Below are 115,343 nucleotides of genomic sequence, written 5' to 3' on the forward strand. Positions count from 1 at the left end.
CTGTATTTTTATACAAAAATTTGTCGAGTTGAGTCAGACGGCTTCTTCTATGTATTATAAGGATATAGAGAGCAGAGGAGGAAGTCGAATGGCGCTTGAGAAAATCAACATAATTGGGGTCCCTATGGACTTGGGTCAAACAAGACGGGGCGTAGACATGGGGCCAAGTGCAATCCGCTATGCAGGTGTTGCTGAACGGCTGGAGAATCTTCGCTATACCATTGAGGACAGCGGAGATATTAAAATCGGCAAGCGGGAGAAAGAATTAGAAGAGCCTCTTTATAATTTAAAAAATTTGAAAGCGGTAACAGAAGCGAGCGAACTTCTTGCTTCAAAAGTAGATGAAGTTGTGAAGTCCGGAGCTTTTCCTTTAGTGCTGGGCGGGGATCACAGCATCGCCATAGGAACACTGGCGGGATTAGCCAAAAATTATCAAAACCTCGGTGTAATCTGGTATGATGCACACGGAGATTTAAATACAGCAGACACGTCTCCTTCAGGAAACATTCACGGCATGCCGCTTGCAGCGAGCCTTGGAATCGGCGATGAAGGATTAACGGGCATAGCCGGTTTTTCTCCTAAGATTAAGCCTGAACATGTGGTGATTATCGGAGCACGATCTCTGGATGAAGGGGAAAGAAAACTCATAAAAGAAAAAGGAATCCGGGTTTACACGATGCATGAAGTAGATCGTCTCGGGATGACCCGTGTGATGGAAGAAACGATTGACTATTTAAAAGAACGCACAGATGGAGTTCACTTGTCTCTGGACCTTGATGGTCTAGATCCGCATGATGCGCCGGGTGTCGGGACGCCGGTTATTGGAGGGATTAGCTACCGCGAAAGTCATTTGGCGATGGAAATGCTTGCTGAATCTGAATTGATCACATCGGCGGAATTTGTAGAGGTCAATCCGATTTTAGATGAAAGAAACAAGACAGCATCGGTTGCAGTAGCATTAATGGGTTCCCTGTTTGGAGAAAAGCTTTTATAACCATTACGCCCGCTTGAGGTAATCAAGCGGGTGTTTTGTTCCCTTCCCTCTATAGCCCATCCCAGACTCTTCTAATAGCCGGAGTAGAGCCTTCGAACTCCAGTAGGTACACATCCGGATTGGAGAGGGTTTTCCACTGCTCAAACCCGAACGTTTCATCAAAATGGTTCAGAATCAATGAAATCAGATTGCCATGCGAAACGATTGCAGCGGTTTGAAAAGGCCCGTCAAGAAAATCGCGGATAACTGCGAGTCCTCTCGAAGCGGCATAATGACTGGATTCTCCGCCTCCAAAACAAAGGGTTTTGTCCACAAACGTCTGAGAGAGTTTATCCATCCAATCATGAAGGTTTTCCTTGCTGAGAATTCTTTCCTCCAGTCTTCGATCGATCGTAATGTTCAGCCTGTTTTGTCCGGCAAACGGGGATATTGAATCAACCGCCCGCTTATAGGGGCTTGAATAGATCACCTTAATGTTTTTGTCTGTTAAAAATGCAGATAAGGAAACTGCCTGGACTTCTCCTTCCGCTGTTAATGTAGCTTCGGCTTCCTGTCCATTCGCTTTACAATGACGAATCAAATAGATTTTCTTTTTCATCCATTTCCCTCCTTGTATCCCCTATTATTAGGGGAAAACCCTATAGTTTTCAATCACTGGATCTGAATATGTGCAACTTACCATCTACATATTGGGAATTATTTGTTAAACTATTTTTATGTACAAAACTGAAACCTTTTGGTCTTTAGAACGTATACCTACAGACCCGCGAAAGAGAAGAGGGTAATATAGATGGAGACATTGGTAAAGAACAGGATAAAAGAGGTTATTAAAGGGGATCAAAACGCTTTTGCAGAAATCGTTGATTTATATAAAGACAAGATTTTTCAGCTCTGCTACAGGATGCTTGGAAATGCCCATGAGGCAGAAGATATTGCCCAGGAAGCGTTTATAAGGGCGTATGTGAATATCCACCGGTATGATTTGGATAAAAAGTTCTCTACATGGCTTTATCGGATTGCCACCAACCTGTCGATTGACCGAATACGGAAAAAGAAACCGGATTATTATTTGGATGCTGAAATTGCAGGGACAGAAGGCCTGACGATGTATTCACAGGTTGCTGCCGATATCGCTCTACCGGAAGACGAAGTCGAGACAATGGAACTGCAGGAAATGATCCAAAGGGAGATATTAAAACTGCCGGACAAGTACCGGAGCGTAATCGTCTTAAAATATATAGACGAATTGTCCATAATTGAAATCAGTGAGATATTGGAGATTCCAATCGGGACAGTGAAGACGAGGATCCACCGGGGAAGAGAAGCATTAAGAAAACAATTGAGGCATTTATAAGGTGAGGTGTGGGATAATGGCATGTTCTGAGGAAACTTTGTCATTGATGCATAGATATCTTGATCACGAGACGGATCAGCAGGAGGAAAAAGAATTAAAGCAGCATTTGAAAGAATGCAAAGATTGCCTGGCCCATTTTCAGGAGTTAAAAAAAGCAATCGCGCTTGTCCAGAGCACTTCGCATATTGAAACTCCAAATGATTTTACCGCACGGGTAATGGCCAGTCTGCCAAAGGAAAAAAGACGGATTGGAGCAGGCAGATGGCTTAAAGCCCATCCATTACTTATCGCCGCGTCCCTTTTTATCATCCTAATGGCCAGCAGTCTTGTTTCTGCCTGGTCCGGCGACCATCAATTCAGTGTAACCAAGAATTCAAAACTTATTGTGCAAAACAGTACCGTAACCGTTCCAAAGGGTGAGACCATTGAAGGGGACATTACGGTAAGGAACGGTACGCTTAAAGTAGACGGGAAGGTTGACGGCAATGTAACGGTCATTAACGGAGAAGAATATACCGCTGCTGCCGGTGAAGTAACAGGGGATATTAAAGAGATCAACGAGCTGTTTGATTGGCTTTGGTATAAAATGAAATCATTCGGTAATGAAGTAGTGGGTGTCTTTCAGTAAATTTGTCTATCCTCCAATAGAAACGGACCCAATCAGATATACTAATCCTAAGGTCATCTTTTAAGGTGGCCTTTTGGTTTCTTTATTTACTGAAAATATTTTATGCTATAATGGGGTAGTTAGCGGCAGTCCGGTATGCATTTCCAGTGCTTCCAGAGACTTTTGCAGCGTCAATAAGTGATTTGCCGCAGGCTGTTACGCTTTATGAATGGTACATTTTAATTGAACTTGATGGAGGAAACCAGTATGGCATTTGAAGGTATATCTGTACTTAGGTACTTAGGCACTGCCATTGATATTCTCCTAGTTTGGTTCGTTATATATAAACTGATTATGGTAATTAGAGGAACAAAAGCCGTTCAGCTGCTGAAAGGGATCATCGTCATTCTTTTGGTCAAAACAATAAGCGGATTTTTGGGACTCAATACAATTTTTTGGCTAATGGACCAAGCTATTTCATGGGGATTTATCGCAATCATTGTCATTTTTCAGCCCGAACTGAGAAGGGCTCTTGAACAGCTCGGAAGGGGGCGTCTGTTTTCAAAGAGTGCGTTTCCTGAAGAGGATGAGCGGGTGAAGCTGACTGATGACATCGTCAAGGCAACTTCTTATATGGCGAAACGCCGCATCGGTGCTTTGATGACCATGGAGAGGGAGACGGGTATGGGGGATTACATCGAAACCGGAATTCCGATGAATGCCAATGTTTCATCCGAGCTGTTAATCAACGTATTTATACCGAATACTCCGCTCCATGATGGGGCTGTTATTTTAAGAGGCAGCCAAATTGCTGCCGCAGCCTGCTATCTGCCTTTATCAGAGAGCCCGCTGATTTCAAAGGAGCTGGGAACGAGGCACCGCGCAGCTGTAGGAATCAGTGAAGTCACCGATAGCATAACGATTATCGTATCCGAAGAAACAGGCAGCATTTCAGTGGCTAGAAATGGAGAGCTGCACCGGAATCTCGATGAGGATTCACTGAAAAGCCTCTTATCATCAAATTCGAACAGGCAAGGCCGGACACGTTCCGCTTCCTCAGGCCGCTGGCAATGGAGGGGGAAGAAAAATGGATAAGTTAATGAATAACAACTGGTTTATGAGAATCATCGCTCTTTTGCTTGCACTTATGATTTATCTGTCTGTGAATACAGATACGACCAGGAACAGCAACAATGCGGTGAAAAATGATGAACCGCAGAAAAATGAGCTTTTCCATAAGCCTCCTGGAACAGACAGTAAAAATGATCCCTCTCCAAATGAAACGTCTGCAACGATCGAAAATGTAGACCTGAAAGCTGAGACAGGGAATGCAAATTATGTCGTTTCCGGACTTCCTGAAACCGTCTCTGTCAATATAACCGGGCCGAACAGCCAGGTAACGATTGCAAAACAGAGGCGCAACGTGGAAGTGTTTGCCGATTTGACCGGGCTTGAACCAGGAGAGCACAAAGTGGATCTGAAATACAGAAATCTCGACAGCTCTTTAAAAGTAACGCTTGATCCGGGTACAGTTAAAGTCAAGATCGATGAAAAAACGACAAAAGAGTTTCCTATAGAAGCTTCTTTTATAAATGAAGAACAAATTGCAGAAGGCTACAAGCCGGGTGACCCGGTTCTGAATCCGAAAACGGTCAGGGTGACGGGGTCCAAAGCGATTATTAATCAGATTTCTTATGTCAGGGCAAGGGTAAACCTGCAGGATGCTGATGCCGATGTAAAACAGCAGGCACAGGTCATTGTGTATGATAAGAATGGAAATATTCTGCCGGTTGAAACGTCCCCGAGAAATGTGGAGGTCACCGTCCCGATTAAAAGCCCGAGCAGAACTCTTTCTGTAAAACTGAACCAGACCGGTCAGCCGCCCGATGGAGTAACAATCCGGTCAATCAGTATTTCTCCAAGCGAAGTGACGGCATACGGACCGCAGGATATTCTGGATGGCTTAAAGGAAATCAGCGGACCCGATCTGGATTTGAGCAAAATTACAGAAGACAGTGTGGTTGAATTGGGCCTTCCTCTGCCGGAAGGGGTCAGAGAGCTTTCGCAGCAGAAGGTCCAAGTGAAAATAGATATAGATAAAGACGGGGAAAAAGTGCTGAAAGGCATCCCGATTGAAACGGCTGGACTGGATGAAGGAAAGTCAATTGAATATCTTGACCCCTCTGTTCAGGCGTTTGATATTACGGTAACAGGCTCTGAAGATCGCCTGAAGAAAGTATCTTCCAATGATTTTCAGCTGCTTGTCAATGCAGCCGGCCTAGAAGACGGGGAGCAAAAGATAAAGGTTGAGGTAAAGGGACCGAATGATGTGAAATGGTCACTGCCCCAAGAAGAAGCAACAATTCGTATTTCGGCACTTCAATCTTGAGGAACAGAAAAAGGAGCGAATCTATCATGGGTAAGTATTTTGGAACAGATGGAGTAAGAGGAGTGGCAAACAGCGAGCTGACGCCTGAATTGGCATTTAAAATCGGCCGTTTTGGCGGATATGTCCTGACAAAGGACAAAGATCGTCCGAAGGTATTAATCGGACGTGATACACGCGTATCCGGACATATGCTGGAAGGAGCCCTTGTTGCCGGTCTTCTTTCCATCGGAGCGGAAGTGATGCGTTTAGGCGTGATTTCTACTCCTGGTGTTTCTTATTTAACCAAAGCATTAGGAGCTCAAGCAGGCGTGATGATTTCCGCCTCTCACAATCCTGTTCAGGATAACGGAATCAAATTCTTTGGGCCGGACGGCTTCAAGCTTGTTGATGAACAGGAGCTTGAAATTGAAGGACTGATGGATCAGGAAGAGGATCATCTTCCAAGACCAGTAGGAGCAGATCTTGGTCAGGTGAATGACTATTTCGAAGGCGGACAGAAATACCTTCAATTCCTGAAGCAGACGGTAGATGAAGAATTTGCCGGAATCCATGTAGCCCTTGACTGCGCACATGGAGCAACATCTTCTTTGGCTACACATCTGTTTGCTGATCTGGAAGCAGATGTTTCCACGATGGGAACTTCTCCTAATGGTCTGAACATTAATGATGGTGTTGGTTCAACTCATCCGGAAGCGATGGCTGCATTTGTCCTTGAAAAAGGCGCGGATATCGGGCTTGCGTTTGATGGAGACGGCGACCGTTTAATTGCAGTAGATGAAAAAGGAAATATTGTAGATGGCGATCAGATTATGTTTATCTGTGCAAAATATTTAAAGGACCAAGGCCAGCTGAATCAGGATACGGTCGTTTCAACCGTAATGAGCAACCTTGGATTCTATAAAGGTCTTGACGCTTCTGGCATTCAAAGTGTTCAGACAGCTGTAGGCGACCGTTATGTGGTGGAGGAAATGAAAAAGAACCATTACAATCTTGGCGGAGAACAGTCCGGCCACATCATTTTTCTTGACTACAACACAACAGGAGATGGCCTCTTAACAGCCATTCAGCTTGTGAACATTCTAAAGGTAACAGGAAAAACCCTTTCTGAACTGGCTGAAGAAATGACGAAATTCCCTCAGCTATTAGTGAACGTAAAAGTATCTGATAAACATCATGTTACGGATAATGCCAAAGTGAGTGCGATCATTGAAGAAGTTGAAAAAGAAATGGCTGGAAACGGAAGAATTCTTGTCCGTCCTTCCGGAACAGAGCCGCTTGTGCGGGTCATGGCAGAAGCTCCGACAGAAGAGCTTTGCCGTCAGTATGTAGACCGTATCGTTTCGGTTGTAAAAGAAGAGATGGGCATCGAATAATATACATACGATTCCAGGAAAAACGGGGCCTAAGCGCCCCGTTTTTTTTATCCGAATGCCTGTATGAAGGCATGGTGCTGAATTTTTTTTTGGTGTGGAAGGAGAGGTTAGACCGTGCAGCCGCCCCCCATAAAAATATTTCATGCGATGATGGAATCATAAAATTTTCCTTTTGTACTGTGCTGATTCTCCCTTGCAAAGAGAAAAAGAAGTATAAAAAATCCATCTTTTTATGCAAAAAAGGTTAGAAGACCTCTCAAAAAGGGTAAAAGTCATCTTGCATCTGTCCTTAACGAGACATCCATTAGCAACATATACTAACGGTGTCGGAGGGTAAAGAGCAAACCGTAGGGAGATATTAGGATTGACGGTTTTCTCCGATGTATTGTAATATAAACCTTGTGTTTCGCTTTATGATCCCGGGTAATGATTAAAGTGAAATGCAGAGCAAGACAAAGCGCCTGAACTAAGCACGGACGGCCCATCGCTTAGTTGACGAGGAGGAGGTTTATCGATGAATCGGCGGATACCTCCCGGCTGTACGATAGCAGCCGCAAGTCTTTCTTTAAAACAGGGGGGCAACTTCCTGGACAAAGAGAGGGACACTAATCGAATCCTATAAAAACAACTAACATGTGTGAGGGGACAGAGAAGGTCCCCGAATTTTAAAGGCTTTCCTGTCCCCCTTACCGAGCGGGAGGAAAACGATTATGTGTGGTATTGTAGGTTACATTGGACAAAGTGATTCAAAGGAAATTTTGCTTAAAGGTTTGGAAAAGCTTGAGTACCGCGGATACGATTCTGCAGGGATTGCTCTTTCAGGCACGGACGGCGTGACGGTATTTAAAGAAAAAGGACGCATCGCAGATCTTCGCTCCATCGTAGATTCAAGTGTGATTGCCCCTGTTGGAATCGGTCACACACGCTGGGCGACTCATGGTGAACCAAGCCGCGTAAACGCACATCCTCATCAAAGTGCTTCTTCACGCCTGACTTTGGTTCATAATGGTGTAATCGAGAACTACGTGCAGCTGAAAAAAGACTACCTGCAGGATGTGGAGCTTCAAAGTGAAACAGACACGGAAGTAGTCGTTCAGGTTATCGAAAAAATGATGGAAAAAGGAGCGGGCGTAGAAGAAGCATTCGCGCAAACTCTTTCCATTCTTAAGGGATCTTACGCAATCGGATTGCTCGATAATCAAGATCCAAATACAATTTACGTAGCAAAAAACAAAAGCCCGCTTTTGGTTGGACTTGGAGAAGGATTTAATGTGATTGCCTCTGATGCAATGGCAATGCTTCAAGTAACAAACCAGTATGTTGAGCTTATGGATAAAGAAATGGTTATTGTCACTCGTGAGCAGGCTGTCATTAAGACTCTGACTGGAGAAGTGGTTGAACGTGCTCCTTACACAGCAGAAATTGACGCAAGCGATATCGAAAAAGGAACATACCCTCACTACATGTTGAAAGAAACTGACGAGCAGCCGCTTGTATTGCGGAAAATCGTTCAAAAATATCAAAATGAAGACGGCAAGCTGACGATTGATCAAAACATCGTAGATGCGATTGATGAAGCAGACCGTATTTATATCGTAGCATGCGGAACAAGCTACCACGCGGGTCTTGTAGGAAAGCAGTTCATTGAAAGATGGGCAAAAACACCGGTAGAAGTACACGTGGCAAGCGAATTCTCATACAACATGCCATTGCTTTCCGAAAAGCCGCTATTCGTTTTCATTTCTCAAAGCGGAGAAACAGCGGACAGCCGTGCCGTTCTTGTTCAGATCAAAGAACTTGGCTACAAAGCATTGACGCTGACAAACGTACAAGGCTCCACGCTTTCCCGTGAAGCGGATTTCACCCTTCTTCTTCATGCAGGCCCTGAAATCGCAGTCGCTTCTACAAAAGCGTACACAGCGCAGCTTGCAGTTCTAGCCATCACAGCTGCTGTTACAGCAGAAATGAAAGGCCACGAACTTGAGCTTGATCTTGTGAAAGAGCTTGGGATCGCTGCTAACGCAATGGAAGCCCTTTGCGACCAAAAAGAAGAGATGGAGTACATCGCACGCGAGTACCTGTCCACAACTCGCAACGCCTTCTTCATCGGCCGTGCGGTTGACTACTATGTAGGCCTTGAAGGCGCATTGAAACTGAAAGAAATCTCCTACATCCAGGCAGAAGGCTTTGCCGGAGGAGAGCTCAAGCACGGAACAATCGCATTGATCGAACAAGGAACTCCGGTTATCGCTCTTGCTACACAGGAGCACGTAAACTTGAGCATCCGCGGAAACGTGAAGGAAGTTGCTGCCCGTGGAGCAAATCCTTGCATCATTTCTGCAAAAGGATTAGATCAGGAAGACGACCGTTTCGTCCTTCCGGAAGTACACGAAGCCCTGTCACCGCTTGCTTCCGTTATTCCCCTTCAGCTGATCGCTTACTATGCTGCCCTGCATAGAGGCTGTGACGTGGATAAGCCGCGTAACCTTGCAAAGAGTGTGACGGTTGAGTAATAGCTGGAAAAGATAATCCATGAAAAACAACCCCCATACATTTTGATTAATTCTTATCAAAATGTATGGGGGTTTTCTATTTATAATCAAACTTTATTTTAAATGATCAGAATCAAAGCAAAGGCTCACCCTTTTAGATTATAGTTATCTAAAGGGGTGTTTTTATCTGCGTCCCTTAAAAGAGTCAGATGTATGGAAAATACGAAGAGCCAGGAAATGATTGGCCGGCACTAAACAAAAAATACTTTTTTATGGCCACGCTTAAAACGAGTGCAAAAACGGGAATATGGATGAAAAGAGTTAGTGATTGCCAGTCATCGCAAAGCTGATAGGATAACCAGTACATAAATAAACAAAGAAAGTGAGTATACCATGACTTTTGTTTCTTTAGATCAAGTAATGAAAGAAGAAGCTCACCGGATTATTTTAAAGAATGTAGATTTAGTTATTGGTGAGTCCTCGCATATCGGGATAAAGATGTCCAATGAAGAAAGTGTCATGCTGTTTGATTTGATAACAGGGAGAATTCCTCCTTCCAGCGGCCATATCCATAGAGAGACAGAATCGATTTTTTCGCAAATGAAAGATGAGGGCTTATATGATTCGCTAACCGTTCAAAGCTACCTGAAATTTTTTAAGCAGCTTGCAGATTATCCGGACCCTTTGGAGGAATCCGTTGCTGCCTTTTCTCTGCTGGATGTGTGGGGTGCGAAAATCAAAAAATTGACAGATGATCAGAAAAGAAGGGTCAGCTTATTTCGAATGTCTTTGTTTTCTCCTGATGTGCTGCTAATTGAAAATCCGTTAGAAAACTTATCGGGTGAAGGAATTGAGCTTTATTTAAAAGCGGTTGAACATGTCCGCTGCGGTATCACGGCAACGGTCATCACCTCTAATTCAATCGAAGATTTATTGCTGTTAACCAGCGAGATCTACCGCTATAATCAAGCAGCGGGTCTGGAAAAAACTGATCTTCTCGCCGAAGACACGGATGACATACTCATGCAAAAGAAAGAGAGTGAAGCATTTAAGCCGAACCGTGTTTTCAAAGTAACATGTAAATTAGCGGATAAGACCATTTTTTTCAATCCTGATGAGATTGATTATATTGAAAGCATCAACAGTGTCAGCCATTTGCGCATTAATGAGGAATACTTCCCTACAGACTTGACTATGAATGACCTCGAAGAGAAATTACATACATTCGGTTTTTTCAGATGCCACCGGTCGTATTTAGTTAACCTGCAGCGGGTTTCAGAATTGATTAGCTATTCAAAGAACAGCTACACGCTGATTTTAAAAGGTCATCCAAATGTAAAGGTTCCTCTTTCCAGAACCCGTTTAGAAGAAATGAAGCAATTACTTGATTTTTAGCGTACAGGTGAGGCAGAAATGAGTACATTTCAGCCTTTTTTTGCTGCATTTGAGCTTCTTACAGTACTGTTCAGCGGACTTTTACGACTTTCCCCTTGATCAGTACTAAACTGTAAAACAGATGGGAAGCTTCATCAAACGCCCAACTTTTTATTTAAGGGAGTGGAGTATATGGAAAGACATACAGTGATTGATGCTGAACAGTTATCCAAGCAGTTCAAAAACGAACCGGCATTAAAAAAACTTAGTTTCTCAGTCCGATCTGGTGAAATTTTTGGATTTCTGGGCCCCTCTGGATCAGGGAAAACAACCACGATTAAAATACTAACCGGACAATTGGCGCAAACTTCAGGAAAAGCAACGGTATTAGGAAAACCCATCGAACAAATAAACGAAAGCATTTACGAACAAGTCGGCATTGTTACAGATAACAGTGGATTATATGAAAGAATGACCGTTTACAGCAACTTGAAGCTGTTCGCCAGGATTTTAGGAGTAGAGATGGAACGGATTGATGTTCTTCTGAAAAGAGTGGGGCTGTTCGGGCATAAAAATAAAATTGCCGGTAAGCTTTCGAAGGGGATGACACAGCGGCTGGTTCTGGCCAGAGCCATCTTGCATGAGCCAAAGGTGCTCTTCTTGGATGAACCGACGAGCGGTTTAGACCCGAGTACAGCTACATCTGTACACGAATTGCTGCTGGAGCTGAAAGAATCGGGGACGGCCATTTTCCTTACGACCCACAACATGGACGAGGCGGCTAAACTATGTGATCAAATTGCTCTTCTTCATGATGGGGTAATTGTAGAGCATGGAGCCCCTAAAGCGCTGTGCCTCAAGTACAATCGGAATAAACAGTATCAGATTCGATTAGAGGACGAGCGGGAATTTATGCTGCCTCACTCTGAGGAAACAGGGGAAAAGATCCAGCAGTGGATAGCCGCTGGCGAGCTTGTTACAATTCATTCCAATGAACCGACATTAGAAAAAGTGTTCCTGGAACTGACGGGGAGGGAATTGCTTTGAGAATTTCAGTAAAAAAAGTCAGAGCCATCACGGCTATGAAATTTCAGACGCTGCTGAATAATACGGGAGTCATGTTAGGGCCGATTCTCGCTTTGGGATTTGTGTTTGTCATTAAAAATATTATGCCGGATGTAGATGTAAACAATGAAGGAGTATCCTTTTCAACGAATGCATTCGCCCTGAGCTTCGGGATTATTTTCAACATCGCCATAGCTGGAATCTCTATGAGCAGTGCTCCATTAGCAGAAGAAAAGGAAAAGAACACATTGAGAGTACTCATGACGTCCTCTGTTAATGGTCTGGAGTACTTGATAGGGACACTGCTGCCTCCTTTTCTGCTGTTAATCCTGGTCAATCTGCTGATGATTCCTGTGAGCGGGTCTTCATTTGGGAACATCCCATTTGGAACCTTCTTCATGATGACAACTGCAGCGAGCCTGATCAGCCTGATCATAGGGTATATTATTGGAATTTTCTCTAAAAACCAGGCGCAGGCTTCCTTATTGAGCATGCCGATAACCTTGCTTTTGACTTCCGTACCTGCAGTGAAGCTTTTCCAGGAGGATTTGTCCGCCATATTGGACTATACCTACACAGGGGTGCTGACAAACTATGTGAACGGTATCGTTTCTGAGAGCGGCTATATATGGAATGCCACCGACATTAGTGTCCTCATCGGCTGGCTGGCTGCTGCATTAGGGGTTTTTGTTTACGCCTATAAGAAAAACGGATTGGACCGTTAAGGTACTGCTTGTTCTTGCTGAAATGATTATTAAAGGAGGTGATTATTCATGTTTGGTAAAAAAACGGAAAAGCGTTTCGATGAAAAGATGGTGCAAAATTATCAGCACGGCCTGATTTATATTCTCGTTGACCGTCAAACAGGAGTAAACTATTTGCATACATGGAACCCACAGGGCAGCGGACTCACCCCCCTGCTGGATGAGAAAGGTGAACCAATAGTGGAATGGATAGAGGATGCTGATAAGTAATCGCAGATCAATGGAACGGGTCTTTATGATTCGTTCTTTTTTAGTTCCTGAAATAAAAGGACTGGCATAAACATATAGAAAATTGAATTTCCATATTTTTAATCAGGTATAAGCTTTGGAGGTTTCGTATTTCTTTGATAAAGTGAAGAGAAAGATTACGATCAAGCTGCAGGGGAGATTCCATGAACACGATTAAAATGATTAAAATGATCCTATTGGTTTCAATCGGATCAATAGCCTTGATGATTGGGATTGCAGGAACGTTCCTTCCTGTTCTGCCGGGAGGTCCTTTTTACTTAATTGCCGTGTTTTGCTTTGCGAAAAGCTCGAAGAGGATGGATCATTGGTTTAAGAGCACCTGGATTTATAAAAAATATGTGCTGGCCTTCCTGCAAAAGAAGGGGATGAGCCGGGCAGAGAAAATAAGAATTAATGTAATTGCGGATCTGTTTATTGTGGCTTCCGTGATTTATGTAGATATATGGATCATTAGAATCCTGCTGATTGTCCTTGCTTTCTATAAGCATTATTATTTTATCTATAAAATTAAGACGATTCACCCTGGTGCCGAGGCTGCAAAGAAGTCTGAATCCATGTGAAGCAGCGGCGGGGGTGTAAAACTGCTGAAAGCTCTAAATAAAGCGATAGAAAGAAGACGAGCTGCATAAGCACCTCGTCTTTTTTTACCTTAATGAATCTTTGCATTCTTCTCAAGATGATCGAAATACTTCATTTTCACTTCGATTTTCTTAAAAGCCCGATCGAGTTCTTCCTGTTTAGCGATCAGCTTCTCCTTATGTTCAAGCAGTACGTTCTTTCTTTCCGGAATCGTATGAATGCCTTCTTCCGTCAGTTCAACAATTCTCTTTAATTCTGACAGGGGAATGTCGGTTACCCGCAGACACGAGATAAAATCCAGCCACTCCAGGTCATGGTCTGTGAAAATGCGATATCCAGCCTGATCCCTTTTAAGGAAAGGAAGAAGGCCTTCTTTTTCATAGAAGCGGATGGTATGAGTGCTCATTCCGGTTTTTTCTGAAGCTTCTTTGATGGTAAGTCCCATTCGTGATCTCCTCTCGTTACCTTTGGTACTATCTTAAACCTTAGAGTGTCATCTAATGCAACTTTTGAGTGGGATAAAGGCAGCATGTTGGAGAAAAATCTAGGAACCTGCAATAGACACAAATAAAAAAACCTGATCATCAATCGAATCAGGTCCAATGCTTCCTTTATCCTGCTTTAGATGTGTCATCATTGCTTTTAAGGACTGTGTGTGATTCCTCTTCTTCGTCCTGGTCTGAACGGTTGTCATGCTGGTCTGTTTCTTGTTTTTTGCTTTTGCGCTGAATTCTTCGCTTTGGAGCTTTCGTTTGAGTCTTAGCTTTTTTTTCTTCGTTCTCAGGCTGATCCTGTTCTTTTCCTTCGTTCTTGGTGTTATCTTGCTCTTCGTTCTCTTCCTGCTCTTCGTTTTTAGCAGAAGCTTGTTTTTCCTTTTCCTCGCTTGCGGCCTGGTCTTTTCCTTCGTTCTCTTCCTGCTCTTCATTTTTAGCAGAAGCTTGTTTTTCCTTTTCTTCGCTTGCGGCCTGATCTTCTTCTTCGTCCTCGTAGTCGTATTCGTCAGAATCTTCATCTTCGTAGTCGTATTCGCTATCCTGTTCTTGCTCGTCTTCCTCTTTAGCGTCATCCGACTCCTCGTCTGATGCACGGACACTCTCTTCTTTGCCGCTGTATTCTTCTTCTTCCTCATCTTCATCTTCCGGTGTTTCATGGCTGTACTTTTTCATTTTTTCTTCCAGTTCTTTCATTTGCTGCTGAAGCCTTTTCTTTTCTTCTTTTAAAGAGTTATATTGGTCATTTTCATCGTTATTCTGGTCCTCATGCTGCTCGTCTTCGGAGCTCATTTCCATTTCATCTTCGTTTTCCGGGAAGTCTTCTTTCTTTTTCTTGCGGTTTTTCATGAAATTCAGCTTCCCGAGGGCTTGCTTGGATTTTTCGCCCGCTCCTTCGAGCTTTTTCGTTACCTGACTTACATCGGTATCAATTCCGACATTTTTTAAAGCTTCATTTCCCATCAGGGCAATTATTTTTTTGCTGCGCTCCGGGGTGGCAAAGTAGCCGACAGTGGCTCCTAGAATTCCTCCGGCGACCGTGCGTTTCACTGTATTGCCTTTGAACATGTTTTTCGCTAGTTTGGACTTGTCCATTCCGTGTTCGCCTCCTTTAATATTTTTGTGCAGTTTTTTAGGCGGAAAATGCTCCGATCAGCATGAGCGCCCTGTTTAACAGCCATTTTTAAAAGAAAAGGCCTTTCTTAAAGACCTTCTAAAAAGAAACTTCGTCCTGATTGGTCACGATTAAAAGTGTTTTTCCTTTATCGAGCTCTTCTTCCAGCTGTTCCGCTTTCTTTGTGTCGAAGCCGATTTTCTGCATCTTAACGACAAGCTTGTCATCCTTGCTTCGGAATATATTTTTAGTTGCCGTGCCAAGGCCGGTCACTTTCACGCCAACCTTGTTGGCATCGGTCTCTTTTCTTGAGCGTCTTACGTGGTCATTATCGTGAGAGAGGATATAGATGTCCTCATCACGCACCCCGTCCTTGCGGATTTTATCAATTGATTCTTTCAAATGTTCATCATTGTGGAATAGCTTGAATTTTGGACCCATTATGATCGCCTCCTGAAAGTGAGTTTCCCGAATGACAGGAAGGTAAACCGGAAAAAGTGGTATTTATAATACTGAAAATAAATTTGAGGAAAAAGTCCTTGGTTATAAACGCTGTTCTGCAGGGAAAAACATCAGTATAGGAGAAAAGACAGGAGGCTTAAATTGGTAAAAATTATAAAAGAGGAGGCGAATCATAAAGAAACGGTAAACAAATAAAAGTTTTGACACCTGCCTCTGCGACAAACTCATATTTCCTAATCGTTGAGTGGAAGCGTTTTATACCATACACTTAAATCAGTACTTTATGATATTTTTCTAGAAAGGATGAGCACTTATGGCTCAAAATAACATAAAAGTTGGCGTTCAGAAGTTCGGCAACTTCCTAAGCTCGATGGTTATGCCGAATATCGGGGCATTCATCGCCTGGGGTTTTATTACTGCACTATTTATTCCTACTGGCTGGCTGCCGAATAAAGATTTAGCTGCGTTAGTCGGTCCTATGGTCACTTATCTGCTTCCATTGCTGATTGGTTATACAGGAGGTAAGCTCGTTCATGATCAGCGGGGAGGCGTAGTCGGTGCGATTGCCACGATGGGGGTTATCGTAGGATCCGACATCCCGATGTTCCTCGGTGCCATGATTATGGGACCGGTCGGCGGGTACGCGATTAAGTTATTTGACCGGTGGATCGAAGGGAAAGTGAAAGCCGGCTTTGAAATGCTGGTGAATAACTTCTCCGTAGGGATCATTGGAGGGGCCCTTGCACTTCTTTCTTTAGCGGGGGTAGGTCCTGCAGTAGCCGCGTTTACCAGCATACTGGTAGCCGGTGTAGACTGGATGGTAGGATTGGGTATTCTGCCGCTTACCAGCATTCTAATCGAGCCTGCGAAAGTTCTTTTCTTGAATAATGCAATTAACCACGGTGTTTTGTCTCCAATTGCATTAGAGCAGGCGAAGCAGCATGGACAGTCTGTTCTGTTCCTTTTGGAAGCAAACCCTGGTCCTGGACTTGGTATCCTTCTTGCTTATACAATTTTCGGAAAAGGATCCGCTAAACAATCTGCACCGGGTGCAGCGATTATTCAATTCCTGGGCGGGATTCATGAAATCTACTTCCCTTATATCTTAATGAAACCAATGCTCTTTGTTGCTGCCATTCTTGGCGGAATGAGCGGTGTGTTTACACTGGTTCTGTTTGGCGGGGGACTTGCTGCGCCTGCATCTCCTGGCAGCATCATTGCCATTCTTCTTGCAACACCGAAGGACGGCGGAACATATATTGCGAACATTCTGGGCGTACTTGTAGCTGCAGCTGTTTCCTTCATCGTTTCTTCCCTTGTATTGAAAACAAGCAAGGACAAAGAAACAAGCATTGAAGAGGCAGCGAACAAAATGCAGGAAATGAAAGGCAAGAAAAGCAGTGTGGCAAGCACATTTGCTTCTTCAGCTCCAGCCGGTGAATTCCCGCAGGATGTAAACAAAGTCATTTTCGCATGTGATGCCGGAATGGGATCGAGTGCGATGGGTGCATCAATTTTAAGAAAAAAATTCAAAGAAGCCGGATTGAATATTACGTCCGTGAATTCAGCGATATCAAATCTTCCAAACGATGCACAGGTTGTCATCACGCAGGAAGAGCTAACACCAAGAGCCAAAAACAAAGTGCCGAATGCATACCATATTTCAGTGGACAGCTTCCTTGCCAGCCCTGAATACGATAAGCTTGTCGACCGCCTGAAAAACGGTCCTGGCAATGAAGCGCCTGCTGAAGCCGCTCCTGTGGAAGAAGCTCAAGCGACAGAAACTGCGTCTGATTCTGATGTCCTTATAAAAGAGAACATCTTCCTGAACCAGCGTTTTGCTGATAAGGATGAAGCCATCCGATTCGCCGGCCGCGTTCTGGCAGACGGCGGGTACGTAAAAGAATCGTATATTGAAGCGATGATTGAACGGGATGAAATGACCTCTACCTATATGGGGAATGATGTAGCGATTCCGCATGGTACAGAGGACGCAAAGAAAGATGTCATCAAATCCGGCGTAACCATCCTGCAAATTCCGGACGGAGTCGATTTCGGAGGACAAAAAGTCCGTCTTCTATTCGGAATCGCAGGGAAAGACGGTACGCATCTTGAAATTCTATCCGGTATCGCCGTTACATGCTCCGATATGGACAACATTGAAAAAATGGCATCGGCCGCGACGAAGGAAGAATTAATGGATGTAATCGGAGGACTAAATAAATAATAAAAAGAGATAGAAAGGTGGGATCCACCTTTCTATTCCTGTTTTACATAAAAAGGCGTCTGGAAATGAGGGATGGTATGTTTGTAACCGCCAGAGAAAAAGCGATGATCGAGCTGATTATTAAAACGTCGGGCAAACATACGGCTCATTCCATTGCTGCATTTCTTCATGTTAGTGTCAGAACCGTTCAGCGGGATTTAAAAAATATTGAGCAGATTTTAAAAAAGTTTGAGCTCACTCTAGTCAAATCACCGGATAAAGGATTGTCGATCAGCGGAAAAAATGAACAGATTTTCAAGCTCATTCAGACGATGGTGAATATTAAACTGATCGATATAACGGCGGAAGAAAGAAAGCTGCTTCTCTTAATTTATTTAATGGAGGAGAAGGAAGCAATCAAACTTGGTCCGCTTGCAAATGATTTGGGAATCAGTGTCACCACGCTTGCTGCGTATCTCGATGAGCTGTCTGGCTGGCTCAATAGTTTTGGAATCGAATTATCGAGGAAAAAAGGAGTAGGGGTGGAACTGATAGCCCGGGAAGACTCCAAGCGAAAAGCGCTGGCAAGTTTCTTTCTTATGTATTTCAGCGAAGAACTGATTGAAAGCATTTTTCGTCTGAACGATTGGCAAGCAGAGAATCAAAAGGTCCTGCATTACTTTGAACCAAACTATCTGAAAAAGGCAGAAGAGCAGGTAAGTGCTCAAAATAAAGACTTAAAACTTGCAGACAGTGCGTATATCGCACTGATTGTTCACATCTGCATTACTGTACAGAGGCACAAAAGCGGATTTAAGCTGACAGACGGGGAAGAGGATTCTTATGTTCGTGAGTATGAGGAATACCAGAAAATGCAGGAAGTCAGCAAAGCGTTTGAAAATGCGTTTGCCATACAATTAAACGAAGCGGAAGTCCGGTATCTATCGGTTATTTGGAGAGGTTCAAGTGTCCAGGCGGCAGAGGAATTTTACTATGACAGTGTGATGGTAGGGCGGTCCATTAAACGAATGATTCAGAGCGTTTCTGAAAAATTGAACCTGGATCTTACATCGGATTTTTCTTTATTCCAGGGTTTATTCGCTCATATGGAACCGTCCCTTTTCCGCATCAAGCAAGGGCTTGCATCCTTTAATCCTCTTACGGAAGATATAAAAAAGAAGTATCCGGTCCTGTATATGGCGGTCTCCCAGAGCCTTGAACAGGAATTCAGCGAGATTTATTTTCCGGAAGATGAAGTAGCTTATATTGTTCTGCACTTTGGCTCCGCACTGGAGCTGCGGAAAGAAGATCTATCGATCCGGGCCCTCGTCGTCTGTCCTACAGGAATCGGGACATCAAAAATGCTGGCAAGCCGGATCAAAAAAGAAATGGCAGAGATTTCATCCATTGAAATTGCATCGCTGAAGGAAATCCAGGAACTGAATCTGCAGGAATATGACTTAGTCATCTCCACTGTCAGACTGCCTTTTGAGCAAAATTACGTACTTGTCAATCCGCTCCTAAGGGAGGAGGATATTGAATCGATCCGCCACTTTCTTGGCGGCCATATTCAAACCTTTACGCGAAGACAGCCATATGGCGACTCCGGCAGTTCCCCAGTTTCTAAAGATGTAAGGGACACGGAGACAGCGCAGTCTTTGAGTACTCTTTTACAGGAAATGGAGGACACGCACACCTCAATCCGGATGATTTTAAAAAATTTGACCGTTGCAGACCGCAGGAAAGCATCAAGCCACCATCTTCTTTTGAAGGAAATGGCGGCTGAATGCGAAACGGATGGCTTGTTGCACGGATCGGATGATGTGGCAGAACAGCTGCTGGCGAGAGAACGGCAGGCAGGCCTCGGCGTTCCGGAGACGAATATGGCCCTTTTCCATGCCCGGCATGAGGGTGTGAAGGAGCTGATCTTCCGGATTGTTCATTCAGAGGAGCCATATTTGATTAAAGGAATGGACCGGAATGAGATGCAGGCAAGGAATATTTTGCTTCTTCTGGCGCCCCTAAGCTTGAGGCCGAAACAGCTTGAAATCATCAGCCTGATCAGTACGGCCATTGTAGAGAGCAAAGAAAACATGCTTGTTTTTTCTTCCTCAAATGAGCAAATGATCCGCAAAAAGCTGGAAGAGACGTTTTTCACATACTTACAAAATAAACTTGCAAAGGATTGATAATAATGAAAAGCACGATTCATTTTGGCGCAGGAAATATTGGAAGAGGATTTATCGGAGCGTTATTCTCCCAGTCGGGCTACCACGTGACATTCGTGGATATTGCCGATGAAATCATCAATAAACTGAATGAGGAAAAAAGCTATAAAGTAAAAACTGCAGCAGATCCGCAGGAAGTCATGGAAATTGCGAACGTTTCAGGATTAAATAATATGAAGCAGGAACAGGAAGTCATTGAAGCAATCGGACAGGCAGAGTATGTAACAACCGCCATCGGCCCGAATATCCTTCCAAGAATTGCTCCGCTGATTGCAAAGGGAATTGAGAAGCGTTTGGGTGAAAATGATGCTCCGCTATACATCATTGCCTGTGAAAATCAGATTGGTGCCACGGACATCCTGAAAGGACACATCCTCGAGCAGCTGGACGGGGAAACGAAAGCAAAGCTTGAAGGCCGTGTATTCTTCTTCAATTCAGCCGTCGACCGTATTGTTCCGATTCAAAACAATCAAGGATCTCTCGATGTGCTGGTTGAAACATATTATGAATGGGTCGTGGAAACCAATCAGGAAATTCCTCATGTTGAAGGAATGATGACCGTTCCGGACCTTGCTCCATTCATTGAAAGAAAGCTATTCACTGTCAACACAGGTCATGCCGTAACCGCTTATTTCGGCTGGCTTGCCGGGAAAGAAACCATTGATGAAGCGCTGAATGACGAAACCATTTCCGAACAGGTCAAAAACACGCTGAAAGAGACAGGCGCCTATTTAGTCAAAACGTACGGTTTGGACCAAGGCGAGCATGACAAATACATCGGAAAAATCATTGGACGCTTTCAAAATCCATACCTTCATGATGGTGTATCAAGGGTTGGTCGTTCCCCGCTCCGAAAGCTTGGACCAGAAGACCGTCTTGTGAAGCCAGCACGGGAGTCGAACCGCCTTGGGCTTCCGACGGAAAACCTGGCGAAGGCCATTGCAGCAGCATTGCTGTTTGATGTGAAGGATGATTCCGAATCCGTTGAACTGCAGAAGATGGTCAGCGAGCATGGAATTGTTCATGTTCTGACTGAAGTAAGCAAGCTGGACCGGGAGAGTTCGCTTGTAAAAGAAATTGCAGCACAGTATGAACAGCTGAAAAAATAATCAAGCAGAGAGCCGTTTCTCCGGTAAAGCCGGGGGAGCGGCTTTTTTAAAAAAATCTGCGATTGCTTTCCGGAGGGAACTTTATAAGCTGACTTTTAGTTAAAATGTTAGGGAAAGTGTTACAGAAAGGAGAATGCTTATGAATAAAAAGAGGCTTCATGCCATATGTTCTGAACTGCCGGGGACAATCCATGATTACCAGCCAGTCTGGGAGGCAGACCGATATCATATCTGCGGGAAAATGTTTGCGCTGATAGGCAGCGATACAAAAAGGAAGCAGATTATTACGTTAAAGTGTGACCCGTATCGGGCTGAAGAATTGAGAGAAACGTATGAAGGGATTATTCCAGGCTATCACATGAACAAAACACACTGGAACTCGATTTATCTCGATTCCAATGTGCCCGATCATGTAATGGAGGCGCTTATACAGCATTCGCACCAGCTCGTTTTGAAGAATCTCCCGAAAAAAGTACAGATAGAGATTGAAAGCAGATCAGGCGGGGGAGAGAGCTTAAGGGATTGAAAAAAACGATAAAGGGTTAACTGTAAAATTGGTTCCTATTACAGAAGCAAAAGCATCTTAAGATAACGGCTTGGATAAAACATCTCGCTCTTCCGCAATCTAAAAGAAGGATGAAAAACGGATAGGGTGAGATGTCATGCAGCACGATTGGTTTTCGGTCATTCCATTTTTGATTGCGATTCCTATAGCGATTAAGACGAAGCAGGTACTGCCTGGTCTGTTTGCCGGTTTGCTCGCTGGTGCTTATTTATTGCAGCCAAGTCCCGTGGGCGGCCTCAAGAAGATGATTGATATCCTTGTAAAGGGGATCATTGACCCGGGGAATATTAAAATTTTTATGTTTCTTTACGCTTTTACCGGCTTAATCGGAATGATTAAAATAGCCGGGGGAATTCGCGGGTTTGTAGAAGCAGCCTCTGCAAAAGTTCAGACAAAGAAGCAGGCCCTTTTTTTAACCTACATATCGACAATCGGAACCTTTGCAGCCCCCAGCTTCCGTTTTGTCACGATTGCACCCATTATGCGGGCGCTTTTAAAAAAAGTGAAGATGTCGACGCAGGAGCTCGGGTTTGTGATTGAAACGACGGCGACCCCGATTATAGTGCTCATTCCGATTGCTACTGCGTTCGTCGGGTATATGACTTCGCTTATTGATCTGGCTCTTGAAAATGAGCACATCAAAGCAGATTCGTATCAGCTATTTCTGCAGAGCATTCCTTATAATTTTTTCTCTTATGTGCTGATTATCGTCGGCATCTATTTAAGTTTTTTTCACCATTCCAAATCGACGGAGGAAAGTGATCCGGAAAAGATCGGGGGCGGCTCCGGTGAGGATGACTGGCACAATTGTGATCCGTCGGTAGGAAAAGATTTGCCGGAGCGGCCATGGAATCTGTTTGTCCCGCTTATTCTTGTGATTGGCCTGACTTTCCTGTTTACATGGTGGGACGGATTCCAAAAGGAGAAAGGTTTTTTTACAGCCTTTATTAAAGCGGACGTGATGACGGCGATGCTTACCGCCATCCTCGTTGCCCTGATTTTAACCTTTGTGTTTTTCAGATTCCAGAAGATAAAAACGGGGGAGCTGCTGAACAGCTTTATCCTCGGAGGAAATGAATTGATGTCTGTCATTGTGCTGCTTTCCTTTGTATGGGGGCTTTCCTCTGCGAGTGAGGAGCTTGGATTCTCCCGCTTTGTCACGAGTCATTCCCAGTGGATTCCGCCATCCCTCCTTGTTCCGGTTCTCTTTGTTTTTGGGGCAGCCGTTTCTTATTTTATTGGTTCCGCCTGGGGGACTTGGGGAATCCTCATGCCGCTCGGTGTTTCCATTGCCGCAGCCTCCCATCTTTCCCTGCCGCTTGTGATCGGCACCGTATTTGCAAGCGGCACCTTTGGAGCGTTCGCCTCTCCGTTAAGCGATGACACCAATACGATTGCCCGGATCTTGAACTTGTCTGTCATCACGTACGCCAGATACAAGCTGAGGCCCGCGCTGATTGCTGCCGGGATTACGGTTGTTTTATACGGAGCTGTCTCATTTTTTCTATAAAAAGACGTCCGGAGGGAAATCCCCCGGACGCTTTTTTAGATTCGGTAATGATCTGCTTTCCAATTTTGAATGCTTTCTTTAATTTTTTTCGGAGGCAGATTGTTCTCTGCCGCTCTTTGTGCAAGGCCGGGAAGCTCTTCATCAGAGGCGAAGCGAAGGGCAACAATTTGCCCTGTAGTAAGAACCGGATTTAACAGCTTCCCTGTAAGTGCAAAATGCCGGAGATTTTCTTCTGCGCGGATGGCCCGATCCTGTGCTTTTAGCGGATAAATTCGCACTAAAATATAAAATAAAATCAGACAGACCGCGGCAAGCACCATGAAAATGGCTGGAAGCAAATTTACCCCTTCCATGAGTGAACCTGTTGCATAGACAATCGAAATGACAAGCAGGGCTAAAATCAGAACGGATAAAACATAATGGTAAAGCGGGTGCATCCTCGTATGATTGCTGTAATTTTGATTTTCCATCGGTGTCCTCCAAAGGTTATCTATTCAAGATAATATATTACCGTATCTGTACAAAATGTCTATTCATAAGTGAAAAGGAGGCGCCTGCCTCCTTTGCTGCACCTTCTGTTTAAACTCGTCCTGCCCAGTCAGGTTTACGGAGGGCAAGGCTATTACAAAAGGAATTTAGCCTGTCCATCTTGAACCTATAAGGAAAGGAAAGGAGCGAATAGCAATGTCCAGTCAAAAAATCACCCCCTTCTTCATGTTTTCCGGCCAGGCAGAAGAGGCCATGAATTTTTACGTGACCGTTTTTGAAGACTCTGAAATCCTGCGTGTCCTTCACCATCCGGATGGAAAGGTTTTGCATGCCATTTTTAAACTTAAGGGACAAACCATCATGTGCATCGATAATACGAATGGAGATGATCACGCCTTTACACCGGCTCTTTCCTTATTCATTACATGCGATACAGAGGAGGAAATCGAATCGGTCTACCATAAGATTTCAGAAAACGGGCAGGTCATGATGCCGCTTGCGCCCGGGCCGTTCAGCCGGAAATTCGCATGGGTGCAGGATCAATACGGCATCTCCTGGCAGCTGAACTTTAATGAATAAAGAGAAGGCGCTGCAGGACCTTATATCCGGAAGAAAAGAGGGATTGCCCATCGCTGTCATGATGTGCGGGGTGGCGGGCAGCGGTAAAACCACTTTTGCCCAGCAGCTTGAAATAAACGGCTTCATCCGTCTTTCCATTGATGAAGAAATATGGGCAAGCAAAGGCCGTTATGGCATCGACTTTCGGCCTGAAGAATACGAGCAATTGAAAGAAGAGGCAGAAGAGAAGCTGAGGAAGCAAATGGTGAAATTGCTCGCCAATCAGCAGTCTGTTGTAATTGATTTTAGCTTTTGGCAGAGGGCGAGAAGAGAGCAATATAAAAAACTGATCAAGGAAGCCGGAGGAGAATGGAAACTTGTCTACTTAAAAGTGGAGCCAAAAGAGTTGAGAAGCCGCCTCGGAATCCGAAACAAACGCTTTGACGCAAATGCCCAGTTCCCAATCACAGATGAGATTTTACGTTCATTTTTAGATGGATTTGAAGTGCCGGCGGGCGAGGGAGAATGGGTCATTGAGCCTTAGACAAAAAGGTAAACAGCTCTAAAAATCGCCGCTCATCTCATGTGAGGCGGATTCATAAAAATACTTATGTGTCCGGTGAAATTTCATAATTTGTATAATGGATGTCCTGCGAGTAAACTATAGAATGCAAGGACAAATTCAAACATTCACATGAGGAGGAACCATCATGGCGAAACATATATTAATGGTCGTAACAACGGCTGATAAAATGAACAACGGTCACGAAACAGGACTTTGGCTTTCTGAGTTCGGAGAGGCTTACGTTGAGTTCAAAAAACTTGGATACGACGTAACCGTAGCCAGTCCGCTTGGAGGACAAGCTCCCGTTGACGACCGCAGTCTGGAAGGCGGAGAAACTCCACAGGAAATTCTGGATACAGCAAAGCATCTTGAAAACACATTGAAGCTAGAAGACGTTGAGGATCTCTCCATCTATGATGCAGTCTTCATGCCGGGCGGACATGGTACGATGTTCGACCTTCCGGACAACATCAAGCTTCATGAAATCGTCCGCGATATGTACGAAGCGGATAAAATTGTAGCAGCTGTCTGCCACGGTCCTGCCGGTCTTGTCGGCGTGAAGCTTTCTGACGGAACTCCGCTTGTATCCGGCAAAACCGTAACAGCATTCACAGATGCAGAAGAAAGAGAAACAACGCTTGATCAATACATGCCTTTCTTGCTTGAAACACGCCTTCGCGAGCTTGGTGCGAACGTTGTAACAAAAGAGAACTGGACAGACCATCTTCAAGCCGATGGAAACCTGATCACAGGCCAAAATCCGCAGTCCACCATCAGTGTGGCAAAAGAAGTTATTAAACAATTGAGCTAACTTGAAGTACAGACCTCTCGCGCGCAGCGGGGGGTTTTTTTATGGTCCTGGAATCTAATTCGTCACTCACGGAAATTGCCAACCTTGCGGCCATAATCCACTCTTTACCTTCATATATACCGTACCGCAGCATATCCGAAAGAATTGCGCAGATTTAAAAATAATTACTTGAACAAGAGAATTGCACAAAATCCAGAGAGAATTGCACAAGATCCAAAATAATTGCACAATACCCAGAATAATTCCCGCGAGCCCATCCACTAAAGGCCCCTATTTTAGGGCGGTCCCCTTGGAACCGTTATCTAAATTCCTTAATAAAAAAGACTTAGCAGGCTGTTGGAATAGGCCGGGATAAATCCCGTAACCAACCTGTCCAACTACATTCCCGTGTGATATCGAAAGTAAACGATCCCCTATTCAGTATAACCTCAGATTTTCCGTAAGTTCTGCTGCAGATGTCATGATCTTCAGCGGGGCTGATGCTAAAACACATAGTACCCCATGTATTTTCGAATAACGAATAAGAATATTCAATAAAAAGGAGAATGTTATAAACTTTTTCCATTTTTATATTGACAGCAAACGGAAATTCTCTTAATGTATTAAGTGTACTAATTGTAATAATACACTTAATTCAAATAAGACTACAGGGAGTGTTGGTTTTGACTTTTAGCAAGCTTGCGCTGAATAACGTCCTCCGTAACGGGAGAACATATGCCGCCTATTTCCTGAGCAGCGCGTTTTCGGTATTTGTCTTCTTTATTTATGCGGTTCTGGCCTTTCATCCTGAACTGACTGCGGCCAGGCTGAAAGATGCTTCAACCGGGATGCATTTCGCTGAATCAATCATCTATGTGTTTACCTTTTTCTTCATTTTGTATTCGATGAGTACGTTTTTGAAAACAAGGAAAAAGGAATTCGGGCTGCTGATCATGCACGGGATGACGAAGCTCCAGCTTCGAAAGCTCGTCTTTTTGGAAAACATGGTCATCGGAATTCTTTCCACGCTATTCGGAATAGGAACCGGATTGCTTGCTTCGAAGGGGCTTCTGATCCTTGGATCGTACGTCATCGGACTTACTCCGGAACTTCCATTTTATGTGCCTCAAAGTGCAATTGTACTGACTCTTTCAGCCTTTACCCTTTTATTCTTCATCATCTCGCTGTTTACCGCGGCTGTACTGAGAGGGAATAAACTGATCGATTTGCTTATGGATACGGAAAAGCCGAGACCTGAACCAAAGGCATCCAGGTTTCGTTCAATTCTTGCCGGAATTTTGCTACTTGGGGGATATGCAGCGGCCATTGCTGCGAAGGGAGTAATGGTCGTAACCGCGATGATTCCTGTAACCATAGTAGTTGTCATTGGAACCTATTTTCTTTTTACACAAGCAAGCGTATGGATCATTTCAAAACTGAAGAAGAATGAGCGGATCTATTTAAACCGGACCAATATCGTCACCTTTTCAGATCTATCCTATCGAATGAAGGACAATGCGCGGATGTTTTTTATCGTCTCGATTGTGTCGACCGTTGCTTTTGCAGCAATTGGAACTCTCGCAGGCTTCCGCGCGCTGATGACAAACAGCGTGAAGCAGCAGGAGCCTTATGCGTTTGTGTATCAGTCGGCCCCGTCAGATCAGCAAAAAGATGAGCGGATCCGTCAAATCGAGAAGGAACTGAAAGGGACAGATTATGAAAAACTGAGTGTTCCCTATAAGCAGCCGGAAGGCGGGAATCAGGCCTACACGTTTATGAGCCAGTCCGACTACAATCGCACTGCCGCTATGTGGAAAGAACCGGAGCTGTCTCTTAAAAAAGGGGAAGCGGCTATTATGCAGGAGGACCTTTTGTATCCCCGCGGTTTGGTAAAGGGGGATGAGCCACAATCGATCACTGTAAATGGGCTTCCCGGGAAAATAAAAAAACCGAAAGTATTGGAAGAACTGCTTTTCTCAATGAGTCTGTTTAAAGGAGATCTCGTTATCCTTCCCGATCAGCAGTTTGCTGCAATCAAAGCAGAGGAGAAATCCTACACGGCTTACCGGACGGAAAACGCCTCTTCCACACTTGCTGCAGGGAAGAAGCTTGAGCAGTCCTTCAGTCAGAAAGCGGATCCATCCTTTCTTTTTACATCATCAGCTGTAAAGATCGATCAGGTGAAACAGTCGATTAATATTTTCTTATTCGTCGGCCTGTTTATCGGCTTTGTCTTTTTCGCAGCCGCCGGAAGCTTCCTTTATTTCCGCCTCTATGCCGATTTTGAAGGAGATGTGAAAAAGTATCAGGCGATTTCAAAAATCGGTTTGACGGATAAGGAAATGAAGAAGATTGTCACCGTTCAAATGTCGCTGCTGTTTTTTGTTCCGGTAGGGGTAGCTGCTGCACACGGGTTTGTCGCGCTAATTGCGCTCGGCAATATGTTCGGTACAAGAATTTGGACAGAAATTGCGATGGTGCTTGGGAGCTTTATGCTGATTCAGGTCATCTATTTCCTCATCATTCGCATTGGTTATGTAAAAAAAGTGAAGCGAGCCATTTAAAGGAGGAGCTGCAATGCTTGAAGTGAAAAATGTTTCGAAGGTGTATGAAGGGAAGGTTTCCTATCGGGCGCTTTCCAAAATTGATCTGACTGTTCAGCCGGGAGAGTTTGTCGGGGTGATGGGTCCATCGGGAAGCGGGAAAACAACCCTTTTGAACATGGTTTCAACCATTGATTCCCCCACAACCGGCGAGATTTTAATTGATGGCAAGAACCCAAACCGGTTATCGTCCAAGGAGCTTGCGCTTTTCCGGAGACGGGAGCTGGGGTTTATCTTTCAGCACTTTAATCTCCTGCCCACGCTCACTGTGAAGGAAAACATCGTCCTTAGTCTCACCCTTGATGGGTTACGGGTGAAAGAGATGAATGAAAAAGCAGAGAGGATTGCACAAAAACTTGGCATTGCTTCGATTTTAAACAAACGAACCTACGAAATTTCCGGCGGACAGGCACAAAGAACGGCGATTGCAAGGGCCATCATTTATCAGCCGAAACTGATTCTCGCAGATGAGCCGACAGGAAATCTCGATTCAAAATCTGCCAGAGATGTCCTGCAGATTATGGAAACCCTCAACAAAGAAACCGGAGCGACAATGATGATGGTGACGCATGATGCCGCTGCTGCAAGCTTTTGTGACCGTGTGCTTTTCATTAAAGACGGAAAGCTTCATAACGAATTGAAAAAAGGAGACAGCAAGGAACAGTTTTATAAGAAAATCTTGAAGGTTCTTTCGCAGATGGAAGAAGAGGCAGGGGAAACGGCTGTGAGTTTTTAATAAACAAGGCCGTATAGAGAGAAGGGATAGGATTGATGACCAAAAAGAAATTCAGGTTTTGGATTTTGATGAGAAACGTGCTGCTGGTTTTTGCGGCAGCCGTTTGTATCTTACTGGTGATCCATCAAGCAATAACGGTATATGAAAAAACGAAGTTCTCTGAAAAAGGCACATTCGTAAAAGTGAATGGAAGGAATATGCATGTCTATACGAAGGGGAATGGGCACCATACGATTGTTTTATGGAGTGGACTGGGAACTGCTGCTCCTGCATTGGACTTTGAACCGCTGGTCGATGAGCTGGCGAAAAATAACAGGGTAGCAGTTGTAGAGCCCTTTGGCTATGGCTGGAGTGATTTAACAAAGGAACCCCGTACTGTGGAAAATATCGTGGAGGAAATGAGAGCAGCTTTAACAAAAGCATATATATCCGGTCCATACATAATCATGCCGCACTCGGTTTCTGGCATTTACAGTATGTATTACAGCAATAAATATCCAGAAGAAGTGGAAGCAGTTATCGGAATTGATGCCTTGATGCCACAGGCGCTTGAGCATTTTGGAGAATCCGCTCCTTCTTTGCCCGAATATGTGAAATATGCTGCTCCAACTGGTGTGGCAAGATTAGCAGTTCATGCTATGCCGAATCAATTCCTTCCATTAGCAGAGTCTGGCGCGTATTCTAACAAAAATTTAACAATGACTAAAGCTATTTCATCCTGGAAAAGCTACAACCGGAATGTTGTCGATGAAACAAAGGAAATAAGAAATAACATTTATAAAACCGATCATTTGAAATTTCCTCCTGAGATTCCTGTTTTATTGTTTGTCAGGGAAGGAGATAAAGTAAAAACGGAAGCTAAAACAGCTTTTTATCAGACGCAATTAAGCAAAAATCCCTCCAGTAAAATTGTCCCTTTAAAAGGACACCATTACCTGCATTGGACACGTTATAAAGAAATGAGCAGTTATGTAAATGAGTTTATAAAAGATTAATAGAAAAACTTGATACTAACAATGGTTATTTTCCATGATAGAAAAGAATTTCGACTTTGGAAGGCAGGAGAACTCACGAAAATACCCATTCATCATAAATCCCTGAAAATTCATTATAATGGCAGGCATTTTCATCATAAACCACTGGAATTTCATCATAAATCAGTAAAATTCATCATAAGTGACTGAAAATTCATCATAAATCTAATTCAGCCTTACATTATGAGTAAGTTTACACAAAAAAGACAGCTCTCCGGCTGTCTTTTTAGCTTTCCTTCAGTGTTTCCTTCAAAGCTTTATTCTGATAATCCGCTACATTGACAGGGCGGTTGTTGGATCCTTTTATGCCCTTGATGTTTTTTCCTGCGAAGATTGTCGTATGGCTCGTACGTCCTGCCACTCCAATCAACAGGTGTTAAAAATCAACATCAAGGCTTTAACAGAGCCTAAAGATGAAAAAAAGAACTGTGATGGTTTCTGTATGGAGACCTGTTTAATTAAAATAAAAACAGTGCGGGAGCTCACCACCGCGCTGTTTCTATCTAGACTCTTTAGTCATTCGATTTAAACGAATAATAAAATAGATAGCTACGATCAGGAAGGAAATTGAAAAAATAATTTTAACTGCTAATAAAACTTTAAACATCCAAGATAAAATGACTATTACAACCGAGTAGATTATGAGCAAAGTTAACCCTATTTTTCGAATGGTTACATGAATTCGAGGTTTTTTTTCTAGATATGTATAAGTTAAGAAAATAGTAAAGTAAACTCCAATATTTATAAAAAAGGGAAAATTCTCTTTCATTACTAAGTTTTTTTGCTGAAGATAAATATATAAAAACAAACAAACCAGAAGCGAAATATACCGAAATAGTAGAGAATTCATTGAGTTTTCTTCTCCTCTTCTATTGTATGATTATTTACTAAATATACAATAAATACCTATTGCGGTACATTCATTAAATTTTGAAGTGAAAAAAGTTTATGGTTTGTTAAATGGCGTTCGGCTGTCCTTCAGCTTTCCTCTAAAGTTTCCTTCAAAGCTTTATTCTGATAATCCGCTACATTGACAGGGCGGTTGTTGGAAACCTTTATGCCCTTGATGTTTTTTCCTGCGAAGATTCCGTAGCGCCCGTTTTCAAGAGTGTTATTGGATATGATGATATGGGCGGCCTCGCGCTTTTTGTCGGATGTAATCGATACCACAGAGGAGTCAGCATAATTGCCTTTGCTCCCGTTTTGAATGTAGTTGGCATCAATTTTCACATGGCTTGCGTTGGCTACATCAATGATTCTTCCGTAATCGCCGGCACCAGTGATGGAGTTTTGCTGGATGACGGTATAGTCTGCATAGACTGATATGGCGGCCCACATATCATATTTCTTTGGATCATAATACGTCGTGTAGTAGTTGTTTTTACGGAAGCTGTTGTAAATAATATTTTTTTTGATGACCGCCCCGGGGGACTGAATTTTAATGGCTCTTTTATGAATGTTGGTAAAGGTGTTGCGGAGTATGCGGACGTTCACCTTTTCTTTAAAGCCCTGTACCACGATTCCGTCACCGTCATCCTTTGGCCCGATGCTTGAAAAGGAGGTATTGGAGATTGTGATATTTTTTGCTGCAGACTGCTTCTTTGCCCCGGGGCTGATCAGGACTCCGCGTGATACATGGTGATCCCAGCCTTTGATTGGATTTCTGGCCATTACGTTAAAAATTCTGCTCTTATCAAGTGTCGTATGGCTCGTACCGCCTTCCACCCGAAAGGCACTCACCGTCTGCCTTGAGAAGTTCGGATTCTTCGGCTGATTGAAATTTTTTAGGACGCTTTGTGAAATATGAGAATAAGAGGATCCGGCTTCCACGGTGATGCCCCTCAGTGCCTTTGCTTTTCCGTCAATGGTCAGGTCGTGAATGTGGACATGGTCTCCCTTGATTTTCAAAATAGACTGCAGTCCGGTGCCGGCAAAAACTCCGGCATGATCCCCGTATACTTCGGTATAGCCGCTTACAGTCAGCCCCCCGGTAACTTTATAATTCCCTTTTGGAAAATAGACCTTTTTGTTAGCCCCGTCCTTCAGTGCTTTTTGCAGCGCTTTTGTATCATCCTTCACACCATCTCCAGCAGCGCCATACGTTTTCACATTGATTGGATCTGTATGTTTTTCCTCATCCTTATGCATCACCACGATGAGCAGCAAAAGGATAGAGACTGCTAAGATTACGAACCATGCTTTTTTTTTCACCAGCTAATCCCCCCTGTAAAAATAGCCTGCCATTTCCACTTTACCTCATTCGCGGGTAAAGCGAATCGAAACATAGTCATAGGAGGAGCAGGTTATCTATTCGTTCTACAAAATAGTTCAAAAAGATTAGAACATTTTTATCATATAGTTGAATAATGTGGTTTATCATACTAAATAATCGGGTAAAAAGTTCTATAAAAACCGAACAGGGAGTTGTTGGCATGTCATTACAGAAATTATCTCTATTTAAAGAATGTTTTGGAGCAGTAGAAGGAGAGACGGAGCATCTGGAAAACGCATCTCTATTAAGACTGAATGCATCCTCTTTAAAATATGAAACGAGTGTTCCGCAGCTTGAGTACATGTGCTTAATGATGGAAAATATGGTGTTGACGAAAAAGCTTAAAGGAAATGTGTACGCAGGATTCCAAAAATTTTCCCGAGCTCAAAATGTCCTCGACCGGTTTCAGGCGATGACTGAGTTTTCCCAGGTTCATATTTTCGGAGAAAACGATGCGGTAATGGACCCGGCAGATGGAATTGAATATATTGCGCTGCCTCCAAAGAGCGAGCTGATGAGAGAATGGTTCCTGATCATTGATACGCCAATGTTTAAATCGATGATGGTCGCCTATGATATGGAAGGCTTCGGGATTCATGAAGTGGAAGAAAGCCGTAAATTCAAGGGGATTAAAAGCTCCAGTCCGTCCGTCGTAAAACGTGCTGTCACTCTGCTTGCGCCGCATCTGAAGACACCGGCTGCCGTATAAATGACAGAAAAGACAGCTTATGCAGCTGTCTTTTCTATCAATGAGAGGAGAAAAAACATGTCCAAAACTCAAAGAATGGCCTCCATTGCGATTCTCGCTTCATGCAGCATGCTGCTGTATTATTTTAAAATTCCTCTTCCTTTTTTCCCGCCGTTTTTAACGCTTGACCTGAGCGATCTTCCCGCTTTGATTGGCGCGATTACAATGGGGCCGGCAGCAGGTATACTCGTTCAGCTTATAAAGAACATGGTGGAATACGTGCTGCACGGAAGCTATGTTGGGTTTCCGGTCGGACAGTTCGCTAATTTTGTATCCGGCTCCCTAATTGCCGGCCTGATCGGGCTGTTTTATTACAAGCGTAAAAAGGTGAATGGGAAAAGTATTCTGCTATCCATTCTGATTTTTTTGTCGGCCATGTACGTCCTTAACTACTATGTCATCCTGCCTGCCATTATGAATTTGCTTGGGCTGACTGTTGAACAGTACACGGCATCATTTGCCCAGTTCAATCCTATGGTAAAAGATTTGAGAACAGCGGTGCTGTTTGTTATTATTCCTTTTAATCTAATAAAAATCTCAATGGTTTATTTAATCGGTCTTCCGTTTACGTTCAAGATTATGCGGATTATGCGAAAAAGGAGCTTTGCGATATGAGCAGATCCAGATGGACCGTGATTGCAGGAGTGTCTCTGTTTGCTATTTTGCTAACGGTATATCAATATTTTTTGCCCTCTTTTGCTGCAGCATTAGCGGGTACGGTTATCCCTTCATGTTTAGCGGTAATCCTTCTCCTTAGGAAAAAGGAAGATACCGGGGAAGAGATAGAGGAACCCGCCGCGGCTCCTGCGATTACAGCTTCCCTTGAAGAATTGCGTCATCTGGAAGCGCATGGAGGCCATCTTCAAATGATGAACTCGCAGGTAAGTGCTTCCTCCGAACAGGTTGGGACACAGCTGATGGAAATGGTGCAGGATATCGATACCCAAAAAGAGATCATTCATATATTTGGAGACCGCTTAGGGAAGATTAACGGGATGATTCAAAATCTGGATTCCATTATAGAAGTCACTTCCCATACCGCATCGGATGTTACCGGGTTATCCAAAAGCGGCATGCAGAAGGCGGCGGCTTTCAGTCAGGTGTTCGCGAGGATTGTGGCGATTACCGATGAATTCGGAGCTTATAATCAGTCTTTGATCGGTAAAATGAAGGAAGTAACGAAAGCGTTAAGTTCGATTGATTATATTGCCAACCAAACAAACCTGCTTGCCTTAAATGCAGCCATAGAAGCTGCAAGGGCGGGCAAGCATGGAGCGGGATTTGGAATTGTGGCGGATGAGATCCGCAAACTTTCGGCACAAGTTAAAGAAAGTGCAATCGCCATTGAACGGATTGTTGAGGATGTACATAAAAGCATTCTTTCTCAGGAAACAGCCTTTGAACTGAATCAGGAAATTCTGAATGAAGGAAGAGAAAAAGGACAGGAAATGGACGGGATTTTCAAAGAAGTGATGACCGCTGTCGATCATCTTGCGGAGCAGTCCAATGAGGTAAAGAGAGATTCAGCAGAAGTCGAGACAGAGAATCAGCAGCTCATTGACCGCATGAATGAAATACTGGACCTGACGGAAACGTTAAGTGCGAAGACGGAAGGGTCCGCCGAAATCACAATGGAGCAGCAATCCCATCTCATGGAACTGGAGATGACGGCCGCGACGATTGAAGAACACATTCACGCTATTCAGCAGAAGCTAAAAGAACAAACAGGTGTTCATGAAAATGTTGCCTGGATCCGCCCCGCGGCCATTAGGGAAAGAGAAGAGCTAAAAGAAGCAAAATAAAAAGACCTCCTCTAACTGAGAAGGCCAAAAAACTTTATTTTTCACAAGCGATCAAATCTTTGTCCCGGTCGCTTTTTTTATTTGCATCATAGAGTGCTTTAGAAACAAAAGGCGTGTATTTTGTTTTTCCGCCTTTATTCTTTACAGAAGCTGCGCGGGAGACTCCGCCTTTATATACTTTGTTCATCTCTGTGCAGTTTGAGTAGGTTTTGACTTTAACCGCAGCATCAGCAGAATGGACTCCCTCTGTTGAGAGACCGATGGATAAACCTAAAGAAACAGATAGCATGAATGCTTTTTTCAACTTGTTCTTCCCCTTATCGTAAAATCAATAGAAACCTAATCATAGCGGGGAATAAAGGCTTTTACAATCATTTTTTTCCAAAAATCTATTTTTCTGTAATTTTTTCAGCAAAGCTATGTTAAAGCCTGGTATTGATTTTTAACAGCTGTTGATTGCAGCGGTAATCAACAGCCAAGTTTAACAGAGCTTTCAATGAAAGAAAAGCCAGGGATTTCCCTGGCTCAGCCGATTGCCTGAAGGCCCGCCTGATTCAGGAAGTTCCAAGGCTTGTTGTAATGCGGCTGGAAGAAGAAATCGACAAAGCCCAGTTCATCGATCGTCATCTCATTTTGAATGCAGACGGAGAGGGTGTTGACGGCTTGGGTAACATCCGTCTCTGACATGACTTGAGCGCCGACGATCCGGCTGGTTTCTTCTTCATACACGACTTTCAGCATGATTTCACTGTAATCAGGCATAAATTCAGGTTTATCATTCTCTTTGATTGTGATAGATTTCACATTCATTCCTAAATGGGAAGCAGATGCTTCGGTAACTCCGGTAGAGGCGATGTTTAAATCATAGATTTTAATTCCGGATGTACCTTGGGTGCCCATGTAGCGTACCGTAGGTTTCATGATGTTTTTCGCGACGAGCGTTCCCATCCGGACCGCATTGGTTGCAAGCGGAATATAAGCCGGCTGTTTGGTTGGGTTGTAGCGGATGGCACAGCTGTCTCCTGCAGCAAAGATGTTTTCATCACTTGTTCTCATATATTCATCCACAATAATCGCTCCGTTAGGAAGCATATTTACTTCGCCTTTTAATAACCCGGTATTCGGTTTAAAACCAATGCAGAGAATAACAAGGTCTGCTTCGTATTCCCCTTTTGAAGTGATCACTTTTTCCACATGGCCGTCTTTTCCTTCGAATCGCTGAACGGTTTGGCTGAGGGCCAGTGTAATCCCTTTTGAAGCCAGTTTTTCTTCGATTTTATCGGTGTATTCCGGATCCAGGTATTTATTCAGAATACGGTCTTCTCCATCAATCAGGGTGACATTTTTTCCATAGTGCTCGAATGCTTCTACTAATTCAATCCCGATATAACCGGCACCGACGACTGTAATGTTTTTGGCCTCTTTTGATTTTTCGATAATCGTTTTTGCATGGGTGTAGTTTTTGCAGAGCTGGATGTTATTCAATTCAATTCCTTCAAGCTTTGGAACGACCGGCCACGACCCTGTTGTCACAACAAGTTTATCGTAAGTGTCTTTAACGGATTCGCCGGATTCCATGTTGGTGACGGTGATTTCTTTTTCATGACGATTTATATTGGTTACTTCGTGTTTTAATTTCATGTGTATGCCCTGGGCAGCCAGCTCCTCAGGTGAAGAGTAGAAGAGGCTTTCGGCTCTTTCTACGACACCGCCGACATATAAAGCAATTCCACAGGAGAGAAAGGACACATTATCATTTTTCTCATAAACGGTAATTTCCGCTTCCGGATATTGCTTTTTCATATTTGAAACAGCTGCAGTTCCAGCGTGAGTACATCCAATGACAACAACTTTCATAATAAAAGACCTCCTGTTTATTGTGAAGTTTTTCACAAGTATATGTGAAGAGTTTCACATAACTTACCTTCAGTATACTCGGTTTCGGATAAAACGCAACTAATTGTGAAGTATTTCACAAAATAGTCATATTGTTGATGGTGACTAATTAAAATGGACAATCATTGTGCAAAGGATGAAACAGGTGAATGAAAAAGAAGAGGCCTGTTCATTCGGCCTCCGCTGCTTATTTCAATTTAATTTGTACAGGTTTGCTTCCCTGGGTATGAATCGTTTTTGGTCTGCTGTTTTGGGCAGTCGCCCGCTTTACGGAAGTCGTTACATTATGGATGATATCCCCTACGTCATGAGCGGATTCAATCAGTGGGTCCACAGCTTTCATTTTTCCTTTTACATCCTCGGAAATTTGATTCGCTGTGTGAATGAGTTCCCCGGCTTCTTCTGTAATTCCATTCACAGCCGTTCTTGCATCGGAAAGCGTCTTTTTGGTTTCAGCAAGTGTGGTCATGACTTTTCTCAGAGTCAAAATTAAATAAACGACGAGAATGGTAAAAGCGACGGCTGCAATGGCTGCACTCCATTCAAGCATCGGACCAGCTCCTTTCTTTTACTCTCAGTCTATGAGGGGAGAGGCCGGGCCATTCCTTTTCCGGCATACTGAGGTATGATAGAGAAGTAAAAAAATAGAAGGGAAGGAGCGGACAACGTGCTTGCATCCTTACGTGCCATACATCAGCTGAAATCAGGAAATACGCTGCTGCTTCGGGAGCATAAATGGCTGAAATTTCTTTCACTGACCAAAGAGAAAAATGTAAACCTTGAACAAGTGGAATCGCTTGAACGCATGGCAGAAAATCCGGTGCTGGAATACGTTGAAAAAACACTCCATGTACTGGATGGACTGAATCTTTCGCCAGATCAAAAAGAAACAGCGGAACAAGTTCTGATTTGGAGCGAAACGGCTAAGTGCGGCCTTCCTCACCAAAGAAGGGAGTGGATCAGCCAGGGCTTCCAGCTCGCGATTCATAATATAGGCTCCGCTCAAATTTATGCTTCCGAAATGGAAAAACTGCCGGAATCAATGCGGGATCGGCAGCGGGAGGAGCTTATTTATGTGCTGATCCTCACCCATGGCTTAGCAGGCCAATTTATGAGAGGAGAGGTTCGCTATCATTCCATGCAGCCTCTTATAAGCATTTCCGATCGTGAAATGTACCCTCTTCTGTTTGCGCTCAATCAATGCGTTGTTACAGGGGTTTCCCCTGAAATCTGGCAGTCGGTGCATAAGGAAATGGAGGAATTGATCCGCTGGATATGTGAGGGAGAAGGCTCCAGGGAGCTTTCGCTGTACGAGAGATTGAGAAGACTCAGAACCCGCGCCGCATCCTTGGGAGAGGATTTTGAAACGGAATATGATCAATGGATCAGCGCTTTTCCGGAAGCGGAAGCCCGGTTCCATGTTTTTTTCAAGGCAACGGACCTATGGTATGTGGAAGCGGCCCTTACCGATTTTAGCTTTGAAGAGTTTATTAAAATCTTTCTGCTTACGGAGAAGGCAGTATCCGGTTCTTCCCTCAGGCATCTTTCCTTTGAACCGATGATGAAAGAGCTTTTCTACGACTATAAAGGCAGAAAAACCGTTAATATCTATAAAAAGAGAATCATCGAATCCTATCTGGCTGAGCACACGATTGATGAGCTCCTGGACGGAAAGAGCCCGGTAAATGAGCATGTGCGGCTAAGGGCTGTTCCGCTGAATGAACAGATGGAGATGATGGGCGCCGGATTTGCTTTTTCAGCAGCAGGGGAAAAACTGATCGAGTTTTGCCAGGAGGCAGAAAAATCGCCCCTTTATGACCGGGCCATTGTTCTGCTGTATGATTTGTTCCATTTCAGAAAAGACGCGTATGACCGGCTGAATAATGAGCAAACGTATTTGAGTGATATGAACAGCTCACAGGACTTCAAGAAAAAGATTTCCGATTATGCCGCTGGCGCAACGATGGTCGATATAGGCCCGGGCGGCGGAGTCATGCTTGATCTGCTGAGCCGTTACCATCCCGAATCCGCTGTGATTGGAATCGACATTGCGGTGAATGTAGTAGAAGAATTAAAGAGGAAAAAGCAGCGGGAACAGGCTTCTTGGGAAGTCATGCAGGGGGATGCTTTACAGCTTGAGCAATACATAGGGGAAGAAGGAGCAGACACGATTGTGTTCTCATCCATCCTTCATGAAATGTTCTCCTATATTCCTTTTGAAGGTAAAAAGTTTAATCATCAGGTTATTGCACAAACGCTGAGAAGCTCACTTAAAGCTCTGAGGAGAAAAGGAAGAATCATTATCCGGGACGGCATCATGACCGAACCGGCGGACCAGAAACGGATCATTCGTTTCAAAGATCCGAATGGTCTTTCCTTTTTCAAAAGATATGTGAACGATTTTAAAGGAAGGGCCATCGACTACTCAATCACTGGAGAAGATGCTGTCCTTTTGAAAGTAAACGATGCGATGGAATTCCTCTATACCTATACATGGGGAGAAGAAGCCTACCCGCATGAAGTGCAGGAGCAATTCGGCTATTTTACACCTTCGCAATTTAAGGATTTCATTCAGGCGGCGCTTGGCGAAGAAGCAAACATTCTGCTTTTTGAACATTATTTACAGGAAGGATATGACGGACATTTATCTCCGAAAATCGAACTATTCGATGAAAACCGAAACCCGGTGGCGCTTCCGGACAGTACGTGTTTTATTGTGATTGAGAAGAACTAGAAGCCGAATGAGCAAAACAGGAAATAAGCATATAGATAGCAAAAAAAAGTGACTGGAGCATCTGTCTCCCGTCACTTTTTATCATAATAGGCACTCTGTTCACTGAAGATGAAAGAAAATAATGCAAGATCCCTTCAGTTAAATAATTCCTCCCAATCTTCAAAGGAGAACTTATCCGTTAGATGTTCCAAATCTTTAGGAACTTCAACATGGCACATTAATTCCAAACTGTTGCCATCTAAGTCTTTAAAGTAAACAGATGCGTTTCCTTGATGCGGCCGGATAAAAGGCTCAACCGATTTTCTGCGCCCAAATGGCACAGCCTCAACTTGAATAGATTTTAACCATTTAAGTGATTCCTTTAAATCTTCATATAAAACCTGAAAAGCAATGTGCCTTAAAGAGGGATGGTAAGGCGTTTGATATTCTTTTCCTTCCCATAATCCCAGCCAGGACTTCCCTTCTTCAATCCATAAGAAGGCCGTTTCTTCATCCCTCCAGGCAAATTTCAAACCTAATTTTTGGTAAAATTCTAATGAATCATCTATATTTTTCACTGGCAAATGAGCTTCATATATTCCTTTTATCAATTCCTCCACTCCTTTCTGAACATATTCATTAAAACTGGTGTATGGCAGCCGCCGTTAGTGCTGAAGGGCTTTTTCTTTTACAGGCGCAGAAACCGGTTTGAGACGGCTCATTTTATACACTTTATAAAGGAAAGGAATTCCAAGTGCAGTCAGCAGAGCAAGAGAACCAAAGAGAAGGAGCGGCTTGGAAGCACCGAAAGAATCAAGCATCATTCCTCCTGCGAAGGGTCCGATGACATTCCCGATGCCGGTGAATCCCATTGCACCGAAATAGGACCCCTTAAGACCGGGTTTTGCCAGCTGGTCCGCAAACAGATCGGTCATACAGAACATCAGCACTTCTCCCATAGTAAACAGGACCACAATGCCGAGAATGCCCAGCAGGCCGTCTGTCAGACTGAAGCCCAGCAGACTGATGGACACGAGAATGTTTCCAAGCATGATGGATAAAACCGGGCTGTACTTTTTTCCAAACTGTATGAGCGGATACTGAAAAACAATGACCACCACCGCATTCAGCGTAAGCATCAGGGAGAAGAACTGGGCTCCGTTTTCAATTTTCGGCGACATCGCAAAGAATTGAGGCAGGGTGGAACTGAACTGGGAATACCCGGCTACAGACAGAATAATTCCCGCCAGTCCAAGTGAAAACACCGTATCCTTCTTCAATACGCCAAATGCTTCTTTCACCGATACTATCCCCTTTGCAGAAGAAGCCTTGCCGATCCTGTGTACGGAAAGCATGTAAACCAGTGACAGCCCGTACAGGAAACTGGCTCCTGCTGCGTAATAAAAAGGTGTAAGAGCAGTTGAAGATCCAAGCTGCAATCCGATAATCGGACCGAATACCACTCCGATATTTATAGCCGTATAGCGAAGATTAAACAGCACAAGCCGGTTTTTTTCCTCCGTTACATCAGAAAGAATCGCTCTGGAGGTGGGTTCGAATACAGCCCGGCAAAGGCCATTCAGGGCATTCATTACAAAAAACATCCAAACCGCTGAAGATTGGGCAAATCCTATGAAGACAAGACTCCAAGTGAAAATGGAGATCAGGAGCACCGGCTTTTGCCCGAAGCGGTCGGACAAGTACCCTCCATAAAAACTGGCAGCAATCCCAACAATCGAACTGGATGCAATAATGGCGCCTGTTACGGAAGCCGAAACATTCAGCTTCCCTGTTAAATAGATTGCCAGGAACGGAATGCTCATCGACGTCGCCATGCGGCTGAACAGGGTGCCGATGATGATATTCCAGGCAATAGGATGAACCATCCGTAAAGAATTCATGTTAAAAACTTCCTTTCTTTATCCTGAACCTATTTTATCCCAGTTGCAGGCTTCCGTCATCCATCTTGGGATGGAGAAGAAGGCCGGCGGAAGGATGGAATTATAGAGAGGGGAAAAGCGGGAAATGTTGGACATTGGGGCGAGCTTGCGACGCCGGACATGACGGAAAAGGATGGGATGAGGGGGAAAGCGTGCGATGCCGGACAACGATGCCGGACATGAGGGGGAAGCGTGCGATGCCGGACAACGATGCCGGACATGAGGGGGGAAAGCGTGCGATGCCGGACAACAATGCCGGACATGAGGGGGAAAGGGTGCGATGCCGGACAATAATGCCGGACATGGCGGGGAAAAGAGAGCGATGCCGGACAACAATGCCGGACAAGACGGGAAAAAGAGAGCGATGCCGGACAACAATGCCGGACATGAGGGGGGAAGCGTGCGATGCCGGACAACAATGCCGGACAAGACGGGAAAAGAGAGCGATGCCGGACAACAATGCCGGACATGACAGGAAAAAGCGTGCAATGCCGGACAAAAATCCCGGACAAGATGGAAAAGGGGTGCCGGACATGACGGAAAAAAGAGTTCTATGCCCCGCAAAACCGAAAAAGAGACGCTTCCCTTTAAACAAACGTTTAATTAACCCATTCCATAAACAGCTTGTTTGAAAAAGGTCTTTTTCTTTGAAACAATATGGACATGATAAAAACAGCAGAAAGGAGAGGTGCAAGATGAAAGTACTAATTGCAGGAGCAAATGGACAAATCGGAAAGCAGGTTACGGAAATTCTTAAAAACGGAGGAGAGCATACTCCGTTCGCTATGGTAAGGAAGCAGGAGCAGGCGGATGCTTTTGCGGCAAAAGGAATTGAAACGGTGCTGGCAGATTTAGAAGGAACGGTTTCCGATCTTGAAAAGGCAGTTAAAGGAAAGGACGCCGTGATTTTTACGGCAGGATCGGGAGGAAGCACCGGATCAGACAAAACGCTTCTTATTGATTTGGATGGTGCCGGCAAGCTGATTGAAGCAGCCCGGAATACAGGTGTTCAGCGTTTTGTGATGGTGAGTGCCCTTCAGGCTCACAACCGGGAGAACTGGAATGAGAAGCTGCTGCCTTATTACGCCGCTAAACACTATGCGGACAAGGAGCTTGAAAGAAGCGGTCTGGATTATACCATTGTACGTCCGGGCGGATTGCTGAATGAGCCTGGAACAGGAAAGGTCAAGGCTGCTGAAAATCTTGAGCGGGGATCGATCTCCCGTGAAGATGTAGCGAAAGTAATTGCCGCCGTCCTTTCCGAGGAGCACACAGTCAAACGTTCCTTTGATTTAGTCAGCGGAGATACGGAGATAGAGGAAGCAATCCGCACCATTTGACACTTTTACCGGGGAGCCTATGCTTCCCGGTTTTTTAAAATGCATTCAAAGTAAAATCCAGCAGTGTTACCCGAGTCATTTTTTTTTGATTTTAAAAAAAACGAGAGCAGGGGCTCCCGTTTTTCCGCTGTTCACTAATTTTTCGCCTCAATTTTCTGGTCAATGGTTCCTGCTGAGTAATGATCGCCGATTTGTTCGTAAGTGACTTCAAGACCTGTTGCTTTATGTTCCTGTTCTTTTTCGGCCGGATCGAATGACTTGCCTGCTACCTCTTCTGCCATTTCGGTTAATTTGGTGCTCAAGCTGAATCGCTCCTTTCGATGTCGGTGCCGTTTTTAAGCACCTATTCATCTTTTCCCGTTTTTTCATCATCCTACACGTTTCTTTGAGGGGATAAGTTGTGTATAATCCGAGTGAAGCAATAAGTAGAAAGGACGGTGCTTGCATGCTGACGATTACTGGACATGAAGCCGAACTGCTTGAAGATCCGTTTGGAATCCTGCCTGGAGACCGGTATGAATTCCTTTTGGATTTGGATGTTCCGGAGGATGATGAGCTTTATTCTGAGAACGGAATCTATCTGAGAGTCATTTTTCTGATTGAAAATGAGCAGGCTCGAATTACCCAATATCAATTTTATGAAAAAGAAACTGAACAAAGCTTTGATTTCGGATTGGATGAGGAAGAGGAAGCCATGGTTGCTTCATACTGCCTGGAGAATCTTCCGGAACCGGAACAAGAACAAGAATAAGAAAAAGGCTGCCGGATGAGCAGCCTTTTTCTTATGAAGAGTGATTTCCCGCTTCCACAATATGAAACATCAGATGGGCGAGATGATGAATCGGGCCATAGGCTTCTTCTTCACCTTCCATCGCTTCCTGTTCCTCGCTGAATTCGAGGTCATTTAAGTAAAGAGCCGTGAACTGATAAAAATCTTTCAGTTCAAAGCCATAGCAGGCGGATGGATCTTCTTCATTTTCCTCATAGTGAAGGACAAGATACGATTCATTCCGGTCTTTATCCTCCGCATCGAAAAACACAAAATACCCTGCGTTTGTATCAAGCTCGAATAAATGGCGCGTTCCGCCTTCCGTTTTGGCTGCGAAATCTTCTTCCGACAGTTTATAAACCGTCATATCCCCGGTTTCATCTTCTTTATGAAAAGTCACTTTAAATGCTTCCATGGTTCATTCTCCTTTGTGAAATCCGTTTTATTTTTTCGGGCTAAGTTAAAGCATGTTGTTGATTATTAGCACCTGTTGATTGGAGTGGAAATCAACAGCCAGGTTTAACAGAGCCTTTTTCAAAAAAAATGTGTTCGGCACGAAGCTCCTGTTCAAGGGTAAGGATCCCGTATGAAAAGAAGGGCTGTCTTCTTTTATCCGTAGGGGAGCCTGGATTAAAAAGCAGAAGATCTCCTTCCTGTTTATGTACGGGAATATGGGAATGCCCAAAAATAAGACAATCGAGCTTTTGGTCTTGAAAGGCATTCAGAGCCCGTTTTTCCGTTGTTCGGCCTTTGCCTTCATGGCCGTGAATGAGTCCGATTGTAAAGCCGTTCATCTTGAGCAGCTGTTTATCCGGAAGCATGCTCTTCACGTCTTCGTTATCTGCGTTGCCATATACAGCATACACCATTCCGTAGCCGCACAATTCATGGTACGCATCGGCTGTCAGAAAATCACCGGCATGCAGAATGGCGTCGGCTTGTTTCAACTCTTCAAGCAGCCGGTCTGGATAGGCTTTGCTTCTCTTTGGAATATGGGTATCGGATAAAACGAGCAGTTTCATTCATTTCACCGCCTCTGCATATTAGCATGTCCAGCGAGCTTCATATATGCACCTGTAATTTAAAAGGGGAAAAAAGCTGGCAGGGAATCTGCCAGCTTCTTGATCAGCCAAGTGAATTCATATTCGCCCATTCTTCCTTGCTTGGTCCGTACACACCCGGCACGGTAAGGCCTGCCTGGCGCATGAGGACGGTCATTTGTCCGCGGTGGTGGGCCTGGTGCTGAATGAGGATACGAAGGATTTCGTGAACCGGTGTTTCATTTCCGAAAATATCGCGGCTTTCACTCAGACTCTCATCAGTCCACTGTTCCTGAACGGCCTTTATCATTGAATGGCTTGTATCTTTATAGGCAGAAGCAATTTCTTCTGCTGATTCGGGTACGTTTTCTACGTTCGCAGGGTGCTGAAAATTTAATCCGGTTTGGGAAAGCATGCTGTAGATGGCAACGGTAATATGCCACCCAAGTCCGCCGAGATGATTATATCCAGGGGCTATTTCCTGGGTTAGCGATGAGTCGGTTAAAGCATGGAGAATTTTCTCTGTTGCTTCCGCTTCGCGATTCCATTCCTGTATGAACTGTTGTTTGGTTGTAAACATGGATGAATCCTCCTTTAATAACGATGAATATATCCTGTTTATACCCGTTTATCTGAAAAACAAGGCCGTTTTAGCGAAATAATATATAATGAGGGGAAAAAAGGGGGAGTCAGCTGTGTTTTTAAGAAGCATCCGGCTCAGGCCATTCAGCGGATTGAGACCGGATCATTATCCGTTTAATATCCCGGTTATAAGGGACTTGCAGGAACTGGAGTTCAGCAGTCCTGTAACGTTCTTTTGCGGAGAAAACGGTTCCGGAAAATCAACGCTGCTTGAAGCAATTGCTGATCAGTGCGGATTTCATACAGCAGGGGGAAGCAGGAATAATCAGTATGAGGTGGATGCCTCCCGGTCAGACCTCGGTGAACACTTGCAGCTTTCCTGGTTTCCAAAAGCGGCAGACGGATTTTTTTTCAGAGCAGAATCATTCTATCACTTTGCAAGCCATATTGATGAAATGGCTAAACAAGATCCGCCTGTACTGAAAAGCTACGGAGGGAAATCTCTTCATAGCCAGTCTCACGGAGAATCTTTTTTAAGCCTTTTTACAAACCGCCTCGGGGAAAAAGCGATTTATCTGCTGGACGAGCCGGAGGCAGCCTTGTCTCCACAAAGACAATTGAGTCTGCTCAGGATCATTTATGATTTGACGAGGGATGGAGACTCTCAGTTTATCATTGCGACTCATTCACCGATTCTACTTGGCTATCCAGGTGCGTCTATTCTGTTATTTGATGAAGGGGAACTTGTGGAAACCGAATACGAACAGACCGGACATTACCAGCTGACTAAATATTTTTTGGATAACAGGAAGAAGTTTTTAGCCGAAATCTTTAAAGACGATGAATAAGAAAATCCCAAGAGCAAAGACTCTTGGGACCCGGATTAAAAGGTAACGTCTTCTCCATAATAAGCCGCATGGAAAAGCTTTTTCATTTCTTCGTGAGAAGTTTCGCGCGGGTTCGTGGAGGTGCATGGATCCTCCAGCGCATTTTTAGCCATTTCATCTGCGTGTTTCGTGAACAGTTCCTCTGAAACTCCGTATTCCTTCAAAGAATTCGGCACGTTCATTTGTTTGTTCATGGATCGTACCCATTCAATAAGCGAGTCGGTCAGCTCTTCACTGTTTTCGCCATCAAGACCGAGACGCTTCGCGATGGAAGCAAAACGGTCAGCGGAGACGGTGCGGTTAAACTGAATCACATACGGCAGGTATATTCCGTTTGCGCACCCGTGCGGAATTTCAAAAGTCGGGCCGCTTTTATGCGCCATGCTGTGCACATTGCCGAGTACGGCATTAGAGAAGGCCATTCCGGCCATTGCCTGCGCATAATGGACCTTTTCTCTTGATTCCTTGCTGCCGTTATAGGAAGAAACGAGATGGTCCTTTAAAATTTCAGCCGCTTCGATCGCCAGAGAATCGGTGAAAACCGTTCTTGGCTTCGCTACATAAGATTCGATGCTATGGGTAACAGCGTCCATTCCGCTGTAAGCAATTAATTTATGCGGCAGGTCTTCCACCATGACCGGATCAATAATCGCGAGGTCCGGTGTCAGCTCAAAGCTTGCGATTGGATATTTAACCCCGGTGTCTCCATCAGTAATGACCGATAAATTGGAGATTTCGGATGCCGTCCCGCTCGTCGTCGGAATCCCGATAAACTTCGCCTTCTTGCGGAGAGGAGGCAGATTGAACGGTTCAATCGTTTCTTCAAATGCAATATCAGGATACTCATAGAAAATCCACATCGCCTTCGCAGCATCCATCGGGGAGCCGCCGCCCACTCCAATAATCCAATCCGGTTCGAAATCGCGTAGATGCCGGGCCTGATCCCGGGCCGTTTGAACAGTTGGTTCCCCGTCAAAGCCTTCCACTACCTTTGACTCAATGCCTGCTTCTGAAAGGTGGGATAGAATGGTATCAAGGTGTCCGCTTTTTTTGACAGACCCGCCTCCGATTACAACTGCTGCTTTTTTTCCTTCAAGCTCTTTCAATTTTTCCAGCGCATTCTCTCCAAAAAAGATATCTCTGGGTATCGTAAAGCGATTCATGTGTAAAACTCCTTTTTAGTGAGTGTCTTGTGATACTATTCATGCTTTTCCTCGTTTGAGAGATGCTAAACATACGGATAGGCAGGCAGATGTTTATTCAAGCAGGAGAATTTGATCTATAGTGGAAGAATGAAAAAGGAGGAATGATGATGTCACAGGTAACCATCAATGCCATTATGAAAGCAAAATCAGGCAAAGAAGAGCAGCTGTTTGCAGAAATGAAAAAAGCCATTGCTCCTTCCAGAGCAGAAGAAGGCTGCATAAGCTATGATCTTCACCGCTCCAAGGAGGACCCGGGCGTGTTCGTTTTTTATGAAAACTGGAAGGATCAGGCGGCAGTGGACTCCCATATGCAGGCCCCTCATTACAAGGCTTACAGAGAAGCGATTGCGCCCCTTGTGGATACAAGAGAGGTTCATTTTCTGGAAAAAGTATAAAAACACCCGCACACCGTTTCAGAACGGTGTGTTTTTTTATGGAAAATAACAAATATCTATTGAAATTCAGTCTGGCAATATTATAATAAAGGATGCTTAAAGTAAACTTTTAGTAATGTAAAACAAAACTTCTTCTCTTGGAAGTTTACCTATTATAAACAGGAATGAAGGGTAACGTATGCAAATCGGGAAAAAAATAAAAAACCTTCGGCTAAAAAGCGGACTGACTCAGGAAGAACTCGGAGAGCGGACGGATTTGAGCAAGGGCTACATATCCCAGCTTGAACGGGACTTGAGTTCGCCTTCCCTGGATACTTTTTTCAGTATATTGGAAGTGCTTGGATGCACACCGGAGAAGTTCTTTGAATCGGGAGACGCCATTCAGAAAGTAGTGTACACAGAAGAGGATCAAACAGGGTATAAGGATGAGGAAAAGGGCTATGCCATTCAGTGGCTAGTTCCTGAATCCAATGAAAAAGAAATGGAACCGATCCGCCTTTCTTTTAAAGAAAGGGGAGAGTTTAAAGAATTCGAACCTTCCTTGTCCGAAACATTTGGATACGTCATAAAAGGAAGGGTTTCAATCCGGATTGGAACCCGCTACTACAGTGCAAATGCAGGCGAATCCATTTATTTTTCTGCCTCAGATTCCCATCAGATTACGAATGATTTCAGCGGGAGTTCTGAGATTCTCCTTGTTGCTACGGAGTCCTACTTATAATCTAATCAAACGTTTGTTTAAATCACTTATCTCAAGGAGGCTGTTATGAAAAACGAAACCATTATCCGCTTTGAAGGGGTTACGAAGCAGTATGACCAAGCCGTCCCCGTTTTGGACGCTGTAAGCTTTGAAATTGAAAAAGGGAAATTTTACACGCTGCTTGGCCCGTCCGGCTGCGGCAAAACGACCATTCTCCGCCTGATTGCCGGATTTACCGAGCCGACAGAAGGCAGCATCTATTTTAACGGAAAAAAGATTAATCAGGTACCGGCCAATAAACGCCAGGTCAACACCGTGTTTCAGGACTACGCGCTATTTCCGCATTTAAATGTGTTTGAAAACGTCGCCTTCGGATTGCGGATCAAGAAAATGAAGAAAGAGCAGATTACAGAAAAAGTGAAGGAAGCCCTTCGCTTTGTGAATCTTGAAGGATATGAAACCCGTGAAATCACGGAAATGTCCGGGGGGCAAAAGCAGCGTGTGGCTATTGCGCGCGCGATTGTAAACGAACCTGAGGTTATTCTTCTGGATGAACCGCTCTCTGCATTGGACTTGAAGCTGCGGACGGAGATGCAGTATGAATTGAGAGAGCTGCAGCGCAGACTTGGCATCACATTTATATTCGTTACACATGACCAGGAAGAAGCCCTGGCGATGTCGGATGAAATCTTTGTCCTGAACAAAGGGCAAATCCAGCAGAGCGGAACTCCGACAGACATTTACGATGAGCCGATTAACCGGTTTGTAGCAGACTTCATCGGAGAATCCAACATCGTACCGGGAACGATGCTTGAGGATTACCTCGTGGAGTTTGCGGGACAGCAATTTGAATGTGTGGACCGGGGCTTCCTTCCAAAGGAATCCGTCGAAATTATCGTAAGGCCCGAGGATTTGGTTATTGCCAAAAGAGATGCAGGAAAGCTTCAGGTTAAAGTGGATTCGCAGCTTTTCAGAGGGGTACACTATGAAATCTGCTGCTACGATGAAGCAGGAAATGAATGGCTGGTTCATTCCACGAAAAAGGCAACGGTCGGAGATGAAATCGGGCTCGATTTCGAACCGGAAGCGATTCATGTCATGAGATTCAATGAGACAGAAGAAGAATTCGATAAGCGTCTGGAATCGTATGCCGGAGACAGCCATGCAAACTAAATCGCGCAATCTGTATTTAATCCCTTACGTCCTGTGGATCGTGCTCTTTGTAGCGGCACCCATTGTTCTCATTTTTTATTATTCTTTATTTGATATTGAAGGCAACTTAACGCTGTCCAACTATGCGAAGTTCTTTACCCCGGTTTATATGCAAATGACGCTAAGCTCCTTTTGGTATGCCTTTTTAATCACGCTGTTTTCTTTGCTGATTGCGTACCCGACTGCCTATTTGCTGACAAAAACGAAGCACAAACAGCTCTGGCTGCTGCTGATCATCCTGCCGACGTGGATCAACCTTTTGCTGAAGGCTTATGCTTTCCTTGGGATTTTCGGAACGTACGGAACGGCAAATAATCTGCTTGAATGGCTCGGGGCAGGCAGGCAGCAGATTCTGTTTACGGACTTCAGCTTTGTATTCGTTTCGGTTTATATCTTTATCCCGTTTATGATTTTGCCCATTTATAATTCCCTTGAGGAAATGAATCCTTCTCTTGTGGATGCAGCGAGAGATCTTGGGTCTTCTCAGTGGGAGACCTTTAAAAAGGTGATTTTCCCGCTGACGATTTCGGGTGTGAAATCAGGCTGCCAGGCAGTATTTATTCCTGCGCTTTCCCTGTTCATGATCACCCGGCTCATCGCCGGAAACCGGGTCATTACCCTTGGAACCGCGATTGAGCAGCACTTCCTTGTCACACAGGACTGGGGAATGGGCGCCACGATTGCGGTCTTCCTGATTATTGCGATGGCCATCATTATATTGTTAACCAATAACCGGAGGAGGAGCGCAAGATGAGAAAATCCAGCAAGCTATCCAATCTATATTTAATTCTCGTCTTTGCGATTCTCTATGCGCCTATTTTTTACCTTATGTATTATTCGTTCAACAGCGGGGGAACGATGAGAGATTTCGAAGGCTTTACACTGGATTGGTACAAGGAAGTTTTTCAGGATACAAGACTTTTGATTATTGTTCTGAACACGTTAATTATCGCGTTGCTGTCTTCGGCCATTTCGACTATTGTCGGCGTTCTTGGCGCACTGGCGATTACGTATGTAAAAAGAAGACAAACGAAAAATACGCTTCTTACTTTGAATAATGTTCTGATTGTAAGCCCGGATGTCATCATTGGCGCATCCTTTCTCATTTTATTTACCATGATTGGAATCAAGCTGGGCTTCACTTCGGTTCTGCTCTCCCATATTGCGTTCAGCGTCCCGATTGTGGTCATTATGGTTCTGCCAAAGCTTGAGGAGATGAGCTCCTCGCTCGTGGATGCGGCAAGAGATCTTGGGGCAAGCAGGAGAGAAGTTCTGACTAAAGTGGTGCTTCCATATATCACACCGGGTATTTTTGCCGGATTCTTTATGGCTTTAACTTATTCGCTCGATGATTTTGCGGTTACGTTCTTTGTTACCGGGAACGGATTTTCCACGCTTTCAGTTGAAATCTATTCACTGGCGCGTCAGGGAATTTCATTAACCATCAATGCTCTATCCACGCTGATCTTCCTCGTGACGATTGTGCTTGTGGTCGGCTATTACTTTATCACTCAGCGGAATAACCGTGCGAAGGGAGTGGCAATCCGAAAATGAAACAGCTGCTAAACGCTTTTATCGCGATTGCCGTTATCTCTCTTGTCCTTTATGTATCCATCAATCAGCTGAACAGCTCCCAGGGCTATTCAGGCGGAAATACAATTACGATCTACAATTGGGGAGACTATGTAGATCCTGAACTGATCGACCGTTTTGAAAAGGAATCAGGCATCAAAGTCATCTACCAGACGTTCGATTCCAATGAAGCGATGATGACAAAAATCTCACAGGGAGGAACGACGTTCGACGTTGCCATCCCATCCGAGTACGCAATCAGCAAAATGAAGGAAGATCATCTTCTGATTCCGCTTGATCATTCCAAACTGCCGAATTTGAAGAATATCGATTCCAGATTCATGGACTTATCCTTTGATCCCGGAAACAAATATTCGATTCCATATTTCTGGGGAACGGTCGGCATCGTTTACAACCCTGACATGCTTGGCGGAAAAAAGATCACCAGCTGGGAAGACCTGTGGGACCAGGAGATGAAAAATAAAATCCTGCTCGCCGACGGAGCAAGGGAAGTAATGGGAATGGGATTGAACAGTCTCGGCTACTCGCTCAATGACACAGACGAAGCCCATCTCCAGCAGGCGAAGAAAAAACTGAACACTCTTACACCGAACGTCAAAGCAATCGTAGGAGATGAAATCAAAATGCTGCTTGCCAATGAAGAAGCAGCAGCAGGTGTCGTCTGGTCAGGGGACGCTTCTGAAATCATGGGCGAAAATGAAAAGCTCGACTACGTCGTTCCGGAAGAAGGCTCCAATCTTTGGTTTGATAACATGGTAATACCGAAAACCGCGGCAAACAAAAAAGCGGCCCACCAGTTCATCAACTTTATGCTTGAACCGGATGTCGCCGCCCAAAACGCGGAATACGTCGGCTACTCCACTCCAAACAAAAAAGCACTCTCCATTCTTCCAAAAGAAATCTCAGGCGACGAACGCTTCTATCCGGATGCGGCAACCACCGAAAAGCTGGAAGTGTACGATAACCTTGGGAAGAAGATGCTCGCCCATTATAATGAATTGTTTTTGGAATTTAAAATGCACAGAAAGTAACAGGAAACAGCGGATCTCATCCAGAGACCGCTGTTTTTTTGGGGGGAAAACCTAAAACGTTTCCAGGTATAGGGTGGGAGATTGCTGGATTTGATTTGGGGGTTGGAGTGGGTTGGACTAGTTTGGACTGGGTTGCACTGGGTTGCACTGGGTTGCACTGACCCCCAATGCATCACCGCACCGGGGGAACAAGGAAGATGCATCACGATACGAAGTATACAGGGGGTTTAACAAGAGGGGGGGACGGAGGTTTAGTGCTTTAGCAGAGCGGGGGTCAGAGTCAAGCACTGACCCCCAATGCATCACCGCACCGGGGGAACAAGGAAGGTACATCACGGTACGAGGTATACAGGGGCTACAACAAGAGTGGGGACGGAGGTTTAGTGCTTTAGCGGAGCGGGGGTCAGAGCCAAGCACTGACCCCCATTGCATCACCGCACCGGGGGAATAAGGAAGGTACATCACGAAACGAAGTATACAGGGGGTTTAACAAGAGTGGGGACGGAGGTTTAGTGCTTTAGCGGAGCGGGGGTCAGTGCAACAGCATAATCGGGCACACCCGATTCCCCGCAACCGTTATAAAAATTCCTGCCGGCCAAAATTCTGCAAAAAATGAAACTTTGCGCCGTGCTTATCCGTATAAACCTGATGTAGGTGTTTTCACCCTGTTGAAAGACAGGGAACATTGTCGCTCAAAGTTGAATGCTTTGGAAAAATTGTGGTATCATTTTCTTGGAACGCTGTATGCGGCTTCATATTTGGCGGCAATAGCAAAAACAAAGGTTTTAAAGGCTTTATTACTGGGAAGGAGTGTTGAAGAATGGCCATTTCCTTGCAAAAAGGGCAAAAGATTGATTTAACTAAAGGCAGAGCCGGATTGTCTTCCATTACGGTTGGACTAGGCTGGGATCCAGTTAAGAAGAGCGGCGGTTTCTTTGGTTTCGGCGGAGGAAGCAGCAACATTGACTGTGATGCGTCTGTGCTGATGCTGAATGAGAGCGGCAAGCTTGCGGATAAAAAGGATTTGATCTATTTCGGCAACAAAACAAGCTCCTGCGGCAGTGTGCAGCACTCAGGCGATAACCTGACCGGAGAAGGAGAAGGGGACGACGAACAGGTTAAAATTGACCTTAGCCGGGTACCTTCACATATACATAGGCTCGTTTTCGTTGTAAACATTTATCAGGCGGTTCAGCGCAAGCAGGATTTTGGGATGATTCAAAACGCATTTATCCGCGTTGTGGATAACTCCAGCAGAAGTGAGCTTGTCCACTTTAACCTGACGGATAATTTTTCCGGTCTGATGGCGCTTGTTCCCGGTGAAATCTACCGCCATAACGGAGAATGGAAATTCTCAGCTATAGGCGACGGAACAAAGGATACATCGATCAGTGAAATTGCAAACCGCTACGTGTAATAGAATAAAAGTCTTATAGAGTAAGAAACTCCTGCACGCTATGCAGGATTAAAAAACTATAAAAAGCGAGGTTATGCACAATGGCAATCAGCTTAGCAAAAGGACAGAAAGTAGATTTAACAAAATCAAACCCTGGCTTAACAAATATCGTGGTAGGACTTGGCTGGGACGTAAATAAATATGACGGCGGGCAGGATTTCGACCTGGACTCCTCTGTTTTCCTATTAAATGCCGAAGGAAAATGCTCTTCTGAAGCAGACTTTGTTTTCTACAACAACACAAAAGGTGCGAACGGCGCGGTTGAGCACACAGGAGATAACCGCACAGGTGCAGGTGAAGGCGATGATGAGCAGGTGAAAGTAAACCTGACAAGCGTACCTGAAAGCATTCAAAAAATTGCGTTCACGATTACGATTCATGATGCTGAAACACGCAGCCAAAACTTTGGACAAGTGAGCAATTCTTATGTGCGTATTCTAAACGAATCCAATGGCGAGGAATTAATCCGCTATGATCTTGGAGAAGATTTCTCCATTGAAACAGCAGTAGTAGTAGGGGAGCTTTACCGTCACGGCGCGGAGTGGAAGTTCAGTGCAATCGGCAGCGGGTATCAAGGCGGACTTGCTTCACTGGTAAGCGACTACGGCTTAAACGTCTAATTGGCGTCTGAATAAAATCGGGGTGGCTTATTTCTGAATGGCCGCCCTCTTTTACACATTGGCTTTGCTCGTTTCTGACAGTTATGGGCTGAGGTAAAAAATGCCGGCAGCCCGGAAATCAACCGTCGCAATCACTAAGCCAAAACATTTAACGCAAGAACAGAGAGGGGAGCCGGCTGAAGGTCGCCCCTTTTTTTAGAATGAACATACAATCGGAATGGGGGATCACGATGACACTTTCCTTATCAAAAGGTCAAAGAATTGATTTGACCAAAACCAATCCGGGACTTACAAAAGTAGCCGTCGGACTTGGATGGGATACGAACAGATACAATGGGGGGCATGACTTTGATTTGGATGCCTCCGCTTTTCTGGCCGATGCTTCCGGCAAGGTTCAAAATGACAGTGAGTTTATTTTTTACAATCAGCTGAAAAGTCCGAACGGGGCAGTTGAGCATACGGGTGATAACCGTACGGGTGAAGGAGAAGGCGATGATGAGCAGATTCTCGTGGATTTTTCACTCATGCCGGCTCACATTGATAAGATTGGCATTGCCGTGACCATTCATGATGCAGATGCAAGAAGACAGAACTTTGGACAAGTATCCAATGCGTTTGTCCGCATTGTGGATGCACAATCCGATAAAGAAATTCTCCGCTATGATCTCGGTGAAGATTTTTCGATTGAAACAGCGGTTGTGGTTTGCGAATTGTACAAGCACGGATCTGACTGGAAATTCAACGCCATTGGAAGCGGGTTTTCAGGCGGTCTGGCTGCCCTTTGCCGCAACTACGGGCTGCAGGTTTAAGAAAGAGAAGATGGAAGGCGTTCAGCCTTCCTCCCTGGAGTTTTTCATATAGCAGATCATTAGAAGAGGAGGGGATTTTTTGAGACATTTTCACTATCTTCCGGTTCATATGCTGGACGACATTTTTTACAGTAAGCCAATTTCATTTAGCCGGACCTCCTCTAAAGAACAGCTGGCTTATGCGCTTGGAGCCACTCTTTATATGCCGGGAACGAGAGAGCAGATTTCTAGTGATGTGCTATCTGGGAAATATCTTGAGGGCAAGCATGAAGGTTTGACGAGCATGGCGATTTGCCTGGAGGATTCCATTGGTGATAATGAGGTAGAGGCTGCGGAAGTTAATACGGTGGAACAGCTTAGGAATATTTATACAAGCATGGAAACCGGTTCTTTTCATGAAGACTCTCTTCCCTTGATTTTTATACGGGTGAGAGAAGCGGAACAGATGAAGAGACTGATTGGCCGGCTCGGGAAGGCGGCAGGTGTTCTTTGCGGCTTTATTTTCCCGAAATTTACTGCATCGAACGGCCGCGTTTATTTTGAAGCTCTCCAGGAAGCGAATAAGGATCTTGGATTAACGCTGTATGGCATGCCGATTCTAGAATCCTATGAAATTATTTATAAAGAATCCAGGACGGATGCTCTTTGCGGGATTAAAGAACTGCTCGATCATTATTATCCGCTTGTGCTGAATGTCCGCATCGGCGCCACGGATTTCTCGGGATTATTTGGGATCAGGAGAAGCAGCGATACGACCATTTATGATATTTCAGTGATCCGCGACTGCATTACGGATATTATTAATCTATTTGGAAGAAGTTCTAAGGAATATGTGATTTCAGGACCGGTTTGGGAGTACTTCTATGGTTCGAAACGCATTATGAAACCCCAAATCAGGCAATCCCCGTTTCAGCAGGCATTTGGACGAAACGGTCTTCAGGTCCGGACGGAGATGATCAGCCGCTTTGAAGACGCGCTTATCCATGAAATTATGCTGGACAAAACGAATGGGCTAGTCGGGAAAACGGTGATTCATCCTACTCATGTAAAAGTTGTTCATGCCCTGAACGTTGTCACCCATGAGGAATATATGGATGCCAGGTCTATTCTGGAGAGTCTTGACGGGACCAATGGTGTGTTTAAAAGCTCATACGCCAACAAGATGAATGAAGTTAAGCCACATACTAACTGGGCGCGTAAAGTGCTGCTCAAATCTTCCATTTACGGGGTGCTTCATGAACAACAATCCTTCATTGACCTTCTTAACACAAGAGAAAGCGAGAAAAGCCTCGCTGGAAATTTTAGATAAAATCAGCGTCAGCATTGAGATCAGAGATAATCCTCTTCAGCTTTCCCTAAACAGTCTGTTTGAAATGGGGGCAAGGATTAATAAAAAAAGAAGCTTTCTTTTTATCAGCAAGGTGCTTGGCAAGCATCTTCCTGTTTCTCCAAGAGTTTCATTGATGGCGGGAGCCGCTCTGGCTGCCCAGTACATGGAAAAGGTTCATGGGGCGGTCCACCCTTTCAAAGAGGAAATCAGGGAGGCTATTGAAACCGGAGAGGCAGGAGAGCTTTTGCATCAGGCAGTCCAGCAGGAAAAATTCCCCCTGCCGGAAGAGACGGTCTTTATCGGTTTTGCCGAAACCGCGACAGCACTGGGCCATGCTGTATTCAATTGCTTTGAAAATGCGAGGTTTCTTCATACAACGCGTGAGGAAGTAGATGGCTTGAAATCGGCTATTAACTTTGAAGAAGAGCACTCCCATGCGACGTCTCACCGGTGCTATGCGGGAACTGAATTTTTTGATCATCCGAATCCGATTGTTCTTGTGGATGATGAGTCAACGACAGGGAAAACGGCCCTGAATATTATTGAATCCATCCAGGCGGTCTTTCCAAGAAAAGAATACACCATTGTCACTCTGCTGGACTGGAGGACAGATGCGCATCGGGAACAATACAGGAAAATGGAAGAAGACTTGGGCATTGTCATTCGGGATGTCTCTCTGCTGTCCGGGTCGATGGAAGCGAGAGGCGACTCGATAGAGAAAGAGATCGAAGCTGAAAAAACCCCCTGCTTGTCTGAAAAAGCAGAAGTGATCATGACCGGATTATCAGCTGCTTCTGATTATCAGACGGAATGGACGGCAAAAGGAGAAGGTGCATCAGCTCCTTCCTATTTATCCAGCACGGGAAGGTTTGGCATCAATTCGGCCCTCCAGAAAGAAGCGTCCGGTTTAATCAGCCGTGCAGCGGAGGAGCTCCGCCTCAAAAGGAGAGGAGAACGGACCCTTTGTCTCGGCACAGGTGAATTTATGTACATACCGATGCGGATTGCCGCGGAAATGGGAGAAGGGATCCGCTGCCATTCTACAACAAGGAGTCCGATTCACAGCGTAAAGCAAGAAGGATATCCGATATCCTCCAAGTTTTCCTACCCAAGCCCGGAACAGCCTGATATAGAGCATTTCTTTTACAACGTTGAGCCGGGAATGTATGATGAAGTCTTTGTGTTTCTGGAAAGAGAAGTTCAGGAGGATCAGCTGCAGCCGATGCTTGAGCAGCTGAAAACCGTGGTTCCGATTATCCAGGTCGTATACTTTTGCAGAAGGAAAGGTGATCAGCATGTCCATTAAAACGATGATGCCCCCAGCACCAATGGGAAGCTACTCCCAAAAAGATGTCGTCTTTCTTTTAAAAGATATCAGTGATGCAATGCCTGAAAGCTCTACCCAGGACCGGGAAGAAGCGGTGCAGTCCGGAACCCATTATTCAGAAATGCTGCCGATCGAATACAAGCCTTCCGAGGATTATATTAAACTTTTTCACGTTTCGCTTGCCCAGTATAAAGAAAGACTCGCAATTGCTGCGGGTGTTGTGGCTGAGCAGATTATAAAAGAACGGGGGAAAGGGGCTGTGCTCGTCTCTCTTGCCCGGGCCGGCACGCCGATCGGGATCCTCATCAAACGCTATATCCTTTTCAAATACGGCATCGATGTGCCTCATTACAGCGTATCCATTATCCGCGGACGGGGAATTGATGAAAATGCGATGAAGTATATTTTTGAAAACCATCCGTCCGAAGCGATTCAGTTTGTAGATGGATGGACGGGAAAAGGGGCCATCAAAAAAGAATTGAATGAGGCAGTAGCTCATTTAAACGAAGTGTACGGGACGAATGTCAGCGACAGTATGGCCGTTCTGGCAGATCCAGGCTACTGCGTATCCATTTACGGAACCCGCGGCGACTTCCTTATACCGAGTGCATGCCTGAATTCCACCGTTTCCGGCCTTGTCAGCCGTACGGTTCTAAACAGGGAGTTTATCAGCGAAACGGATTACCATGGAGCGAAATATTACCGTGAGCTGGAAGGTGAGGATCTGTCCGGTCACTATATCGAAACCATTACAGAGCAGTTTCCTATAGTGAAAGATGAAGTGGAAAGACACTTTAAAGAGATGGTCATAACCGAACCGACGTGGAGCGGTTTAGAGGATATCAAAAAAATTCAGCGCGATTACGGCATTGAGAATATCAATCTGGTGAAACCCGGTGTTGGCGAAACGACACGGGTACTTCTCCGCCGGGTGCCGTGGAAAATCCTTGTGAAAAGCTTCGATAATCCCGATTTAGGGCATATCCGTCTCCTTGCAGAAGAACGCAGCGTTCCAATCGAGCTTTATCCGGATATGTCTTACTCATGCTGCGGAATCATCAAGCCGCTCAAGGAGGACAGCCGATGATTTTCGCAAGCGATTTAGACCAGACCCTCATTTATTCAAGACGATCGTTTAGATCCGACCCGGCGGAAGAAGACATCCGCTTAATTGAAACGCTCGACGGACAGGAAATCTCGTTTATGACGCATAAAGCAGTGGGGCTGCTGAAGCAGATTACCGAACGTGCCATGTTTGTCCCGGTGACAACGAGAACGATTGAGCAATTCAAACGAATCACTCTTTTTCAGTCTGAGCTTGCGGCAGAATATGCCGTGACGAGCAACGGAGGAAACATTCTGAAAAACGGGACACCCGATGCGGACTGGAACAGGCTCATGACGCAGCAGCTGCAGAATGGCATGCCGAGAGAAGAGATGCTCGAGAAGTTCCAGGAAATCGTTCATGATGAATGGGTGTTAAAGCAAAGAACAGCCGACGATCTGTTCAGCTACTGCATCATTGACCGCGCGAAGGTGCCGGAAGAGCTCGAGTCGTTCACCAAGTGGCTGGGCGAAGCAGGCTGGACGCATTCCATGCAGGGGAGAAAGCTCTACTTCGTGCCGAAGCCTGTCAGCAAATGGGCGGCAATTGAATACATAAAGAAAACAGAAGGAATAAACACGGTGGCCGCAGCTGGCGACTCGCTGCTGGATCTATGCCTCCTTGAAAATGCAGACTTTGCTTATGCCCCAAGGCATGGAGAGCTGCAGGAACAGGGACAGGATTCACAGGGGAAAATCGTAAGAACGGAACAGGAAGGAATTTCTGCATCAGAGGAAATTCTTCAAAAAGTATTAGAAAAAGCAGAACAGCAAGCAAAAGTCACACCTTAAAACGACAGAAAATGGATAGGGAAGGATGAGAAATATGGTGAAAAGCATTAGACCAATCAAGGCCGATAAGAGTGAGAAAGATTGGCTGAGTTTGTTCAAAACCCCATTATCTCAACGCAGTTCCTTCCTTCATTCTGATGATGAGCTGGTGTTCACTCAGGCGGCTTTCCGGATTCTTGGGACATATCCGGATGAAGATGAGTATCAGGAAGTTCTTTATGACCTCGTTCATGATGAAGAAATCCGCGTGGTTCTTTTAAGCAGTGCGCTTGATAAATCCATCCCGCAGGAGCGTTTTCAGGCCATCCAGCGGGTCTTGATGATCAATTCAGAAGAAAATGGCCTTTCTGTCAACCGGCTGGTGGCCTTTATGGAAGGGGAAAGTCTTATACCTAAGGCCGGCAGCAAAAATCTGTCTGTCCATTACCGTAAAAATTGGATCACGCTGCTGGAACATTTTAAAGACACCCATTCTGCGGGCTTTTTAGATCCTGATTTCAGAAGGGTATTTACAGATTTGGTAAAATGGAGTCACAATCACCTTGCTGCATGGAACGCTGACCAATCGGAACAGCCGCCTAAAATTGTCTGGTACGGAGATGCTTCCAAGAGTGAGGCGTATTTTCTTTACTACTTAATCCTTGCAGGTGCCGATGTGTTGCTTTTTCATCCTGAGGGGAAAGATGTACTAGCTTCCTTTGATCCGGATGAACGAATCACAAGCCTCATCCGGTTGAATTCAACAGGAAGAATGCTGCCTTTTCCTCAACAGAAGCCGGTAAGAAAAGGCACGGTTGCTTTCCGGGCATCAAGAGAAATTGAGCAGATGCTTCATACGGAAGACTCTATGCTGTACAAACCTTGGCAATTCCGCTCCTATATCCCCAAATCGATCACACTGAAAACAACCTACGATGAATTATTTATTTTAGTGAAGGAAAAGGCGCTGATCCGTCCCAATTTTGAAGCATCCAATCAGACGGTTCAGATTCCGTCTCTTTTTGCCAAGGTTGCCGGGGTTTCCAAGAACAGAAAGGAGTACTGGGCGAAGGTGCAGGAGCTTACCGACCATGAGCTGTCCTGGACCATTCGTTCCTTTCCGTTTACAAAATCCATTAACGGCAACAACCATTTTCACTATCAGGCTGCACTGGGAGCAGACGGCAAGCTTGATCCAGAGAAAATGATGGCGGGCAACTGGTGGGCATACAGGGAACTTCCAACCGGACTGCAGCACGGATTGGCTTCAGCCATATCAAGGTATTGCGCGTATCCGAAGCTGAAGGCCCCGCAGCATGAAACGGAATACCAGACACAGCTGTACTTGTTTAACCAGGCACTCTATCTGCCGCCGGACTTGGTGAAATTGATGCAAAAATTCGATTATGCCCAGGATATACCGAAGCTCGTTTTGTATAACACAGAGAAAAATGGCCCCTTCAGCCGGTCTGATGCGGCCCTCCTTCTCCTGATGAATGAATTCGGTATGGATATCATTGTGCTGAATCCACCCGGACAGAATGATCTTGAGCTCTATATACATGAGAGCAGCTATGATATTCACTGGCTTGAAGAAGTAAGTTTTGAAGAAGAATTCAAAGAATCTTCTCCGATTAAAAGGATGTTTAAAAAATGGTTTTAGAATGGAGGAAAGATGATGAATACGAATGAATTGCAGGCGATGGATCTTGAGAAGAAAGAGGAGCTCCTTGAAACGGGAACGAATGAAATAAAAGCCCAGCTTAGAAAAGAGCCGGAAGTGCAAAAACTTGCTCAAAACATTGATCATAAAAATCAGCTGGCCCTGCTTGAATACGGGAAAGAACCCGCAAACGAAATCTCTGCGTTTTCCGGCAGAATCCTGAACACAATCAAATCCAGCAGCATGGAAGAATCGAGCGCGCTTTTAAAACATCTCGGGAAAATTATGGACCGCTTCGACAGCAAGGATTTTGTGGAGAAGAAAGGCTTGATGGCCAAAGTTTTCAACAGGGGCCAAAAAGTCATGGACAAACTGTTTTCCAAATACCAGACAATGGGATCTGAAATTGACAAGGTGTATGTGGAAATCATGAAATACGAAAACGAGATGAAAAGCTCTACTCAAACGCTCGAACAGCTGTATGAGCAGAACTTTCAATACTACACGGAGCTTGAAAAATATATTGTAGCAGGAGAAATGAAAACAGAAGAACTCCGCGCAAAAGTCCCGGAGCTTGAAAGCAGAGCGGCAAGCGGCAACCAGCTTGCCGGAATGGAACTGGATACGCTGAAAAACGGGATTGAATTAATGGAACAGCGAGTGTATGACCTGGAAATGGCGAAGCAGGTTGCCTATCAGGCGGCACCGCAAATCCGTCTTCTTCAAAGAGGAAACACGAAGCTGATTGCCAAAATCAATTCTGCCTTTGTAACGACAATTCCTATTTTTAAAACGGGCCTCATTAATGCCATCGCAGCAAAAAGACAAAATCTAGTCGCCCAGTCCATGAATGAGCTGGACAAGCGTACAAATGAAATGCTCCTGAAAAATGCACAGAATATCTCAAAACAAAGTACCGACATAGCGAGAATGTCCGGCAATCCAAGCATTAAGATTGAAACCATGGAAGAAACGTGGAGCATCATCATGAAAGGAATGCAGGAGACAAAAGCAATCGAGGATGAGAACAAAAAGATGCGCGAACAAGGAAAGGTTCGGATCGAACAGCTTCAGGAGAATTTCAAACGGCTTGAACAGCAGCGGTAACGAAAGGGGCACTGCGGCATGAGTACCATTGATTTATTAAAGAAAAATGTCAGAATCGTTCTTGAAAAAAAGCAGCTGGCAGGCGTCACGGCAAGAGTGGGTCTTGTCCTGGACATTTCAGGTTCCATGAGGAAACTCTATAAAAATGGAACGGTGCAGAAAGTTGTGGAACGCATTCTTGCCGTTGCCAGCCAATTTGATGATGACGGAATGCTGGATGTATGGGTGTATGATAATGAGTTTGCGAGGCTGAAGCCTGTAACGGAAAGGGATTTTCCGAACTATGTGGAACATGCTATTCTCGCAAACCCCCTTATTCACAAATTCGGACGGAACGACGAACCTCCTGTGATGGAGGATGTCATCCGCAAGTATACGCAGGAAGAAATGAGCAAAGACCCGGCTTTTATTGTGTTCATTAATGACGGGGGCTGTAAAAAGACGATTAAAAAACCCGTCGTTCAATCCTCCAACCAGCCCATCTTCTGGCAGTTTGTCGGAATTGGCGACAGTCAATTTGACGTGCTGGAGAACCTTGATTCAATGGAGGGCCGGTTTATCGATAATGCCAATTTCTTTCATATTCCTGATCCGGAAGCGATAGCAGATGAACAGCTATATCATCAGCTGCTGGATGAATTTCCTTCATGGATTCAGGAAGCGAAAGCAAAAGGAGTCTTGTAAAGATACGCCTCAGGATGAGCATTATCCTGGGGCTTTTATTTATTCCGTTTACAGGGTAAAGAGGGAATTAAATACAGGAGGAGGTCAGATTCTTGAATACGCTGCATCACGGGTTTTGGACGTATATCCTTTTTCGCAAAAAAAAGCAGTTCATCCAATATTTTGTTATAGGAAGCATGGCCCCGGACTTTATTTACTTTATTATGTTTTTTTATTTGCTTATTAAAAATCTGCTGCTTCATTTGTTCGGACTGTCAAATGCAGCATTTTCCCTTCGCCATGCGGTTCACGGTCTGTTTGATGAGCCTGTAACGATTGTGTTGAGGCAGGCAGGGCATTCCCTTTTTATTTGGGTGCTGGCATTTGCCGCGATAGCCGCAATCTCCCGGAAAATGTGGGTGAATGCCTGGCTTGCCTTTTCCTACGGCTGGCTGGGTCATATTTTAGTTGATTTGCTTACTCATGTTCAGGATGCGGTCCCGCTCTTTTATCCAGTCAGCGGTATCATTTTCCGCGGTCCGGTTTCCTACTATGACCGGCACTTTTTCGGCCGGGAGTTCAGCATCATCAATTCGGTGCTGATTGGAATGGCTGTTTTGTATTTAATTTTAGAGAAGGCAAGGAAAAAACGGCGGGCTAAAAAGAATTCATATACCGCCGGTCAATAGCATGCTTGAGCTGCCAGGCGGCTTTTCCGTGAACATGGAATCCGCCATACGTAAGGAAGCCTTCCTTGCCGCCGGTTGATAAGATGGCGAGGAACCGTTTTTGAGGTGAAAACGGAACAGGATCCAGATGATTGGCGGCTCTTTTCAGGTTTTCCCAAAGGATAGGCGACTGTCGGACAGCATACACGCCATTTTTCGGAAGGTCTGGATAGCCGCTGATTGAAATGCAGTCACCGGCTCCGAATATGGATCCGTTATACATCAGCCGCTCATCGACCTGAAGAAACCCTCTTTCATCCGTCTCCAGGCCGGATGCTTTGAAAAGCCCGGGGGCTTCAGGCCCGGTTAAGAAAAGCAAATGAGAAAACCGAATCGTCCCGTTCCCGGTCTCCATTGTACCGGTGTCCAGCAGCCGGGCTTTTTCATGCAAAATGGTGTTGACTCCTTTTTCACGGCAGAGCTGCTCGAGTCTTTTAGTATGCCCGGGAGATAAAAGGGGGCCGCTGCTGATTAATGTAACCGGGCCGGGAATGCCTCTTTTCCTCCGATACGCTGCAGCTGCAAAAGAGAGCTCTGTGCCCGACGCCCCTCCGCCCGCAATAACCGGTGCAGGACCCTCTCTGAAGGAGAGAATCGCTTCAGGAAACGTGTAATTCGGTTTAATAGGCAGACTAAAGGGAGAGCTTGCCTGGGCCGAACCAATGTCAATCGAGAGCAAGTCATAAGGGATGGAACGGCCCGTATGAGTGATGACCATTCTTTCGCGGGAATCAATTGCAGTCACTTCTTCTTCAACGAACGTAAAACCGTGCTTCCCGGATAGACGCATCAAGTCAATCCGAATCTCTTCCTCCTTATAGATTCCTTCTGTAAAGCCTGAAAACATGCCTGAATAATATTGATAGCGCGAAGGGGAGATGAGGATAAAGCGAGTATTTGAAAAGTCCTTCAAGGCTCCTTTAGAAATTCCGGCTAAATGTGCATGCCCCCCTCCGGCAAGGACGATGGTTTTCATCATTCCCGACTCCTCTGCAGGTTGGTGTCTCCATTTTGTCGGATTCTTGATCTCATAGCAAGAAAGAAGGTGGTCAAGTGATGATCATCCGTGATGATGCGGAACAAGATTTAAAAGAAATTGCCTCCCTGTTTTTTGAAGCTGTTCACACGATTCCGGATAGCGACTACTCATCTGAAGAGCGAAAAGCGTGGGCGCCGAAAAACGCACGCGTTCCATTTGAACAGCATTTTCAAAAGGCGTTTGCTTCCCATATTGCTTACGTTGCAGAAGACCATGGAGCCATTGACGGTTTTTGTGATATGGCACAAGACGGATATTTGGATTATCTCTATGTCCGGAGCACCCGCCAAAAGTTATGCTTTAGCAGACGCGCTCGAAGCGGGCATTTCGAAACTCAAATAACAGCAGATGCAAGCATAACGGCCAAATCGTTTTTTGAAAAAAGGGGATATTGTGTCCTTCATTCTCAAAATGCAGAGAGGGAAGGGGTAAAGCTGACTAATTTTAAAATGATAAAAAGCATTTAAAAAAATACCGTTTTGTTTAGAAACCCCTTTTTCGTGATAGTAATAAGTAAAACGAAACGAAGAGGTGCCGATATGTTCAGCTTGATCCGAAAAAATTTCAGCAAGCCCAACGGATGGATTGGAATCATTACCGGTAAAATTATGGCGCAGGAAAATCAGACGATTAACAAATGGACCATTGCAAGGCTTGGAGTCCGGCGCGGTGATCAAGTACTGGAAGTAGGATATGGTCCGGGTTACGCACTTGAGTATATACTCAAAAACTATCCGGTCGTAAAAGCGGACGGCATTGATATTTCTGAAACCATGAAGGAACAGGCATCCATCCGCCTTAAAGAGTATACAGAAGCGGGAAAAACGGAATTAACCGCTGCGGATATCGGGGAAGCAAGGCTGCCTGCAAACACCTATCATAAGATCCTTTCCGTCAATAATTATACGATCTGGGATGAGCCGAGAAAGGGACTGTCTCTTTTATATGAAACCCTCAAACCCGGCGGAACCATCGCTATTACGATGCAGCCCCGCGAGGAAAATGCGAGTCCCAATAAAACGAAAATGTTCGGTAAACAAATCTATCATGATTTAACTGCATGCGGATTTGAACAAATCTCCATGAAATTCAAACGGGTAAAGCCGGAGATGACGGTGTGTGTGACGGCAAAGAAGCCGCTTCGGTGAACTGTTATTTGATGAAAGATGAAGAGGGAATGGAAGTGCCTGACCCTCACCAGGCTAAAGGAGAAAAGCTCCGGCACCCATGCTTTAAAAGCCTGATTGAATAAGGCTTTGAAGGAACCGGCCTCTGTAAAGCTCCGGCACCGGTCGTGTCGTCCTTTTGGAGACAGGGGATTGAAAGCTGCAGACTCCATCCCCCGCTGCTTTATAGCGGAGCGGGTCAGGCGCGCCACTAAAAGCAAATCAAAAAGCATTAAAAAAAGCTGAACCGAGAATGGTTCAGCTTTTTTAATCGGAATTTATTACTCCGCTCTTCCCTTAAGGTCAACGTCAATGTTACCGCGTGTAGCTTTAGAGTAAGGGCAAACTTGGTGAGCAGCTTCAATTAGTTCTTGAGCTGTCGCGTCGTCTACTCCTTTGATGACTGCTTCAAGCTGAACCTCAAGTTTGAATCCGCCATCAGACTCATCTTTACCGATGGAAACGTTCGCTGTGACTTTTGTACCTTCAGTTTTAATGCGTTTTTGGCGAATAACAAGATTCAGAGCGCTGTCGAAGCAAGCAGAGTAGCCAGCTGCGAAAAGCTGTTCAGGATTTGTTCCGTCTCCGCCTTGGCCGCCGAGACCTTTTGGCATAGCGACAGCGAAATCAAGCTGTCCGTCTGATGATTGGATTCGTCCTTCGCGTCCGCCTGTTGCGGTTGCTGTTGCTGTGTAAAGTGCATTCATGATTTGTTTCCTCCTTGTTTTAGATGAAATGTCAGATTTCTTAAGGTTTTAAGAAGCAGTTTATACTCTTCTATGGATAACCCCAATTTGGGGGCAACCTGATCGGGAATACAAGAAGCCTCTGTTTTAAGCTTTTCCCCGCTGGGTGTAAGGCTAATCATCATTTTGCGCTCGTCTTCTTCAGAACGTGTTCTCTCTATCAATCCGGATGCTTCAAGCCTTTTCAGCATCGGGGTGAGAGTGCCGGAATCAAGCATCAGCTTCCCGCCAATTTCCTTAACGCTCAAATGATTGCTTTCCCAAAGAACAAGCATGACGAGATATTGGGGAAAGGTAAGCTCCAAAGGTTCGAGCATCGGTCTGTACATGCTTGAAATTTCTTTTGAACTTGCATAAAGTGCAAAGCAAAGCTGATTTTCAAGCTTTAGTTTTGAATCAAGTTCCATGATCATGGTCTTCCTTTGCTAATTAAGTTGTGCACAATTGAATTGTATACGATGCACATTCAAAGCACAACTTTTATGCTTCATCGGTATCCAGCTTTTTCAGCGGCTTGTCCGCAGGTCCTTCCATGACATCTCCCTCTATGGAAAAGCGTGAACCATGGCACGGACAGTCCCAGGTCCGGTCGCCGTGATTCCATTCGACCTCGCATCCTAAATGGGTACAGGTGGAATCGACCAAATGAAGGCAACCCTGCTGGTCCTTGTAAGCAGCTGCTTTCTTTCCTTTGTGAGTGACAAGTGATCCTTCATCATTCCGAAGCTCCCCGATTTTTTTACGGGTTCCAAAGTCGAGCTTGCCTTCAAGTAAATGACCAGCCACATTCAGGTTTTGAGAAAGGAATGTTTTAATGCTCGGGTCCGCGATAAAGCGGGATGGACAAAACACTTCCTGATAAGGATTTTCTCTCTCCAGCACGAGATCTCGGAGCATCATCGCAGCAGCTGTTCCGTTGGTCATCCCCCATTTCCGGTAGCCGGTTGCGACCAGTATCGAAGGTTTTCCTTTTGTGATGGGGCCTGCGTACGGAATGTTATCCAGTGTAATTAAATCCTGGGCTGACCATTTGTATATGGTTTCTTTTAACCCAAGATGGACTTTTCCAAACAGTTCAAGGGCTTCATAATGTTTCTCTGTATCAAATCCCTGGCCCGTCTTGTGACTCTCCCCGCCAATCAGGATTAAGTCCTCTCCATTCATGGGCGTAGAGCGGATGGAGCGGGTCGGGCTGTCGGCACTTAAGTACATTCCGCCTGGATACGGCTGCCGGGTTTTTACACCAAGCACGTAGGAGCGCTCTGCATACATTCTTGTAAAATAAAACCCATTCCCGTCATAGAACGGAAAGTGGGAGCAGGATAGGACATGCTTTGCTTTAATGCGCATCCCGTCCTTGGTGATGACGGCCGCACCGCCATTACATTCTTCTGCATCCGTGGCGGGTGTATGCTCGTAGATTTCTGTACCCATTTCCTGCAGCTCTTTAACCATTTGATTTAAATAAGAGAGAGGATGAAATTGGGCCTGATTCCGGAGGATGATGGCATTTTTGATCGTCAAATCAAAAGGGAGGGACTCCGTCATTGCACAATCCGCACCGAGTTTAATATACGCCTTATATTCATTCTCAAGCCTTGTTATGTTTTTATTTTCTGTCGTATAAATATAAGCATCCTGGTTCGAAAAATCACAGGAAACATTCGCGGCATAATCCCGCATAAAGGCAAGCGCTTCATCATTTGCCTGGAAATATTTTTTCGTCTTTTCTTCCCCGATATGATGCATCAGTTCGTCGTAGATCAAATCATGCTGAGTCGTGATTTTAGCTGTTGTATGTCCGGTTGTCCCGTTTAATAGGACATCTGCTTCCAGAAGAACGACTTTGACTCCTTCCTTAGCAAGCAAATAAGCAGCGGTAATTCCAGTAATGCCTCCGCCGACAATAACCGCTTCGGTCTCCAGGCTTTGCTGAAGCTTAGGAAACGAAGGGAATTCGGCGGATTCTCTCCAATACGGTTCAGGAGTGGGGGGGATTGGGTTGGTTGACAAAATGAGGCCTCCTTCGTTATGTACTAGTAGCTAATTTTTCCAAAAACGAAGAATTCATGTGGAGAAAATAAAAAAAGAGTGCGGTTTTCCGCACTCCCGGTCCGCCGGGAAATTTTGCAACATGTGCATGGATCCCGGGGATTATGCAATGGATGGAGATGATGCACAATTAATTGCGATTTTGTGCAATTCATTCAGATCTTGTTGAAATAAATGCAGATCTTGTGCAATTTTTTCAGATCTTATTGAAATAAATACAGATTTTGTGCAATTAATTCAGATTGCAATGAAATATGTTTGTAAAAATCGTCCATGTAAGGTTGTGCGGTCACCAGTTCTCTTTTACAAAAGCATCGCGGCCGGATTCTACCCGCTCCTGCTTGTATTTTTCAGGGTTCTTTTTATAAAAGTCCTGGTGATAATCCTCAGCAGGATAAAAAGCGCTTGCCTTTTTGATTGGCGTTACAATCGGTTTCTTGAATTTGCCGCTGTCCGCGAGTTCCTTTTTAGTAGCTTCGGCAGCCAGGCGCTGTTCTTCTGTATGGTAGAAAATGATCGCCCGGTATGAATCGCCCCGGTCAATAAACTGGCCTTCGTCATCCGTTGGATCGATTTGCTGCCAGTAAAGCTCCAGCAGCTTTTCATAAGGGAACAGACTTGGATCATATTGAATCTGCACCGCTTCTGCGTGGCCGGTTGTCTTTGCTTTAACTTCTTCATAGGTTGGATTTTCTTTATGGCCGCCTGTATATCCTGATACGATACTGTGAATGCCGGGAAGCTCATCAAATGGCTTTACCATGCACCAAAAGCAGCCTCCTGCAAATGTAGCGGTTTCTGTCTGGGTTGCTGTCATCTTTGTTCCTCCTCATTTATCTTTGCTGTAGTAGTAAAAGCGGGTTTGCGAATGGATCCTCTCATTATTACAGAACAGGGGCTTTCTTCTTATCGACAAGCGGCATAACCATTTTCGCAAACCGCTCCATTTCTTCAAGCTGCGGTGAAAATTGAAGCAGCAGAAGATCAAGTCCTGCCTCTTCGAATTGAATAATCCGCTCGGCAATCTGTTCAGGGGTTCCGACTAGATTCGGGCGCAGTCCCCGGTTGGAAACCGAATAGTCCTGAAGCTGAATCTGCTGCTCAAGCTGGGATTTACTCGTGAAATCCTTGAAGCCGGCGTAAGCGGAAGACTCTTTCACATCGGTTATGCGGGCAAGCTCCGCTGCCGCTTCCTCTTCAGAATCCCTGCATATGACATAAGCCGCCATGCCAAAGGATGTGAACGGCTTATCATTTACGCTGTCCCGTAACCGAACCATATCTCCGATTTTTGAACGAATCTCGTCCACTGTTCCTCCGTGCATCACATATGCATCGCAATAGCGGGCAATGGTTTCTTTTCCGCGCGGACTTTCTCCCCCGGCATAGAGGATCGGATTGGGCTTCTGAACAGGTTTGGGAAAAAGCTTTGCTTCTTTGTATTCGTAATGCTTTCCTTTATGGGTGAAGGATTCTTTCTCCCAAAATCCTTTCAGCACATCAACAAATTCTTCTGTCCGGCTGTAGCGCTCATCATGTTCGGTAAAAATGCCTCCATACTGCCGTGCTTCCTCTTCCCACCAGGCGGATACGACATTTAAGGTAAGCCGCCCATTGCTCATCTGATCCAGGTTGGCCGCCATCTTGGCTGCGACGGCCGGGTTGTGGAATCCGGGCCGGATAGCCGTCATGATTTCAATTTTTTCCGTAACTGCGGCAAGTCCCGCTGCCGTTGTCCACGCTTCAAGGGAATCATATTCAGGGCCTTTGATATCGTTTAAATATAGCTCCGCAATCAAAGTTGTACTGTAGCCCCATTTCTCTCCATATTGAATCACCTTTTTTGCATAGTCAAATGTAGGGGGCATTTTCTCGTCGGGAACATTTCTGAGCCATCCTCCGAAAAGGGGAAGCCAAAATCCGAATTTCATGCAGGTCACACCTTTCCTAGCAAGGGCATACATACCCCTGATTGAATTTGTTTTTCACTTGCTGAACAGAAGGTGCAGGATCTTCAGATGAGTTTACAGCTTCAATTATTTGCGGGGAGGTTTCCCCGGACAGAACGGCCGCCAGTTCTTCATCGGACAGGTGTCCGTGATAAGTACCGGGGCGTTCTTGCTTTACCTTCAGGTAGTCATCAAAGTAAACCCATTTTGAATAGCTTAATGCCGGATATTGAGGCTCTTCTTTAAAACCAATCGCTTCTTTATAAGCGAGAAGAGGAAGGTTGACTCCGGAGAAAATCGGAAGCCCGATCCATTTCCACACTCTTGTATTCACATCCAGTAATTTATATGTGTCATCCCGTTTGTCATAGACGAATTCAGTTTCTGCAATTCCGTAATACCCTTGTGCTTTTAATATTTCCGCTCCATGAGGGACGAACCGGTCTCCTTCAGCAGATTCGACAAGACAGCCTGTTCCGAAGTTCAGAGGATACTGCTCAAGCTTTCTGCCGATGAACTGTCCTTTAATTTCCCCGTGAATGTCTGTATAGGTGCAGAGAGAATAAAAGTCTGAAAGGGAATTGCTGATGATATCCTGGATGACGACTTCATGTTCAGTCACACTGTGAAGAATCCTTTTGAGTTCATCTTCGCTGTCTGCAACGAAGGCTTTTGTCTGGAATGCTTCATAAAAACTGCGCTGTTCTACTGGTTTTACAATGCAGGGAAAAGGGAGGTCCTCCGGGTAGTTCCCTTCGAATTCTTCCGGATACCATGTGGCCGGAATCGGAATGTTCAAGGACGCGGCCTTTTTATATAGCTTGCGTTTATTCAGCAGAGATTCAACGTTGTCCCACTCGGCAAAGGGAAAGAGATAATAGTCTTCCAGTGTGCTCCGGTATTTGCTGACAAGCAGAACCCATTCATCGTTGCACGGAAACAGCACGCCTTTTTTGGGAAGCCGTCTTCCCATTTCCATCAGCAGCTCAATGAACGCTGCTTCTTCTGTGAACGGGTTGGGACAAAGTGCCGCTGTATGGACATATTTGGACTGAAGACCGACTGCGCGGCCATCCCTGTCCAGGGCGATGACCGGAATGTCTTCCTTTCCGAGAGCCCGTGAAATAGCCAATCCTGTTATATGCGCATTAAATACAACAGTAGGATGCTGATCTTGGGGAAGGGTTTTTAAGTGGTTCCATAATTCTTGTCCCTGTATAAAAAAATCTCTCAATTTCTCCAGCTCCTTTACATTTAAAAAACAATAAAAAACCCCTCTTCCTGAGCAGAAGAGGGGTGGAACAATCTGATGACAGACCGGCTCTTCTCTCATCTTTCAAACACAGAACGTGTTTGCAGGAATTAGCACGGTTTCACCTAAATGTGATCCGTTGCCGAGGCTTCGCAGGGCCATGTCCCTCCGCCTCTCTGGATAAGAGTTATTTTTAGTTAAATTGATCATATGTCCGTTGCGGTTATTTGTCAAGAACTGGACGTTCTGAATTTAATGGGGGTGAATGTCGAAGAGGAAAGGATCGGAATATTTCCTGGAAAATAATTTAGGGGATGGTGTCAATTTTGAGGGAATAGGCAGTAAAAAGGAAACATTTCTCCTTATTAAGATTACGAGTATGATAGATAGTAAAGTTCTCGCTCCATTTGTCAAAAGCTGAAGCTGAGGCATCTGTTGGCGGAGAGATAAAAGTCGGCAAAGAGATCGTGATTGATCTAAGAGTAATATTGGGTATTAAATTGGGAGCAGGAATTGAAAAGCAAAAATAATTAACTAATAGAAGAAATGGAGAATCATAATCATGGAGAAGACAGATTTTAATGCCCTTGAGCTTGAAACTGGCAGAGAATTGCTTCCGATCGGCAGTGTAGTCGAAATTGGACTGGTCCAGCAGGCCTTAATGATTTATGGGAGAAAGCAGGAGCAAGAGAACAACGAAAATAAGGTGTGGGATTATGTAGCCTGTCCTTACCCGCAGGGACACATCGGCCAGGATACCAATGTATTCTTCAATCACAGCCAGATTGAAAAGTTGGTCTTTAAAGGACTGGAAACAAAAGGGGAGACAGCTTTAAGGAGCAAATTGGAAAGGATGTTCAGCGGACAGAAATGAAAAAGTTTCTTCATTGGTTTATAGAACCATACCTGATCATTCGTTCTGAATTGAAGAGTTTGTCTGCAAGAAGAAGACAAACAGATGACTCGAATGAAAAATTGCGGATCGGACAGCTCATCCCTTTTAATTACCTGCTGGCAGTTTTGTATTCAGCTTTCTTTCTCTATACACTTTTTTATATAGGACAGGCTATTTTGGTCACTTGGTATTCAATTGGAGGATTGGTTATCACCATCCCGATGATGGCTCTTGCAAAAGCTGCACAAAGAAAGTACTTGCGCAGAAGAGATGCTTTTATCAAAAAGGATCCATCTTTAATCAAACATAAGTAAAAGCCGGCATCGAAAAAAAGATAAAGAACGTAAGCAGGAATCACAGGAAAAGACATTGGAATACAAAAAGCTGATTGGCGAATATCATGCGGATTTGAAAAAAAAAACGGCAAAACAATTCAATATTAAGTATGATCCCGTCCCTGTGTAAGGACCGGAACAAATAAAAACCATCAAAAAAGCACAAGCGAGAGCTTGTGCTTAAAGTTTTTCTGAAAGAAATTCGCGTACCTGATCGGGAGTTTTGGCGCTGGCACTATGCAAATGGCCAAGCTTTTCTCCGTTTTTAAAAATCAGGATGCTCGGAATTCCCATTACCTGATACTTCTCGGCAATTTCAGGGAATTCGTCTTTATTGATTTCATACCATTGGTAGTCTTTATATTCTTCGAGAATTTCGTCAATGAAGAAGTTCATTCTTGTGCAATCAGGGCACCAGTCTGCGAAGAATTTAATCAGTACTTCTTTGTCGTTTCCGATCAGTTGGCTGAACTGCTCGGCAGATGTAATTTTTTCCACTTGTGTCATCCCTCCTGAACATATTTTAATACAAACGGAGGAAATACACGACTATTTCCTTTTGCACAAAATTACAAAGTGCTTCGAATGTTATAAAAGAAAAACCAGGTCATCTATAACAAAAATGCCGTAAGATGATAAAATGGTAAGAGTGAATGAAAATCATGCACCTGAATGATTAGGGGGAAATAAGTAGTGAAAATTAAACTCGGCCTCGTATACGGAGGAAAATCCGCAGAACATCAAGTTTCTCTGCAAACAGCACTTGCTGTTATCAAGGCGCTTGATTCCAGCAAATTTGATATACATCCTATTTATATTACAGAAAAAGGCGAATGGATCCGAGGCGCTCAGCTGACTGAACCGGCATCCAGTGTTTCCGCCCTGAAGCTTGGAGCAGCAGAAGGAGAAGCGATTTTACCGGTTGCACTGAACAAGGAACTTTTCCCTTCTGAGGCAGCTGCAAATGAGAGTGAGCAGCCATTTGATGTGATCTTCCCGCTTCTGCACGGACCAAACGGGGAAGACGGAACCATCCAGGGAATGCTTGAACTAATGAATATTCCTTATGTCGGGAATGGTGTCCTTTCTTCAGCAGCCGGGATGGATAAGGTCGTTATGAAAAATTTATTTGCGCAGGCGGGACTCGCACAGGCTGATTACTTTTGGCTGATCCGCAGCGAATGGAAGAAAGATCCGGAAACTGCTTATGCGAAAGCAGAAAGCAAGCTTGGCTATCCGTGCTTTGTAAAGCCGGCAAACCTTGGGTCAAGTGTCGGCATCAGCAAATGCAAAAACCGCGAAGAACTGGAAGCAGCGTTTGAAGAAGCCTTCTCCTATGACCGGAAAATCATTATTGAAGAAGGAATTATCGGACGTGAAATTGAAATCGGAGTTATCGGAAACGATGAGCCGACCTGTTCGGTTACTGGAGAAATTGCTCCGAAAAAAGAATTTTATGATTACAAAGCGAAATATGTAGACGGGGATACAGACATGATGATTCCTGCAAAAGTAACGGATGAAGAATATGCAGTCATTGAAAAAATGGCGATTGCTGCATTCAAGGCCATTGACGGGGCAGGTCTTGTCCGCGCAGACTTCTTCCTGACAGAAGACGGAAGAGCGTTAATCAATGAAGTGAACACGATGCCGGGCTTCACTCCTTACAGCATGTTCCCTCTTTTATGGAAACATACGGGTCTGGAATACCCTCAGCTTATTGAAAAATTGGTTTCGCTTGCCATTGAACGCCACGAAGAGAAACAGCAAATCAGACACACGTTCTAAAGATAGAGGGCTGGCTTTTTATTTTTTGCTGTCCAGGCAAATGATAAGGAGCCGGCCTATCTCAATTTACGAAGGGAGATTTCAGTTATGATTCAAAGAACGTTAAAAGAAATTCAAAAAATGGCGGGCGGAGAAGGGCTTGCTGCTCAATATGAGGAAGTTTCCATTGCCGGTGTTTCAACGGATTCACGCAGTGTTAAGAACGGTTCTTTATTTGTTCCGATAACAGGCGAAAATTTCAATGGCCATCGTTTTGCGGAGAAAGCTCTCAGTGAGGGGGCAGCTGCCATTCTATGGGCGAAGAAAGAACTGAATCCTCCATCCGATGCACCGGTTATTTTTGTAGATGATACACTGTCCGCGCTTCAAACCCTTGCCAAATCCTATAAGGAACAGCTAAATGTAAAAGTCGCAGGGGTTACGGGAAGCAATGGAAAAACAACAACAAAGGATCTGCTTGCTTCAGCGCTCTCTGCGTCCTTCAAAGTACATAAGACACAGGGGAACTTTAATAATCACATCGGCCTGCCGCTTACCCTCTTATCGATGCCTGAGGATACAGAAGTAGCTGTACTGGAAATGGGAATGAGCGCAAAAGGGGAAATTGAATTTCTCTCCACTCTCGCCCGTCCTGACGCTGCCATCATCACCAATATAGGGGAATCTCACCTAATGGACCTCGGTTCCCGTGAAGGCATCGCGGATGCAAAGCTTGAAATTGCCTCCGGTCTGAAAGAAGATGGAGTCCTTTTCTATTTCGGTGATGAACCGCTTCTGGAAGAACGGGTTCCGGCTCTCAAAAGAAAAACCGTGACGTTTGGAGATACCGATAAAAATGATTTATATCCATCGGATGTTGTTCAGTCGGATACAGGCGTTACATTTACTGTGCAGCCTGGCGGAGAGGCGTTTTCCATTCCGGTCCTGGGCAAGCACAATGTATGGAATGCCCTGGCGGCGATCGCGGCTGCCCGCCGATTTGGTCTAACGGATGATGCTATCAGATCCGGTTTATCCAACCTTGCCATGACGGCCATGAGGCTGGAGCTGTCAAAATGCTCAAAAGGCTGGTCTGTTATTAATGATGCGTATAATGCAAGCCCGACCTCCATGAAGGCGGCGATCAAGCTTACAGAAGACTTGGATGGATACTCCCGCAAAATCCTGATTCTTGGAGATATGCTCGAGCTTGGGGATAGAGAAGCAGAATTTCACGAAGAAACAGGAGAAGTAATCACCATGGGAAAAACAGACCTTGTTTTCACGTACGGGAGGCTTGGGGAATGGATCGCCAAAGGGGCGAAAAAAAATCTTCCGGCTGACCAAGTGGCGAGCTTTACCGATAAACAGGAGCTGATTGCGGCTGTGAAAAAAGCGGCGAAACCGGGAGATTTATTCCTTGTGAAAGCTTCCAGGGGAATGAGGCTCGAGGAAGCAGTCGAGGCATTAAAGCAAGACTGAAGACCCTTATGAATCGTTCGAATAAGGGGCATATTTAAAAGGATAGCCTCTGCGGATCCTTATTTCCGCTAAAGAAAAAGGGGGAGACGCGCAGCCAAGCCGCCCGGGGAAAATCGGAAAATGCTGTAAAAATCCCTAAAAAAGACGATAAAGCCCTTTTCATTTTCTTTTAAAAGGGTAAACCTCTTATAAAGGTTTCAATGAAGGGGTGGGAAAATGGCTGGCTGCTTATGTCTGCATGGATTTACAGGCGCACCGTACGAGGTGGAGCCTATTGCTGATTATTTACGGCACTTAACAGATTGGGAAATCCGGGTGCCGTGTCTGCCCGGTCATGGGGAGACTGCTTCTCTGAAAGGTGTTGCTTTTCAGGAATGGATCGATTGTGCGGAAAATGAATTGAAAGACCTTCTTGAATCCTGTGAGGAAGTTTATGTCATCGGATTTTCAATGGGAGGCATGATTGCTTCTTACCTAGCCGCTAAATACCCTGTAAGCAGACTCATTTTGATGAGTGCGGCTGCCTATTATGTGAATCCGCGGCAATTTATTAAAGATATCCGGACGATTGTAGAAGACGGCTTTAAAGGCCTTTTGGAGGAAAATACGGTATACACGCGCTACCGGAAAAAAATCCGTGAAACCCCGATTCTCTCCACCCTTGAATTCAGGAAATTAGTAAGATACGTCAAACCCCGTCTTCACGAGATCACGATTCCCGTTCTGATTATCCAGGGGGAGTGCGACGGCATTGTCCCGATAAAAAGCGCCCACTATATTTACAGAGAAATTGGATCGGACGAAAAGAAACTTTGCTTTTTGCCGTCCTCGACCCACTTAATCTGTCATGGGGAAGACTTCGGCGAATTAGCCGAAGAGACTTCTAAATTTTTGGGAATCAATCCATCTCCGGATTATCAGCACGAATACGTAAAGGTATAAATATTGGATTTTTTGCCTGATTGTATTAACTGCCATATCGTGTTATGATTGAATTTAAGTGTTTACGGGCTTCTTAATGAAGTATGAACGGGATAACTAAGTCTGTGAAGACTATAACTATGTCTGCGAAGACTGGATAAATAAAGGAGTATGAATAAATTTGAATACAAAGTTCCAAGATCTAGGTTTAAGCGAAGGTACTATGAAGGCAATTAACAAAATGGGATTTGAAGAAGCAACTCCCATTCAGGCACAAACGATTCCACTAGGCCTTCAAGGTAAGGACATCATTGGACAGGCGCAAACCGGTACTGGTAAAACAGCTGCATTCGGACTGCCGCTTATCGAAAAAATCAATACAGAAGATCAAAACATTCAGGCAATCATTATTGCTCCAACCCGCGAGCTTGCGGTTCAAGTATCTGAAGAGCTTTATAAATTGAGCTACTACAAGCGTGCACGCGTTCTTCCTATCTATGGAGGACAGGACATCAGCCGCCAAATTCGCGCGCTGAAGAAATACCCTCATATCATCGTAGGAACACCTGGACGTTTGCTTGACCACATTAACCGCAAAACGCTGAAACTTGAAACAGTTCACACTGTTGTATTGGATGAAGCAGATGAAATGCTGAACATGGGATTCATCGAGGATATCGAGTCCATTCTATCCAATGTTCCTGAAAATCACCAAACTCTATTGTTCTCAGCAACAATGCCGGATCCGATCCGCCGCATCGCTGAGCGCTTCATGAAAGATCCTGAGCTTGTAAAAGTGAAGGCGAAAGAAGTAACGACTCCGAACATTACGCAATATTACATTGATACGCATGAAAAGAAAAAATTCGATGTGCTTACACGCCTTCTGGATATTCAATCTCCGGAACTGGCCATCGTTTTCGGCCGTACAAAGCGCCGTGTTGACGAGCTTTCTGAGGCTCTTAACCTTCGCGGATATACAGCTGAAGGAATTCACGGCGACTTGAGCCAGGCTCGCAGAATGTCTGCTCTCCGTAAGTTCAAGAGCGGAAACATCGATGTTCTTGTAGCGACGGACGTTGCTGCACGCGGACTTGATATTTCAGGTGTAACACACGTTTACAACTTCGATGTCCCTCAAGATCCGGAAAGCTACGTTCACCGTATCGGACGTACTGGCCGTGCCGGTAAAACAGGTATTGCGATGACATTCATCACACCAAGAGAAATGGATATGCTGAAAAGCATTGAGCGCACAACGAAGCGCAAAATGGACAAAATGACAGCACCTACTCTTGACCAGGCACTTGAAGGGCAGCAAACCATGACTTCTGAGAAGATTCGTTCTGTAATTGAAGAAGGGAATCTTTCCTACTATTCAAAAGCAGCAGCACAGCTTCTTGAAGAATTTGATTCCGAAGCAGTTGTAGCAGCAGCAATCAAGCTGATGACAAAAGAGCCGGATCAAACTCCAATCAAACTAACAGACGAACCGCCGGTATTCTCTAAAAGAGGCGGAAAAGGTTCAGGCGGCGGCAACCGCGGACGCAGCAATGGCGGAAGCTACAACAGCCAGCGCAGCGGCGGAGCTAAAAAAGGCAACCGTTCATACAACGATAAAAACCGCTCTCAGCAAAGAAGAAGCGGCAGCGGCAGCAGCAGTAAGAGCAAATCTTACTCCAATTAATTCAGAAACAGCACCTATCGCGGGTGCTGTTTTTTTGCAGTTTTTTTGGGGGTGTGCACAGTTGGGGGTATCTGTGGCCGCTAGTACGGCCAGAGGTAAGGCTTTGCACTGACCCTCAACCCTCTAAAGCAGCGGGGGTCAGAGGATGAAGCGTTCTGTTCCTTATAGGGGAAAGGAAGTGAGCTTAGGGGGACGGAGGTTTAGTGCTTTAGCAGAACGGGGGTCAGTGCATTGCACTGACCCTCAACCCTCTAAAGCAGCGGGGGCCAGAGGATGAAGCGTTCTGTTCCTTATAGGGGAAAGGAAGTGAGCTTGGGGGGACGGAGGTTTAGTGCTTTAGCGGAGCGGGGGTCAGTGCAACGCAATCAAAACGTCTCTTCTGCTATCACAGCTTTCCGGTAAATCGGACATACTAACCAAAAAGGAGGCGATTTTTTGCGTGTCCAGCTTGGGTATGTTGCGATGAGTACTGAACTTCAAAATGCATCTCCATCAAAAACCATGACGTATGCCCAGTTTAGCCGTCTGAAGGACCGGGAAGCAGCTTTCGGAAAACTGGAGCGAATTGCGGCTGAAAATATTCGTAATTGCCTGAGGCTTTTGAAGCATAATGCCTGGAGTGATATTCATTTTTTCCGTTACAGCTCAAGGCTCATTCCGCTTGCTAATCACCCTGAACTGAGTGATTGGGACTTCATGCCGCCGCTTCTTCCGGAATTTAAGCAAATAGGGGAATTTTTAAAGAAACATCCGATGAGAACGGATTTTCATCCGGATCATTTTGTGCTTTTGAATTCTGCGAAGTCTGATTTGTTAAAGAATGCCGTTCAAACATTGAGGCTGCATAGACGGATGCTCGATGGAATGGGGATTCCTCCTGAACACCGCTGTGTACTGCATGTTGGCGGAGTTTACAGCGATAAGGAGAAAGCGCTGGAGCAGTTTGTACACAATTGGGGTTTCGTGCCTCAGTCTCTTCAGAAGATGATTATGCTTGAAAACGATGATACATCGTTTCATGTAAAAGATGTCCTGTATTTATGCGAGAAACTGGGGATTCCGCTTGTGTTCGATTACCATCACCACCTTGCTCTCCACGATTCGGAAGAGTGGGAAGAGGATTGGGGGCGAGTGGTGCAGACATGGCGCTATTCTCCGCTTCCGGTCAAAATGCATATTTCAAGCCCGCGAAGCAGGAAAGAATTCCGCGCTCATTCTGATTATGTAGATCCGAAGCTATTTATTGATTTTTTAAATGGGGTAAAAGGAAGTGTTGAGCACATTGATTGCATGATTGAAGCGAAACAAAAGGATGGTGCCCTGTTTCAGCTGATGGAGGACCTTGATTCGGAACCATCTTTTGAAAAAATAGATGGAAGCAGTTTTTATTGGACTTAATTCCCTTTATACTGATAATGGAAGCTATTTGCGATGGGAGACCGTTATCGTATAGCGTACAGGAAAGGTTTATAAGGGGGAACTATGAGAGAAAGACCGCAAAATCAAATCAGTATGAAGGCAAAAACAGTTTGGCAAACGACCGGCCTTCTGAAGTCCGTTATTTTTTTGCTGGCTGACATAGGGATTGGACTGCTCATTTATTTCCGGATTTGGCCGCTATGGACGGCTGCCGCAGGACTGGCGGTAACGGTCATCTTTATGGTCATGGCTGTTTTGGTCATTCCGCTGTACCGGCAGCGTTTCTGGAGGTACGAGGTTCACGAGCATGAAATCGATCTGCAGCACGGGTGGCTAATCGTGAAAAGAACCATTATTCCAATGGTTCGTGTACAGCATGTAGATACAAAGCAGGGACCCCTTCTGAGGAAGCACCAGCTCGCAACTGTAGAAATCTCGACAGCTGCAACGAGGCATGAAATTCCTGCGCTGGATATGGTGGAAGCCGATCGTCTGAGGGACTTTATTTCCAGGCTGGCAAGGGTGACGGATGATGTTTGAGCCAAAACGGCTGCATCCGGCAGCAGCTATTATAAATTTTTTAAAATTATTAAAAGAGATGATTATTCCGCTCGTGATTTTTATCTTTGCAAACCGGGCGGACGGAATGCTTGGACTGCTTATGTATGGCGGTGCAGGGCTGTTTTTGCTGCTGCTCATTGTATTCAGTGTTATAAAATGGCTGAAGTTCACGTACCGGATTGAAGAAGATGAGCTTCGGATCGAACAGGGTCTTTTTGTAAAGCAAAAGCGATTTGTTCCTTTGGAAAGAGTGCAGACCATTCACACCCGGGCCGGAGTTATCCAGCAGCTGTTCGGCTTGGTTAGACTTGAAATTGAAACAGCAAGCGGCGGTCCTGAAACAGAGATTGAACTGACCGCCATTTCCAAAAGCCAGGCAGCGGCGATCAAAAAGGCGCTTTACGAAAGAAAACAAATCATCACCCATTCCGGAGCATCAGGAGTGGAAGGGGCAGACCCCGTTCCTGAAAAAAGACACCTTTACAAAATGACACAAAAGGAACTGATCATTGGAGCGGCAACAAGCAGCGGAATTGGTGTCGTGGTGTCCGCTATTTTTGCGTTCGGTTCACAGCTTGATGAAGTACTGCCGGTTGATTCCATCTTAAAACGGTTTGAATTTTTGACACATTCAGGTGCCGCTTTTCTGGCGTTTATCATTTTTCTTGGATTTTTGACTGCCTGGCTTCTCAGTATGGCGGGGATTATCCTGAAATATGCCCGGTTTTCACTTGAAAAAACAGAGGAGGATTTAGTGATTTCAAGGGGGCTTCTGGAAAAAAGCCAGATGACGATTCCGGTTAAAAGAATCCAGGCGGTCAAGATAACAGAGAATCCGCTTAGGCAGCCTCTCGGATATGCAACGGTCCAGGTGATCTGTGCAGGAGGCAAGGCGGATAGCGACGGTCTTTCTGCCGCGATCTTCCCTTTTGTAAAAAAGAGAGACGCGAAGAGGCTGCTGGATGAATTCCTTCCGCAATATGCATACAGTACAGAGAAAATCTCTGTTCCGAAAAGGGCGAAGAGGAAATACGTATTCCGGTATACATGGCCAGCCATCATCCCGGCGGCTGTTTTGATTTACTTCTTCCATTATTGGGGTCTGCTCTCTATTTTGCTGGTTCCGCTTTTTTCGCTGTTCGGCTATATGGCGTATAAAGATACCGGCTACAGACTCGATGGCTCTCAGCTGACCTTTTATGCGAGGGCTGTCTCCAAATACATGGTCATCCTCCCTAAAAAGAGGATGCAGGAGTTCCAGATCCATCAGCATTTTTTTCAGAAGCGCGGAGATTTGGCCACGGCGAGGACGGCTGTTATGTCCAACGTCACTGGTGCGCATTTTACGATAAAAGATCTTGAACTCGAAGATGGAAGAATCCTTTATGACTGGTATTCTAGCGTTTCTTCAAAAAAACCTGGATATGATCCCGAGGAGAGCGAGAAGCAAAACCGCCGTCCATAACAGGTTTTTTTTGTTCCAATTCAACGACTGACGGCGTGTGCCTCCGCTATAAAATGAATAGGGGGCAAACGCTTCTTTTTTTATAAGTACAGAAGAAAACCCGAAGCCGGATACAAGTCCGAAAAAATGAGCGGTGACATTAGTAGAAGGAGAGAAAAAGGAAGTCAGAAAGCTTAAAGCCAGGATAATCAATAGAACCTGCGCATTTGCCCGGGTGATTTGGTTTTTTCGGAAAAGAGCCATAAACAGATAGCAGCCGAATAAGCCAAAAATAGCTCCCGATGCCCCGACATGGCTGTATTCTAAAGGCTGTATCATGAAAGTAGCGGCGTTTGCTAGAATAGCGGATCCGATATAGAGAAGGATAAACTTTGCCTTGCCTAGCATTTCCTCCAGGGCAGGGGCGAACAGGATGATCGAAATCGTATTGAAAAACAGGTGGGAAAAATTCGCGTGCAGGAAAACAGGTGTAGCGAGTCTCCACCACTCCCCGTGGGCAATGGCGGCATTATACCCGTCCAGTGCAGAAAACCAGTATGGGGCATCCTTTAGCGGGAGAGCAAAAAAAGCCCATACAAGAATTTGGGTAATAATGAAGAAAGAAGTTAGCGGGAATTTATACAGAAAAGCTGAAAAGCTTTCATTACGGGTAAACATGCGGACTCGCCCCTTTTCGGATTAATCGTCCCAAGCTTCCAATCATTAGAAGTGAAGCGGCGGGCAGTTCCATTCATTTATATGAAGCATACCGGCGGATAGTACAAGGGAAATGGAGAGGAAACAGGATGGTAGAAGGAATTGGACTGGATATTGTAGAGATGGAGAGGATTCGCGTTCTTGTCAGCAGGCAGCCGCGATTTGCCGCCAGGATTCTTGGGGAGAAGGAAATGAACATCTATGAAAAATTGACTGGGCTTCGCCAGATTGAATTTTTGGCTGGAAGGTTTGCGTGCAAGGAGGCATTTGCCAAAGCGACCGGACTTGGAATTGGAAAGTCATTAAGTTTTCAAGACATTCAAATTGTTAAAGAGTCCAGCGGAAAACCTGCCGTTTTAGCTCCTGGATTCGAACAGACGAGAATTTTTGTTTCCATTACTCATACAAAGGAGTATGCAGCAGCCCAGGTTGTCCTCGAGAGCCTGTCAAGCTAGTCTGCATATTCCCCCCTGCTGTCTCATATATTTGTATCGGAATGGGAGAGACAAGTGCTGCGGCACTGTTTTTCTTCACTGCTGTGAGATAAAGCAAAGGGGCTGAAAATGGGTGAGAAGAAGCTTATGTTTATTGCTGGTCGGACTGATGGCTGTATTTTTAATGTCTGCCTGCGGAAACAAATCGCAGAATGATGTGGTAAAAGGGCTGGATAAGAAAGTCGAGGATCTTCAAAGCTATAAAACGAAGGCGAAAATGACCCTCCAGACTGGAAGTGAACCGCAGGTGTACGATGTGGAGATCTGGTATAAGGAGCCGTCTTTTTACCGGGTGAACCTGAAAAATCCCGCAAAGGAACAAAGCCAGATGATTCTGCGGAATGAGGATGGCGTGTATGTGCTGACCCCTTCTCTTAATAAAAGCTTCCGCTTCCAGAGCGACTGGCCGAAAAACAGCAGCCAGGCCTATTTGTTTGAATCCCTTGTCAATGATGTCATGAAGGACAAGGCAGCCGTTTTTAAAGCGACAGAAAAGCAATATGTTTTTGAAACGAAAACAAACTATCAAAACAATACCATGCTGCCGATGCAGGAAATCACTTTTAATAAAAAGGATTTATCACCTGCGAGCGTAAAAGTGATGGACCCTGACCGCAACCCGCTTGTAACGGTTGAGTTTAAGGATTTTGAATTCAATCCATCCTTTGATAAAGACTCCTTTAATATGGAGAAGAACATGTCATTCGGCATGATTGATTTACCGGCAGCCGCACCAGTCAATAAGGAGCCTTTTGCCGTGAAATACCCGATGGAAATGCCTGAAGGTGTCAGACTGATTCAGGAAAAAGAGCTTCGGACAGAAAATGGGAAGCGGATTATTATGACGTTTGGCGGAAAGAAAAATTTCACGATGATTCAGGAAAGGGCCAGTGTTTCTTCCTCTTCCAAGGCGGTGACGGTAAGCGGGGAGCCGGCTGATTTAGGATTTGCAATCGGCAGCAAAACCGAGAACTCGATTTCATGGGTTTCAGAAGGTGTGGAGTATTTGATTGCCTCGGAAGATATGACACCTGACGAGATGATGGATACAGCACGGTCGGTTCAAGGACAGACAGCGAAATAAAAAGGAAGGTGCATTCCGCACCTTCCTTGATTTTTGTTTTCCGGTGAATCCGTTTGACAAGTGCCTGTTTCAAATCAGATAATCTTCTATAGCATTAAATTTGCGGAGGATGTGTAAGGAATGAATGAGGCGCTTTCTTTTTACCGGGATACTTGGGCTGAAATTAATTTAGATGCCATTGAATATAATGTAAAGAGTATGATTCGGCATTTAGGACCTGAAGGAACGGTCATTGCCGTTGTTAAAGCAAATGCATATGGCCACGGAGATGCCGAAGTGGCGGAGACGGCTTTGAAGGCGGGGGCCGATATGCTTGCGGTGGCCTTTGTAGATGAAGCCATCGCGCTTAGAAAAAAAGGGGTAGCTGCCCCAATCCTTGTACTGGGTGCGTCAAGACCTGAGGATGTTCAGGTCAGTATCAATCATAAGATTATTTTGACAGCTGTCTCGCTTGAATGGGTCATGGAGGCGGGGAAATTCGTGCGAAGCGGAGAGCTGTGCTTCCATATTAAGCTGGATACCGGGATGGGCCGGCTTGGAATGAAGGAAAGACATGAATTGGAGACGGCCATTGATTATGCGGCAAAGTCACCGAATATGAAAATAGGCGGGATATTTACGCATTTCGCAACAGCAGATGAGCTTGAATCTGATTATGCGGAGCATCAGTTTGAAGCCTTTGAAAAGCTTACAGCGGGGCTGACCTCCTCCGAATGGATGATTCACTGCGCAAATAGTGCAGCAGGTCTGAGATTCCCCGACCGCATCTTCAATACGGTAAGACTTGGCATTTCCATGTATGGGCTGGCACCTTCGATGGAGCTGAAAGGGGAGCTTCCTTATCCCCTGCAGGAAGCTCTTTCCCTCCATACGAAGCTTGTGCATGTTAAAAAAATTGCCAAGGGAGAAAAGGTAAGTTATGGAGCGACTTATACTGCTCAGGAGGATGAGTGGATTGGAACTCTTCCTATCGGCTATGCGGATGGCTGGATCCGCCGTTTGAAAGATTCTGAAGTGCTGGCTGATGGCGCACGGGTGCCAATTGTCGGCAGAATCTGCATGGATCAGTGCATGGTGCGGCTTCCTCGAAAACTGCCGATTGGAACAAAAGTTACGCTGATTGGAAGACAGGCAGAAGAATCTATTTCAATCGATGAGATTGCGGAGCGTCTGGAGACGATTAATTACGAAGTTCCTTGCATTTTGTCGGCCAGGGTGCCCCGTATGTTTTTGCAAAATAAGAGTATAATGGAAGTTAGGAACCCCATTATCCAATCATTTTCAGCTGAAAAAGGCTGATAGAAGGCGCTGATTTCCCGCTGCCCGCATTAAGAGATTATTTAGAAAATAGTTTGCTTCTAGCGGCAATAGTGGTATGATTGACTATGGAATGGAATAACGGGTGTGCAAGTTTGGTGGAGGTGTATGTTTGTGTCTGAATCCAGCGCAACGACTGAAATTATGATCCGCTTACCGCAGACATTAGTGTCAGAATTGGACAGTCTTGTCAAACAAGAGAACGGAAATCGAAGCGAGCTTATTTATCAGGCGACAAAAATGTATCTTCGTGAACGCAAAAAACGCCAAATCCGTGAATCCATGAGACGCGGATACATGGAGATGGCCAAGATTAACCTCAATATTGCTTCCGAAGCTTTCATGGCAGAATCAGAGGCTGATCATACCGTAGACCGCTTAGTAAGCGGAGGTTGATCCGTTGATTGTTAAACGCGGCGACGTTTATTTTGCTGATTTATCTCCTGTGGTTGGTTCAGAGCAGGGAGGCGTCCGTCCAGTTTTAATCATTCAAAACGATATTGGTAACCGGTTTAGTCCAACTGTCATCGTTGCTGCGATAACGGCTCAGATTCAAAAGGCAAAATTGCCGACTCATGTCGAGATTGACGCTAAGCGCTATGGGTTTGAACGGGATTCTGTCATTTTGCTTGAGCAAATCCGTACCATAGATAAACAGAGACTAACGGACAAAATTACTCATCTTGATGATGAAATGATGGATAAAGTGGACGAAGCCTTGCAGATAAGCCTCGGACTTATTGATTTTTAATCAAATACCCAAAAATAAAAAGGAAGTTGCTATGTCCGGCAGCTTCCTTTTTATTTATAATGAAATTAACAAGATCAGGCCCGCTATGCCGGCGTTACGTGGAGACCCCACAACTTGGAAACAAAGTTTTATCGACACATTCCTTTTGTTTGTTTACATAAATAGGTATAATATGATCAGTATAAATAGAATTGATTTAGGGAATAGGGGGGGATTAACATGAATCGGGAAACAAATCCGATATCGGCATTTTTACGACAGAATCAGTCAGAAATAGCAGATGAATGGGTTGAAGGTCTCAAGGAGCTTGATGACCGGAAATATTCAGAGCTCATGTCTGAATCTGCTTATATAAATACAGCTCAGGAGTTTATAGCCATCCTGCTGCAGTATATGGAAGGCTCCAAAGAAGATCTTGGACAGTCCGTGTCTGATTTTTCATCACGCCTCGTTCAGGCAGGCTGGTCACTGACGTTTATTACGAAGGGCATCAAACAGCTGGGGCTTATCCTGTTCGATAAGATGACCCGGGATGCCTCTGAAGCAGATAAAATGCAATTGGTATGGGAATTTGATCAGAAATTCTCTCCGATTACAGAAGAGCTTCTTTTAGAATATGCATCGTCGTGGGAGAGAACGGTTTCCCTTCAAAAAATTGCCCTGCAAGAATTATCCGCCCCGTTAATCCCTGTATTTGAACATATAACAGTCATGCCGCTTGTAGGGACGATTGATACAGAGAGAGCGAAACGCATTATGGAAAATCTGCTTGATGGAGTAGTGAAGCACCGCTCTCAAGTGGTATTAATCGATATTACCGGTGTTCCGGTCGTTGATACAATGGTGGCTCATCATATTATTCAGGCATCTGAAGCGGTTCGTCTTGTAGGCGCAAAATGCCTTCTTGTCGGAATTCGCCCTGAAATTGCCCAGACGATTGTTAATCTTGGGATTAATTTAAGCCAGATTACCACGAAGAACTCGCTTCAGAAGGGCATTGAAGCCGCATTGGAAATGACGAACAGAAATATCGTTTCAACGGAGGAATTAAAATGAGAACGCCTAGAATACCCATCCTTAAACTAAAGGATTGCCTGCTCATTTCAATCCAATGGGAACTGGACGATCAAACCGCTTTGCAATTTCAGGAGGATTTGCTTCACAAAATTCATGAAACAGGCGCAAATGGCGTCGTCATTGATTTGACTTCTGTTGATGTGATTGATTCGTTCATTGCAAAAGTACTTGGAGATGTCATCAGTATGTCTAAGCTAATGGGGGCAGCCGTGGTTCTCACGGGTATTCAGCCTGCAGTTGCCATAACCTTGATTGAACTTGGCATACAGCTTGAAGATGTGAAGACAGCACTAGATTTAGAAAAAGGATTAGAGACGCTTCAGCAGGAATTGGGGGAATAGCTAATGGACAACCAATCCTGCGTGAAAATAGTGACGGAATGGGATATCGTTGCAGCCCGCCAGCTTGGGCGGAATGTAGCGAAAGAGCTTGGGTTCGGAACTGTGGACCAGGCGAGAATCACCACCGCCATATCTGAATTGGCGAGAAATATATATTTATATGCTGGCCAGGGTCAGCTTTGCATTGAACAGATTGAAGAGTACGGAAAAAGAGGACTGAAAATAATAGCCATTGATAGTGGTCCTGGAATTCCTGACATCCGAAAAGTAATGGAAGACGGCTTTTCGACCTCAGGAGGACTTGGTGCCGGATTGCCAGGTGTGAAACGGCTGATGGATGAATTTAACATTCAGTCTGCTGCTGGAGAAGGGACCGATATTAGAGCGGTCAAATGGCTTCGCTAGGAGGCTGGCCTTATGGAATTCAAGGAAGTTGTAGAAACGAAATATAGAGAATTGCTTCATAACTATATAAAAGAATTAACGGAAACAGCATTGTACCAGGGGCAGAAATTCAGCAGACAAACCCTGCAGCAGCAAATTCCGCCGGAGGAAATCGTGAGCATTCACCGCAAGGTTCTTCAGGAACTGTACCCTGACCTTCAGGATGATGTGCTGAACTCTCTTGATTTTCTTCTTGAGGTGATGATGGGCTACGGACTTGCTTACCAGGAACATCAAATCTTAAGGGACAAGCAGCTGGAAATAAAGTCGGAGATTGAAATTGCAGCGAATGTCCAGCAGACACTGCTCGAAACGAAGATTCCTGTTTGTGATGCGCTTGATATTGGGGCTGTAAGCATTCCTTCCAAGCAGATGAATGGTGATTACCATCATTTTGTCCAGGATGACAATCATATCAGCATCGCGCTGGCCGATGTGATTGGAAAAGGAATCCCGGCGGCCCTGTGCATGTCGATGATCAAATACACCATGGACAGCCTTCCGGAATCCAGGAAGGATCCTGGATTCGTATTGGAGAACCTTAACCGGGTCGTTGAACAGAACGTTGACCCGAGTATGTTTATTACGATGTTTTACGGGATGTATGATTTGGAGAGCCATTTGTTTTCTTTTGCATCTGCGGGTCATGAGCCTGGTTTTTATTACTCAAAGCAAGAAGATACTTTTCACGACCTGGATGCCAGGGGGCTGGTTCTCGGAATAGACCAGAACGTGAAGTATAAACAATACGATAAAAAAGTAGAGTCAGGGGACATGATTGTCCTTTTATCTGACGGTGTTTCCGAAAGCAGATCCGAAGATGGGTTTGTTGAGAGATATGCAATTACGGATTTGATTAAAAAATATGAGCATTTGCCTGCTCAGAAAATTGCAGATACCATCTATCAGGAGTTCTTGTCCATGCAGGGTTTTCAGCTTAGGGATGATTTTACCTTTATTATTATCCGGAGAAATGTTTAATAGTAATTGGCAAAGGGTAGGAAACTAGTAGCATAAATCGTACTTGTCTGAGGTGAATATTAATGAATTTAAAAACAACGATTGAAAATATGGATCAGATTACAAAAGTAACTGTTGCAGGGGAAATAGATGCCTATACAGCACCAAAACTAAGAGAAGAGCTGCTTCCGCTTGCGGAACAAAGCAGCCCGCAGCTGATTATCAGTCTTCGCGACGTTTCGTATATGGATAGCACAGGGCTTGGAGTATTCGTCGGTCTTTTGAAGAACGTAAGAAAGAACGACGGGGAACTGCGTCTTGTTGAGCTTTCCGACCGTCTGGAAAGACTGTTTACAATCACAGGTCTTAATGACATCATCGACATTTCATCAAAAGCAGAGGGTGGGGTACAATGAATTCTGTAGTGGATTACATTGAAATGAAAATTCCTGCGAGACCTGAATATGTAGGCATTGTCCGCCTTACGCTTTCAGGAATCGCCAGCCGCATGGGTTATTCGTATGATGAAATTGAAGATTTGAAGATCGCAACGAGCGAAGCCTGCACAAATGCTGTGCAGCATGCATATAAGAACGTGGATAAAGGTGAAGTAACCATTGGTTTTGGCTTATATGAAGACCGGCTTGAAGTAATGGTATCAGATACTGGGCAAAGCTTTAATTTTGAAGAGAAGAAAAAGGAACTGGGACCTTATTCTTCAAATTCCAGTGTAGATTCCTTGCCGGAAGGAGGGTTAGGCCTTTACTTGATGGAAACGCTCATGGATGAGGTCCGTGTGCAGATCAGCACTGGAGTCACCGTATTTTTAACCAAGTTCTTGAATGGGGAGCGGGTGAACCATGACACAACCGTCACAAACTACGAAGCTAACTAAGGAACAAGTAAATGATCTCATCACCGCTTACCAGCAGACACAGGACGATCAGGCTCAGACCGATTTGGTTCATCACTACAGGGGTCTCGTTGAGACACTTGCCAAAAAATATTCACGGGGAAAAAGCTTCCACGAGGATTTGCTTCAAGTAGGAATGATTGGGCTTCTGGGCGCGATTAGAAGGTACGATTCTGAAGTGGGAAAATCCTTTGAAGCTTTTGCCATTCCGACCATTATTGGAGAAATCAAGAGATTTCTTCGTGATAAAACATGGAGTGTCCATGTTCCCCGGAGAATTAAAGAGCTGGGGCCTAAAATAAAGGCAGCTGTAGATGAATTGACAAACAACCTGCAGCGTTCGCCAAAAGTGTATGAAATAGCCGAGTATCTCGAAGTGACAGAGGAAGAAGTGCTGGAGACAATGGAGATGGGGAAAAGCTACCAGGCTCTATCAGTCGACCACTCAATTGAAGCGGATCCTGATGGCAGTACGGTAACGATCCTTGATATTGTCGGCTCTCAGGACGATGGATATGAACGGGTTAACCAGCGGATGATGCTGGAGAGTGTCCTCCATGTTTTGTCTGAGAGAGAAAAGCAGATTATCCAGCTTACATTTATCGAGAACAAAAGCCAGAAGGAAGCCGGAGAAGAACTTGGGATTTCCCAGATGCATGTTTCCAGGCTTCAGAGAAGAGCGATTCATAAGCTGAAAGAAGCCCTGGCTGCCGATAAATCAGTGGAGTATTATCAATGATCGAGAGAGAAACAAATGATCGAATCCGCGCTTTAGCTTTTCAGCAGCAGAAAAAAGGAAAGGTCCTCTGCGGAGACAGCTTTTTCATGAAAACGGCAGATGATTATTTCGTTTGTACGCTCGCAGACGGACTTGGGAGCGGAGAGCTCGCACATGAATCCTCACAGGCGATCAGCGACATCGTAGAAGCCTATCACGAGGAAGATGTAAACCAGCTCCTGATCCGGTGCAACCAAGCCTTGAAAGAAAAGCGCGGTGCAACAGTGTGTATTTTCAAAATGACTTTTGCAGATCAGCGTTTAGCCTATGGATCAGTTGGAAATATACGTTTCGTCATGTACAATCCTGCAGGAGACTTCGTATATCCTCTGCCCGTCCTCGGATACATGTCAGGCAAACCTCAAAAATTCAAAATCGGCTCATATGCATACCAAACAGGTGCAAAATTTATTGTCCATTCGGATGGCTTGAAAATCTCGGCTGTTAAATCGCTGCTGAGAGATCATCAATCGGTAGAGAATATTTCAGAAGCATTAGAACCGTATACCCTTGATCGGGATGACGATCTTACTTATATAGTCGGTCAAATTTTTTAAGATTCCATTAAAAAAGTTGACCGGCTATTTATTTTGGTTTTTTTAAAAGAAGGCTATGCTAATGCAGGATGATGGTTTACTTTGAGTGGAATGGGAAGCGGCTGCTTGCTTACTGAAAACGCCTGTTTAAAAAGCGCCAAAGAAAAAGTCTGCCCTTGCAGAACCGTTGAAATCTAACGGCTATGTTTAATGGGGGGAGTCTTAAAACAGAAAGTCTCCGTCCGGCTTTTTCATTACGCTGTAATGTGCGGTTCATTTTTTGATATGATGGATACATCTCGCTAATCGGAGGATGTTTAGGATGGAAAAGGAAAATCAGGATCAATTATTAAAATCACTGACTGAAAACGTGAAAATTCCTTACAAACAAGTAAAAAGTGTGATTGACCTTATTGAAGAAGGAAATACAGTGCCTTTTATTGCCCGCTATCGTAAAGAGATGACCGGGGCACTCGACGAGGTTCAAATTCGGGATATTTCTGAAGCGTGGCAGTACATGCTTAACTTGGAGGGCAGAAAAACTGAGGTCATCCGCCTAATTGAAGAACAGGGAAAATTAACAGATGAGTTAAGAAAAGAAATCACCTCTTCCGTAAAACTTCAGCAAGTAGAGGACTTATATAGACCGTATAAACAAAAAAGGAGAACGAAGGCCACTGCTGCAAAAGAGAAGGGGCTAGAGCCGCTGGCACAGTGGCTGATGAGCCTTCCTGCTTCGGGAAGTCCTGAGGAAAAGGCTGAATCCTTTATTAACCCGGATAAAGGGGTGGAAACCGCGGATGATGCTCTTCAGGGAGCAAAAGACATTGCAGCTGAAAAAATTGCGGATGAACCGGCCTACCGCAAGTGGATTCGGGAACAGACCTTTAAAAAGGGTATGTTGGCAACGACTGTAAAGGACAAAGAGAAGGACGAAAAAAATGTCTTTGAGATGTACTATGAATATGAAGAACCTGTCCATAAGGCAGCGCCGCATCGTGTATTAGCGATGAACCGGGGTGAAAAGGAGGACATCCTTCGCATTGCCATTAAACCTCCTGCCGAGCAGATTGTGGCCTATTTGATTAGGCAAGAGCTTGGCTCAAAGCATACGACCGCTAAGCAGCTGATGGAAGAGGCGATTGAAGACGCATATAAACGGCTGATCGAACCATCAATTGAGAGAGAAATCCGGAAGGAATTAACGGAGAAGGCAGACGCCCAGGCAATTCATATTTTCTCCGAAAACCTGAGGAATCTTCTTTTGCAGCCGCCTTTAAAAGGAAGAGTCGTATTGGGGCTCGATCCTGCATACAGAACAGGATGCAAGCTTGCTGTTGTAAGTGAAACCGGGAAGGTTGAGCATATCGGTGTGATCTATCCCCACCCGCCTGTAAATAAGAGAGAAGAAGCGCTGAAAACCATTCTGAAGCTGATTGAGACGCATAAAGTCGAGGTAATAGCTGTAGGGAACGGAACGGCATCAAGAGAAAGTGAACAGCTTGTGGCTGATGCGATTCAGCAGTCCGGAAAGGATTTGGCGTATCTCATTGTAAATGAAGCGGGAGCGAGTGTTTACTCTGCATCCGATTTAGCAAGGGAAGAGTTCCCGGATCTAAAGGTTGAGGAAAGAAGTGCGGTCTCTATCGCAAGAAGACTTCAGGATCCTCTAGCTGAGCTTGTGAAAATTGATCCGAAGTCTGTTGGGGTCGGCCAATATCAGCATGATGTCAGTCAGAAAAACCTGAATGATTCTCTGACATTCGTGGTAGAAACGGTAGTAAACCGTGTGGGAGTCAATGTCAATACGGCCTCGCCCGCCCTTCTCCAATATGTATCAGGCTTATCTAAAACCGTCGCGCAAAATATCGTGAAGAAGCGGGAAGAGTTAGGGAAAATTACAAGCAGGACACAGCTTAAGGGGATTCCGAGATTAGGAGCTAAAACCTATGAACAGGCCGTAGGCTTCCTTCGGATTATGGACGGGGAACAGCCGCTTGACCGTACATCCATTCACCCTGAGAGCTATAAAGAAGTAGCTTCCCTTTTAAAGCATCTAAATGCCTCCCCGGAGGATCTGGGTACAGAAGGCTTAAAGGAAAAAATTAAAAATCTTGATATAAAAGAGGCGGCTGAACAATTTGGTATAGGTGAGCTGACCCTGAAGGATATTTGTGATGCTCTCATTCAGCCTGGGCGGGATCCCCGGGATGAAGTGGCGAAACCATTGCTGAAGAAAAATGTCCTGAAGCTCGAGGATTTAAGCAAAGGCCTTGAACTGCAAGGAACAGTAAGGAACGTGGTCGACTTTGGCGCATTCGTCGATATTGGAGTGAAGCAGGACGGCCTCGTTCATATATCCAAATTAAGCAGGCAGTATGTAAAGCACCCGCTGGATGTGGTCAGTGTAGGTGATGTCGTAACCGTTTGGGTGGACTCTGTTGACGTAAATAAAGGACGGGTATCGCTGACAATGCTGTCTGAATAAACATTGCAAGATGAAAACACTGCTTCGGTTTAGCAGTGTTTTTTTCTGTAAAAATACCAGCACTGATTCAGCAGCTTAATCTGATAGCAATTTTTCTCGTGAAAAGCACGCATCATCTGATTTTTTAACCATGACGGCATTGCTCATGCCTCCTTAATCGTTATAATGGAGTGAGGGTATTAGCTAATGTATGCAATGGATAAATGTCCTGTTCTTTAAACAAGACTGGGATTAGAAAGGTGCTGCAGGCATGGATCAGCAAGAGCTCCAAACGATGGTGGAAGAAATCTCTTCCAGTTGTTTTAATAAATCATTTACCCATAAAGCGGTCTTCAATAACAGATTAAGGTCAACCGGAGGGAGGTACATGCTGTCTTCCCACAATATTGAAATCAATCCGAAGCATGTTGAGGAGCATGGAGAGAATGAATTGAAAGGGATCATTAAGCACGAACTCTGTCACTACCATCTTCATCTTGAAGGAAGAGGGTACCGCCACCGGGACAGGGAATTTAGACAGCTGCTTGCTGAAGTAGGAGCTCCCCGTTTTTGCACTCCTATTAAAAAGACGCAAAAACAAAAAACGATTCACTTGTACGCATGCACAGCCTGTTTCACGCGATTTGAGAGAAAAAGGAGGATGGACACAAAAAAGTATGTGTGCGGAAAGTGCGGCGGCTCCATAAAACAAGTAATTTAAGTGTTGACGGCATAAATAATCTATGGTAAATTATAAAAGCCGTCGTGAGAGACAGGCTAAGCAAGAAAATTAAATGAATAATGACATTGACTTTGAGTCATAATTTATCTATAATTAAGAAAGTCTGTTGTTTATTATTCCGCAGTAGCTCAGTGGTAGAGCTATCGGCTGTTAACCGATCGGTCGCAGGTTCGAGTCCTGCCTGCGGAGCCATATTATATTTATCAGCACACAGATGGGGAAGTACTCAAGTGGCTGAAGAGGCGCCCCTGCTAAGGGTGTAGGTCGCGTAAGCGGCGCGAGGGTTCAAATCCCTCCTTCTCCGCCATCTATTCATACGGCCCGTTGGTCAAGCGGTTAAGACACCGCCCTTTCACGGCGGTAACACGGGTTCGAATCCCGTACGGGTCATTTTTTATTTTAGGACAACTATTCTATTAGGGTTCTAAACAGGCGTAACCAACACTCAGCATAGTAAAATGCAAGAGGGTTGGGAGGAGCAAGCAGTGCCAGGAGTCGAAGAAACGACCACCGGAACGCACACAGGTGCGTGAGGATGGGAGTGAGTGAAGACGACAACGCAATGCACCGCTCATCGCAAGCCGAAACCAGCATTCAACCAAAGTGAAATACAAGAGGGTTGAGAGGAGCAAGCAGTGCTAGGAGTCGAAGGAGCGACCACCGGAGCGCACACAAGTGCGTGAGGATGGGAGTGAGTGAAGACGACAACGCAATGCACCGCTCATCGCAAGCCGAAATCCATGGAGGATTAGCTCAGCTGGGAGAGCATCTGCCTTACAAGCAGAGGGTCGGCGGTTCGATCCCGTCATCCTCCACCAGAGACACTTTTATTTTTGGGCTATAGCCAAGCGGTAAGGCAACGGACTTTGACTCCGTCATGCGTTGGTTCGAATCCAGCTAGCCCAGCCATCCGAGCCATTAGCTCAGTCGGTAGAGCATCTGACTTTTAATCAGAGGGTCGAAGGTTCGAGTCCTTCATGGCTCACCATTTATTTTCATATGCGGGTGTGGCGGAACTGGCAGACGCACTAGACTTAGGATCTAGCGCCTTCGGGCGTGGGGGTTCGACTCCCTTCACCCGCACTTTATTACTAACTTAACATGCGGTCGTGGCGGAATGGCAGACGCGCTAGGTTGAGGGCCTAGTGGGGGCAACCCCGTGGAAGTTCGACTCTTCTCGGCCGCACCAAAAACATTTTAAAAAAATGTTGACAAACAAATCACGATTTGATAAGATATATAAGTCGCTAATGCGCCCGTAGCTCAATTGGATAGAGCGTTTGACTACGGATCAAAAGGTTAGGGGTTCGACTCCTCTCGGGCGCGCCAATTAAATTTAAACTTGCGGTTGCGGGAAGTAGCTCAGCTTGGTAGAGCACTTGGTTTGGGACCAAGGGGTCGCAGGTTCGAATCCTGTCTTCCCGACCAGAAGTATACATATTAATATGCGGGTGTAGTTTAATGGTAAAACCTCAGCCTTCCAAGCTGATGTCGTGGGTTCGATTCCCATCACCCGCTCCAATTTTTAAAATGATCTTTGAAAACTAAACAAATCGAAGTGCCAACGTTAATTCTAGAGCAACAAACAAGAGCTAGTCAAACTACTTTTTGGAGAGTTTGATCCTGGCTCAGGACGAACGCTGGCGGCGTGCCTAATACATGCAAGTCGAGCGGATCTCTTCGGAGATCAGCGGCGGACGGGTGAGTAACACGTGGGCAACCTGCCTGTAAGACTGGGATAACTCCGGGAAACCGGAGCTAATACCGGATAACCTTTCGAACCGCATGGTTCGGAATTGAAAGACGGTTATGCTGTCACTTACAGATGGGCCCGCGGCGCATTAGCTAGTTGGTGAGGTAATGGCTCACCAAGGCGACGATGCGTAGCCGACCTGAGAGGGTGATCGGCCACACTGGGACTGAGACACGGCCCAGACTCCTACGGGAGGCAGCAGTAGGGAATCTTCCGCAATGGACGAAAGTCTGACGGAGCAACGCCGCGTGAGTGATGAAGGTTTTCGGATCGTAAAGCTCTGTTGTTAGGGAAGAACAAGTGCGGGAGTCACTGCCCGCGCCTTGACGGTACCTAACCAGAAAGCCACGGCTAACTACGTGCCAGCAGCCGCGGTAATACGTAGGTGGCAAGCGTTGTCCGGAATTATTGGGCGTAAAGCGCGCGCAGGCGGTCTTTTAAGTCTGATGTGAAAGCCCCCGGCTCAACCGGGGAGGGTCATTGGAAACTGGAGGACTTGAGTGCAGAAGAGGAGAGTGGAATTCCACGTGTAGCGGTGAAATGCGTAGAGATGTGGAGGAACACCAGTGGCGAAGGCGACTCTCTGGTCTGTAACTGACGCTGAGGCGCGAAAGCGTGGGGAGCGAACAGGATTAGATACCCTGGTAGTCCACGCCGTAAACGATGAGTGCTAAGTGTTAGAGGGTTTCCGCCCTTTAGTGCTGCAGCTAACGCATTAAGCACTCCGCCTGGGGAGTACGGTCGCAAGACTGAAACTCAAAGGAATTGACGGGGGCCCGCACAAGCGGTGGAGCATGTGGTTTAATTCGAAGCAACGCGAAGAACCTTACCAGGTCTTGACATCCTCTGCCACTTCTAGAGATAGAAGGTTCCCCTTCGGGGGACAGAGTGACAGGTGGTGCATGGTTGTCGTCAGCTCGTGTCGTGAGATGTTGGGTTAAGTCCCGCAACGAGCGCAACCCTTGATCTTAGTTGCCAGCATTCAGTTGGGCACTCTAAGGTGACTGCCGGTGACAAACCGGAGGAAGGTGGGGATGACGTCAAATCATCATGCCCCTTATGACCTGGGCTACACACGTGCTACAATGGATGGTACAAAGGGCAGCGAAACCGCGAGGTTCAGCGAATCCCATAAAACCATTCTCAGTTCGGATTGCAGGCTGCAACTCGCCTGCATGAAGCCGGAATCGCTAGTAATCGCGGATCAGCATGCCGCGGTGAATACGTTCCCGGGCCTTGTACACACCGCCCGTCACACCACGAGAGTTTGCAACACCCGAAGTCGGTGGGGTAACCCGTAAGGGAGCCAGCCGCCTAAGGTGGGGCAGATGATTGGGGTGAAGTCGTAACAAGGTAGCCGTATCGGAAGGTGCGGCTGGATCACCTCCTTTCTAAGGAAGAATTATCAGCACCCATGCGGTGCAGCGATTAACGGACGCACTTCGAATTTGTTTAGTTTTGAGAGATCATTCTCTCTTAACTTGTTCTTTGAAAACTAGATAACGATATGAATGTCAAACATTCACACGAGTAAGAAAGAACCTTACGATTTTCTTCTGCGTCTATCGCAGAATGAAATGAAAAGTCTGAAGACATCTGTTTTCAGCTTCTAACGAAGATAACTCCGTTATCAGGTTAAGTTAGAAAGGGCGCACGGTGGATGCCTTGGCACTAGGAGCCGATGAAGGACGGTACGAACACCGATATGCTTCGGGGAGCTGTAAGTAAGCGTTGATCCGGAGATTTCCGAATGGGGAAACCCGCTGCTCGTAATGGAGCAGCATCCTGACTTGAATACATAGAGTCTGGAAGGCATACCCGGGGAACTGAAACATCTAAGTACCCGGAGGAAGAGAAAGCAAATGCGATTCCCTGAGTAGCGGCGAGCGAAACGGGATCAGCCCAAACCAGAAGGCTTGCCTTCTGGGGTTGTAGGACACTCAACACGGAGTTACAAAGGAACGGGGTAGGCGAAGCGGTCTGGAAAGGCCCGCCAGAGAAGGTAACAGCCCTGTAATCGAAACTTCGTTCCCTCCTGAGTGGATCCTGAGTACGGCGGGACACGAGAAATCCCGTCGGAATCCGGGAGGACCATCTCCCAAGGCTAAATACTCCCTAGTGACCGATAGTGAACCAGTACCGTGAGGGAAAGGTGAAAAGCACCCCGGAAGGGGAGTGAAACAGATCCTGAAACCGTGTGCCTACAAGTAGTCAGAGCCCGTTAACGGGTGATGGCGTGCCTTTTGTAGAATGAACCGGCGAGTTACGATTACGTGCAAGGTTAAGTTGAAGAGACGGAGCCGCAGCGAAAGCGAGTCTGAATAGGGCGAATGAGTACGTGGTCGTAGACCCGAAACCAGGTGATCTACCCATGTCCAGGGTGAAGTTCAGGTAACACTGAATGGAGGCCCGAACCCACGCACGTTGAAAAGTGCGGGGATGAGGTGTGGGTAGCGGAGAAATTCCAATCGAACCTGGAGATAGCTGGTTCTCTCCGAAATAGCTTTAGGGCTAGCCTCATAGCAAGAGTCTTGGAGGTAGAGCACTGATTGGACTAGGGGCCCTCATCGGGTTACCGAATTCAGTCAAACTCCGAATGCCAAAGACTTATCTATGGGAGTCAGACTGCGAGTGATAAGATCCGTAGTCAAAAGGGAAACAGCCCAGACCACCAGCTAAGGTCCCCAAGTATCCGTTAAGTGGAAAAGGATGTGGGGTTGCTTAGACAACCAGGATGTTGGCTTAGAAGCAGCCACCATTTAAAGAGTGCGTAATAGCTCACTGGTCGAGTGACCCTGCGCCGAAAATGTACCGGGGCTAAACGGATCACCGAAGCTGTGGACTGTTCTTTCAGAACAGTGGTAGGAGAGCGTTCTAAGGGCTGTGAAGCCAGACCGGAAGGACTGGTGGAGCGCTTAGAAGTGAGAATGCCGGTATGAGTAGCGAAAGAGGGGTGAGAATCCCCTCCACCGAATGCCTAAGGTTTCCTGAGGAAGGCTCGTCCGCTCAGGGTTAGTCGGGACCTAAGCCGAGGCCGAAAGGCGTAGGCGATGGACAACAGGTTGAGATTCCTGTACCACCTCTTTTCCGTTTGAGCAATGGAGGGACGCAGGAGGATAGGGTAAGCGCGCTGTTGGATATGCGCGTCCAAGCAGGTAGGCTCAAGGGATAGGCAAATCCGTCCCTTGGTTAAGGCTGAGCTGTGATGGCGAGGGAAATGAAGTACCGAAGTTCCTGATTCCACACTGCCTAGAAAAGCTTCTAGCGAGGAAAATGGTGCCCGTACCGCAAACCGACACAGGTAGGCGAGGAGAGAATCCTAAGGTGATCGAGAGAACTCTCGTTAAGGAACTCGGCAAAATGACCCCGTAACTTCGGGAGAAGGGGTGCTCTTTAGGGTGAATAGCCTTGAAGAGCCGCAGTGAATAGGCCCAGGCGACTGTTTAGCAAAAACACAGGTCTCTGCGAAGCCGCAAGGCGAAGTATAGGGGCTGACGCCTGCCCGGTGCTGGAAGGTTAAGAGGAGAGGTTAGCGCAAGCGAAGCTTTGAATTGAAGCCCCAGTAAACGGCGGCCGTAACTATAACGGTCCTAAGGTAGCGAAATTCCTTGTCGGGTAAGTTCCGACCCGCACGAAAGGCGTAACGATCTGGGCACTGTCTCAACGAGAGACTCGGTGAAATTATAGTACCTGTGAAGATGCAGGTTACCCGCGACAGGACGGAAAGACCCCGTGGAGCTTTACTGCAGCCTGATATTGAATTTTGGCACAGCTTGTACAGGATAGGTAGGAGCCTTGGAAACCGGAGCGCCAGCTTCGGTGGAGGCATCGGTGGGATACTACCCTGGCTGTGTTGAACTTCTAACCCGCGGCCCTGATCGGGCCGGGAGACAGTGTCAGGCGGGCAGTTTGACTGGGGCGGTCGCCTCCTAAAATGTAACGGAGGCGCCCAAAGGTTCCCTCAGAATGGTTGGAAATCATTCGCAGAGTGTAAAGGCACAAGGGAGCTTGACTGCGAGACCTACAAGTCGAGCAGGGACGAAAGTCGGGCTTAGTGATCCGGTGGTTCCGCATGGAAGGGCCATCGCTCAACGGATAAAAGCTACCCCGGGGATAACAGGCTTATCTCCCCCAAGAGTCCACATCGACGGGGAGGTTTGGCACCTCGATGTCGGCTCATCGCATCCTGGGGCTGTAGTCGGTCCCAAGGGTTGGGCTGTTCGCCCATTAAAGCGGTACGCGAGCTGGGTTCAGAACGTCGTGAGACAGTTCGGTCCCTATCCGTCGCGGGCGCAGGAAATTTGAGAGGAGCTGTCCTTAGTACGAGAGGACCGGGATGGACGCACCGCTGGTGTACCAGTTGTCTTGCCAAAGGCATCGCTGGGTAGCTATGTGCGGACGGGATAAGTGCTGAAAGCATCTAAGCATGAAGCCCCCCTCAAGATGAGATTTCCCATCATTTGAGTAAGACCCCTGAAAGATGATCAGGTTGATAGGTTCGAGGTGGAAGCGTGGCGACACGTGCAGCTGACGAATACTAATCGGTCGAGGACTTAACCTTTATTCAAGTAAGGCTTCCATTACTCGTGAAGCACATCGTTATCTAGTTTTGAAAGAGCAATCTTTCAACTTTATATCTGGTAATTATGGCAAAGAGGTCACACCCGTTCCCATACCGAACACGGAAGTTAAGCTCTTTAGCGCCGATGGTAGTTGGGGGTTTCCCCCTGTGAGAGTAGGACATTGCCAGGTATACAGATTATATTCAAGGACAGTCACACTGTCCTTGGAATAATCATAGTATTATTATCGCGGGGTGGAGCAGTCTGGTAGCTCGTCGGGCTCATAACCCGAAGGTCGCAGGTTCAAATCCTGTCCCCGCAACCAAAATGGTCCGGTAGTTCAGTTGGTTAGAATGCCTGCCTGTCACGCAGGAGGTCGCGGGTTCGAGTCCCGTCCGGACCGCCATTTACTTATAAGAGACAACGAAACGTGATGTTTCGTTTTTTTTGTATGCTTAAATATAAATGTCATAACAAGGGGCTCCGAAAGGACCTCCATTATGAAATAACCATATTATTCTTGCGGTGTACTTGGATAAACGCATGGAGTGCGCTAAACTGTTTATAATGATACAAGTACGTCAGAGAATTCACTATTTCAGAATTACAGGTGATGTTGAATGAACGCTTTTGAGAGAATCTCTCCATCAGCAGCCCATACTCAGGAGCTGTCAGAACAGCTCGCTCTCCTTCTTCAGGGCGGAGATGTTTTAACGCTTGAAGGGGATTTGGGGGCTGGAAAAACTACATTCACGAAAGGCTTGGCCAAAGGGCTGGGCATCAAGAAAATTGTGAACAGTCCTACGTTTACTATTATGAAAGAATATCACGGCGGCCGGCTTTCCCTTTATCATATGGATGTATACCGCCTGGATGAAGAAAGCGAAGCGCTCGGCTTTGAGGAGTATTTTGAAAGCGGAGGGGTCACTGTAGTAGAGTGGGCTCATTTGATTCAGGAGCAGCTTCCTGCTGAAAGACTCGAAATCGGTCTTTTCCGCTCAGGTGATGAAGAGAGAAGGATTCGTTTCGTTCCTTACGGGGAAAAATATACTGATCTATGCAAGGAGCTTTTCAAGAATGAAAAAAGCATTAGCGATTGATACCTCGAATGATACGCTCGGCATAGCCCTTCTTTCGGATGGAGTGGTATCCGGCGAAATCATTACTCATTTAAAAAAGAATCATTCAATACGGGCGATGCCTGCCGTTGAACAGCTGCTGAAAGAATGTGCTGTGACACCCGCCGACCTGACCGCGATTATTGCGGCATCAGGCCCGGGATCTTATACGGGAGTCCGAATCGGGATGACCATCGCCAAAACGCTTGCCTGGTCGCTTTCGATTCCCCTATTTACGGTGTCAAGCCTTGAAAGTCTTGCTGCGAACGGCAAATACTTCAATGGTCTGATCTGCCCTTTATTTGACGCCAGAAGAGGAAGGGTCTACACAGGTCTTTATTCTGAGAAGGAAGGCCGTCTTGCGTGCCATGCAGATGACCAGAATATTCTTTTAGCTGACTGGCTGGAGACATTAAAAGAAAAAGATACAAAGGTCCTCTTTCTTGGACACGATGTAAAGATCCACTGGGATGAGATTGAGAGAACGCTGGGCAGTTTGGCTGTAAGAGCCGATGAGGTTCAGAACAGCCCGAGGCCTTCAGAGCTAGCAAGAATCGGTCTTCTGAAAAACCAGTCTCCCGTGCACTCCGCAGTGCCGAATTATACGAGACTGGCCGAAGCAGAGTCTAAATGGCTTGAAGAGCAAAAATAAGTTGGTGGAGAACGTGGGGAAAAGTGAAGTGAAGATCAGGGCCATGAGAGTGGAGGATATCGATGCCGTCTACGAAATCGAGACCCATTCTTTTAAATCGCCCTGGAATAAGGAGTCCTTTTATAATGAAGTGGCCCATAATCTTTTTGCCACTTATCTGGTTGCGGAAAATGAAGATCGAGTGATCGGCTACTGCGGAATCTGGCTGATTGTAGATGAAGCCCAGATTACGAATATTGCCATTCTTCCTGAATACAGAGGAAATGGATACGGAGAGGCTCTATTAAGGAAAGCGATGAGAGAAGCAAAGAAACGGGGCGCCAAACAGCTTTCTCTGGAAGTAAGGGTGTCCAATCATCCGGCCCAGTCGCTGTACCGGAAGCTTGGATTTCAGCCCGGGGGAATCCGGAAACAGTACTATACCGATAATTTAGAAGATGCTTTAGTCATGTGGGTGATGTTAAATGGAGTGTAACGATCAATATATACTGGCGATTGAAACGAGCTGTGATGAAACAGCAGCGTCCGTCATAAAAAATGGAAATGAGATTGTTTCAAATGTAGTTGCTTCTCAGATTGAATCTCACAAGAGGTTTGGCGGAGTGGTTCCGGAAATAGCTTCCCGGCATCATGTGGAGCAGATCACACTGGTGCTGGAAGAAGCAATGCAGCAGGCAGGACTAGAATTCAAGGATTTAAGTGCGATCGCCGTCACAGAAGGACCGGGATTGGTCGGGGCTCTGCTGATTGGAGTGAATGCAGCGAAGGCTCTTGCTTTTGCTCATGGAATTCCCCTTGTAGGTGTGCATCATATCGCCGGTCATATTTACGCCAATCAGCTCATCACAGAGCTGCAATTTCCACTGCTTGCTCTTGTTGTATCCGGTGGACATACAGAGCTTGTTTATATGAAAGAACATGGCTCGTTCGAGGTCATCGGCGAAACACTCGATGATGCAGCAGGTGAAGCGTATGATAAGGTGGCAAGAACACTCAGTCTGCCTTATCCGGGCGGACCGCATATTGACCGGCTTGCCCATGAAGGCAATCCTGTCATTGATTTGCCGCGGGCATGGCTAGAAGAAGGCTCCTATCATTTCAGCTTCAGCGGCTTAAAATCAGCTGTTATTAATACGCTTCATAACGCAAAGCAAAAAGGGCAGATCATTGAACCGAAGGATTTGGCAGCAAGCTTTCAGCAAAGTGTGATCGATGTGCTGGTGGAAAAAACCTTTAGGGCGGCCAATGAATATAAGGTGAAGCAAGTGCTTCTTGCCGGGGGCGTAGCGGCCAATAAAGGGCTGCGTGCTGCACTGACGGCCCGTTTTCAGGAAATGCCGGAAGTGGACCTTGTTATCCCGCCTCTTCATTTATGTACAGATAATGCGGCCATGATTGGGGCTGCCGGACATATGCTTTTCCAGAAAGGCAATAGAGGCAGTATGACGATGAATGCGAATCCTGGTCTTGAGCTTGAAAATAATCATTCAAAATCCTGAACCTGTTTATAAACAGGCAGGATTTTTTTTGCTATTCAGTTTATCCACATTCTTATCCACAATTATTTCAAATCAGAACAAAATGAGATATACCAATGGTTTGAAGGCTGTGGAAAATGTGGATAAAGAAAGGCCTTTTTGTGGATATTGTGGATAAAAAAGTGTAAACCCTATTAATCCACATCTTAAGCCTGTGGATAAAAAACCGTTTTAAAATGAACAGATCCATAAGGACATCACAGCCATTCAGCTAAATAAAAGGAATAGAAAGAAAAATGTCGAATGTATATCCTTGCTGAAATGGAGGTTCTGATGGTAAATGATGAAGAACTATGAACTGAAAGAAAACATTCCAACATTGGAAGAATACAAATATTTATGTGATTCTGCAGGATGGACTCCTTTTATGAATTTCGAAGCAGCGGAAACATCTTTAAAGCGTTCTATTTACTGCATTACCGTTCAAGATCATGAACGAATGGTGGGCATGGGGAGAATTGTGGGAGATGGGGCGATCTATTTCTATATTCAAGATATAGTGGTTCATCCGGATTATCAGAAAAACGGGATTGGGAGGGAGATCATGAATCAATTGGCTGAGTACTTGAATCGGCATGCCCCGGATAAGGCGTTTGTCGGTTTGTTTGCATCAGAGGGAAAAGAATCGTTCTATGAAGCATTTGATTTTAAAGATTACTCACCAAACATGACGGGGATGTTCAAAGTTATATCCAAATAGCATCTGGATGCTTCATTCCAGGGAAACACTTCTTTTTTGTCCGCAAAAAGGACCGTACATTAGAGAAACCTAAATGTACGGTCCTTTTATCATTCGCTCATTTTGCCTGTCTGACCTGACATTAAAGCTGAAGCTCTTCCCATTCATCCATCAGCTCTGCAACAGAGGAAAGGTGCTGTTCATTTTCACGGCTGAGGTCCTGAAGCTTTTCATGATCCTGATAATTGGCCGGATCTGCCAGCAGCTGTTCATTTTCCTCGATCTTTTCTTCCAGATTGAAAATTTCTGTTTCGATCTCTTCAATGCGTCTCTGTCTTTGGCGCTCGAGTTTCTTTAATTCCTTTTCCTGCTGGTAGCTCAGTTTTGTCTCTTTTTGATCCTGAACCTTCTCCGTTCCGGCTTCCTCCTGCTGCTTGAGGGAAGCAAGTTCCTCCTGCTCCTGCTTTTTCTGAAGATAGTAGTCATAATCTCCAAGGAAAAGCTCCACACCCTGTTTGGACAGCTCGCATACTTTTGTTGCTATCCGGTTGATGAAATAGCGGTCATGGGAGACAAACAGGATGGTGCCGGGGTAATCAACAAGGGCATTCTCCAGAACTTCCTTGCTGTCCAGATCCAAATGGTTCGTCGGCTCATCCAGAATGAGCAGGTTCGCTTTTTCTAGCATCATCTTGGCCAGGGCAAGGCGGGCTTTTTCTCCCCCGCTGAGTGCTGAAACCGGTTTGAGCACATCATCTCCGGAGAAAAGAAAGTTCCCAAGTACAGTTCGGATTTCTTTTTCCGGCTTTAATGGATACTCGTCCCAAAGCTCATTCAGCACACGCTTATTCGATGTAAGCTCTGCCTGTTCCTGATCGTAATAGCTGATCTTCAGTGATGAGCCGTAGCGGATTTCTCCTTCGATGGATTTGAGCTTTCCAACGATGGTTTTTAACAGCGTGGATTTTCCAATTCCGTTTGGACCGACAAGGGCTAAGCTGTCTCCGCGGTCTGCAGAAAAAGATACATTGGAGATGGTCGGTTTGTTTCCGTCATAGGAAACAGACAGATTGTCCACTTTCAGCACATCATTTCCGCTCTGCTTTTCAATGTCAAACCGGAAAACCGCCGATTTTTCGTCTCCTAAAGGACGGTCCATCATGTCCATTTTCTCCAGCTGCTTCCGTCTGCTTTGCGCGCGCTTTGTCGTAGAAGCGCGTGCGAGGTTCCGCTGGACAAAATCTCTCAGCTTGGCTGCCTCGTCCTGCTGTTTTTCATAAGCCTTCATATCACGCTCATAGTTCTCTGCTTTCTGCTGCAGATAGCTGCTGTAATTCCCGAGAAACTTGGAGGACTGCAGGCGGGAGATTTCATACACCTGATTGACGACTTTATCCAGGAAATAGCGGTCATGGGAAACGATGAGAACGGCGCCTTTATAGCCTTGAAGATATTGCTCCAGCCAGGAAAGCGTCGCAATGTCTAGATGGTTGGTCGGCTCATCCAGAATCAGAAGGGCAGGACTTGTTAATAACAGCTTTCCTAGTGCAAGCCGCGTTTTCTGCCCGCCGCTCAGTGTTGAAATAGAAGTCGAGTGATCAAAATCGCCAAACCCGAGACCATGGAGAATCGAGCGGATGTCGGCTTCGTACTGATACCCGCCCCGTTCTTTAAACGTGGTCTGCAGGTGGTCATACTCCTTCATGATCTGTTCGAATTGAGGACTGGCCGGATTGATGTCGGCCATGTCGGATTCCATTCCCCGCATTTTCCTCTCCATTTGCTGAAATTCGCTGAAAACAGTCAGCATTTCATCCCAGATGGAACGGGAGGATTCGAGTCCGGTATTTTGAGCCAGATACCCGATAGTGAGATCCTTTGGCTTGATGATTTCACCGGAATCATACGATAATTGCCCTGAAATAATTTTCAAAAGGGTAGATTTTCCCGCTCCGTTTCGGCCGACAAGAGCAATCCGGTCCCGTGTTTGAACTTCAAGCTTTATATTGGATAATATCGGCTCAGCTCCAAAAGATTTTGTGAGCTGCTGAACTTGTAATAGAATCATACGCTTTCACCTCATGTATACTAGCTTAAGTGTAGCTTAACTGCCGTTTGCCGGCAACCTTGCCGTCTGCCCGTTCAAAAAATGTTGCCATTCGTAAACAGACAATCCCGAAAAAATAGTGTATAGTTTGGGTATGACTCTATGAATGCCCATTTTTCCCCACTTTTTTTAAGAGGGCAGTAAAATGTTCCATGAAACACTGGTCAGGGAGATTGAATTGGAAGCGCTAACTTAAATGAACGTTTAAGAAAATAGATTAGAATGGGACGTCTGTCCCAAGATTTGCATCAAGGAATGTGAGGGAAATTGTAATGAATATTGATCAATCCAAAATACCGCAGGCGACCGCCAAGCGATTGCCTTTATACTATCGTTTTTTAAAAAACCTTCATTCTTCCGGAAAACAGCGGGTTTCATCAGCTGAATTAAGCGATGCGGTAAAAGTGGACTCGGCTACAATCCGCAGAGACTTTTCTTACTTTGGTGCTCTCGGCAAGAAGGGCTATGGATACAACGTGAATTATCTGCTCTCCTTTTTCCGGAAAACACTCGATCAGGATGAATTGACGAAGGTCATTTTGATTGGAGTCGGAAACCTGGGGACAGCATTCTTGCACTATAATTTTTCAAAAAACAATAATACAGAAATCTTTGCCGCATTTGATGTCGCAGAAGATAAAATTGGCACAACGGTTGGAGAGGTTCCGATTCATCATCTGGATGAATTGGAGGAGAAGCTTCCGGAAGGAGCACCGGTCGCCATTTTGACGGTACCGGCACCGGCGGCCCAGTCCATTACAGACCGGCTCATTTCCATTGGGGTGAAGGGAATACTGAATTTTACCCCCGCAAGACTGAATGTGCCGGATCATATCCGCATTCATCACATTGACCTTGCCGTGGAGCTGCAGTCCCTTGTCTATTTTCTAAAGCATTATCCGAGCGAAACATCTGTGTAAAAGGATGGATGGTCCGATGAACGAACGGGAAATGTCGGTGTATGAACATATAGAAGAACTCCGGAAACGAATCATCATCGTTGCGGTCTTTTTTGTTGTGGCGCTCGCTGCAGGATTTTTCCTCGCAAAGCCGCTGATTTTATTTTTGCAGCAGACGGATGAAGCGAAGGATATTACGCTGAATGCGTTCAGGATTTCGGATCCGCTTTTCCTGTATATGAAATTTGCTCTCATTATTGCGGTCATTTTGATATCCCCGCTGATTTTGTATCAGCTATGGTCATTTATCAGTCCCGGTTTATATGAAAGAGAACGGACGGCTACGCTAAGCTATATCCCATTAAGCGTCTTTTTGTTCCTTGCGGGCCTTTCATTCTCTTATTTTGTTTTATTCCCGCTGGTGATCCGGTTTATGACAAGCCTTTCGTCTGATCTCGGGATCAGCCAGGTAATCGGAATCAATGAGTACTTTCAGTTCCTGATCGAACTGACCCTTCCGTTTGGCCTGCTCTTTCAGCTGCCGGTCATCATTATGTTTTTAACAAGGCTTGGGATTGTGACACCGGTTTTGTTGAGGAAAATCAGAAAATACGCGTATCTCTTTTTGCTAATCGTTGCCGGGCTCATTACCCCGCCTGATGTCATTTCACAGGTGGTGGTCATGTTTCCGCTGATTCTTCTGTATGAAATCAGCATCATCGTCTCTCATCGGGCGCACCGGAAGTCTCTGCAGATCCAAATGGAGGAAGAGGCAAAGGAACAGCTGTCTGAATAAAAATAACCTGCCCGAATGGACAGGTTATTTTTTCTGGGCACTTTTCTTAAGCTTTAAGCCAAACCGGAACATCCGGATGGCCACGGCAAAATCAAAAGTGGCAATCAGCATAAGAACGATGGTCGGGAAGTTCCAAATACCTTCAGAACCGCTGTTCACAGCAATGACTGTAAACAGAATCCCCATCGCGAAATAAAAGGCGGCAAGTGCGCCGGGACGTGCTCTCATAAAAAGTTTCCTCCAATGATGCTTTGCAATTGTTCAGCGTCTTTCATCATTCGCTCAATGTCATCACTGTAGACGTATTGAATCACGACGACTATGGTGTTCATTGACAGATGGGCGATAATCGGAACGATGATGCGCTTTGTTTTGACGTAAAGAAAGGCAAAGGTGAATCCCATAGCCGAATAAAGCAGAATATGCGCCGGGTCCCGATGGACAACAGCAAATATAACCGAACTGATCAGGGCGGCCAGGATGAAATTGGTCCGCTTATAGATCGTTCCGAAAATGATTTTGCGGAATACAATTTCCTCTAATACCGGTCCTGCAATGGACACAACAAAGATCATGAGCGGCGTGACTTTTACAATATCCATAATCTGTTTCGTGTTCTCGGAGCCCGGTTTAATGCCGAGAAGCTGGGATTCAATATTTGCGGCAATCACCTGGGCAAGAAATGCCAGGAAGATCCCGCCGATGGCCCATGCAGCGGATGAAGCGGGAGAAGCCGGTTTTCCCCTTAGATCATAGTCGCCGCGGTCTTTTCTCAAGAGAAGCAGGACAACGATAACCCCGATGGCAAAACTGATGATGTTCCAGTAGCCGATCACCTGGCTCCGGTCCACTCCGAGCTGAAGCAGCAGCGGGTAGCCAAAATAGCCTGAAAACAGCATAATGACATATGTAAGCAGAATATACCAATAATGTTTTTTCACCATTAATCTCCTTTGAAATCCGCAGACAGCCATACCTTTTATCCTGCTCCTGAATGCGGCAAATGATACGGTTTCTTTCACCAAACCCAATTGTACCATATCCTTATCCGTTACACGTATCAGGAACATCGTTGAGTGCGTTTACAATTGTTGAATTTCGTCGAAGAAAAATTAAGTGGTTTTCACTTGAAATTCGTAAAAAGTTTATATAATATAGACTTGTGTGTTAGCACTCAACCTGAACGAGTGCTAATAAAATTAAACTACATATGAAATTGAGGAGGGTGTTTCACTTGTTAAAGCCACTAGGTGATCGTGTAATTATTGAATTGGTTGAATCTGAGGAAAAAACAGCAAGCGGCATCGTGCTGCCTGATTCTGCGAAGGAAAAACCGCAAGAAGGTAAAGTTGTAGCTGCTGGTACAGGACGCATTTTGGATAATGGCGAAAAGGTTGCTCTTGAAGTAGCTGCCGGCGATCGCATCATCTTCTCAAAATATGCTGGAACTGAAGTTAAATATGAAGGTACGGAATACCTAATCCTTCGTGAGAGCGACATTTTAGCGGTTATCGGCTAATCGATACAACCGGATAACAAAAATAAAACGATAAACAATTCCAAGGAGGTATTTTTCATGGCTAAAGAAATTAAATTCAGCGAAGAAGCTCGCCGTTCCATGCTTCGCGGTGTGGACGCGCTTGCAAATGCCGTAAAAGTAACATTGGGACCAAAAGGACGCAACGTCGTTCTTGAAAAGAAATTCGGTTCTCCGCTTATCACAAACGATGGTGTGACAATCGCGAAGGAAATCGAGCTTGAAGATGCTTTCGAAAACATGGGAGCAAAGCTTGTTGCTGAAGTAGCAAGCAAAACAAACGACGTAGCGGGTGACGGTACGACAACTGCAACGGTTCTTGCGCAGGCAATGATCCGCGAAGGTCTTAAAAACGTTACAGCCGGCGCTAACCCTATGGGCGTGCGTAAAGGTATCGAGAAAGCTGTTACAGCTGCAATCGAAGAGCTTCAAGCAATCTCCAAGCCAATCGAAGGCAAAGATTCCATCGCTCAAGTAGCAGCGATCTCTTCTGCTGACGAAGAAGTTGGACAATTGATTGCTGAGGCAATGGAGCGCGTTGGAAACGACGGCGTGATCACAATCGAAGAATCCAAAGGCTTCACAACGGAGCTTGAAGTGGTAGAAGGGATGCAATTTGACCGCGGCTACGCTTCTCCATACATGGTTACTGATTCAGACAAGATGGAAGCGGTTCTTGAGAATCCTTACATCCTGATCACAGATAAAAAGATCACAAACATCCAGGAAATCCTTCCTGTTCTTGAGCAAGTTGTTCAGCAAGGCAAATCTCTATTGCTAGTTGCAGAAGATGTTGAAGGGGAAGCTCTTGCAACGCTTGTTGTGAACAAGCTTCGCGGAACATTCAATGCGGTAGCGGTTAAAGCTCCTGGCTTCGGTGACCGCCGTAAAGCGATGCTTGAAGACCTTGCGATTCTGACTGGCGGAGAAGTGATCACAGAAGATCTAGGTCTTGATCTTAAATCTGCGAACATCACTCAGCTTGGACGCGCATCCAAAGTTGTGGTTACGAAAGAAAACACAACAGTGGTTGAAGGAGCAGGCGAAACAGACAAAATCGCAGGCCGCGTAAACCAAATCCGTGCTCAATTAGAAGAAACAACTTCTGAGTTCGACAAAGAAAAACTTCAAGAGCGTCTTGCTAAATTGGCTGGCGGCGTAGCCGTGATCAAAGTTGGTGCCGCTACTGAAACAGAACTAAAAGAGCGCAAACTTCGCATCGAAGACGCCCTGAACTCTACTCGCGCAGCAGTAGAAGAAGGAATCGTATCCGGCGGTGGTACAGCGCTAGTGAACGTATACAACAAAGTAGCTTCTCTTGAAGCAGAAGGCGATTCTGCAACTGGAATCAACATCGTTCTTCGTGCTCTTGAAGAGCCAGTACGCCAAATCGCTCACAACGCAGGCCTTGAAGGATCTGTTATCGTTGAGCGCCTGAAAAACGAAGAAATCGGCGTTGGCTTCAACGCTGCAACTGGACAATGGGTAAACATGGTAGAGGCTGGAATCGTCGACCCTACTAAAGTAACTCGTTCAGCTCTTCAAAACGCTGCATCTGTCGCAGCTATGTTCCTGACTACTGAAGCAGTAGTAGCCGACAAGCCTGAAGAAGGCGGCGGAGGCATGCCAGATATGAGCGGCATGGGCGGAATGGGTGGAATGGGCGGTATGATGTAATTTACATCATCTGCCTTGGAAAAACGCGAAACCTTTTGGGTTTCGCGTTTTTTTATGGAGATCATTTTTTTATTAATAAAGTGAGAACGGAATGATACCATTGAGGTGAAGCAACGTAAGCACAGGGACGGTTCTCGTGCTGCCCCGAAGCAGTAGAACCGTCCCCATGCTTCAAGAGAAACTCCATTAAAAGTGCGAGGATTTTGAGTGTTATGTTTAAATGATAAGGGGGACTTTCAATGAATTACGTACAAGTTCGTGTAGCCAGACCAACAAACAAATTACAAGAAATTGTTCGATTTTATGGAGAAGGATTAGGATTAAAACAAATTGGACAATTTCAAAATCATGAAGGCTATGATGGAGTTATGTTTGGTATTCCTGATGCAGCCTATCACCTGGAATTTACTCAGCATATTGATGGAAGTCCGTGCCCTGCTCCAACAAAAGATAATTTACTTGTTTTCTATATTCCGATTCAAGATGAAATTCAGCGTATACAAAGCCGTTTGACAACAATGGGCTACAAAGTAGTCGAACCTGAAAATCCATACTGGAAAGAATCTGGTGTCACAATTGAAGATCCGGATGGCTGGCGTATCGTTCTAATGTGTACTAAAGGAATTTAGTCAAAATACTACATGTGAAAATCGCGAAGCCCTTGAGGTTTTGCGTTTTTTTTGCTCATACGCTGGGATTTATTTTGACTCCGCTTCTAATTTGATTATTTTCTCTTTTTCTTTAACGGCAATCGCCTTACTGCTATCGATTCCTTCTATTTCATAGAAAGCTGTGCCAGCTTAATAATCAGAGGACAGATCTTTGCTGTCTTGTTTGATTTCCGAATATACCCAACTTTGTCTATCTTCCATATAAGGCTGTCGCTCTCCCATTCTTTTTCTGTAACGATATCGTTTACACCTCTATATACTTAATAAATGGATAAGCTGCATAAATCGATTGCAGAGCAAGTAGCAAAGGAAGAGGTTTCTCCATATCTTTTGGGAGGCCTCTTTTTCATTTCCCCTAAATCATGCAGACAGAATATCTTCTATTTTCCTCAGTTTTAATAATTTGCTAAATAACCCAAATTAATTGTCGGTTTTTACCGCTCCTTTACGTTTTTATAAACGGTTTGTAATAAGTCCTTATTACTCTCTTTAAATTGAGCCCGTAGAATCATTTGTGAACAGATTATGAAGGAGGAATTACCTTGGATAAGAATCATGAGTTGCACCAAACAGGTAACGAGTATGATAAAGCACGCAGAACCTTCTTGAAATATTTCCTGGCTGGATCTGCGGTTATGGCATTAGAGACGTCCGGAATTTCCCGTTTGACGTCCATGGTTTCCCGTGCGCAAGCGGCAACAGCGCTCCAGCCTTATGCTGCAACACAAACGATTGGAAAGGGATTCCCGCAGTCTGTTGCATCAGGAGATCCTACGCCGACTGGTGCGATGCTATGGACCAGGGTCGATTCTTCTATGGAGACTGGTTTAACAAATAAAGAATTCTCAAGCGAAGTGATTTATTGGCTTGAAAATAAAGATTCAAACGATGCTTCTTTAGAAGAGGGCATTAATCAGGGTAAATTCATTATGTTTGAAATAAGTAAAAAGGCAGATTTTTCTGAACTGGAGATGAGAGGATTCTCTCCAATCTGGAAGGATCATGACCATGTCGTGCGTGTTGATCTGGATGGCAAGCTTGATTCTCAGCAAACTTACTACTACCGTTTCGTTACGAAAAGCGGACTTGTCAGTAAGACGGGGCGTTTTAAAACATTGCCGCAAGAAGGGGCAGATGTTCAGTCTGCATCCATTGGCTATGTGTCGTGTCAGGATTACACCAACGGGTATTTTAGCGCTTTAGGCTATATGGCGGATGAAGAGATGGACTTTTTCCTGCATCTTGGGGACTACATCTATGAGTCGGTCGGCGACGCTGCCTATCAAGGGAATCTCGATGACCGCCAAATTAAACTTCCGAGCGGGCAAAGTAAGGCGTTTACGATTCAGGACTATCGTAAGCTGTACCAGACGTACCGAATGGACAAGGACCTGCAAAAGCTGCATGAAAACCATGCGATGATTGCAATCTGGGATGACCATGAGTTTGCCAATGACACGCATTATCCGGCGGTTGCACCAGATGATAATCCAGAATCCGATCCCGCACGCCGCCTTGTTGCGAACCAAGTTTGGTTTGAAAACATTCCGGCTCGTGTTCCATACAACCCCAATGGAACGTTTGAAGATACTGTTAAAATTTACCGTTCGATCACCCTTGGAAACCTTGCTTCCATCATGATGACGGATGAACGGCTTTACCGAAGTGCGCACCCTTGCGGACAAGGTACGCTGGATCGTTACTTGGCAGGGGGCTGTGAAGATATTAACCTTTCCAGTCGGACAATGCTTGGGAAAACGCAAAAAGAATGGTTCCTTAACGAGCTGAAAAATGCCAAAGGAACATGGAAGATCTGGGGCAATGAAGTACAAGTTACACAATTAAAGGTTCTGGGCAGGTATTTAAACCTTGATGCGTGGGATGGCTACGCTTATGAAAGACAGCAGATTGCCCAAACGGTGCTGGACAACGGAATTAAAAACTTCCTTGCGCTGACAGGTGATTTCCACACGTTTGAAGCTTCCTATATGCAAAGTGATTATAAGCGCACTGGGGAAAAATTCGGGGTGGAGCTTATGGTTGGTTCTGTTACATCAAGTAATTTAAGAGAATCTCTTCGAAACTCCCTGAATTCAATACCGGATGTATCCAGTCCGATCCCGATGCCCGCAGCGGATGAGCTCGTTAAAGCTCTGAAGGGGAAATTCAATGCAGGAACAACCTTTACGGCAGAGCTGCTGTTTAAAGAGCTTCAAAATATCGTCAAATTGGAAAATCCGTGGATTGAATTGTTCGACAGTACGGCACATGGATATGCTGTGCTGCAGCTCAGCAAGACAAAAGCAACATGGACCGCCTATTCGGTTGATAATATCGAAAAACCGCAAGCGTCCAAAAAGCTGCTGTGGCAGTGTGAAGTGCCTAATGGTGAAGTGAAAATAAACGTTTTAGAAGGAAGCTTACTTTAATAAACAGGAGGGCATAAATATGCTGCAAAATATCGGAGTTCCAGGACTGATCCTAATTGTAATCATTGCATTAATTGTTTTCGGACCTTCAAAACTGCCGGAAATTGGCCGGTCCTTTGGTGTGACTTTGCGTGAATTCAAGAAAGGTACAAAAGAAATGCTGTCAGAAGAGGAGCCGAAGAAAGA

115 protein-coding genes, 13 tRNA genes, 3 rRNA genes and 1 riboswitch (1 of these 132 running past the window's edge) are annotated in these 115,343 nt (G+C 45.3%); of the genes, 102 read left to right on the plus strand and 29 right to left on the minus strand.

Features of this window, described 5'->3' with window-relative positions; all coding sequences use genetic code 11:
• Positions 1-88: 88 nt before the first annotated feature.
• A complete protein-coding gene (rocF, locus tag CEF21_RS02610) occupies positions 89-994 on the plus strand; it encodes an arginase (protein WP_123913254.1) in 906 nt (301 codons plus the stop codon).
• Between the two features lie 49 nt (positions 995-1,043).
• Here the strand turns inward: rocF and CEF21_RS02615 are convergent, their stop codons facing one another.
• Positions 1,044-1,592, minus strand: a complete 549-nt coding sequence (locus CEF21_RS02615; RefSeq protein ID WP_123913255.1) for a histidine phosphatase family protein — start codon at positions 1,590-1,592, stop codon at positions 1,044-1,046.
• 192 nt (positions 1,593-1,784) lie between these two features.
• On the opposite strand from CEF21_RS02615, the gene sigW reads away from it, so the two are divergent.
• From sigW to CEF21_RS02670, 11 genes are all read left to right on the plus strand, one after another.
• Positions 1,785-2,348, plus strand: a complete 564-nt coding sequence (gene sigW / locus CEF21_RS02620) for an RNA polymerase sigma factor SigW (RefSeq protein WP_123913256.1) — start codon at positions 1,785-1,787, stop codon at positions 2,346-2,348.
• A gap of 16 nt (positions 2,349-2,364) precedes the next feature.
• A complete protein-coding gene (locus CEF21_RS02625; RefSeq protein WP_123913257.1) occupies positions 2,365-2,976 on the plus strand; it encodes an anti-sigma factor family protein in 612 nt (203 codons plus the stop codon).
• A gap of 246 nt (positions 2,977-3,222) precedes the next feature.
• A complete protein-coding gene (cdaA, locus tag CEF21_RS02630) occupies positions 3,223-4,050 on the plus strand; it encodes a diadenylate cyclase CdaA (protein ID WP_123913258.1) in 828 nt (275 codons plus the stop codon).
• The gene (locus CEF21_RS02635) at positions 4,043-5,344 is read left to right on the plus strand and encodes a CdaR family protein (RefSeq protein ID WP_123913259.1); all 1,302 of its coding nucleotides are present in this window, start codon (positions 4,043-4,045) and stop codon (positions 5,342-5,344) included. Before cdaA ends, CEF21_RS02635 begins: the two co-directional genes overlap by 8 nt.
• Positions 5,345-5,370: 26 nt before the next feature.
• Positions 5,371-6,717, plus strand: a complete 1,347-nt coding sequence (gene glmM / locus CEF21_RS02640; RefSeq protein ID WP_123913260.1) for a phosphoglucosamine mutase — start codon at positions 5,371-5,373, stop codon at positions 6,715-6,717.
• Positions 6,718-7,427: 710 nt separating this feature from the next.
• Positions 7,428-9,230, plus strand: coding sequence for a glutamine--fructose-6-phosphate transaminase (isomerizing) (glmS, locus tag CEF21_RS02645; RefSeq protein WP_123913261.1), 1,803 nt, complete (start codon positions 7,428-7,430; stop codon positions 9,228-9,230).
• 372 nt (positions 9,231-9,602) lie between these two features.
• Complete coding sequence (locus CEF21_RS02650; protein ID WP_123913262.1) at positions 9,603-10,604, plus strand: LytTR family transcriptional regulator DNA-binding domain-containing protein; 1,002 nt, start codon at positions 9,603-9,605, stop codon at positions 10,602-10,604.
• Between the two features lie 171 nt (positions 10,605-10,775).
• A complete protein-coding gene (locus tag CEF21_RS02655; RefSeq protein ID WP_123913263.1) occupies positions 10,776-11,630 on the plus strand; it encodes an ABC transporter ATP-binding protein in 855 nt (284 codons plus the stop codon).
• Positions 11,627-12,373: an ABC transporter permease gene (locus CEF21_RS02660; protein WP_241156750.1), complete on the plus strand. Its 747-nt coding sequence runs from the start codon at positions 11,627-11,629 to the stop codon at positions 12,371-12,373. The genes CEF21_RS02655 and CEF21_RS02660 overlap by 4 nt, the downstream gene beginning before the upstream one ends.
• Before the next feature lie 48 nt (positions 12,374-12,421).
• Positions 12,422-12,622: a DUF6440 family protein gene (locus CEF21_RS02665; RefSeq protein WP_123913264.1), complete on the plus strand. Its 201-nt coding sequence runs from the start codon at positions 12,422-12,424 to the stop codon at positions 12,620-12,622.
• Between the two features lie 182 nt (positions 12,623-12,804).
• Entirely contained in the window at positions 12,805-13,221 is a 417-nt protein-coding gene (locus CEF21_RS02670) for a YbaN family protein (RefSeq protein ID WP_123913265.1), read from the plus strand.
• Positions 13,222-13,310: 89 nt separating this feature from the next.
• On the opposite strand, the gene CEF21_RS02675 is transcribed toward CEF21_RS02670, so the two are convergent.
• The 3 genes from CEF21_RS02675 to CEF21_RS02685 all read right to left on the minus strand — a co-directional run bounded on the left by CEF21_RS02675 (position 13,311) and on the right by CEF21_RS02685 (position 15,286).
• Entirely contained in the window at positions 13,311-13,685 is a 375-nt protein-coding gene (locus CEF21_RS02675; protein WP_123913266.1) for a MerR family transcriptional regulator, read from the minus strand.
• A gap of 166 nt (positions 13,686-13,851) precedes the next feature.
• Positions 13,852-14,826 (minus strand): GvpT/GvpP family gas vesicle accessory protein, encoded by a 975-nt coding sequence (gene gvpT / locus CEF21_RS02680; RefSeq protein ID WP_123913267.1) that lies wholly within the window; start codon positions 14,824-14,826, stop codon positions 13,852-13,854.
• A 118-nt stretch (positions 14,827-14,944) separates the two neighbouring features.
• Entirely contained in the window at positions 14,945-15,286 is a 342-nt protein-coding gene (locus CEF21_RS02685; RefSeq protein ID WP_123913268.1) for a YflT domain-containing protein, read from the minus strand.
• 334 nt (positions 15,287-15,620) lie between these two features.
• Between CEF21_RS02685 and CEF21_RS02690 the strand changes: the two genes are divergently transcribed.
• From CEF21_RS02690 to CEF21_RS02710, 5 genes are all read left to right on the plus strand, one after another.
• Positions 15,621-17,534, plus strand: coding sequence for a PTS mannitol transporter subunit IICBA (locus CEF21_RS02690; RefSeq protein ID WP_123913269.1), 1,914 nt, complete (start codon positions 15,621-15,623; stop codon positions 17,532-17,534).
• 77 nt (positions 17,535-17,611) lie between these two features.
• Positions 17,612-19,702 (plus strand): BglG family transcription antiterminator, encoded by a 2,091-nt coding sequence (locus CEF21_RS02695; protein WP_123913270.1) that lies wholly within the window; start codon positions 17,612-17,614, stop codon positions 19,700-19,702.
• A gap of 5 nt (positions 19,703-19,707) precedes the next feature.
• Positions 19,708-20,850: a mannitol-1-phosphate 5-dehydrogenase gene (locus CEF21_RS02700; protein WP_123913271.1), complete on the plus strand. Its 1,143-nt coding sequence runs from the start codon at positions 19,708-19,710 to the stop codon at positions 20,848-20,850.
• 139 nt (positions 20,851-20,989) lie between these two features.
• Positions 20,990-21,376: an MmcQ/YjbR family DNA-binding protein gene (locus tag CEF21_RS02705; protein ID WP_123913272.1), complete on the plus strand. Its 387-nt coding sequence runs from the start codon at positions 20,990-20,992 to the stop codon at positions 21,374-21,376.
• Positions 21,377-21,512: 136 nt separating this feature from the next.
• Positions 21,513-22,925, plus strand: coding sequence for a Na+/H+ antiporter NhaC family protein (locus tag CEF21_RS02710; protein WP_123913273.1), 1,413 nt, complete (start codon positions 21,513-21,515; stop codon positions 22,923-22,925).
• A gap of 35 nt (positions 22,926-22,960) precedes the next feature.
• Here CEF21_RS02710 and CEF21_RS02715 read toward each other — a convergent pair whose 3' ends face one another.
• The gene (locus CEF21_RS02715) at positions 22,961-23,395 is read right to left on the minus strand and encodes a DUF6526 family protein (protein ID WP_123913274.1); all 435 of its coding nucleotides are present in this window, start codon (positions 23,393-23,395) and stop codon (positions 22,961-22,963) included.
• A gap of 214 nt (positions 23,396-23,609) precedes the next feature.
• Between CEF21_RS02715 and CEF21_RS02720 the strand changes: the two genes are divergently transcribed.
• From CEF21_RS02720 to CEF21_RS02745, 6 genes are all read left to right on the plus strand, one after another.
• Positions 23,610-23,993, plus strand: coding sequence for a VOC family protein (locus tag CEF21_RS02720; RefSeq protein ID WP_123913275.1), 384 nt, complete (start codon positions 23,610-23,612; stop codon positions 23,991-23,993).
• Positions 23,986-24,516, plus strand: a complete 531-nt coding sequence (locus tag CEF21_RS02725) for a P-loop nucleotide/nucleoside kinase family protein (RefSeq protein WP_123913276.1) — start codon at positions 23,986-23,988, stop codon at positions 24,514-24,516. Before CEF21_RS02720 ends, CEF21_RS02725 begins: the two co-directional genes overlap by 8 nt.
• Positions 24,517-24,682: 166 nt before the next feature.
• Positions 24,683-25,348: a type 1 glutamine amidotransferase domain-containing protein gene (locus CEF21_RS02730; protein WP_123913277.1), complete on the plus strand. Its 666-nt coding sequence runs from the start codon at positions 24,683-24,685 to the stop codon at positions 25,346-25,348.
• 662 nt (positions 25,349-26,010) lie between these two features.
• Positions 26,011-27,891, plus strand: a complete 1,881-nt coding sequence (locus CEF21_RS02735; protein WP_123913278.1) for an FtsX-like permease family protein — start codon at positions 26,011-26,013, stop codon at positions 27,889-27,891.
• Between the two features lie 13 nt (positions 27,892-27,904).
• A complete protein-coding gene (locus CEF21_RS02740) occupies positions 27,905-28,666 on the plus strand; it encodes an ABC transporter ATP-binding protein (protein WP_123913279.1) in 762 nt (253 codons plus the stop codon).
• Positions 28,667-28,701: 35 nt separating this feature from the next.
• Complete coding sequence (locus tag CEF21_RS02745; RefSeq protein WP_241156824.1) at positions 28,702-29,661, plus strand: alpha/beta fold hydrolase; 960 nt, start codon at positions 28,702-28,704, stop codon at positions 29,659-29,661.
• A gap of 1,017 nt (positions 29,662-30,678) precedes the next feature.
• Here CEF21_RS02745 and CEF21_RS02750 read toward each other — a convergent pair.
• Complete coding sequence (locus tag CEF21_RS02750; protein ID WP_123913280.1) at positions 30,679-31,911, minus strand: glycosyl hydrolase family 28-related protein; 1,233 nt, start codon at positions 31,909-31,911, stop codon at positions 30,679-30,681.
• 221 nt (positions 31,912-32,132) lie between these two features.
• Here CEF21_RS02750 and CEF21_RS02755 point away from each other — a divergent pair, with 221 nt between their 5' ends.
• The 3 genes from CEF21_RS02755 to CEF21_RS02765 are packed head-to-tail and all read left to right on the plus strand — an operon-like array spanning position 32,133 to position 34,522.
• Positions 32,133-32,681: a DICT sensory domain-containing protein gene (locus CEF21_RS02755; protein ID WP_123913281.1), complete on the plus strand. Its 549-nt coding sequence runs from the start codon at positions 32,133-32,135 to the stop codon at positions 32,679-32,681.
• Positions 32,682-32,738: 57 nt separating this feature from the next.
• The gene (locus CEF21_RS02760) at positions 32,739-33,335 is read left to right on the plus strand and encodes an ECF transporter S component (RefSeq protein ID WP_123913282.1); all 597 of its coding nucleotides are present in this window, start codon (positions 32,739-32,741) and stop codon (positions 33,333-33,335) included.
• Positions 33,332-34,522, plus strand: a complete 1,191-nt coding sequence (locus tag CEF21_RS02765; RefSeq protein WP_123913283.1) for a methyl-accepting chemotaxis protein — start codon at positions 33,332-33,334, stop codon at positions 34,520-34,522. Before CEF21_RS02760 ends, CEF21_RS02765 begins: the two co-directional genes overlap by 4 nt.
• A gap of 34 nt (positions 34,523-34,556) precedes the next feature.
• Here CEF21_RS02765 and CEF21_RS02770 read toward each other — a convergent pair whose 3' ends face one another.
• From CEF21_RS02770 to CEF21_RS02780, 3 genes are all read right to left on the minus strand, one after another.
• On the minus strand, positions 34,557-34,826 hold the full coding sequence (locus tag CEF21_RS02770) for an excalibur calcium-binding domain-containing protein (RefSeq protein WP_241156751.1): 270 nt from the start codon (positions 34,824-34,826) through the stop codon (positions 34,557-34,559).
• Between the two features lie 221 nt (positions 34,827-35,047).
• Entirely contained in the window at positions 35,048-36,379 is a 1,332-nt protein-coding gene (locus tag CEF21_RS02775) for an FAD-dependent oxidoreductase (protein ID WP_123913284.1), read from the minus strand.
• A 226-nt stretch (positions 36,380-36,605) separates the two neighbouring features.
• Entirely contained in the window at positions 36,606-36,968 is a 363-nt protein-coding gene (locus CEF21_RS02780; RefSeq protein WP_123913285.1) for a DUF948 domain-containing protein, read from the minus strand.
• Positions 36,969-37,085: 117 nt separating this feature from the next.
• On the opposite strand from CEF21_RS02780, the gene CEF21_RS02785 reads away from it, so the two are divergent.
• Positions 37,086-39,152 (plus strand): class I SAM-dependent methyltransferase, encoded by a 2,067-nt coding sequence (locus CEF21_RS02785; protein ID WP_123913286.1) that lies wholly within the window; start codon positions 37,086-37,088, stop codon positions 39,150-39,152.
• Positions 39,153-39,286: 134 nt separating this feature from the next.
• Here CEF21_RS02785 and CEF21_RS02790 read toward each other — a convergent pair whose 3' ends face one another.
• Entirely contained in the window at positions 39,287-39,742 is a 456-nt protein-coding gene (locus tag CEF21_RS02790; protein WP_123913287.1) for a VOC family protein, read from the minus strand.
• Between the two features lie 54 nt (positions 39,743-39,796).
• Positions 39,797-41,032 carry an MDR family MFS transporter gene (locus CEF21_RS02795; protein ID WP_123913288.1) on the minus strand — a complete coding sequence of 412 codons (1,236 nt, stop codon included), beginning with the start codon at positions 41,030-41,032 and terminating at the stop codon, positions 39,797-39,799.
• 191 nt (positions 41,033-41,223) lie between these two features.
• Here CEF21_RS02795 and CEF21_RS02800 point away from each other — a divergent pair, with 191 nt between their 5' ends.
• Both CEF21_RS02800 and CEF21_RS02805 read left to right on the plus strand, forming a co-directional pair.
• Positions 41,224-41,703 carry a hypothetical protein gene (locus tag CEF21_RS02800; protein ID WP_123913289.1) on the plus strand — a complete coding sequence of 160 codons (480 nt, stop codon included), beginning with the start codon at positions 41,224-41,226 and terminating at the stop codon, positions 41,701-41,703.
• A 63-nt stretch (positions 41,704-41,766) separates the two neighbouring features.
• Positions 41,767-42,411, plus strand: a complete 645-nt coding sequence (locus CEF21_RS02805) for an SDR family oxidoreductase (RefSeq protein ID WP_123913290.1) — start codon at positions 41,767-41,769, stop codon at positions 42,409-42,411.
• Positions 42,412-42,545: 134 nt separating this feature from the next.
• On the opposite strand, the gene CEF21_RS02810 is transcribed toward CEF21_RS02805, so the two are convergent.
• The gene (locus tag CEF21_RS02810; RefSeq protein ID WP_123913291.1) at positions 42,546-42,713 is read right to left on the minus strand and encodes a YozQ family protein; all 168 of its coding nucleotides are present in this window, start codon (positions 42,711-42,713) and stop codon (positions 42,546-42,548) included.
• Between the two features lie 143 nt (positions 42,714-42,856).
• Here CEF21_RS02810 and CEF21_RS02815 point away from each other — a divergent pair, with 143 nt between their 5' ends.
• Entirely contained in the window at positions 42,857-43,162 is a 306-nt protein-coding gene (locus CEF21_RS02815) for a DUF6509 family protein (protein ID WP_123913292.1), read from the plus strand.
• Positions 43,163-43,193: 31 nt separating this feature from the next.
• Here CEF21_RS02815 and CEF21_RS02820 read toward each other — a convergent pair whose 3' ends face one another.
• The 3 genes from CEF21_RS02820 to CEF21_RS02830 all read right to left on the minus strand — a co-directional run bounded on the left by CEF21_RS02820 (position 43,194) and on the right by CEF21_RS02830 (position 44,800).
• Positions 43,194-43,595, minus strand: a complete 402-nt coding sequence (locus CEF21_RS02820) for a cytosolic protein (RefSeq protein ID WP_123913293.1) — start codon at positions 43,593-43,595, stop codon at positions 43,194-43,196.
• A gap of 91 nt (positions 43,596-43,686) precedes the next feature.
• On the minus strand, positions 43,687-44,202 hold the full coding sequence (locus CEF21_RS02825; RefSeq protein WP_123913294.1) for a metallophosphoesterase family protein: 516 nt from the start codon (positions 44,200-44,202) through the stop codon (positions 43,687-43,689).
• Between the two features lie 103 nt (positions 44,203-44,305).
• A complete protein-coding gene (locus CEF21_RS02830) occupies positions 44,306-44,800 on the minus strand; it encodes a DinB family protein (protein WP_123913295.1) in 495 nt (164 codons plus the stop codon).
• 115 nt (positions 44,801-44,915) lie between these two features.
• Here CEF21_RS02830 and CEF21_RS02835 point away from each other — a divergent pair, with 115 nt between their 5' ends.
• Entirely contained in the window at positions 44,916-45,650 is a 735-nt protein-coding gene (locus CEF21_RS02835; RefSeq protein ID WP_241156752.1) for an AAA family ATPase, read from the plus strand.
• 35 nt (positions 45,651-45,685) lie between these two features.
• Here the strand turns inward: CEF21_RS02835 and CEF21_RS02840 are convergent, their stop codons facing one another.
• Positions 45,686-46,852, minus strand: coding sequence for an iron-containing alcohol dehydrogenase (locus CEF21_RS02840; protein ID WP_123913297.1), 1,167 nt, complete (start codon positions 46,850-46,852; stop codon positions 45,686-45,688).
• A 143-nt stretch (positions 46,853-46,995) separates the two neighbouring features.
• Between CEF21_RS02840 and CEF21_RS02845 the strand changes: the two genes are divergently transcribed.
• The 17 genes from CEF21_RS02845 (at position 46,996) to CEF21_RS02925 (ending at position 63,364) form a co-directional block, all read left to right on the plus strand.
• Positions 46,996-47,289: a putative quinol monooxygenase gene (locus CEF21_RS02845; RefSeq protein WP_241156753.1), complete on the plus strand. Its 294-nt coding sequence runs from the start codon at positions 46,996-46,998 to the stop codon at positions 47,287-47,289.
• Between the two features lie 178 nt (positions 47,290-47,467).
• Positions 47,468-48,010: a helix-turn-helix domain-containing protein gene (locus CEF21_RS02850; protein ID WP_123913298.1), complete on the plus strand. Its 543-nt coding sequence runs from the start codon at positions 47,468-47,470 to the stop codon at positions 48,008-48,010.
• 45 nt (positions 48,011-48,055) lie between these two features.
• A complete protein-coding gene (locus CEF21_RS02855) occupies positions 48,056-49,162 on the plus strand; it encodes an ABC transporter ATP-binding protein (protein ID WP_123913299.1) in 1,107 nt (368 codons plus the stop codon).
• Positions 49,152-49,955 carry an ABC transporter permease gene (locus CEF21_RS02860; protein WP_123913300.1) on the plus strand — a complete coding sequence of 268 codons (804 nt, stop codon included), beginning with the start codon at positions 49,152-49,154 and terminating at the stop codon, positions 49,953-49,955. The genes CEF21_RS02855 and CEF21_RS02860 overlap by 11 nt, the downstream gene beginning before the upstream one ends.
• Positions 49,952-50,755, plus strand: a complete 804-nt coding sequence (locus tag CEF21_RS02865) for an ABC transporter permease (RefSeq protein ID WP_123913301.1) — start codon at positions 49,952-49,954, stop codon at positions 50,753-50,755. Before CEF21_RS02860 ends, CEF21_RS02865 begins: the two co-directional genes overlap by 4 nt.
• Positions 50,752-51,825: an ABC transporter substrate-binding protein gene (locus CEF21_RS02870; protein ID WP_123913302.1), complete on the plus strand. Its 1,074-nt coding sequence runs from the start codon at positions 50,752-50,754 to the stop codon at positions 51,823-51,825. Before CEF21_RS02865 ends, CEF21_RS02870 begins: the two co-directional genes overlap by 4 nt.
• Before the next feature lie 820 nt (positions 51,826-52,645).
• Positions 52,646-53,242: a TerD family protein gene (locus CEF21_RS02875; protein ID WP_123913303.1), complete on the plus strand. Its 597-nt coding sequence runs from the start codon at positions 52,646-52,648 to the stop codon at positions 53,240-53,242.
• Positions 53,243-53,322: 80 nt separating this feature from the next.
• Positions 53,323-53,901: a TerD family protein gene (locus tag CEF21_RS02880; RefSeq protein WP_123913304.1), complete on the plus strand. Its 579-nt coding sequence runs from the start codon at positions 53,323-53,325 to the stop codon at positions 53,899-53,901.
• Between the two features lie 230 nt (positions 53,902-54,131).
• On the plus strand, positions 54,132-54,710 hold the full coding sequence (locus CEF21_RS02885) for a TerD family protein (protein ID WP_123913305.1): 579 nt from the start codon (positions 54,132-54,134) through the stop codon (positions 54,708-54,710).
• 79 nt (positions 54,711-54,789) lie between these two features.
• Positions 54,790-56,019 (plus strand): HpcH/HpaI aldolase/citrate lyase family protein, encoded by a 1,230-nt coding sequence (locus tag CEF21_RS02890; RefSeq protein ID WP_241156754.1) that lies wholly within the window; start codon positions 54,790-54,792, stop codon positions 56,017-56,019.
• Positions 55,946-57,346, plus strand: a complete 1,401-nt coding sequence (locus CEF21_RS02895) for a phosphoribosyltransferase family protein (RefSeq protein ID WP_123913306.1) — start codon at positions 55,946-55,948, stop codon at positions 57,344-57,346. The genes CEF21_RS02890 and CEF21_RS02895 overlap by 74 nt, the downstream gene beginning before the upstream one ends.
• Positions 57,336-58,454, plus strand: coding sequence for a cysteine protease StiP family protein (locus CEF21_RS02900; RefSeq protein WP_241156755.1), 1,119 nt, complete (start codon positions 57,336-57,338; stop codon positions 58,452-58,454). The genes CEF21_RS02895 and CEF21_RS02900 overlap by 11 nt, the downstream gene beginning before the upstream one ends.
• The gene (locus tag CEF21_RS02905) at positions 58,451-59,263 is read left to right on the plus strand and encodes an HAD hydrolase family protein (protein ID WP_123913307.1); all 813 of its coding nucleotides are present in this window, start codon (positions 58,451-58,453) and stop codon (positions 59,261-59,263) included. Before CEF21_RS02900 ends, CEF21_RS02905 begins: the two co-directional genes overlap by 4 nt.
• Before the next feature lie 34 nt (positions 59,264-59,297).
• Positions 59,298-60,905: a YceG family protein gene (locus CEF21_RS02910; RefSeq protein WP_123913308.1), complete on the plus strand. Its 1,608-nt coding sequence runs from the start codon at positions 59,298-59,300 to the stop codon at positions 60,903-60,905.
• A gap of 15 nt (positions 60,906-60,920) precedes the next feature.
• Positions 60,921-62,012 carry a toxic anion resistance protein gene (locus tag CEF21_RS02915; RefSeq protein ID WP_123919929.1) on the plus strand — a complete coding sequence of 364 codons (1,092 nt, stop codon included), beginning with the start codon at positions 60,921-60,923 and terminating at the stop codon, positions 62,010-62,012.
• Between the two features lie 18 nt (positions 62,013-62,030).
• Complete coding sequence (locus CEF21_RS02920; protein ID WP_123913309.1) at positions 62,031-62,696, plus strand: vWA domain-containing protein; 666 nt, start codon at positions 62,031-62,033, stop codon at positions 62,694-62,696.
• A 92-nt stretch (positions 62,697-62,788) separates the two neighbouring features.
• Positions 62,789-63,364 (plus strand): metal-dependent hydrolase, encoded by a 576-nt coding sequence (locus CEF21_RS02925; RefSeq protein ID WP_123913310.1) that lies wholly within the window; start codon positions 62,789-62,791, stop codon positions 63,362-63,364.
• On the opposite strand, the gene CEF21_RS02930 is transcribed toward CEF21_RS02925, so the two are convergent.
• Positions 63,333-64,382, minus strand: a complete 1,050-nt coding sequence (locus CEF21_RS02930) for an FAD-dependent oxidoreductase (protein ID WP_123913311.1) — start codon at positions 64,380-64,382, stop codon at positions 63,333-63,335. The genes CEF21_RS02925 and CEF21_RS02930 overlap by 32 nt on opposite strands.
• Positions 64,383-64,459: 77 nt before the next feature.
• Here CEF21_RS02930 and CEF21_RS02935 point away from each other — a divergent pair, with 77 nt between their 5' ends.
• Positions 64,460-64,909 carry a GNAT family N-acetyltransferase gene (locus CEF21_RS02935; RefSeq protein ID WP_123913312.1) on the plus strand — a complete coding sequence of 150 codons (450 nt, stop codon included), beginning with the start codon at positions 64,460-64,462 and terminating at the stop codon, positions 64,907-64,909.
• A gap of 72 nt (positions 64,910-64,981) precedes the next feature.
• Positions 64,982-65,590, plus strand: coding sequence for a class I SAM-dependent methyltransferase (locus tag CEF21_RS02940; RefSeq protein ID WP_123913313.1), 609 nt, complete (start codon positions 64,982-64,984; stop codon positions 65,588-65,590).
• Between the two features lie 299 nt (positions 65,591-65,889).
• Here CEF21_RS02940 and CEF21_RS02945 read toward each other — a convergent pair whose 3' ends face one another.
• The 6 genes from CEF21_RS02945 to CEF21_RS02970 all read right to left on the minus strand — a co-directional run bounded on the left by CEF21_RS02945 (position 65,890) and on the right by CEF21_RS02970 (position 71,589).
• Entirely contained in the window at positions 65,890-66,315 is a 426-nt protein-coding gene (locus tag CEF21_RS02945) for an organic hydroperoxide resistance protein (RefSeq protein ID WP_123913314.1), read from the minus strand.
• On the minus strand, positions 66,312-66,761 hold the full coding sequence (locus CEF21_RS02950) for a MarR family winged helix-turn-helix transcriptional regulator (RefSeq protein ID WP_123913315.1): 450 nt from the start codon (positions 66,759-66,761) through the stop codon (positions 66,312-66,314). Before CEF21_RS02950 ends, CEF21_RS02945 begins: the two co-directional genes overlap by 4 nt.
• A gap of 73 nt (positions 66,762-66,834) precedes the next feature.
• Complete coding sequence (locus tag CEF21_RS02955; RefSeq protein ID WP_481747622.1) at positions 66,835-68,367, minus strand: FAD-dependent oxidoreductase; 1,533 nt, start codon at positions 68,365-68,367, stop codon at positions 66,835-66,837.
• Positions 68,368-68,695: 328 nt separating this feature from the next.
• Positions 68,696-69,223 (minus strand): peptide-methionine (S)-S-oxide reductase MsrA, encoded by a 528-nt coding sequence (gene msrA, locus CEF21_RS02960; RefSeq protein WP_123913317.1) that lies wholly within the window; start codon positions 69,221-69,223, stop codon positions 68,696-68,698.
• A gap of 67 nt (positions 69,224-69,290) precedes the next feature.
• Positions 69,291-70,337 (minus strand): LLM class flavin-dependent oxidoreductase, encoded by a 1,047-nt coding sequence (locus tag CEF21_RS02965; RefSeq protein WP_123913318.1) that lies wholly within the window; start codon positions 70,335-70,337, stop codon positions 69,291-69,293.
• A 16-nt stretch (positions 70,338-70,353) separates the two neighbouring features.
• The gene (locus CEF21_RS02970; RefSeq protein WP_123913319.1) at positions 70,354-71,589 is read right to left on the minus strand and encodes a carboxylate--amine ligase; all 1,236 of its coding nucleotides are present in this window, start codon (positions 71,587-71,589) and stop codon (positions 70,354-70,356) included.
• A 92-nt stretch (positions 71,590-71,681) separates the two neighbouring features.
• Positions 71,682-71,794, minus strand: a riboswitch (SAM riboswitch).
• 375 nt (positions 71,795-72,169) lie between these two features.
• Between CEF21_RS02970 and CEF21_RS02975 the strand changes: the two genes are divergently transcribed.
• Positions 72,170-72,481: a DUF4176 domain-containing protein gene (locus CEF21_RS02975; protein WP_123913320.1), complete on the plus strand. Its 312-nt coding sequence runs from the start codon at positions 72,170-72,172 to the stop codon at positions 72,479-72,481.
• Positions 72,478-72,816 carry a hypothetical protein gene (locus CEF21_RS02980; protein ID WP_123913321.1) on the plus strand — a complete coding sequence of 113 codons (339 nt, stop codon included), beginning with the start codon at positions 72,478-72,480 and terminating at the stop codon, positions 72,814-72,816. The genes CEF21_RS02975 and CEF21_RS02980 overlap by 4 nt, the downstream gene beginning before the upstream one ends.
• A gap of 201 nt (positions 72,817-73,017) precedes the next feature.
• On the opposite strand, the gene CEF21_RS02985 is transcribed toward CEF21_RS02980, so the two are convergent.
• Positions 73,018-73,335 (minus strand): thioredoxin family protein, encoded by a 318-nt coding sequence (locus tag CEF21_RS02985; protein WP_123913322.1) that lies wholly within the window; start codon positions 73,333-73,335, stop codon positions 73,018-73,020.
• 195 nt (positions 73,336-73,530) lie between these two features.
• On the opposite strand from CEF21_RS02985, the gene CEF21_RS02990 reads away from it, so the two are divergent.
• The 7 genes from CEF21_RS02990 to CEF21_RS03020 all read left to right on the plus strand — a co-directional run bounded on the left by CEF21_RS02990 (position 73,531) and on the right by CEF21_RS03020 (position 82,139).
• Positions 73,531-74,625, plus strand: coding sequence for a D-alanine--D-alanine ligase (locus tag CEF21_RS02990; RefSeq protein ID WP_123913323.1), 1,095 nt, complete (start codon positions 73,531-73,533; stop codon positions 74,623-74,625).
• A gap of 87 nt (positions 74,626-74,712) precedes the next feature.
• Positions 74,713-76,086, plus strand: coding sequence for a UDP-N-acetylmuramoyl-tripeptide--D-alanyl-D-alanine ligase (locus CEF21_RS02995; protein WP_123913324.1), 1,374 nt, complete (start codon positions 74,713-74,715; stop codon positions 76,084-76,086).
• 216 nt (positions 76,087-76,302) lie between these two features.
• Entirely contained in the window at positions 76,303-77,028 is a 726-nt protein-coding gene (locus CEF21_RS03000) for an alpha/beta hydrolase (RefSeq protein WP_123913325.1), read from the plus strand.
• A 160-nt stretch (positions 77,029-77,188) separates the two neighbouring features.
• Complete coding sequence (cshA, locus tag CEF21_RS03005; RefSeq protein ID WP_481747623.1) at positions 77,189-78,694, plus strand: degradosome RNA helicase CshA; 1,506 nt, start codon at positions 77,189-77,191, stop codon at positions 78,692-78,694.
• Between the two features lie 435 nt (positions 78,695-79,129).
• The gene (gene uvsE, locus CEF21_RS03010; RefSeq protein WP_277423920.1) at positions 79,130-80,092 is read left to right on the plus strand and encodes a UV DNA damage repair endonuclease UvsE; all 963 of its coding nucleotides are present in this window, start codon (positions 79,130-79,132) and stop codon (positions 80,090-80,092) included.
• A gap of 84 nt (positions 80,093-80,176) precedes the next feature.
• A complete protein-coding gene (locus CEF21_RS03015; RefSeq protein ID WP_123913326.1) occupies positions 80,177-80,653 on the plus strand; it encodes a PH domain-containing protein in 477 nt (158 codons plus the stop codon).
• Entirely contained in the window at positions 80,643-82,139 is a 1,497-nt protein-coding gene (locus CEF21_RS03020) for a PH domain-containing protein (protein ID WP_123913327.1), read from the plus strand. The genes CEF21_RS03015 and CEF21_RS03020 overlap by 11 nt, the downstream gene beginning before the upstream one ends.
• On the opposite strand, the gene CEF21_RS03025 is transcribed toward CEF21_RS03020, so the two are convergent.
• Positions 82,083-82,796, minus strand: coding sequence for a rhomboid family intramembrane serine protease (locus tag CEF21_RS03025; protein WP_123913328.1), 714 nt, complete (start codon positions 82,794-82,796; stop codon positions 82,083-82,085). The genes CEF21_RS03020 and CEF21_RS03025 overlap by 57 nt on opposite strands.
• Positions 82,797-82,924: 128 nt before the next feature.
• Between CEF21_RS03025 and acpS the strand changes: the two genes are divergently transcribed.
• The 14 genes from acpS to CEF21_RS03095 all read left to right on the plus strand — a co-directional run bounded on the left by acpS (position 82,925) and on the right by CEF21_RS03095 (position 94,018).
• The gene (gene acpS / locus CEF21_RS03030) at positions 82,925-83,290 is read left to right on the plus strand and encodes a holo-ACP synthase (protein WP_123913329.1); all 366 of its coding nucleotides are present in this window, start codon (positions 82,925-82,927) and stop codon (positions 83,288-83,290) included.
• 112 nt (positions 83,291-83,402) lie between these two features.
• Positions 83,403-84,413, plus strand: coding sequence for a LolA family protein (locus CEF21_RS03035; RefSeq protein ID WP_123913330.1), 1,011 nt, complete (start codon positions 83,403-83,405; stop codon positions 84,411-84,413).
• Positions 84,414-84,533: 120 nt separating this feature from the next.
• Positions 84,534-85,712 (plus strand): alanine racemase, encoded by a 1,179-nt coding sequence (gene alr / locus CEF21_RS03040; RefSeq protein WP_123913331.1) that lies wholly within the window; start codon positions 84,534-84,536, stop codon positions 85,710-85,712.
• 132 nt (positions 85,713-85,844) lie between these two features.
• Complete coding sequence (locus CEF21_RS03045) at positions 85,845-86,126, plus strand: CopG family ribbon-helix-helix protein (RefSeq protein WP_035404384.1); 282 nt, start codon at positions 85,845-85,847, stop codon at positions 86,124-86,126.
• Positions 86,127-86,130: 4 nt separating this feature from the next.
• On the plus strand, positions 86,131-86,481 hold the full coding sequence (ndoA, locus tag CEF21_RS03050; protein ID WP_035404386.1) for a type II toxin-antitoxin system endoribonuclease NdoA: 351 nt from the start codon (positions 86,131-86,133) through the stop codon (positions 86,479-86,481).
• Positions 86,482-86,700: 219 nt separating this feature from the next.
• Positions 86,701-87,537, plus strand: a complete 837-nt coding sequence (locus tag CEF21_RS03055; RefSeq protein WP_123913332.1) for an STAS domain-containing protein — start codon at positions 86,701-86,703, stop codon at positions 87,535-87,537.
• The gene (locus tag CEF21_RS03060) at positions 87,534-87,899 is read left to right on the plus strand and encodes an STAS domain-containing protein (protein WP_123913333.1); all 366 of its coding nucleotides are present in this window, start codon (positions 87,534-87,536) and stop codon (positions 87,897-87,899) included. The genes CEF21_RS03055 and CEF21_RS03060 overlap by 4 nt, the downstream gene beginning before the upstream one ends.
• Positions 87,900-87,902: 3 nt before the next feature.
• Positions 87,903-88,304: an anti-sigma regulatory factor gene (locus tag CEF21_RS03065; protein ID WP_123913334.1), complete on the plus strand. Its 402-nt coding sequence runs from the start codon at positions 87,903-87,905 to the stop codon at positions 88,302-88,304.
• A gap of 12 nt (positions 88,305-88,316) precedes the next feature.
• Entirely contained in the window at positions 88,317-89,324 is a 1,008-nt protein-coding gene (locus CEF21_RS03070; protein ID WP_123913335.1) for a PP2C family protein-serine/threonine phosphatase, read from the plus strand.
• A 62-nt stretch (positions 89,325-89,386) separates the two neighbouring features.
• On the plus strand, positions 89,387-89,719 hold the full coding sequence (locus CEF21_RS03075) for an anti-sigma factor antagonist (RefSeq protein WP_123913336.1): 333 nt from the start codon (positions 89,387-89,389) through the stop codon (positions 89,717-89,719).
• Entirely contained in the window at positions 89,716-90,198 is a 483-nt protein-coding gene (rsbW, locus tag CEF21_RS03080; RefSeq protein WP_123913337.1) for an anti-sigma B factor RsbW, read from the plus strand. Before CEF21_RS03075 ends, rsbW begins: the two co-directional genes overlap by 4 nt.
• A complete protein-coding gene (gene sigB, locus CEF21_RS03085; protein WP_123913338.1) occupies positions 90,164-90,955 on the plus strand; it encodes an RNA polymerase sigma factor SigB in 792 nt (263 codons plus the stop codon). The genes rsbW and sigB overlap by 35 nt, the downstream gene beginning before the upstream one ends.
• Complete coding sequence (locus CEF21_RS03090; RefSeq protein ID WP_123913339.1) at positions 90,952-91,551, plus strand: PP2C family serine/threonine-protein phosphatase; 600 nt, start codon at positions 90,952-90,954, stop codon at positions 91,549-91,551. Before sigB ends, CEF21_RS03090 begins: the two co-directional genes overlap by 4 nt.
• A 301-nt stretch (positions 91,552-91,852) precedes the next feature.
• Positions 91,853-94,018, plus strand: coding sequence for a Tex family protein (locus tag CEF21_RS03095; protein ID WP_123913340.1), 2,166 nt, complete (start codon positions 91,853-91,855; stop codon positions 94,016-94,018).
• Positions 94,019-94,047: 29 nt separating this feature from the next.
• Here CEF21_RS03095 and cmpA read toward each other — a convergent pair whose 3' ends face one another.
• Positions 94,048-94,158: a cortex morphogenetic protein CmpA gene (gene cmpA / locus CEF21_RS03100; protein WP_123913341.1), complete on the minus strand. Its 111-nt coding sequence runs from the start codon at positions 94,156-94,158 to the stop codon at positions 94,048-94,050.
• A gap of 110 nt (positions 94,159-94,268) precedes the next feature.
• Between cmpA and CEF21_RS03105 the strand changes: the two genes are divergently transcribed.
• The 22 genes from CEF21_RS03105 (at position 94,269) to CEF21_RS03210 (ending at position 105,062) form a co-directional block, all read left to right on the plus strand.
• Positions 94,269-94,718: a SprT family protein gene (locus tag CEF21_RS03105; RefSeq protein ID WP_123913342.1), complete on the plus strand. Its 450-nt coding sequence runs from the start codon at positions 94,269-94,271 to the stop codon at positions 94,716-94,718.
• A gap of 138 nt (positions 94,719-94,856) precedes the next feature.
• Positions 94,857-94,931 (plus strand) — tRNA-Asn (locus CEF21_RS03110).
• A gap of 24 nt (positions 94,932-94,955) precedes the next feature.
• Positions 94,956-95,046, plus strand: a tRNA-Ser gene (locus CEF21_RS03115).
• 11 nt (positions 95,047-95,057) lie between these two features.
• Positions 95,058-95,129, plus strand: a tRNA-Glu gene (locus tag CEF21_RS03120).
• Between the two features lie 352 nt (positions 95,130-95,481).
• A tRNA-Val gene (locus tag CEF21_RS03125) sits at positions 95,482-95,557 on the plus strand.
• 16 nt (positions 95,558-95,573) lie between these two features.
• Positions 95,574-95,648: transfer RNA gene (locus tag CEF21_RS03130), tRNA-Gln, on the plus strand.
• A gap of 3 nt (positions 95,649-95,651) precedes the next feature.
• Positions 95,652-95,727: transfer RNA gene (locus CEF21_RS03135), tRNA-Lys, on the plus strand.
• Positions 95,728-95,740: 13 nt separating this feature from the next.
• A tRNA-Leu gene (locus tag CEF21_RS03140) sits at positions 95,741-95,822 on the plus strand.
• 20 nt (positions 95,823-95,842) lie between these two features.
• Positions 95,843-95,928 (plus strand) — tRNA-Leu (locus CEF21_RS03145).
• 63 nt (positions 95,929-95,991) lie between these two features.
• Positions 95,992-96,068 (plus strand) — tRNA-Arg (locus tag CEF21_RS03150).
• A 22-nt stretch (positions 96,069-96,090) separates the two neighbouring features.
• Positions 96,091-96,167 (plus strand) — tRNA-Pro (locus CEF21_RS03155).
• A gap of 19 nt (positions 96,168-96,186) precedes the next feature.
• A tRNA-Gly gene (locus CEF21_RS03160) sits at positions 96,187-96,260 on the plus strand.
• Between the two features lie 84 nt (positions 96,261-96,344).
• Positions 96,345-97,883, plus strand: a 16S ribosomal RNA gene (locus tag CEF21_RS03165).
• A gap of 242 nt (positions 97,884-98,125) precedes the next feature.
• Positions 98,126-101,053: ribosomal RNA gene (locus CEF21_RS03170) — 23S ribosomal RNA — on the plus strand.
• A 75-nt stretch (positions 101,054-101,128) separates the two neighbouring features.
• Positions 101,129-101,244, plus strand: a 5S ribosomal RNA gene (rrf, locus tag CEF21_RS03175).
• The 16S, 23S and 5S rRNA genes sit together here with 13 tRNA genes alongside, the layout of an rRNA operon.
• Positions 101,245-101,302: 58 nt before the next feature.
• Positions 101,303-101,379: transfer RNA gene (locus CEF21_RS03180), tRNA-Met, on the plus strand.
• 4 nt (positions 101,380-101,383) lie between these two features.
• Positions 101,384-101,460, plus strand: a tRNA-Asp gene (locus CEF21_RS03185).
• Positions 101,461-101,674: 214 nt separating this feature from the next.
• Positions 101,675-102,154 carry a tRNA (adenosine(37)-N6)-threonylcarbamoyltransferase complex ATPase subunit type 1 TsaE gene (gene tsaE, locus CEF21_RS03190; protein ID WP_123913343.1) on the plus strand — a complete coding sequence of 160 codons (480 nt, stop codon included), beginning with the start codon at positions 101,675-101,677 and terminating at the stop codon, positions 102,152-102,154.
• Positions 102,132-102,824: a tRNA (adenosine(37)-N6)-threonylcarbamoyltransferase complex dimerization subunit type 1 TsaB gene (gene tsaB, locus CEF21_RS03195; RefSeq protein ID WP_123913344.1), complete on the plus strand. Its 693-nt coding sequence runs from the start codon at positions 102,132-102,134 to the stop codon at positions 102,822-102,824. The genes tsaE and tsaB overlap by 23 nt, the downstream gene beginning before the upstream one ends.
• A gap of 43 nt (positions 102,825-102,867) precedes the next feature.
• Entirely contained in the window at positions 102,868-103,299 is a 432-nt protein-coding gene (gene rimI, locus CEF21_RS03200; protein ID WP_123919935.1) for a ribosomal protein S18-alanine N-acetyltransferase, read from the plus strand.
• Positions 103,289-104,323, plus strand: coding sequence for a tRNA (adenosine(37)-N6)-threonylcarbamoyltransferase complex transferase subunit TsaD (tsaD, locus tag CEF21_RS03205; protein WP_123913345.1), 1,035 nt, complete (start codon positions 103,289-103,291; stop codon positions 104,321-104,323). Before rimI ends, tsaD begins: the two co-directional genes overlap by 11 nt.
• 322 nt (positions 104,324-104,645) lie before the next feature.
• Positions 104,646-105,062 (plus strand): GNAT family N-acetyltransferase, encoded by a 417-nt coding sequence (locus tag CEF21_RS03210; RefSeq protein ID WP_123919937.1) that lies wholly within the window; start codon positions 104,646-104,648, stop codon positions 105,060-105,062.
• Between the two features lie 121 nt (positions 105,063-105,183).
• Here CEF21_RS03210 and CEF21_RS03215 read toward each other — a convergent pair whose 3' ends face one another.
• On the minus strand, positions 105,184-107,109 hold the full coding sequence (locus CEF21_RS03215; RefSeq protein WP_123913346.1) for an ABC-F family ATP-binding cassette domain-containing protein: 1,926 nt from the start codon (positions 107,107-107,109) through the stop codon (positions 105,184-105,186).
• A 311-nt stretch (positions 107,110-107,420) separates the two neighbouring features.
• Between CEF21_RS03215 and CEF21_RS03220 the strand changes: the two genes are divergently transcribed.
• Both CEF21_RS03220 and tatC read left to right on the plus strand, forming a co-directional pair.
• The gene (locus CEF21_RS03220) at positions 107,421-108,068 is read left to right on the plus strand and encodes a redox-sensing transcriptional repressor Rex (RefSeq protein WP_123913347.1); all 648 of its coding nucleotides are present in this window, start codon (positions 107,421-107,423) and stop codon (positions 108,066-108,068) included.
• A gap of 16 nt (positions 108,069-108,084) precedes the next feature.
• Complete coding sequence (gene tatC / locus CEF21_RS03225; RefSeq protein WP_123913348.1) at positions 108,085-108,843, plus strand: twin-arginine translocase subunit TatC; 759 nt, start codon at positions 108,085-108,087, stop codon at positions 108,841-108,843.
• 24 nt (positions 108,844-108,867) lie between these two features.
• Here the strand turns inward: tatC and CEF21_RS03230 are convergent, their stop codons facing one another.
• Positions 108,868-109,071, minus strand: coding sequence for a YdiK family protein (locus CEF21_RS03230; protein ID WP_123913349.1), 204 nt, complete (start codon positions 109,069-109,071; stop codon positions 108,868-108,870).
• Positions 109,068-109,784, minus strand: a complete 717-nt coding sequence (locus CEF21_RS03235) for a CPBP family intramembrane glutamic endopeptidase (protein WP_123919939.1) — start codon at positions 109,782-109,784, stop codon at positions 109,068-109,070. Before CEF21_RS03235 ends, CEF21_RS03230 begins: the two co-directional genes overlap by 4 nt.
• Before the next feature lie 293 nt (positions 109,785-110,077).
• On the opposite strand from CEF21_RS03235, the gene groES reads away from it, so the two are divergent.
• The 5 genes from groES to CEF21_RS03260 all read left to right on the plus strand — a co-directional run.
• Positions 110,078-110,362: a co-chaperone GroES gene (gene groES, locus CEF21_RS03240; RefSeq protein WP_035408406.1), complete on the plus strand. Its 285-nt coding sequence runs from the start codon at positions 110,078-110,080 to the stop codon at positions 110,360-110,362.
• Between the two features lie 57 nt (positions 110,363-110,419).
• Positions 110,420-112,057: a chaperonin GroEL gene (gene groL / locus CEF21_RS03245; RefSeq protein WP_123913350.1), complete on the plus strand. Its 1,638-nt coding sequence runs from the start codon at positions 110,420-110,422 to the stop codon at positions 112,055-112,057.
• A gap of 239 nt (positions 112,058-112,296) precedes the next feature.
• A complete protein-coding gene (locus CEF21_RS03250) occupies positions 112,297-112,686 on the plus strand; it encodes a VOC family protein (protein ID WP_123913351.1) in 390 nt (129 codons plus the stop codon).
• Between the two features lie 584 nt (positions 112,687-113,270).
• Positions 113,271-115,157 (plus strand): alkaline phosphatase D family protein, encoded by a 1,887-nt coding sequence (locus CEF21_RS03255; RefSeq protein WP_123913352.1) that lies wholly within the window; start codon positions 113,271-113,273, stop codon positions 115,155-115,157.
• 19 nt (positions 115,158-115,176) lie between these two features.
• Positions 115,177-115,343, plus strand: partial view of a twin-arginine translocase TatA/TatE family subunit gene (locus tag CEF21_RS03260; RefSeq protein ID WP_123913353.1) — the 5' portion only. The gene runs 40 nt beyond the window's last position; the window shows 167 of its 207 coding nt (coding positions 1-167); it begins with the start codon at positions 115,177-115,179; its stop codon lies beyond the right edge, outside the window.

Source organism: Bacillus sp. FJAT-42376 (assembly GCF_003816055.1).
In the GTDB taxonomy this organism is placed as follows: Bacteria; Bacillota; Bacilli; order Bacillales; family Bacillaceae; genus Metabacillus_B.

Coding starts and splice junctions, on each gene's coding strand:
- rocF (WP_123913254.1), top strand. CDS start 89: ATGGCGCTTGAGAAAATCAACATAATTGGGGTCCCTATGGACTTGGGT.
- CEF21_RS02615 (WP_123913255.1), bottom strand. CDS start 1,592: ATGAAAAAGAAAATCTATTTGATTCGTCATTGTAAAGCGAATGGACAG.
- sigW (WP_123913256.1), top strand. CDS start 1,785: ATGGAGACATTGGTAAAGAACAGGATAAAAGAGGTTATTAAAGGGGAT.
- CEF21_RS02625 (WP_123913257.1), top strand. CDS start 2,365: ATGGCATGTTCTGAGGAAACTTTGTCATTGATGCATAGATATCTTGAT.
- cdaA (WP_123913258.1), top strand. CDS start 3,223: ATGGCATTTGAAGGTATATCTGTACTTAGGTACTTAGGCACTGCCATT.
- CEF21_RS02635 (WP_123913259.1), top strand. CDS start 4,043: ATGGATAAGTTAATGAATAACAACTGGTTTATGAGAATCATCGCTCTT.
- glmM (WP_123913260.1), top strand. CDS start 5,371: ATGGGTAAGTATTTTGGAACAGATGGAGTAAGAGGAGTGGCAAACAGC.
- glmS (WP_123913261.1), top strand. CDS start 7,428: ATGTGTGGTATTGTAGGTTACATTGGACAAAGTGATTCAAAGGAAATT.
- CEF21_RS02650 (WP_123913262.1), top strand. CDS start 9,603: ATGACTTTTGTTTCTTTAGATCAAGTAATGAAAGAAGAAGCTCACCGG.
- CEF21_RS02655 (WP_123913263.1), top strand. CDS start 10,776: ATGGAAAGACATACAGTGATTGATGCTGAACAGTTATCCAAGCAGTTC.
- CEF21_RS02665 (WP_123913264.1), top strand. CDS start 12,422: ATGTTTGGTAAAAAAACGGAAAAGCGTTTCGATGAAAAGATGGTGCAA.
- CEF21_RS02670 (WP_123913265.1), top strand. CDS start 12,805: ATGAACACGATTAAAATGATTAAAATGATCCTATTGGTTTCAATCGGA.
- CEF21_RS02675 (WP_123913266.1), bottom strand. CDS start 13,685: ATGGGACTTACCATCAAAGAAGCTTCAGAAAAAACCGGAATGAGCACT.
- gvpT (WP_123913267.1), bottom strand. CDS start 14,826: ATGGACAAGTCCAAACTAGCGAAAAACATGTTCAAAGGCAATACAGTG.
- CEF21_RS02685 (WP_123913268.1), bottom strand. CDS start 15,286: ATGGGTCCAAAATTCAAGCTATTCCACAATGATGAACATTTGAAAGAA.
- CEF21_RS02690 (WP_123913269.1), top strand. CDS start 15,621: ATGGCTCAAAATAACATAAAAGTTGGCGTTCAGAAGTTCGGCAACTTC.
- CEF21_RS02695 (WP_123913270.1), top strand. CDS start 17,612: ATGTTTGTAACCGCCAGAGAAAAAGCGATGATCGAGCTGATTATTAAA.
- CEF21_RS02700 (WP_123913271.1), top strand. CDS start 19,708: ATGAAAAGCACGATTCATTTTGGCGCAGGAAATATTGGAAGAGGATTT.
- CEF21_RS02705 (WP_123913272.1), top strand. CDS start 20,990: ATGAATAAAAAGAGGCTTCATGCCATATGTTCTGAACTGCCGGGGACA.
- CEF21_RS02710 (WP_123913273.1), top strand. CDS start 21,513: ATGCAGCACGATTGGTTTTCGGTCATTCCATTTTTGATTGCGATTCCT.
- CEF21_RS02715 (WP_123913274.1), bottom strand. CDS start 23,395: ATGGAAAATCAAAATTACAGCAATCATACGAGGATGCACCCGCTTTAC.
- CEF21_RS02720 (WP_123913275.1), top strand. CDS start 23,610: ATGTCCAGTCAAAAAATCACCCCCTTCTTCATGTTTTCCGGCCAGGCA.
- CEF21_RS02725 (WP_123913276.1), top strand. CDS start 23,986: ATGAATAAAGAGAAGGCGCTGCAGGACCTTATATCCGGAAGAAAAGAG.
- CEF21_RS02730 (WP_123913277.1), top strand. CDS start 24,683: ATGGCGAAACATATATTAATGGTCGTAACAACGGCTGATAAAATGAAC.
- CEF21_RS02740 (WP_123913279.1), top strand. CDS start 27,905: ATGCTTGAAGTGAAAAATGTTTCGAAGGTGTATGAAGGGAAGGTTTCC.
- CEF21_RS02745 (WP_241156824.1), top strand. CDS start 28,702: ATGACCAAAAAGAAATTCAGGTTTTGGATTTTGATGAGAAACGTGCTG.
- CEF21_RS02755 (WP_123913281.1), top strand. CDS start 32,133: ATGTCATTACAGAAATTATCTCTATTTAAAGAATGTTTTGGAGCAGTA.
- CEF21_RS02760 (WP_123913282.1), top strand. CDS start 32,739: ATGTCCAAAACTCAAAGAATGGCCTCCATTGCGATTCTCGCTTCATGC.
- CEF21_RS02765 (WP_123913283.1), top strand. CDS start 33,332: ATGAGCAGATCCAGATGGACCGTGATTGCAGGAGTGTCTCTGTTTGCT.
- CEF21_RS02775 (WP_123913284.1), bottom strand. CDS start 36,379: ATGAAAGTTGTTGTCATTGGATGTACTCACGCTGGAACTGCAGCTGTT.
- CEF21_RS02780 (WP_123913285.1), bottom strand. CDS start 36,968: ATGCTTGAATGGAGTGCAGCCATTGCAGCCGTCGCTTTTACCATTCTC.
- CEF21_RS02795 (WP_123913288.1), bottom strand. CDS start 41,032: ATGAATTCTTTACGGATGGTTCATCCTATTGCCTGGAATATCATCATC.
- CEF21_RS02805 (WP_123913290.1), top strand. CDS start 41,767: ATGAAAGTACTAATTGCAGGAGCAAATGGACAAATCGGAAAGCAGGTT.
- CEF21_RS02815 (WP_123913292.1), top strand. CDS start 42,857: ATGCTGACGATTACTGGACATGAAGCCGAACTGCTTGAAGATCCGTTT.
- CEF21_RS02820 (WP_123913293.1), bottom strand. CDS start 43,595: ATGGAAGCATTTAAAGTGACTTTTCATAAAGAAGATGAAACCGGGGAT.
- CEF21_RS02825 (WP_123913294.1), bottom strand. CDS start 44,202: ATGAAACTGCTCGTTTTATCCGATACCCATATTCCAAAGAGAAGCAAA.
- CEF21_RS02830 (WP_123913295.1), bottom strand. CDS start 44,800: ATGTTTACAACCAAACAACAGTTCATACAGGAATGGAATCGCGAAGCG.
- CEF21_RS02840 (WP_123913297.1), bottom strand. CDS start 46,852: ATGAATCGCTTTACGATACCCAGAGATATCTTTTTTGGAGAGAATGCG.
- CEF21_RS02845 (WP_241156753.1), top strand. CDS start 46,996: ATGATGATGTCACAGGTAACCATCAATGCCATTATGAAAGCAAAATCA.
- CEF21_RS02850 (WP_123913298.1), top strand. CDS start 47,468: ATGCAAATCGGGAAAAAAATAAAAAACCTTCGGCTAAAAAGCGGACTG.
- CEF21_RS02855 (WP_123913299.1), top strand. CDS start 48,056: ATGAAAAACGAAACCATTATCCGCTTTGAAGGGGTTACGAAGCAGTAT.
- CEF21_RS02860 (WP_123913300.1), top strand. CDS start 49,152: ATGCAAACTAAATCGCGCAATCTGTATTTAATCCCTTACGTCCTGTGG.
- CEF21_RS02865 (WP_123913301.1), top strand. CDS start 49,952: ATGAGAAAATCCAGCAAGCTATCCAATCTATATTTAATTCTCGTCTTT.
- CEF21_RS02870 (WP_123913302.1), top strand. CDS start 50,752: ATGAAACAGCTGCTAAACGCTTTTATCGCGATTGCCGTTATCTCTCTT.
- CEF21_RS02875 (WP_123913303.1), top strand. CDS start 52,646: ATGGCCATTTCCTTGCAAAAAGGGCAAAAGATTGATTTAACTAAAGGC.
- CEF21_RS02880 (WP_123913304.1), top strand. CDS start 53,323: ATGGCAATCAGCTTAGCAAAAGGACAGAAAGTAGATTTAACAAAATCA.
- CEF21_RS02885 (WP_123913305.1), top strand. CDS start 54,132: ATGACACTTTCCTTATCAAAAGGTCAAAGAATTGATTTGACCAAAACC.
- CEF21_RS02895 (WP_123913306.1), top strand. CDS start 55,946: ATGAACAACAATCCTTCATTGACCTTCTTAACACAAGAGAAAGCGAGA.
- CEF21_RS02900 (WP_241156755.1), top strand. CDS start 57,336: ATGTCCATTAAAACGATGATGCCCCCAGCACCAATGGGAAGCTACTCC.
- CEF21_RS02905 (WP_123913307.1), top strand. CDS start 58,451: ATGATTTTCGCAAGCGATTTAGACCAGACCCTCATTTATTCAAGACGA.
- CEF21_RS02910 (WP_123913308.1), top strand. CDS start 59,298: ATGGTGAAAAGCATTAGACCAATCAAGGCCGATAAGAGTGAGAAAGAT.
- CEF21_RS02915 (WP_123919929.1), top strand. CDS start 60,921: ATGAATACGAATGAATTGCAGGCGATGGATCTTGAGAAGAAAGAGGAG.
- CEF21_RS02920 (WP_123913309.1), top strand. CDS start 62,031: ATGAGTACCATTGATTTATTAAAGAAAAATGTCAGAATCGTTCTTGAA.
- CEF21_RS02930 (WP_123913311.1), bottom strand. CDS start 64,382: ATGATGAAAACCATCGTCCTTGCCGGAGGGGGGCATGCACATTTAGCC.
- CEF21_RS02935 (WP_123913312.1), top strand. CDS start 64,460: ATGATCATCCGTGATGATGCGGAACAAGATTTAAAAGAAATTGCCTCC.
- CEF21_RS02940 (WP_123913313.1), top strand. CDS start 64,982: ATGTTCAGCTTGATCCGAAAAAATTTCAGCAAGCCCAACGGATGGATT.
- CEF21_RS02945 (WP_123913314.1), bottom strand. CDS start 66,315: ATGAATGCACTTTACACAGCAACAGCAACCGCAACAGGCGGACGCGAA.
- CEF21_RS02950 (WP_123913315.1), bottom strand. CDS start 66,761: ATGGAACTTGATTCAAAACTAAAGCTTGAAAATCAGCTTTGCTTTGCA.
- msrA (WP_123913317.1), bottom strand. CDS start 69,223: ATGACAGCAACCCAGACAGAAACCGCTACATTTGCAGGAGGCTGCTTT.
- CEF21_RS02965 (WP_123913318.1), bottom strand. CDS start 70,337: ATGAAATTCGGATTTTGGCTTCCCCTTTTCGGAGGATGGCTCAGAAAT.
- CEF21_RS02975 (WP_123913320.1), top strand. CDS start 72,170: ATGGAGAAGACAGATTTTAATGCCCTTGAGCTTGAAACTGGCAGAGAA.
- CEF21_RS02980 (WP_123913321.1), top strand. CDS start 72,478: ATGAAAAAGTTTCTTCATTGGTTTATAGAACCATACCTGATCATTCGT.
- CEF21_RS02995 (WP_123913324.1), top strand. CDS start 74,713: ATGATTCAAAGAACGTTAAAAGAAATTCAAAAAATGGCGGGCGGAGAA.
- CEF21_RS03000 (WP_123913325.1), top strand. CDS start 76,303: ATGGCTGGCTGCTTATGTCTGCATGGATTTACAGGCGCACCGTACGAG.
- CEF21_RS03015 (WP_123913326.1), top strand. CDS start 80,177: ATGAGAGAAAGACCGCAAAATCAAATCAGTATGAAGGCAAAAACAGTT.
- CEF21_RS03020 (WP_123913327.1), top strand. CDS start 80,643: ATGATGTTTGAGCCAAAACGGCTGCATCCGGCAGCAGCTATTATAAAT.
- CEF21_RS03025 (WP_123913328.1), bottom strand. CDS start 82,796: ATGTTTACCCGTAATGAAAGCTTTTCAGCTTTTCTGTATAAATTCCCG.
- acpS (WP_123913329.1), top strand. CDS start 82,925: ATGGTAGAAGGAATTGGACTGGATATTGTAGAGATGGAGAGGATTCGC.
- alr (WP_123913331.1), top strand. CDS start 84,534: ATGAATGAGGCGCTTTCTTTTTACCGGGATACTTGGGCTGAAATTAAT.
- CEF21_RS03055 (WP_123913332.1), top strand. CDS start 86,701: ATGAATCGGGAAACAAATCCGATATCGGCATTTTTACGACAGAATCAG.
- CEF21_RS03060 (WP_123913333.1), top strand. CDS start 87,534: ATGAGAACGCCTAGAATACCCATCCTTAAACTAAAGGATTGCCTGCTC.
- CEF21_RS03065 (WP_123913334.1), top strand. CDS start 87,903: ATGGACAACCAATCCTGCGTGAAAATAGTGACGGAATGGGATATCGTT.
- CEF21_RS03070 (WP_123913335.1), top strand. CDS start 88,317: ATGGAATTCAAGGAAGTTGTAGAAACGAAATATAGAGAATTGCTTCAT.
- CEF21_RS03075 (WP_123913336.1), top strand. CDS start 89,387: ATGAATTTAAAAACAACGATTGAAAATATGGATCAGATTACAAAAGTA.
- rsbW (WP_123913337.1), top strand. CDS start 89,716: ATGAATTCTGTAGTGGATTACATTGAAATGAAAATTCCTGCGAGACCT.
- sigB (WP_123913338.1), top strand. CDS start 90,164: ATGACACAACCGTCACAAACTACGAAGCTAACTAAGGAACAAGTAAAT.
- CEF21_RS03090 (WP_123913339.1), top strand. CDS start 90,952: ATGATCGAGAGAGAAACAAATGATCGAATCCGCGCTTTAGCTTTTCAG.
- CEF21_RS03095 (WP_123913340.1), top strand. CDS start 91,853: ATGGAAAAGGAAAATCAGGATCAATTATTAAAATCACTGACTGAAAAC.
- cmpA (WP_123913341.1), bottom strand. CDS start 94,158: ATGCCGTCATGGTTAAAAAATCAGATGATGCGTGCTTTTCACGAGAAA.
- CEF21_RS03105 (WP_123913342.1), top strand. CDS start 94,269: ATGGATCAGCAAGAGCTCCAAACGATGGTGGAAGAAATCTCTTCCAGT.
- tsaE (WP_123913343.1), top strand. CDS start 101,675: ATGAACGCTTTTGAGAGAATCTCTCCATCAGCAGCCCATACTCAGGAG.
- tsaB (WP_123913344.1), top strand. CDS start 102,132: ATGAAAAAAGCATTAGCGATTGATACCTCGAATGATACGCTCGGCATA.
- rimI (WP_123919935.1), top strand. CDS start 102,868: ATGAGAGTGGAGGATATCGATGCCGTCTACGAAATCGAGACCCATTCT.
- tsaD (WP_123913345.1), top strand. CDS start 103,289: ATGGAGTGTAACGATCAATATATACTGGCGATTGAAACGAGCTGTGAT.
- CEF21_RS03210 (WP_123919937.1), top strand. CDS start 104,646: ATGAAGAACTATGAACTGAAAGAAAACATTCCAACATTGGAAGAATAC.
- CEF21_RS03215 (WP_123913346.1), bottom strand. CDS start 107,109: ATGATTCTATTACAAGTTCAGCAGCTCACAAAATCTTTTGGAGCTGAG.
- CEF21_RS03220 (WP_123913347.1), top strand. CDS start 107,421: ATGAATATTGATCAATCCAAAATACCGCAGGCGACCGCCAAGCGATTG.
- tatC (WP_123913348.1), top strand. CDS start 108,085: ATGAACGAACGGGAAATGTCGGTGTATGAACATATAGAAGAACTCCGG.
- CEF21_RS03230 (WP_123913349.1), bottom strand. CDS start 109,071: ATGAGAGCACGTCCCGGCGCACTTGCCGCCTTTTATTTCGCGATGGGG.
- groL (WP_123913350.1), top strand. CDS start 110,420: ATGGCTAAAGAAATTAAATTCAGCGAAGAAGCTCGCCGTTCCATGCTT.
- CEF21_RS03250 (WP_123913351.1), top strand. CDS start 112,297: ATGAATTACGTACAAGTTCGTGTAGCCAGACCAACAAACAAATTACAA.